Below are 112,430 nucleotides of genomic sequence, written 5' to 3'. Positions count from 1 at the left end.
CTCCAACATCGGATGCAAGCGCCATCAACCATAGTTCCTCAGGCCTAACGCCCAGCTCTTGCTCGCCCTCCTGTGCAATCGCAATGCGTTGGGAACGAATGTTCCCAACCTGGCGATGCGGCTCCATACGATTGACTTTAATTTGCAAATGTCACGCCTCCTTTTCTATATGGTCCTATCTGGCGCCAAGACTTGTCCTGCCGAGCCTTCCCGCCGAATACTCCTTTTCCCGTCCGGAAATCATTCCCTTTTATTCGACGTCCCTTTCATTTCCATAGGAGCTTCCGATAACACGGCAGTAAGTCTTGATTCGCTCCAAAATGGCTCTGCACCGCGAAAAAAAGCGCCTCTCCGTTAAGGTTACATTTTTGTAAAAATAATTCCCGCAGACTATTGTAATCATTTTGTAACCTATGTTAGGCTAGTTTTGTCGATTTTTTAGTAGCCCATTTACAGTTTTAACAATGAAGGAGGAGATGCCGTGAAGACCGCCATCCGATCTGCCCTTGCGGCTGGCGCCGTATTCGGATGCATGCTGTTGGCAGACAGCGCTTGGACTCATGCGACTGCCCAAGCCGCCGCAGCTGCGAAGCAGATTACATTCCAAGTTAACGGTGAAAATTTGCAATTTACGAATAATATTATTCCCATTATAGATGAAGCGCAGAACATGCATGTTCCTCTGCGCACCGTAGCCGAGCAATTGGGCTATCAACTGAACTGGCAGGCTGATGACAAAGGCGTGCAGACGATTGAAATGTCGAATGGCACGAACACAATCCGGATGAAGTCCAATAGCTCCAAGGCCGAGGTGAACGGCAATACGGTGAGCATGGGCAGCGCCCCGATGTCCTATAAGGACAGTACATACGTGCCTTTCCGCTTCCTGTTGGATCAGCTTGAATTGAGCTTTACATGGGATGCGGAACAGATGAAGAACATCCCCCGCATCACTCAGAGCCGGGGAGAGGTGCAGACCGCTTCGGCCCGAGCGTCCGAGAACAAGGCCGCCGCGATCCTGAACACGGCCCGCAGCTACCTGGGCGTTCCTTATGTATGGGGCGGAACGACTCCGAGCGGCTTCGACTGCTCCGGCTATGTGAGCTACGTTTTCCGCAAGCATGGGATCGAGCTTCCGCGCACGTCCCGCGCAATGTACAGCTCTGTGGGCTCGAAAGTGAGCAGTCTGCAGCCTGGCGATCTCGTCTTTTTCGCCGGCGACGGCAAGACGATTTCTCATGTCGGCATTTACATCGGTGACAACAAATATATCAACGCTTCTTCCGGCTCCGCCGGCCGCGTTACGATATCCAGCTTGTCCTCCGCCTGGTCCAGCCGCACCTACGTCGGCGCCAAGCGGGTACTCTAATTCAATAACCAGGGTTTACCCCTTATTCCTTCCCCTGAAACACCTGCCCTGCGATGATGCATCCAGGCGGGTGTTTCTTTGCTGTTTTCCCCTTCGTCGAATTTCGCGTGATTGCAACCCGATCCGCGAATGACTGGATCAACCGATAGCGCCCGCCTTGATATGATTTTCATCATTGACAACTCTTCCTCGATTTGAAGCAAACCTTCAGAATCGGGCGTTAGCGCGAGCAGGATGGGCAATCTGTTCTGAAAACGGTACCAATATGACGGTATAGCCGAATTGTTCCCTTTTTCATAATCTGCTACGCTCGGATTGGAAAATAAAGCGCTTATCACTTGTTCAAAAAAGGCCGCATTTCAGCGCCGGGAAGGTTGCTGGAACGCGAAGCGATCTCTTCCGATCTTACACCCTATTTGAAGGAGGAAAGCCATGAAACTATCCATTGGAGGCTTCTCATTCAACACGATGCGCGTAGAAGGCAAAATGGATATCTTCACTTATATCCGCACGGTGCATGAACGCTTTGGGCTTCATGCCGTTGACTTCTGGAATGCTTTCATTGCCGATACATCCCGTCCGGTCTGGAAGGTGGCGAATGACGATCATCTCCGCCGCATTCGCCAGGCGCTGCATGAACGGGAGATGACGCTGGTGAACATCGCCGTCGATACGGCGCATCTCTGGGATCCGGACCCGGAGATTCGCGAGGCGCTGCATCAGAATGCGCTCGCCCATCTGCGAGCGGCCGAGATTCTGGGCGCGAAGTCCGTCCGGATCGATGCCGTGCTGCATGGCGGCGATCAGATAAGCGACGAGGCCCTGGAATATATCGCCGGCCGCTACCGTTCCTACGCGGACCGGGCCGCAGACGGCGGCTATTGGGTCGGTCCGGAGAATCATACCGGATTCGCCCTGCGTCCGGAAGCGCTCGCGCGCATCTCCGAAGCCGTCGATCACCCCCATTACGGCATCCTGCTTCATCTGGGACGCTGGCAGGCGAGGAACAAGCCGATCATGAACGCCAAGCTGATGGCGGATGAGAATGAACCCTTCATCTGGGAGGGCGATATCGAGGTTGCCCGCTGGGTGCGCCATACACATGTCGACTGGCGGACGCTCCAGGCCCCGAATGCCGCGATGCGGCTGTCGAATCTGATGAAGGCCGGGTACGACGGCTACTGGGCCGTCGAGTACAATGCGCCGGCCGATCAGCTCGCGGCCATCGAAGAGGCGCTGACCCGGCTTCGCGCGCTCCTCCAGGAGAGCGGGCCGGACAGCCAGCCGGAAGCCTGACGCCGGGGAGGGCGGCAGAAGCTCCCCACCCAACGGCAGCACGCCGATTCTATTCGCATGAATTCAGGAAACACCAGGAGGCAGATTCGATGGAACAAAGACGTATCGCGATCATTGGAGCAGGCCAGATTGGGAAGCATCACCTGAACGAATATCATCGGGTGGGCGGCGCCGACATTGTCGCCATTTGCGATATTAATGAAGCGGAGGCGCGCCGGGTCGCGGAGGAGAACCAGATCCCCCATGTGTACGCCGATTTCCGCGAGCTGCTGAAGCGCGATGACATCGAAGCGGTCGATGTCTGCCTGCACAACAACTTCCATGCCCCGGTATCGATCGCGGCCATGGAAGCAGGCAAGCATGTCTATTGCGAGAAGCCGATTGCCGGTTCCTACCGGGATGGCGCCGCGATGCTGGAGGCGGCGCGGGCCACAGGCAAGATGCTCCATATCCAGTTGGCCACCCTGTATACCAAGGAGACGAAGGCCGCCAAAATCCTGATCGACGGAGGCAAGCTCGGCAAGCTGTATCATGCGCGCTCGACCGGCTTCCGCCGCCGCGGCCGCCCGTTCGTCGACGGTTACGGCACGACGGCGTTCACGCAGAAAGCGACCGCCTCGGGGGGCGCTCTCTACGATATGGGAGTATACCACATCTCCCAGATTCTCTATCTGCTCGGCCTGCCGAAGGTGACCCGGATTAGCGGCCAGACCTATCAGGAGATGGATATGCTTCCGGACCGGAGGGAGATGAGCAAGTTCGATGTGGAAGAGCTTGGGGTTGGCCTGATCAAGTTCGAAGGCGGCCTCACGCTTGATATCATCGAGGCCTGGGCGATCCATCTTGGCGGCTTCGAAGGCAGCAGCATTGTCGGCTCCGAGGGCGGCATCCGCATGCCGGCCCGAACAGGGGACCATATTCAACCGTTCACGTACCATAGCACGATTACGATGCTTGACCTGGATCTCGACACCGTGATCGACCTGAATGCAATGGACCGGCGCCGCCATCTGCTCAACCCGAACGAGTGGGCTTATGATTCGCCGCAGGGACACTGGATTGCCGCGCTGGGCGGAATCGTTCCCCTCCTGCCGACGGCGGAACTGGCTTTGAACACGATGATTATCAGCGAAGGCATCTATATGTCCAGCGCGCTCGGCCGGGAAGTGACGGCGGAGGAGGTCGCAGCCTCGTCCGTATCAAGCGCGATCCGGTTGTAGAGAGAGAAGCGGCGGTCTTGCCATGAATTCCATAGATGACGGCATGAACAGGCGAAGCGGCTTTATCGGCCCTGCGCCTGTTTCTTTTTGTTGTTCAGAGAACTGTCGATTTTCGGCAGCTTCTTCCCGGTCTACCTCCAGGAAAGCCCGTTCGCTTGTTCCCCGGTTATCGTATATGATGGAGGAGTAAGCTTCATCATGAATGGAACGGAAGAGGTGACTAGACAATGCCGACATCATTTAACGCCATGAACCATTCACCGCTGGAGACCGCCGCTATCCACCGGTCCAACTCATCCGGCCGGCTCTCCTTCCTGCTTGCCGATGAAGGGGGATGGGGGACGGGCCCCCTGACCCTGTACTCCAGCCCGAGCCCCCAATATGATCCGGATCAGTCTGCCTTCGCGGCCACAGTAATTCCGGGTCAGGAGGTCTCCTTCCCCGATCCGACACCGGGCCGCAGAAGTTATTATCATCTATGCCAAAATGGACAATATCTGCTGACGACAGCCGAGCGGGTGCTTCCGCTCGCGGGCGTCTCCAACTTCCGCGATCTGGGCGGATACCGGACGGCAGAAGGACGGTATGTCCAGTGGGGCAAGCTATACCGCTCTCCGGAATTATCGGGTCTGACTCCGGACGATCTCGACTATCTGGATTCGCTGCACCTGCGCCAGATCTGCGATCTGCGGGACAGCGACGAAGTGGCGGCGATGCCGTCTCCGCCGCTTGCGCCCGCCGTCCAAACCCATATCCCGCTCGTCGAGATGCTTGGGAAGGACGTCATTCGCCAGCCCGGGGACGTGTCGGGTCAGGGCAGACCGCCGGCAAGCCAACCGGGGCAGCTGCTCGTCGACATGAACCGCTCGCTCGTCCACTCGACGGCGGGAATACGCACCATCTTCGATCATTTGCTGGCTGAGAACGGCGCGCCGCTGCTGTTCCACTGTACGGCAGGCAAGGATCGCACCGGTCTGGTGGCGGCGCTGCTGCTCCTGACGCTGGGAGTTCCGCAAGACACGGTCATGACGGACTATTTGCTGACGAACCGCTATCTCAATACGGGACTGCTGCGTTCGAAGACGGCCGCCAAGCTCGGCACAGGCAAGGTCAGCAACGAAGTGCTCGACGCCGTCTGGGAGGCAAGGTCGGAATATTTGGAAGCCGCCTTCGCGGAGATCGAGCGTGAATACGGCGATGTCGGACGCTTCGTCTCCGAATCGCTCGGCTTGTCCGCGGACGAGATCGCCGCCCTGAAGGATAAGCTGCTGACCGCGCAGCCGTAATCTGACCAGCCGCCTAACGCATATCGGCGCTGCATCTCTTCCGCGAGGAGACGCAGCGCCGATTTTCCCGATAACTTTTTTATATTTTTGTAATGTAACCCCTTTCCATTTTATAAGATTGTAATGCCTTATTCCTTATAATTTAGTCGAGGTTAATAGACTGACTTTCTCTTCATGACTGCAAAACATCCCTTGGCAGACAGGAGGGGGACAATGAAAAAGGCTCGCTCCTTTAAAAAGGAACTCATTTATTCTTTTTTAATCATTACCTTTTTTTCAACGGTGCTTCTTGGAAGCTTTCAAATTCATCAATTAATTTCATTGATTAAAGAGAATAAAAAGAGCCAGGCCCAAACGGCGAAATATCTTTCAGACTATATTAGCAGCTACATTGTAGAGCATAAAAAGGCGATCGAAACGCAAGCAATAAATTTAAAGGAGCTTTTTGCCAAAAAGGATGTTCAACGTATTCAAGAGCATCTGAAACAGATCAAAACGATTTACCCTGGCTTCGTAAATTTCTATGCAGGCGATCTAAATGGCCAATCCATCGTTTTCTATCCCCAACTCAATACCGATGGGACCAACCGAGAAGATCTTAATTTTAGTGATCGCTCTTATTATAAGGAATTGCTTAGCAAGAAAAGCACCGTAATCTCCCCGGTATTTCAAGGCCGAGGCGGAACCGAAAATTTATTAGTCACCATTGCGTCTCCCATTATGAACGATGCCGGAGAGATGATAGGTTATGTGCTTGGAGCTTTGGATCTGGATGCGTTAAGAATGCATATTCAGAATTGGAGCATGAGCGAAGAAGATTATGCCGTAGTCATTGATCATGAAAAAAACGTCATCGTCCACCCTTATGTTAATACGAGGAGAGAACTGGTTAACCTGTCGCAATCTCAGATTGTTCACCATATTGAAGAGCAGCATACGGCCGAAGGAAGCGGCTTTTTCAGCCTCGAAGACCCGCCCGGGGAGGTCTATATCACGTATGAAAAAATTAAACCTCTGGATTGGATGGTATGGGTTGGAAAGTCGGCGAATGTGCTCTCTAATATGTATCGAAATTCAATTTTGACCATTATCATTATTCTGTTTCTTACCACCATCACCATGGTTGGCGCAAGTCTTTTCTTGACCAATCGGTTGGAGAAAACGATTCGGCAATTGCTTAACTATATTAAAGAATATACGGTGGGTTTGAAAGAAAATCATATCCGAACAAAGAAAATCCAAGGTCCAAAAGAACTGGAAGAGCTGTTTTTTATTTCAATCATATGATTGATGAAGTCGAGAAAAACAGAAAGGAATTAATCGAGTTAAATAAAGAGCTGGAAGGAAGAGTTCAAGAGAGAACCGCGATCTTAAAACATAAAAATTCGGAGCTGAAAGCGGTCAATAAATTAATCACTTCCGTGTCTTCCAATAAGGATTTAGCTCAATTTATTCAACACGGTTTGCAAGAAATGAAACCGTTTACCGAATATTCGATTCATGTTCTCTTCCATGATCTCGCCGTGACGAATGAGAAGATTCATACGAAGCAAAATTTACTTGAATACGTTAACCAAAATATAAAAGGCAAGCTTCCGTATATCAAAATGATTCCGCTCGAAGAGAAACATAACGGTTTTCTCGTCGTGGATCTTGGATCTGAGCCATCCATTTCGGCCAGCGAACAAGAGTTTCTCGATACGTTCTCCAATCCGATGGGAATCATGCTGCAAAATAAGTTTTTTTTGTGAAAATCCAAACGCACTCATGAACGATTATCGTCTTTAAAAAGCAGCAATTTTCTGAGAAATGACCATAAGATGCCCGGTCCACCTTCTTTGAAGGGGCCTTGTTTAAAATCGCTATGTTTCGTCAATGCTGTAAGGTTAGTTGATCTGCATGAGTGGTGCTTGTGGTCCACCTTCGATGTAAATTTGTTTGTTCTTCAGCATGTGGTAAGCAATGATAAGTATCTTACGTGAAATGGCAATGCAAGCTTTTTTCTTTCCTCGTCGTGAAGCAATCTTCCAGAACTTTGTTGCCAAGACCGTGTTTCGTGAGCGAGCGATTGCCCAAGACGCTTCGCATAGTGTCACTTTTGCATGAGGATTGCCTTTTACGCTTTTTGTACTTTTTTTTTGCCTGCACTCTCGTGGTTGCCGGGTGCTACGCCAGCCCAAGAGGCAAGGTGATCTGCGGATGGAAATTGCTCCATATCGGCCCCGATTTCTGCAAGGAGTGCTGCAGCTGTTCGTTCGCTAACACCTGGAATGGTCTGAAGCAGTTCGTACTCCGTCCGATAGGGCTCCAAGTGATCGTTAATTTCGGCTTCCAACCGAGCAATGGACTTCTCTAAGTATTCGATATGCTCCCAACAATCTTTAATCAATCGAATTTGATGCGGGGTCATCGTGCCAAAAAGAGAGTCAGTAACTTCACTTTTTTTGTTCTTGATCGAACCCTTGACGCTCGCTTCAACATCTTCCGCGTCAACGTAACCTTTTTCGATTAAGCGTTGCAACAAACTGCGCCCGGATACACCGAATACGTCTGAGATGACACTGCCTAGCTTGACGTTACCTGCTTCAAGATACTTCTGGATTCGGTTTTTCTCCGCTGTTAGGGAGCCGATTCGTTTTTTTCGAAGTCGGCAGAGGTCCCGTAGCTCCCTTAAGTCCTCGGATGGCACAAAGCTGGGCTCAATTAGACCGACTCGAAGCAGCTTCGCGATCCATTCGGCATCACAAACATCCGTCTTGCGGCCAGGAACATTCTTAATGCGCTGCGCATTCGCCAGTACGACGGTGAAGTAGCCTTCAAGGATGTTGTAGACAGGTTTCCAATAGATTCCCGTGCTCTCCATTGCGATGTGTGTAACGCCTTGGGACTCCAGGTACTTAAGCAGTTCGAAAAGATGTTTGGTCATCGTTCCAAAGGTTCGGATCTCGCTGTGGGCCTCCCCCGCAGCATCTGTGGTCATCACACAAACGACGATTGTCTCTTGGTGAACGTCCATTCCAGCACAGCGTTCAAGCAATACTTCCATCTTGGCTTCCCTCCATAACTGAAATACATGACGGCGGATGAATTCGAGCTTGAGCATTTTTCTGTTCGCGGTTCTCTGATTGGGCATACAGAGCCAGCACAGGTTTGTACACAGAACTCATCCTCAACAGTTTATTTGTCGGGGTTACACCACCATTAAAAAGAACGTGTTTCGCGTCATGTAGTAGCAGTATGGGAAATAGGTCCGACCACTAAACCCTCGCTATTTTCATGCTAGGTTTGCGAACGAGAGTTCATGAATGTTTATTTGCAGACTTGCCTTTAGAATCAGATTCCGCCTTCTTTTTTTGGGAGGCGTGTCTGATTGCCAAAAGGACAGCTGCCTCATGCTTACAAATGGGGCCTTTGTCATAGGGGCAATCACAGAATGTATGGACGACTTCCCCACGCGAACTAAGCTTAATTTCGACATTGTAAAACACGCCCCCCTCCACCTCGGCGTGGTAAACCCGGGGCTTCACTTCACGAAAAGCAACGATATGACCATTTTCCCAGTACGCTTCTCCTCGCTCTAAAACATTTGGATCTATCGTATTTTCAATTTCCGTCAGCTTCATTTTGTTCACCTGGTTTCTGGTTTATTGAACTAGCTATTAATGACCCTAAATACAAAGGTGATTGGAATCAGTCAATTTTCTTGAGAGGAATTATACACCAAGCAGAAATGAATATTCGATTAATCAATGACGTTAACAAGCTTCTCTGATGGTAAACAAAGATCACTAAAACCTACTATTGTTATCACCTTCCAGACAAGTTACGGTAAGTTAACACTACATAGCAAGTTATCCCAGGTAACATTCGTTCTTAAAGGTTCACGGGTGCGCCCGTTGACCCACAACTTCTCAGACGCGGTCACACTTGCCATTAGCTAACGGTAGGCGCTCGCCAACCCCGCTCGGGACTTTAACCCTAAAGATGACGCCCATGCTGGGCGTACACGCAAAAAAGCGACCTCACGAGGTCGCTTTTTTGATATTGGTGGAGGCGAACTTACACTGTTAAAAACCCTGCAAAGTAGATACAAAAAATAAGAATGCAATAACAGCCCAGCAATATGCTTAGGGCTGTTTTATTTCTCCTACTGTAAATCCATCCTCAAATCCCGATCGGTACACTTTTTCTACATAAGACAAATTTACATTCATTTTTTCTTCGAAATCTAGCAGTATTTCCGCTACCGTGGGGTTTATGTATCGAGCTTCATCGCAAAAGATTGAATAAAGGGTGTAGAATTCATCTTGTTCATTGCAACAGTTTTCTAACATTTCCCGAATTCTCTGCTGGACAAACGCCTCTACCCACTTTTGTGCCATATTGTATCAACTCCCCATCTCATGTTGTAACATTAATTTATCATGAGACAAATTGTGTGGGGAACAACCGTTTTTGTATACATAACTTGTTGTATATTTGTATATGTACATATGTTAGAATTGGTGATCTAGGCCTTTTCTGAGCAACGCCTTTAATTCCTTCTTCCCTTGCCGAGTTAAGTATACTTCCATTCCATTTGACATTATCGCCGTATTACCTCTAATCCCAACGACGTGCCTTGTATTTATCAAGTAGTTCTCACTTCGCACATAGTCAACTGATTTTAAAACTGAATACATATCACGTAATGAAGTGATATTCTTCTTACATCCACAATCAGTGTGAAAAAGTAATCTCCTGCCGTTCTGCTTGTACTCAATTAAAATAACCTCGTTTGCCAAATTGAGTTTTACTACACGATCCAAAGACACAGCAAATGTATACATAAATTTAGCCCCACTTTATAATGTTTTGTTTAGTAATTCCACTTAACAAAATGTTCTATTCGTACTCGGAGTTATCTAGGGTTTTCTCTATTTAGTCTAATCCAAAGTATAGAATATATGAGTGTATAGTCATATAATTGAGGTAAAGGAGGGGGAATTTTGAAAAAGCTAAGTGCAATATTCCTAATGTGTGTTTTAGTACTGGTAGGCTGCGGGGGCGGCAAAAACATCTCTGCCGATGAAATGGTCCAGAAGTTCAAGGATGCAGGGCTAGAGATTGAAGCGAGAGACTTAGAAGCTAAAGAATACGGAATGGCTCCTAAGTTGGACAAGGAGTCCAAGCGTATCCTTGTTCCGGCCCTTGGGGAAGATAATGGAGGGCGGCTTTTTATTTTTGATAAGACATCCGATCTTGAGAAGGTAAAAACCTATTACGATGAATTAGGCAAGGCGACAGCCGCGGCATTCTCGCACACGCATGCAGCTGGTAATGTCCTGCTGCAAATGAACGGCAATATGGAGAAAGCCGAATTTGAGAAGTATGCAAAAGCTATGGATGAAGCAGTTAAATAAATGAGTAAAAGCCTCGGGACTAATCCCGGGGCTCTTTAGTTTCTGTCTGGCTTTCCAACCCTTCCCGTTCGATTTTCTCTTCGATGGCCTCCATGATGAAGGCGTTCCTGCTCTTCCCGCTTTTCGCAGCAGCCACATCGATTCTTTCGCGGTCTCCCTTCCGGCCCCACAATTTAATTTGATCATAGTTTGCCGAATTATACTTATCCTTTGCTCTGGTCGCAGCTTTACCTTTCTTCTCCATAGCTTCACCCCTTTTCTGAATAATAACACAAAAAATATACTGTCACCAGTATAAAAACACTTGATTTATATAGTGGTACCAGTATATAATGAAAGTATAGAAAGGAGGTGAGCACATGGCTAAAAAGAAAAAACAGACTCGGCCACCGCAACCACCACCACAGCAAAAAGACGACCGAGTCAAGGTACGAGAATGGGTCCTGCTTCTCACGGCCCTGGCCCAACTCGCAACCGCCGTCATTTCCCTACTCCGTTAGGATGGGAAGCTACTCGCCCCTTCGGGGGCGGGTAGTGGCTCGGTCGTCCAATTCAAGTATACCATAGCAACAGAAAGGAGTGGATATGCGGATGAAAAAGGAAGACATCACAATCGTGTTGATTGTCATTTCAATCATCCTCAACACTGTAACATTGATATTAAAGTGAACCATACGGGGGCATCTGCCCCCTCTCTTATATAAATACTATGGAGGCAGAAGGCTATGAATCCATATGAAAAGGTGTTCCGTGCGTTCGTGACCAATCTCGATCGTTCAAGCCTCATTCGAGAAGCACACATATTCTATGTTGATCAGGTTCGAACTATATTGGATTGGACTGATCTGGGGGATGCGAAGCAGTTGGCGGAGATCCGGAAGCTTGAGTCCGCCTTCCGGGTGGTGGTGAATCCATGAAAGAACTTATCGATTGCGAGAACGTCCAGGATTTTATTGCGTTGTTCCATGCACGAAGATACGAGTGGGAGCAAGAAGGAAGAGCTTGGGATGCATTATCCATACATCTGCTGAGCACCACTTGGGCCGATATCATCTTACGCCATGCTCCAGTTAACGACTCTGTCAAAGTATGCCGCCTGAAAAACCTACTGGCGGCAACTGAAAAAGCCATGGCCTCCAGAAGGGCCGGGGGCGAGGTATTATAAGTATGAGAGCCCCTCGGATCAATCGGGGGCTCATCTTTTTCCAAAAGTATATAAAAAAAGGAGCCCCGCCAGCACAATGCCAGCAGAGCTCCTTTTCACCGGTTCCTCCGGATTTACGTTCAGTATATCATACCGACACGATGGAATAAACAGTCCGCCCATCGCCTTGCAATAAAGCCTCATTACATTTTAGTTGTGACGATCCGCTCCCATCCAAAAAGATGCCGTCGACGAGCGTGCCGCTGCCAATCTTCTCCTTGATTGCATATCGGAACTGCCCGGCGGTGCAGGCTGTATTCGTCACAACCAGCCACACATTCAGTCCCGAGCCGTACACCATCGCGGTACGGTACGCCTTCCCGGCCATATTCGGCATGTTTTGCTGATGGGCTATCTGCTGCCATCCCGCATCATCGTGTAGGCTCATACTGATGCCGCCCTGCGCCCAGTACCGGGAGCGATCCGAGACGCTGAGCTCATCGGCCGACTTGACGACTTGAACGGAATATTTACGTGCTGCCGCATCCCACACCAATGTACCGCGTGCGTATTTTGCGTTGTACCAGCCGCTGCCGAAATCGCCCCGATGCCCCTTGATTGGAGCATCGTTTTGCACCGCGATGGAAAGGATGTCGCCGGTACCGAAACTAAAAAAGCCGCCGTTAATGGCGGTCATAGGCTGCGAGCACACGGCTGTGCGGCAGGCCTGCAGCTTGATATCGTTAGGACTGCACTTTATGGCATGAAGCACGACGCCATTTGACGCCGCGCATTTTGAGTATTCCGCCTTGCTCACTCCGCAGCCTCCTTTCTTGCTCCGTTGAGCACCCGATCAATTACCACCGCCACCTCAGCCCGCGTGATCGGCTCGTCAGGGGCGAAACCATTCCCTCGACCGTTCATGATCCCCGCCTCCAACATTCTTCGGATCGACGCCTCCGCCCAGTGGCCGGTATAATCGGGCCGCTTTTGTTCAGGCGCTTGTACGCTGTGCAGCTTCGCGATCTCGTCCGCAAGCCGCGTGCCATAGTCCGGCGACGGCGCCCACTTTCCGCCGAGTGCTTCAAGCGTACTCGCCGAGCCTTTGAGGTACGGGAAATGACGCGGATCAGGAGTCCCAGCGCGTGGGTATCCGGCAGCGCCAGCATACAAGGCCAGATGGTCGAGGTGGGCTGTTATGCCTTCCCGCCAGTCCTTGAACCGCTTGTGTGCCGACGCCTGCGTATCTCCTCCACCAGCGGTAATCTTGAGCCCGCACGGGTTGTGATAACTCGCATCGATGCCGGCGGCGCTATGCCCATCCCGGTACAAATACCCGGTTTCATGTGCAAATTGGACATACGCTATCGCCGGGTCTACCCCGCCGCATTGCGGCGCTAACTGCCAGTAGAGAATGGCCAACTCCACAAACTCAGCCGGGGCGTTCTTGCTCCGGGCCCATTCTCGGGCCTGCTCCAGCGTCGCCGACGCCGCCCCCAAGATGCTCGTCCCACCGTCGGCGGGAGGCTGTTGCTGGTTGCCCATTTCCTTTTCTACCATTTGCATAAACTCCGACCATCGCGGCAGTATCCGGGATGGGCAAGCCTTCCCGCTCCAATGGCGATGCGGGACAACCTTATCAATGTTCAGGCCGTGCCGCTTGGTCAGCAGAGCGATCAGCTCCACCGCCCGCTGCCACGCCTTCCCCTCATCCATGCCCTGATACATGCAGACCTCGATGCCAATGGATGTCGTATTTCCGGGACCGTTGCCGTCTCCGGCGTGCCAACCCTGCTCGTTGTCTCTCAGATGCTGATACACTTCCCGATCATCAACGGTATAGTGCCAGCTTTTTTGAGCCCCGCCGCTGCCGTTGAGGATAAACCGGCTGTGCGCTTCCGCCGTGGCCCCTGGAGCGCTATTGTCCGTGTTGTGGATCGTGATATATTGCGGCTTCATAGGGCGCGTCGGCTTGTTCGGTCGTCCGTCTGGTAGTAGTCGCTGCTTAATTTCGATTGTCATGCTTGGACTCCTTTCGGCTCGTTGCCCGAGCCAGTTTATTTTCGAGTTCCGATTTTACCCATTCCATGAGCTTGGTAACGAGCCATTCCGGAAAAAATCCTCCCCACCCAGCCCGTATGGCATTAGCGGTCATGGATTGAATCGTGTGGTACAGTATCCCGAACGCAAACAGCCCAAACACGACATCTGGTAAGCCGAGAGCCGCATCCAGTAGATGGCCGCCTGCAGGGAACAATAGAATAAAGAGCGTTCTACGAAGCCCACCAAGGCCATAAGTGCTTGCGTAAGTCCCATCTTGCTTCGCGGCGCTGATTCCAGAAAGCCAATCCATTAGGATAAAAAAGAGGATCGCTGCCATCACGCTGACAACGATCTGACTGGTCCCATAAAGAAGTTGCAGGCCGGGAACAATTGCGGCCCCAACGCCTGAAAACCAATTTAATACCTTCGGAAACGAATGTGATTCATTTAACATTGCATATCCCCCTCTTGGACAAAAGAATAGCCCCACGCTGCCGTGAGGGCATAAAAATAGCACCGCGCTATGAGCAGGCGCTTATTGCTGCGGGAATTCTTTCCCCGTAATCTTCTCGTACTCTTCCGGTGTGATTTCTCCGAATGGATTGGTTTCCGTCTTCACGGCCAGACACAATCCATCTGCATCGATCCATCGGCATTCAAAAGCGAGCTTCCAGAAATTCATGAAGATTGTCCCCCTTTAAGCTGGATAATTTCCAATTTGGCCTTCGTCAACTCCGAACCCAAGCTATCGACCGTCTGCTTTTGCTTCATGTTGTCTAGGCGTGATTCGGTAAGCTCACGGCCAAGTCCATCAATGACGCTCTGCTGCTGGATATTCCGGATTTTCATTTGCGTCAGTTCTTGGCCCAGCATGTCTGTTTGGGACGGCTGCGGCGGCGGGTTCAGGGCTTCGATTTCTTCGTCAGTAAGGCCGTTTCGCCAGTAGCTGGCCCCGTCTATAGGCTGCGGCGACACCGGCTGCGGATCGTCACTCTCCGGGTCATGCTCGGCCAGGGAAGTCATGTATTCGACGTAGGCCGTTTCATATGCCTCCTGCGCCGCCCGGTAGCCCTCGACATCGAATATAGGCTGATACAATCCATCGGGCATCGGTACGGCGACCGTGTAGCCTACGTGTACCGTTTCCGGTTCGTCCGGCTGTTCATCGTCGCGCTGCTCCGGTTCCGGCTGTGAGAGAGCGCCCGGTTCGTCCGGTTCAACCCGTTCACGCCGATCTAAAACGCCCGTCACGGAGTCCGCAACGAGCGTCGGTTCAATGTAGCGACCTGAGAGGTCGGTTATGATTGCTTCTTTCATGTCGTTCCTCCCTCAACATAGAATGAGAATGATTCCAAATAAATAAATCTGCGTGTATTTTCCATCGTTATTCTAATACTCCCGCCGTTTCCGATATCAACCGCATAAGGCTGTATGTCTTGGGGGCTGCTGTAAGTTACAGTTGGTATCCCTATTACTCTGGATGGACGATACTGTATTGGCAGTTTAAAGATGTCCGTACCCACTGCCTTGGCTGCTTCGGAACTGTCTAAAGTACCTCTAAAGTGAACAAACCCAAAAGCATCCATCGCATACTGCACGGGGCGTCCTGCGACAGACTTCCACCCATTCAATAGAGTAGCTGTAATCCAGTCAAGAGGACTGTTCAAGTCGCTTGTGATACTATTCAACCTAACTTCTGAGACACTCAGCCGCCGCTGCACATCGCCCACATCCTGCACCAAGTCCGATACAGTCCCGCGCAGATTCGCCGCCACGGTGCCGCTGATTGGAGCCGCAAGCGTTGGATCAAGCATCGTATAGGTGACGTGGTAGACTGCGGTTGGGTCGAGATCTGATGATAAAAACCTGATGTGCTGTTTTCCATATGCGTTAGCATCGTTTTCGATCTTTGCAAAATTATCAATTTGGTTGTTACGGTAAACCCTCAGTATGTGAAACGCCTTATTCTTCAGCAGACTTCCACTTACTGCTGTATTGTTTATATAGTAATTTCCATTGGGCGAATAGTACGTAGGATTCGCCTTCTCTCGAATCACAATCCCGCTGCCAGCCTCGACCATGTTCGAGCCTGCGGAGAGTGTCGAGCCCATTTCGTAATTGCGGACGGGTTCGACGGTTGGCTTCGTCTTTAGGTATTGGAGGCGGTAAGGCGTCCACTGGCTGTGCGGTTGTGTGGGTAATGTGGTCGTGTACTGGCCCGGAGCAACAGACCCATCGGGATTAATAATGTTCCAGTATCTTTGTCCTTCTCCATCGTACAGACTACCGTCAGCTTTCAAAAGGCGGTATCCCATGAAAAATGCAGCTATCTCCGGTTTCGTCGGTTCGTAATCAGGCCCCCATCCGCTGTCTGTGTTGGCGATGGACATATAAATGTTGCCTAAATGTATATCTCCGTTTATGTGGTCTGGCCCATCCGTTACCCAATCAGCGGCAATTCCAAGCTTTTTCCCATCGTATTTTGTGACAATCCCCGAACCTGCAACCGACCCAACCGTTGCCCCATAAGCGAGTACAGTTTTAAACCCGGTGAACCTCTCTGCAAAACGCCATTCCAAACCGCCGTCAAGCGCAAGCTTCTTCCACTTCTCCAACACATACGGCAACCCATCGTCTCCCATAAATAGCGTATCGGGATTGCTGCCGTCTACCGGATGAGCGGCGAGCTCCGTTTCGAAGGCGAGCATGCTGCGTTGTTGCGGCGTGAAGGGCTTTGGTTCGGTTCCGATGGTTAGCATCGGGTTTTTACAAGATACGTCAATTTCGGTGGAGAAGCTTTTGAATACAAAGGCAATCTGCGTTCGGTCACCAACATTGAAGGAACGGTTAGTATCCGTACTGTATGGGACAACAACCGTGTTGTAGTCTAGTTCGGTGATGCACCACAACACCCCAGAATTTTCGAGCGAGAACGTGTATGTCTTATTTGGTAGTACTGATAAATGATAAGCCAGGAAGTCCCCGTCTCCACCAGCGCCAAAACGCAACTCATACGGCGCTTCCACGGTCGCTTTCGATGCGACAGTAATCCGATCGGCTTCATAAAACGGCGGCAGCAGATTCCCTCCCGTTATGATAGCGTATGGGTTCGTTACGTTGGTCATGCTGTCTACGTATGGATATTTCGCGGCCACTTGCTCTGGCGTCATCTTGGCGATGGCGTCGTATTCGGCCTCGGTGATCTCATACAGACCAATGCCATCTGCAGCAATCTTTTGGTCGGCTCCTGATGCCACGCCCCGGACGTAAACTTCCACCTTTTCCTTGCCCGCGAGCTCTTCCGGCGAGACAACGACATACGCATAGGTGAACTGATTGGACTTGACTGTCCCATTCGACTTAAACCATGATGTTACGTTATTTTCGACCTTTACTTCCGCGAACGAAAGATGTACATATTGCGCGGATACATTCCGCACATGCCCGATCGCTATATAGTGTTTGGTCAAATCTTTTATGGCGCCGTTGGTACGAATACCGAATCCCGCCTGTTCCTCCTTGGTGCTGCCTACCTCGATGGAAAAGGATCCGTATACCCGCTCGGTGCTTAACGTCTTGACACCGGGGCCGGGCGCAGACCAATCGGCTGTATTTTCGCAGTCGCCTACCTTTCCAAGCAGGTTGATCAACGTCCGTCCCTTCACTTCCCCCATCCGGAACGGTGCATCCTGTTCGGACTCTACCACCTGGAGGCCGGGCGTGAACGTCAGCTTCTTCGCCGGCGCATCGGATACCTCAGCGGCAGCTCCGTCCCATTCCTGACGATCCGTAGCGGATACGTGCACTTGGGCGTCGCCTGCATGATCCGCAATCTTTTGTTCGGCATCTTGCTTGGCAGCGTCAGCCTTGGATTGGGCTCCTGCTGGCGTTTCGGCCCCGATGCTTTCCGGGGTAATCGCCTGCGCTTTCTTGTCCGTGTATTCCTTAGCGTATTTCAGAGCCTTCGATACGTCATCCTTCTCTGCTGCCTTTTCATGCAGCTCCTGTAGGGCTTCGTAAGTCGTGTTCATTTGCCAATTCAGCCAATCGGCCGGGGGGCGGTCCTCCACTTCCCAACCCTTCAACCGCTTTGATTCAGGTGGTTGTATTCCTGCTGCTTTCCATTCGGGCAATTTTTTGTTGAATGGCATTTCTCCTTCTCCCTCCCTAAATCGGTAATTCGTAGTCATTGCCTGGCATATATACTGTTCCAAGCGTGCCGCCTGTTGTCATTGCGATATCCGCAAGTCCGAATTTGCTTTTCTCCACTTCCGCACGTTTTGATGCTAATAAGAACGTTCCAGATAAATCAATTTGCGCAACCCGGACGCCTGCAGCCACTGTCTTTTGGATGATCTGCGCGAACTGATACGGAGACATCCCAACTTCATTCAGACGTGCTATCGGCACACGAAGCAAAGAGAGCGCAGCCGGCTCCGGTTCGTTCGGGTCCGCGTACTTTTCTTCGATTCGAATTTCCGAAAAATCGCAATCTAGCGCTAGCGCTAATACCTCGATAATGGTATTTACGTCTGTTTTCGACAGATTCCGGGCTACCTTCGATTTCAACAATATTCGGTAAACTTCATCGGTAGCGGCTCCGCGCGGCTGGACCACGTTTTCCCCGATCCTGTCCAAGGTTGTTCCTTGAGCCCGGTCGATGTCGCGCCATTCCTGGATTTTGTTAAGCGTATCTTCCAGGCCTATAAGCTGCCCATGTAGGATCGAAACCAGCTTCCCGAGATTGCTATTAGGATTTTTGTTGTACGCGTCCGTAAAACGGCTCATCATATCTTTAAGACTGAACACGATATTCTGATCGCGTATCCTCGCCACCTGATGAGGGGCGATTTCAATGTTTTTCGTGTCGCCGTTCAAGAACAGGTCTACATCATCAACGCCTGGAACCTTGTACACCGCGCTAATCAATTTGTTGTATACGACGGCCGCCCCCATGGACAAGCCGTTGTAATACTTACCATCGTGCTCCCCGCCGATGTGCTGGACGATTTCGGATATCACTTTGTCGTCACCGTCAGCCGGGTATTGAACAGTTCGCTTTATCTTCGCTTGCACCGAAACGACAACTTCCTCGGCACGGCTGAATTTCACCTTGTGCTTATATCCTGCGACGTCCGTAACCTCACGAACAATATCGCCGTGTGCTTCGATGCCTCCGGCCTTTGTTGCAAAGATGGCGTTTGCGATCTCTTGCTCATCTCCTCCTAACACATAGCACTGAAACGATTTCCCGGGCCTGCCTGCCGCGTCTGTAGTCAATGAGGTGTTTTCTATCACAGCCGCCGCTCGGACGCCTTGAAGCCGTAACAACGTACCGCGTAAGGCGTCAACGGAGGCCGCTCCACCACCCGCTACCGATTGCTGAAATCGCGCTCGAAATTCCTCGTCTGTCTCCCGCTCCCTGCCGCCTGTTGTAGGCCGTGGATTCGTAACAGAGATGATATTAGCATCTGGATTCAGCAACACCGTAATTGTGCCGGATGCAACGTTCCATCCTGAGCCCGCTTTCTGGGCTGTGATGCCCACAGATCCCTTGCCGTCATTGTCGAGAGTAAGATCCTCATTTGTCGCAAAATATTTACCTATCGCGGTGCCGACGATTGTGCCTTCCGGTATCGTATATTCCGGGGTGCCTACGAATGCAATTTCCCCATAGGCAAGTTCTTCTTGAAATCTCTTGATCCCCACTTGCGGGGCGAGGCGATCCAAACTGACACCGGTTGCTGTATCTCGATACGCCGCGTAGTATACATGTTCCACCCCTTGCCAAACGTAGGCCAGGAAAAAAGCGAATATCCGTAGAATGATCCCGAGTGGAGATAACGCCGATGTATTCACGTTTTCGCCGTATTTTGCCCGCGCCTGTTCTTCCATCTGCTCCAGCAAATCACTGTACCGCATCCGCTTGAACCCAGATGCATCAAGCATCCAAACTCACCTCGCTTTCTACCTTCTCTCCATTTACCCCGGTAGCAGTAAAAAATATGTGTAGCATTCGCTGCGCCTGATCAAAACGAATGTCGATACTATCAACCTTCTGTATTTGCTCAACTTGGTCAAGGGCTGAATATACCGTTTCGCGAATCGCCTCTTCGTTCGGTTGCTTCTGCAGCAAAACATCATAGTTCGCGCCTGCATCGGGATCTAAAAACCACTCATCATGATTCGTACCCAACACCACTCGGGCAGCCTGGGCAATCTCTTCCGGACCGGAGACCATTTGCAATTCACCATTCGAAAAAACCAGATCCCCTGTGTTGTCTATTCGCAAATTCAAGTTATCACCCCTACTACAACCGCATCCGACAAGCTGTGCCTGCGCCGTGAGTCCGGGTATGCCATGGCCCCATTCAAACTCTGATCCATGGCACGCTCTACACATACCAGCAACACTACATCCCCCTGTCTGAGGAACGGCACATATTCCTTTTCCGTTCCGTCCACTTCATAACGTTGGGACAATACAGGTACGTCCGTAAGGACTGCATGCGGGCTCGGCGCGCTGCTCATCATCTTTTGCATAATGAGCGGCTGAACCGTGGCCCGGCGTCGATCCTTGTCGTATGCAGCCACTCTCCCGATGGTGGCCGTGTGCAGTTGCCTCAGCGCATTTTCAAGCCAACCGTTCAAACTCTTATCAAGTTGTGCCATTTTAAAACACCGCCTCTATCTCGGTGGTAAAATCACTGCCACTTGAAGAGTGTCGGCCGCGCCGCACGCGGAGTGATGCCTCGACAACGCGGCTTTCAATGGTTATCAGGCTGCCTGTTGTCAATCGGTGATTCAGTAGACACTGGGCCTGATAACCCGCGCTGCTGTCGTCCTGAAAAAAGGTAGGTGAACCGATCAGGCCAGTCTTCGGTGAAAGTACAAAGTTTATTTTGTCACCTTGGGTAAGTGGCCGAATATACAACTGCCCTTTGAGCATGTAACAGGAGGTCTGGCAATCGGCGGCAACGTTCTTGATAGCATCAACAACGGAGCCCTCAACGGTCATCCCCTCTGTGTAAACAACATCTTTGACCAAACTTAAGGCGACCGCGCTGAGGTTACCTCGCTTTAGCAAATCCCTTATGACGGTGGAGGCTTTCGTTTGTTTCGCATATGAAATGCTCGGAATGGTCCGGCTGTCCAGTGGCTCCGAGTCAAGGACTGTGAAGGTTGTAATTTTGTCAGGCCCTTCCCATCGAGTCTCATAAAAAGAGATGTAACCAGAAAGAATGGTTCCGACATCCCCTTTGTATCCTGCATTAAGCACAACCTTTGAATGATGGGCGATGTTGTTTATCGTATTGTCACTCAGGTTGTAGATTTCGATCCGAGCCTCGTTTGGATCTGGATCATCATCAAACGGCACGTCAAAACGAATCTCTAGGTCCGGCGTCTTCAACGTCTGCCCACCAACAATCAACTCCGTAACACGGCCGTATGATTCACTCATCCTCTTCTCCCTCCCCTTCTCCATAAGCTAAAAACACTGTCTCCCCAAAATTTTCCCATGTCACAGCCGTCTCCTTCCCCGCTTCGTCAATCGGAACAATTAGCGGAACAGGAAATCGGTGGTCCTCGATGCCTGCAAAGACAGGAACGCCGTATACGAGTTTCACGCCTTGAACCAATACTTGATCATCCTTCATTAAATCAAGCGTGAAAAAATCAAAGCGCTCGTTGTAGTTCACAGTAAATGTGAATATGTCTACGCCGAGCGCAATGTCAAATTGGTATGGAATGTTTTCTTTTTCAACCGGAATGTATTCCATGCAATCACCTATCCGACTATGACAACCATGCCTTCTTTCAGGCGGGTGCCTCTTGGTATTTGCGTATTCCAGGATCGCAAGGTTTTTAGGGCCACTTTGTACGAGAAGGCCAGCGCTTCCCACGTCTGGCCTTCTCGTACCGTGTGCTTCTTTCCCGTTGGTCCTTGGCTTTTTGCTTTTGTGCCTTTTGTCTTGCTTTGCTTTGTGGTCTTGACCTGCTGCCGGCCGGCCGTGGTCATCACCTTGACAAGGGTCTGAGTTTTAGGTGGTAGCTTATTCGAAAACAACGGCTTAACCTTGCGGATTTCACGAAGCTGCATTGTAAAATTCATGCCGTTTGCCACTTTATACTCGTGGTCGCTCTCAAATGATTCAATTACGCAGTTAATGAAGGAGTTTCGGCCAACATATTTAACTGTTGATCCGCTATTCATCTTTCCGAGTATTTCTTTTCTCTTCTTGGCTGCATCCTGGCCCACCAATTTACCGCTGAGGCTCAAGGTGACCAATTGAGGCTCAACGTGATCCGTGATAGCAGCCCCGCCCTCGATAGGGTAGGTAGATACCCGGACGGAGTATGAAGGTTTTTCGCTTGTGACATGAATTTCTATACCGTCAATTGTTGCCATCAACCTCACCCCTCGATAAACTGCGGATTTTTCACGCCGAATGATTTAAACAAGTTCTCAATTTCCTTTTTGACTTCCTGGGCGGTATCTTTCGCGGTGCTGGTTGATTCGCCGCCTTGGATCGTTATCTCAATATTAGGCGATATTATGATGTTGCTATTTGCCGACGTATTGCTGTACGTAGGCGCGAGCCCATCCACCTCTGTTTGTGATGCTTGAGGGGTTGCGGCTGCCGTTGCCATACCATTGACGGCGTGGGACACTTCCGGGATCTTGTCTTCTATGCCGATCTGGAATCCTTCGCCCGTGTACTTCCCGAGCTCCTTCATGACACGAGAAGGGGAATGGATATCCAGTGCATCCTTGATGCCGTCAGTGACATTGTTCGCAACATTGGTTACCGCGTCGCCTACAGCGTTGGCGGCACCTTTGATACCATCCACAAAGCCTGTAATAGCATCCTTACCCATCTGCCACATTCGGCCAGGAAGGTTCTTAACCCAATCAATGGCGCTTTTAATGCTCTCTACAATGGCGTCCCACACCATGCTAGTCATATCTTTGATGCCATTCCAGGTATCCGAAAAGAAAGTGGAAATACCATTCCAAGCAATTTCGGCGGCAATTGTTATGTTGTTCCATGCCCCGTCAAGATACCCCTTGACGGCTTCAAGAGCACCGGAAAATATCAATTTGATGCCTTCCCACGCTTGCCCCATAGCGCCCTTGATATTATCCCAAATCTGTATGGCGTGGCTCTTCATAGCGCTGAAGTTGCCGGTAAAGAGATCCTTCAACAAAAGGATAGCGCCCAAGAAAATATTCTTGATGACCGTCCATGCCGCGCTAAAGTACAGCTTTAGCCCTTCCCAAATCATTCTGACGCCGTTCACAATCCGGGCAAATGATGCTCGGATATTTTCAACGAATGGGGAAATGATCGCCATTACCATGTTCACAATAGAATTCCACAGGTTGACCGCCGTGGTCTTTACCGCATTCCACGTATCGACCAGGAAGCCGACAATGGCATTCCATGTTGAAGTAAATACCCAGACAGTTGCCGCCCACAATCTCTTGAAAAAGGCCGATATAGGTGCCCAATACTTGATGATGAGATATGCGGCCACGGCGATTGCAGCGATAACAGCAATGACTATCAGCATTGGCCCCGATATACCCATGATGATAGGACCGACCGCCGAGAGCATTTTAAATCCTGCCACCACATTAGGCAGGAAGGAGACAAGGACCGCCAAGGCTCCACCAAGCAACAGAACCGCCCCGGCTATCGCTGCGAAAATGGCTATGGCTTTCTGGGCCCCTTGCGGTAACCCATTGAATACATCCACCAGCTTGTTTATCCAGCGAGCAAGGTCTGTAAGAATCGGGATGAACGTTTTGCCGATCGCCAGCTTTGCTCCGTCCGTGGCCGAACTGAGCATTGTCATGGCACCGTTCAAGTTATCAAGCTGCGTATCCGCGATTCTCTTTGCTACACCGCCGCTGTTTTCTAACGATGTCCGGAATCCCTCTAATTTGGGTTGGCCGGCATCCATTAACGTCAGGAACGCACTGGCCGCCTCCGTGCCGACAACGGTCGATACGGCCGCGAGCCGCTGCGCTTCCGTGAGCCCTTTTGTTTTCTCTGCAAACTGCCCGACCACGTTCGACAACGGCAATATGCGTCCTGATTGATCCGCAATGCTGATGCCGAGTTGATCGAGCACGTCTGCCGCCTCTTTTGGGGGCTTCGCCATCCGGATCATGGATGCCCGAAGTGCTGTACCCGCTTCGGAGCCTTGGATGCCTGCATCACCGAGCGCTGCTGTTGCTGCTGCCATCTCTTCGAGCGACTGACCCGACGCTTTAGCTATGGGTGCGACGTATTTCATGGTGTCTCCTAGCATATTTAGGTCGGTGTTCGAGTTTGTGAACGTGGCGGTCAATACATCAGCTACTTTTGCCGTGTCCGCGGCCTCAATACCGAATCCGGTCAGGATGTTCGACGTGATATCCGCCGCCCGGCCCAGGTCTATCTGACCCGCTGCCGCCGTATCCAACAATCCCGGCATGGCCGCTATCATATCGTTCGTTTTAAACCCAGCCATTGCCAAGTAACTCATGCCCTCAGCAGCCTGAACAGACGTAAATGCCGTTTCGGCCCCTAGCCGTTCGGCTGTATCCGAAAGACGCTGTATGTCTTCGGCCGACGCCCCGGACAGCGCCCCAACCCGTGATACAGAAGCTTCAAAGTCAGCAGCCAATTTGATAGATGAGCCAATCCCGGCCGTAAGCGCGCCGCCCGCAGCTCCCATTGTGACACCGGCAGAACGGATGTTTCCGGATGCCTGGTCAATCTGATCCAACACTTTAAGCGAACCGGTGGAGAAATCTCCGTATTTTTTTCGAAGTTGGTCCATTTCTTTCGCTGCTCGTTGAGCCGCTTTGCTTTGGCGGTCAATCGCCTGCGTCGCGCCGTCGGAGGCTTGCTTAACCCTATTTCCAGCAGCGGCCGCTTGTTCATGGGCAATACGCCATTTTTCATCCGCTTTTTGGGCACGAACAGCGGCAGCAGTAGCCTTTTCGTTTGCGGCCTGCGCTCTTTGAATTGCTTTGGTAACCTTATCTTGCGAGCTGGTAGATACCGCTGCAATTTCAGCAGCTTTTGCGGTTGCGGCTCTTGCCCTCTCGGTCGCCTTGGCTGCTGCATCATTTGCCTTCTGCAACCGGTCAGCGGCCTTCGTCAATCGTTCATTTGCTGCCGTCGCCTTGTCTGCAGCTTTAGAGGCCTGGGCCGTGACTCCTTGTGACTTCGATACAGCGGAGGCCATTGCTCCCGATTTTTGGGAAACTCCTTGCATCGCCTTTCCGGCTTTCCCCATGCTCGACTCCATCCGCTCAAACACTTTGGAGTTTGTACCGGAAAGCTTGTTTAGGCGCTTGTCCAGCGTTTCAAGAGGGCTGGTGCTTATGTTGTATCCGACATCGACGGTAAGCTTACGGAGTGACATGCGACCGTCCCCTTATTTTTTCTTTGGTTTGTTTCTCTGGCTCTGCGCATGCAGGATATCGAGTGCGGCGTTTGCCTCATTGAGATCATCCCAATCCATCTCGCACGCATCGCTGTACGTGATGCCGCCATCAGATAAGACGACGCGCCAAAAGGACCAGTTTTCCTTGGCGCGTCGCTTGTATTCCGCATTACTTGTCGCTGGGTGGGTTCAAAAACTCAACTGCTGCCAACATTACGTCATCGAATGCTTCTGGATGCTCGTCGAAGTAATCCCAGTTGACTTTTGGCTGCACGATGACATGTGTCATCAATTCCTGATAGTACTTTTCCTCCACAAGCTGCCCGTTCTTATTCTTCGACCGGTCCCGAAGGCGTACAGATTCTCGAACACCCGGATGCTGGAATGTATACTCTGTACCCTGAATTTCAACCGTTGTCTGTTTCTTTGCCATTTGGATCACTTCTCCTTAGTTTGTATGGAACAAAAAAAGCCGCCCTTTATTTGGCGACAGAATCACTCAACCGTATAGTCAAATACCTGGATTTCAAATTCCCGATCCTCTGCTTCATTAGAAAAGCTGGACGTGGCCGGCTTCTTTACCCGCGCCCGGCTTCCCCCGAACTTTTCCTTCGGTGTGCCGTTATAAATTACCCACACCGGGACCATTTTCTTGGCATTAGCCAATTGGTTCAGGAATGACACGGAAGGAGAAGTTTGCTGCAGCGTGATCGTGATCGTCCCAAGTGGGTTATTTACCTCACTAACTACCACATCCCCCTGTGCACCAACGGATGCGGCGAAGTTGTCCTCGTCCTTTTCACCTTCAACCATGGAACCCTCTGAAAAACCAGTAATGAATGTCCCGTCCACTGTGACAGTGACATCCATTGCATCATAATTCGTTGATGTTGCCACGTCGCCTCACCTCACCCTTAAAATTTAATAGAGCCTTTAATTTTGACGCTGTGTACCGCGCCGGCCAGCTCAAACTCAAAAGCTCCTTCGTTGTACTCCCTCGTTGCCCGAATGTCTGCTGGGATCTCTTCGCGCTTTTTAAAATGCACCGAATACAATGGCAATCCGTTCTCGTCCGCCGCGATAATCCCGTTGTTGAATGCGTCCTTCAATACGCTTGTACATTGCCCCTCGATAAGAGCGATACCCGCGTCTGTGAATGGGATTTTTGGCGTGTTGTTGAGTAGCTGCTGCAACTGGTACTCCATATTAAATTTCACATAATCCTTGGCGTGGATGATATCAATGTATACCCCCGTGGATGTCTTGCCCTCACTCGCCCCGCCGCGCCCGGCCTTCCGAACATACGTCACGGCTCCGGCGTCGTGAATATCTTGGAGCTCTGTAGCGGAAATTTCAAGGGGTGTCAAGCCCTTGATTTCTTTGAACTTCCACGTCACCGAGCCGACCGGGGCCGCCGCAACCGCGCCGATCCAGCCAGCCTCCGGGTAGGCATTGACATCATTGTGATAGAATACAACGGTGCGCTCCTTGGCTGCCGCCTGGATTGCCTTGGCATCCTCGATGTTGTCGGTCCGAGTGAAGAACATTTTCGAGCCATCCATTTCGATGACATCGGCAATCTTCAAAACCTCTTCCCGAGCATTGCTGGTACAGAAGAGGAAGTACCAATCTTTATCGAGCAGCTTTGCGAGATGGTCTGCAAAATACTGTTCTTCTTCGTTTGCTGTATCCCGGCATGCAATCGCGATTTTATCCGGCCGCTTATCCCCCTGAGCAAAGATCGCCTTTGCGGCCAGATACTCCGGGGAATTGGGCTGAAAGTCCTTCAAGACCTCCTCTAGTTCATAGTAATATTTAAACTCGTGACCCTTAGCCTTGGCGCCGTAAATCAATGGCGTACCGAATCCTATCCGCCCAATCGGCTGGACAAGGTCAATAGTAACCGTTACGTCCTTCAGTGCGCTCATCCGCCTCACTCCTCGTATAGTATTTCCTAAAGGCAGTTTTGAGTCTTTTTCCAGTCCTTTATAGGAACATAGAATGCCTTCAAAATTTCCAGCTTGCACATTGAAAATTAATATGGGGACTGGACTTTCCGGAATGTCTCCGGACAATGGAACTTAGGGTTCCATTCGGGGAAATTCGTTTCACTCCTGTAGTCCAATCTACTTTTTAAGTCTGTTTCTCCGGTACTCGCTTGCACTTCTTACCCGCTGGCTGTTCCCTTCGGCAACTCATGCCCGACTGTAGCAGCGTCGGGGCAGCTCATGAACCGAAGCGTGTTCTCATATGCGAGGGTGATTGATCGGCGAGTCCGCCGGAGACAGTCCGGAGAGTCCGTTCCCTGAATCCCTTATAGAAAGGAGGAATTCTCTTGAAGCTTTTTGTCGGTATTGACGTCAGTTACGAAGAACTGGAAGCCTGTTTGATGAAATCGGATGGCGACACCCTGGAGACCTTCAAGACCACCAACAATCTGCACGGCGCCTCTTACTTGCGGGATCGCATCATTTCTGCTGCGGTCAAGACAGCCTGCTCTGAGGTTCATATCGGGCTTGAAGCCACATCCGTCTACAGCTGGCATCCAGCCATGTACTTGCATGAGGATGAGGCCCTTCAACAATTGAATGCCAAGGTGTTCACCATTAATCCGAAGCTGATTAACAAATTCAAAGACGCTTATGCCGACCTGGACAAAACCGATCGCATCGATGCCTGGATCATTGCAGACCGCCTGCGTTTTGGCAGACTCACGACGACTATCGTGATGCAGGAACAGTACATCGCCTTGCAGCGGCTCACTCGCATGCGATTCCATCTCGTACACAACCTCACCCGCGAGAAGCAATACTTTTTGCAAAATCTGTTCTATAAGTGCAATGCTTTTCGCGCGGAAGTGGACAGTTCCGTGTTCGGCCATGCCATCATGGAAATGCTCTCGGAAAAGTATAGCCTGGATGAGATGGGGAATATGGATGTCGCCCATTTGGCTGACTATCTAAAGGACAAGGGGAGAAATCGTTTCCCCGATCCCGAACACGTCGCCCGCTGTATTCAAAAGGCGGCTCGGGCCTCGTACCGCCTCTCGAAGGTTGTCGAGGATTCCATTGATTTGGTGCTGGGCACCTCAATTCAGTCGATCCGGAGCATCCAGCGTCAGCTTAAAGAGCTCGACAAGGCGATTGAGCGCATTTTAGACGGCATTTCCAGCAGCCAGTGCCTCCGTTCCATTCCGGGCATTGATCGGGTCTATGCCGCAGGCATCCTGGCCGAGATCGGCGACATCGACCGCTTCACGGATCAAGCCGCCTTGGCCAAGTATGCGGGTCTGACGTGGCGCAAGCACCAATCCGGCTCCTTCGAGGCGGAAGATACAAAGCGCATTCGTTCCGGCAACCGATTCCTTCGCTATTACCTAGTTGAAGCTGCCAACTCGGTAAAAAACCGCGACCCGGAATTCGGGGAGTATTACCGGAAGAAATTCAATGAAGTCCCTAAGCATCAACACAAACGTGCCCTCGTCTTAACGGCAAGAAAACTTGTGCGTCTGGTCGATGTGCTGCTACGCAACGACCAACTCTATACGCCCAGAAGGAAGGTGAAGCCGACAGAGCAATAATGCCTTGGCTCAAGAATTTTCTTCTCTAATTCCCAGTTAAATTATGGTATTTTACTTAATTTTCGACTGGGTCTAGTTTGGTGATGCCTTTTTTGGGATTGATCCTGCTGCACGCCAAGGAAATTTTCCAATTCTCATAAATCAGGGACTTGACATCATACCGCTGGACTTCATTTTGATTTTTTCGATCATGTCTTCGTCATATTCGATTACATCCACCATGCGCATATGCACATCGAAGCCTATCCTGCGCTCGTAATCATAGGTAAGCAGCGTGTCACGCGCCGTCGTTGCTTCCAACTTGACGACGACAATGCCTGCATCCTTTAGCAGGTTGCGCCCGATACCCTGAAACCAGTCCCGAGCCTGTCCTGATATCCGGTAACCGTCTTGACTCGACTTTGCATAGCAGGTGATGGAGATGGTTACCGCAGCCAGCTTTTCGATTCTATGCTCGTCCTGTATGAAGTGGTTACCATACGGCGACTTGTCAACGTATGGCGCAACGAAAGTAAATCCGATGAACGGGTATGAAGGTTGTGGTGCTGCTTGATCCGTCATGATAACAGGTAATCCAAGGTGCTTATGCAATTGGCCAACAAATGCCGCTTTGATTTTCTGATGATCAATCAAGTACACTCACCCGCTTCAAAATGTATCGGTTTACAGTCGTGTACCCGGCGTAATCATTGTCGGCCTGGACCTTGTATTTCTCCCCACCATGCAGCACTTCGGTTTGAGCCGGTATTGTGCGCTTCGTATACAAGTGCCTGTCCTTTACGGTGTACATGCCGCCTGATTGGAACACAGTCTGTGCCGGATGCGCGACAATCGCCCCGTAGTCCGTGACTGTTTCCGGTTCGCCACCAGGAATCCAATCCCCCGTGGATTTATCCAAGTGCCCCTCCGTTTTCAAAACCACCTGATAAGGCCTCGAAAAGCGACGTAAAAGTCCCTCAAATTGCCTTGGATTCATTTCATATGCACCTCGTATTCCAGGGTATCCATCAGTTTTTTCTCGTCGATAAGAGGATGATTCCCGCCCTTGAGCTTTTGCGTTAACTCCGAATTGGGCACGAAGGAGCCCTTTTCGATGTGGGATTGAATGTGCTTCTTGAGTTCCTTTGCAGCACGTTCTAGCGCTCGCTCAGGCGTGATTGTACCGGCTAAAGCTTGGCCGACAAGAGATTGCATAAGCTTTGCAAGCGACCCTTCGTATGCGTCATATCCCGCACGTAAAAATGGCCGCTCAGGAATAGAAATGAAATGGGTGTCATCCCGAAGATGAACACCCAAAGTAAGCAGTTTCTTTCTCATTTTGTCGGTAACGGGTATGTTCGCCCCATACTCGTTGAATATGGCTTTCAAAACCTGTTCTCGGTCGCCTATCCAACCAACCTCGGCGCGGGATCGCGAGAGTCTTTCCGCTTGCTGCTTATGCTTCCGAAATTGCTTCTGGTCCTCTTTGACTTTGAGCCTGATTTTTATCAGTACCACCGCCCGACATAAGGAGTGATTAGCGCAGTTACTACAGGAGGCATGTCCTTATCCGTCTGTTGTTGAGCATAGGTAACGGACATCTCCCCTAATTGCTCTTTCTGGATACCGACCGGGATGAATTGACGCTCACAGAGAGACTTAGCGTACATAAGACATGCAATCTCCAGCGGCTCCGGCAGTGTGCGCGGCTCGTCCGGCATGGCGTCGCTTGGCAGCACGTACCCGCCGATATAACTGACCTCAATGTTATGATCCCCTGTTGGCCAGCCAGCAGGGCAATAGAGCCGGCCGTCGTCCAAAATGTCATAATCAGAAACGGCCGAAATCTGTGTGATTTGATGGACCGGATAGTTACGCAAATTGATATACCGGGATGACGCGTACCCGCTGACCCGCTCCGTGTACAACTGCTTCTTAAAATTCCGCTTGCAATAATTTTCGATGGCAGCGGATACTGACGCAATATGCAACATCAGCATGTCGTCGCCCCACGTCTCCGCTTCCGGACCCAGCAGCCCTTTGAGCCGTTCGAGCGTGGTCAACATTACGATTTGCCTCCCTGGGCTTCGAAGGCAGATTCTAGTGCGGCCACGCGGGCAAGCAACTCGTACCATTGTTCCTTGGTTGGATATCCAGGTTCACCTTTAGGGCCTTTGGCTCCCGGTTCGCCTTTCTCCCCCGGCCGCCCCGCTTCGCCAGCTGGCCCCACAAGGGAAGCCAGCCACTCATCTATACTACCCTCAAAACCTTGCTCCACTGCGATCTCATAGGCTGATAATCCGGCAGGCGCTGCGGGGCTGGGAGAAGCATCGCCACCAAGAGAAACTACTTGGCCGTCCTTCGTGATCCGGCCTTCGCCTTCCAGGGCCAATTCTCCTCCAATGACCCATCGTTGCCCGCCCGGCTCCTTGTAATTGCGCGTCGTGTACATGCTCAGTCCTCCTATGCGATGGCAATTTGACCGTAGACAACGGCCTCCATGTCAAACTCTTGCACGTCCTCGCGCTGAATAGCGCGGACATCTGTTGAGTTACGAGCAAATGATTTACCGCCGACGTTGGTGGATGCAATAGAGTATTGTTGTCGGTCAAACAGTACAACCGCCTCTTTCAAGTCGCCGATGATGATTGGGGCCTTTTTGTCTATGGTTGGCAGCCATTGATTCGACACAACGACAATCGGCTTACCTTTAAGCATTTTTTGTGTCGGATTCGTTGGATTCGGTTGCAGTAAGTCCCGACCTTCGCTATCTTTTTGCATGTCAAGAAAGTGGAACCCATCTTGGTTAGTCAGGATAATGGCGTTGTTGCTAATGGCCGGATCCAGGTCCACGTTGAGCACGTGCTTAATGTCATCAACCCCGGTAATTGGCACCTTCGTTTTCTTGTCTAGCAGAGCAAGGATCAGCTTATTCCGCGTAACCACAGACTTTTTGGCGATCCACTTTGCGATGTACGCCATCAGGTTTTGATCCGTATCCTGCAGCAGGCTGTTACTAATTGGCAGGATTCCGCCCCGATCCTTGATGTTGTATTTGATGGACGCAAATTTCGGGTTGTCCATGTCAAGTCGGTCAACTCGGTAATTTCGGTAAACGCTGTGATATCTGCGTTTTTCTCAATGACACGTGACCCGCTTCGAGTCGAAACTGGCTCGACCGTAACATACGTTTCCAGTGATACGAATTGACGTTTAAACTCGTTGATCTGCGTGCTGATATCCTGAGGCACAATCAAACCACCATCTTCAGCAACATCGCCCTGCATTCCGGCACGAATCTCCTCAATCCCCTCATCAATCAGAACACGCTCTTCCGCGTTCAGCGGCTTGTTACGGAGCGCTTTAAGGAATGCGCTGCGGTATTGCGCTGCCTTATCTTTGTCGTCCTGTTCGCGGTGTTCTGGCTCAAGAACAGGCGAGGTTACCACTGGCGTGTCAGTGTCACGGAGTTCAGCCAGAAAGTCGATCTGTTTTCTCAGTTCCTGCGCCTCATTCTTCGCCGCTCTGGCCTCGTCCAATTTCCCCTCTGCCGCAAGGCTGCGGGCTTCATCCAATTTTGCCGCCAGTTGCTGGCGTAATTCGCGTTCTTTTTCGTCCATGATGTACCTCCATTAATTGAAATAATAAAGACTCATCAGCCGATAGCCAACAAGTCCAGTTCGAGCAACAGTTTTTCTTTTTCGATTTTTCGGCGTTCTCTCGGTACGATTCCAAACTCGTCCAGGCTGCGCTGGCTGGCTTCGCTGTCCGGATACGCCGGAAATGGCGTAGGGGATACCTCGAACAAGTTTACTTCCAGCAGCGTGCGCTCGAATACATCCTCTTCTTTGAGGTACTGCCATGCGTCCCGGCGGACATTGAAGCCGAAACTCATGCCGTCAACGTCGCCGCGCTGCACAGATTCGTAAGCATCTCTACCCCAGCTATTGTTGGGTAAGTCGATCTCGAATCTAAGGCCGATATTATCCTCATGCAGCCGCAGCGTTCCGTTTTTAGTCGAGCCGAGCACAAAGTCGCTGCGGTGATTCCATAGGGCTTTGATTGTGTTTTCGGAAAGACTGTGCAAAAACGCCCCCTGGGCTACACGTTCGTAAAATTCTCCCCATATCAGATGACTACGTTGGTTAAACTTTACAACATATCCGGCCAGGCCGAGCGTATCGCCTTCTCCTTCTCCGCTCCTTACCTCGATTGAGTCCGCATGCAGGTACCGGATTTCTTTTTTACCCAAATCACTCACCCCCTTTCCCGGATTTCAGTCCCGCTTTCAGTGCCTGATACTGGTCCATTTTGTCCAAACTCACGTAGTTAAGGCTGACAAAATGGCGGTCGCCCATCTCGCCGATGTTGTCCCGCTCCTCCAGCTCGCGGACCTCGTTGATACTGTATACGCCCATCGTGATCATCTTGTCGTAGTATGCCGCTCGGCTCGTGCTATCGCCGCGCAACTCTCCGGACACGTTGAATTTGACGTAATATCGTCGCCGCTCTGCTTCCGTAAACAGTTTGTAGTTAATTTCCTGCTCCCAGTTGGTCATGATTGGCTGTAACGTGCTTTTTACGTATTCCAAGGACTGATTTTCCATGTTTGAATACTTGACGTCAGTAAGTCCGAGCTTATAGCCCGGAACTTTGTATATTTTCGCTACCTCGGCGATGCCGAACTTGGAGGTTTCGATAAATTGGGCGTCATTGAGCGGCATTCCAAGGTTCTGATACTCCATACCGGCGTCAAGAATAGCGATCCGGTGTGCATTGTTTAGCCCGCTGTTTGCTTTTTGCCACTCGTCGCGGGCCTTGTCCTTCGCCGGCTTGTCCAAAGCAACGCCTGCCGGCAGCCGCAAAATCCCGCGCGTTGCAGTCCCGTTGGAGTAAAATGACCCTAAAAACTTGCGCTGTGCCTGCTGCACGCCGAGTTCCTCGCGGATAACCGATATAGGCGTGATACCCTTGAGCCCACTTTTGCTGATCGCCTTAAAGTGGAGCACGTCCGTATGGCGTAGTTTTCGCATTTCTCCGCTTGGCAGGGTGGTGACGTACCACACCTCGCCTGTGATGACATCTACCTGTACGTCTGTTTTCGAGGGATCCAGCGGCCAAAGTGCCTTGGGGCGTCCATTATGCGGCCCGCTTGTCTCCCACTCGATGTTCGCATAGGCATTGCCCCACACCGTTACATGTACCTGCATCAGTTCTTTGAACGTATACGCACTCATGTATGGGTTCGGGCGAATGCCCAATAGCCGGGAAACCGGGTGAGAAGTGTCCTTTTCGATGCCATTCCCCCGCTGCTTAAACACCTGCAGCGGCAATTTGCCAACATCCCCGCCCAAAATGGATGCACAAGTGTAAACGTTGCTGTTCAGCAACGCTTTGTCATTGGTGATCCGCTCCCCGCTGGCCGTATTGGATGACCCGAAAAAGTCCAGAAACCACTGTTTCGGATTCAGCAGCGAATCGTTCACTCCCAAATCAGACCGCCATTACCTCCATCGCCGGAACAATCTTCTCAATTCGTTCACCCCCTTCCTAGAACGAGAAGTCATCATCCATGATGTGGGCATTGAGGTCGATCCGGCCGTCGCCAATCATCGCACGCACCATTGCGTTGATGATCGCAGCAATGAGGTCAATGCGCTGGCTGTCGTCCTTATGCTTTTTGGACAGCTTGATATTTCCGTTATTGTCGATGACTTCTATAGCGTTTGATAAACACCATGTCAACAACGGGCTGCCATCGTGGACTATCAGCCCTTTAAGCACTAATTCGCGGAAAAATTTCGTCGGCTCCGAGAGCGTTTGGACGCCCTGCCGGATTTCCACCCGCTCGTATCCCTCCGCCTCAAGCTGCTGTGTGAAATGAGTGGCATTGTACGGGTCATAACAAACCTCTTTGACAAACCACTGATGCTCCCGCTCCATCCGCTCCATATGTGACCGAATAAAGCCATAATCCACGACCTCGCCGGGGGTCAGCGTACACCAATCCTCATTCGCCCATTGGCGGTAAGGCACTCGGTCACTGTGCTCATGCTGTTTTGCCCGCTCCGCTGGCATAAATCCGTGTGCTGTGACCGCAAAACGCCCATCAGGCAGCCTGAACACATACCCAACAGCGGTCAGATCCGTAGTTTTAGACAAATCCAGACCGCTCCATGTCTCCCAACCTTGTACCAGCTCAAAAAAGTCCTCTCGCGATACCGCAAGGGACTTCCACTTCGCCATATGTCGGCTTGACATATACTTATTTTCGCTATCTTTCTGCCACAGGTTTACGCGTTTGGTCAGCCACTCCCGAATTTTGTCGGGATCTCCGCTACCGAACGCCTCATCGTGCTCGGCTTTTATCTGGCGTCGCAGTTCTTCGGAGTAATCGTTATCCTCCTGCAGCACAGGATTGGGTTTCGGCCATAGCGCTTCGTCGTGCGGATCGTCGCCTTCATCCAATTCCCGGATCATGACAAAATAGGTTTCCTGCATCGGGACCTCGCCGCGCATCATTTTGCGCAGGAAGTCATATTCCTTCTTGCACGGGCTGTTCTCCGCGTCCTTGCCGGCAGTACTAATGATCTGCATTAGCGACTGCAGACGTTTCCCAAAACCGGAATATGACACATCAAGGATTTCGGATGTCGGATGTGCGTGATATTCGTCGATAACGACCAGACACGGCGCACCGGAGTCCTTATTCTTGGTGTCCTTGGAGAGCGGCTTGAGCAGTCCCCCGCGCGTCGCGTGTTCAATGTATCCCCTTCGGATGCGCAGCCGCTTAGAGATTTCCGGGCTGTTGATCCCCATCTCTCTAGCGTCGCCCCATACCCGCTTTGCCTGCCCCTTGTCCACCGCCGCGCAGTCCACTTCCGGACTGTGTTCGTATCTTCGTTTCTCCGGCTCCCCTGGCGGATAGATGCAATCCCCACACATACCGTACAAGGCGAGCCCGCTCATCTCGGTAGATTTTACATTACCGCGAGCGCGGAGGTGGAAAGCCTTGCGGAACCGCCGCTGGCCGGTCTCCATGTGCACCCAACCGTAGACGCATCCCATATCGAACTTTTGGAAGGGGAGAAGCTCAATCAACTGGCCGCTGAACACGCCACGAACGTGCCGGCAGCAGCGTTCGAACCAATCAAACACCCGATCAGCGCGGCTCTCATCAAAGACATACGGAAAGTCCGGCGTTGCTTGGTGCTGCAAGTCATCCAGATGCCGCTGGCATGCAAGACGCTCCATCTCGCAGCTCATCCGCAGCCCTAACACCACCTCGGCGGCATAGCGATGAGTCGGATGGAGATCATCCCAATTAATCGAAGAGTTCGGCATTTGGGTCTATGTCCCCGTCTGCTTGTCGTTTGGCTAGGCGCGCCCGCGACTCTGCATTAAGCCCAAGCTTGTTGGAATAGGAGAGTGCGATATTCGCATATCTCTGAGACATTTGAACATACGCGTTCGGCACCTGTACCCCCGACTTGTTGACTTCCGTATACCCATACTCGTCAATCAGCCGATTCGCTTCCTGTACCTTGGAAACGGCATCGCAGTAAATGCCCAGTACATCCTCATCCACTTTATCTAGTACGCCGAATTCTTCCATGTCCTTGACCGTCTTACGCCAAATCTTTCGAGCTGAATCGTCCAGCCAATCGGGTATGCGGAGTTTAAGCTTTTTCTTTCTGGTGAACTTCTTCGCCGCCTCTTCCCGGGCTTCCACTTCTTTTTTAGTCCAGTTCTTCCCTCCACCTTTTTTCCCCACTCGCATGTGGTTAAAATTAATTACAGGATTCCCCACATTCTAACCTCCGTTTCCCCTATTTCGTTACGGGGACTTTTTTTCGCATTTGAGGCCCACGCGGTCTACGCGGAGAGACCGCACTTTTTCGACCCCTGGGGGCATCTTCGCTCTTGATGGGTCCCTTGCACTTAGGACAGTTCCAACCATCGCGAATCTTATGACTTTGTTCTAAATAATCACAGTCTTTATTAAAGCAATAATGAGTCATAAGTTTTTGCTTCATATGTCCCTCCATCCCCTGAGACTCCGAATAATGAAGCTCCATTCAAAGTGTATATGATGCTATGAGTAAAGCTGTGATCGCCATTATTTTAGCTGCTCGCCCATACTTACGAGCATCTATTTGTTTTTCCAAATAGCGAGCATTGATTAATATTAGGAGCACTATCGCAATCTTAATAGTAATCGTTGTATAGTCCATGACCGAAACCTCCGTCCTCTTTGGCCGTCTTCCTATCATGACATCGCTTGTTCATTGCTTGGTGGTTCTCTGGGTCCCAGAACAAGTTGTAATCTCCCTTGTGCGGTTTAATATGGTCCACTACATTGGCTGGCAAAGGAAGCTCTTTCCTTTGGCATTCATCACATACACATAGCGGATGAAGCGCGAGGTAGTGTTCTCTGTATTTTCGCCAGCGGTGACCATATCCGCGTTTAGAAGATGACTCGCGAAAGCGGTCATATCTTCTTGCTAACGAGGCGTGTTGAGTACAAAACCCTTTTCTTGTAAGCTCACTGCACCCCGGTTTTTTACATGGTTTTTTAGGTAACAATCCCACCGAAATGCACCCCATTTTTGTTTACATAAAACCCTATTTGAGTTACACATAGTGTGGGTTTTGTTAAACTCAATAGATACGAGAAAAGTCAAGCGTGTCATAGGATTTTTGGGCTTCCTCGAAATGAGTTTAACGCATCCCAAATATGTGTAATTGGTTATCTTCTGTGCCTTTTTAGAGCCATGTCCATCGTGTCCTGCGTCATCCCTATATAGCGAAGTGTCTCCTGCGTCGAGGAATGATTGAAGTAATTCATCAGCAGTGCAATGTCCTTTTTTGTCGTGACGTTGTAGAAGATGTATCCGAAGGTTTTCCTAAGTGTATGACACCCAATCTCTGACAAGCCAAACTCATCGCCCACAGCACGAATGATTTTATACGCCATTTCACGTGTGATTGGTCTGTTAAGCCCTTCACGACTTTTTATTAGAAACTCGTTCGGCGGCTTCCCCTCAATATACGGGGCAAGCTTTTGTTTCAACTCCGTAGTAATTAATATCCTCTTCTGCTTGCCTGTCTTCTTTTCTCGGATTGTGATGTGCGATCCAGCGACGTCCCGAACCCGCAAGCGCAAGATATCGCTGATGCGTAGCCCGGTGTCGATTCCGATTAGAAACATAATGTAATTACGATAATTCGTGCTTTCCAAAAAGTCTAAGATGTCTTGCAATAGTTCGGGATCACGGATCGGTTGGACGACGTTCAATCGGATCACCCACCTTCGGATATGCCCCTTTTTCGCACTCTATTATCTTGAAGCAAAACTGAACAGGGGCTTCCCACCTGCCCCATACACACCCTTTGCATTGTGCTGGCTGCTTGACTCTTGGTTTTTTTAGTTTGTTTTCCACCCCCCCACTCCTTTCGTAAAAAAATACCGCCCCCGAAGGGACGGCTTGTATAGATTAAAGGTTATGAATAACTACGCCTCTACATATAGGTGGCAACCGTACGACAAAAACGGCCGTAATAAGGCCGCTCCTTTTTTCATTTTAATAATGACCTTGACAGGAATCGAACCTGTCCAAACCATTAAGGCCATAAAATAAAAATGGGGCATCTAACCCCGCCTCACACCGTACCCTTGACGACTGGCGTCTAAGGTATTATGATACCCACAGCACGGCCGAGAGCCTGCAGCGATAAGGGGCAGCAGACATCACCCGAGCAATTGCTTGCTCTATGTGTCTACTGTATCCCCGTACCACCGTCAGGCCGCCGCCATGATTCCGCCAAATTACCGTCACTTTTCAGATAATCCCCCATAATTTCAGGCTATCTGCAATTGACTGAATCCCCTCATCAATTCTGCGATCTATTGTTCTTTCTGACATTATGCTGCGAAAGTGGATTGATGTATTTTTATACCTTCGAAGCTTAAAGAAACGATGTTCGATTATTCTTTTCACTTCTTCATCCTGAATGAGATTGAAGGCTAGTGTGATATTATCGACAAGCCTCTTATCCCTTTGATATATTTGCTTTTGCTGAGGGGTAAGATTATGTCTTTTTGATAGTTCATCAACCATCATTTTCTTTTTTGTATACTCGGTTAGGAGAATCCGTGTACGTTGCTTATCCGCAGTTGTGACGGACGGATATAATTCGCCTTGTACCCATTTTTCAGCCACCAACATTCCCCTCATTCCCCTTTTATGTTATATTGGTTATGAGAGAGAATATATGTTCGAGAATCCACTGTTACGACGCCAATCACAGCAGTGGATTCTCATTTTTCAAACGGTGATCCCCAATTCCGATATGTCCATTTGTCCATCGGCCGGTACATAATCTTCGGCATCTATCACATAACCACGGTTAAGCCAGGCCAAATCTACCTCTTCCGGATTTCCGAATGTCGGTTCGCCGGCTACTCTTTTTTGCCCTCCTTTCGTATATCGATGGTCAAAGGTTTCCTCGGCCAGTTTCGTCCAGACCCAGTACGTTTTTGCTTTGACTTTCATTTCTCATACCTCCCGTATAAAGTTGCTGCCATCATGGGCCTAGGCCTCCGATCATGGTGCTGCAGCACGTATTTATGCAGTTTGGCACACGATGGGCAAAACTCATGCCCGGCGACTTGTATTGCGCACTCTTTGCACATTTCGTTGTCGCACGTATGACGACACGTGCCGATCATCTTTCCCGATTCATCTTTTGCGCTCGTCCAAAAATAGTCGATCACAAAGTCGCATAATTGCGTTGCTTCGTTCTTTTTGCAGAACTGGCAAGGGTATTTTGGCATTTGTATGATCGTGCCGTTATTCATCCCCTATACCTTCCTTCCCTAGGGCTGCCAATTCCACAGCCCTTGTTGCCCCTTGGCTGACAGTGGTTCCGGTAAACGTTTAATCTCTTTCAATTCCCAAGCAAAGCGGCCATGAGTATAATCACCGAAATGATATTCAAGAGGATAGACCCCACCCCATCCCAATGTTTGTCCTCCTGCATTGTCGAGCCAAACAGGGCCCTCGTTGTCGCCTTCCGTCCTTCTTATTCTCCAACATTCAGAAAGCGTGCATACTGCAACAACCGCCCCTGTTGGCAGGTCATCAATGAACATGATCCCATGCTTTTGTAGGGTGCTGTAAATTTGTTCGCTCATGTATGCATCCCGATCAATTTTCTTACCCGCATGGATGGCGATAGGGCCCCTATGTGTTGTCGCCCAGCTTCTTGTTTCAAACCGTTTTGCTCCAATAGCAATCAGCGTCGCCCAGGGCTGGATGATCGTTATGGCTTTCATGACTCTGTTTTGCTCGACAGCCGCGAACAGTGCGCCTATTCCCGGCAAGGTACCGCGAGCGTATGACGCCTTATTCATTTGCTTCACTCTCCCCATCTGCAAAGTCGAAAACTTCTACTTCGTCTCCGTTCGGCGTGATGACTAGTCGTCCTTTTCCAACCGTGCCCAAAAATCCGAAGGCTGCCCAAGAACATCCCGCCTCTTTGGTATGGCGCCCGATGCATTCCTGATATGCCATGTTCGCCCCGTTGCTGGCGTCCACGGAGCATTTATCTACAAAGTCATGACCACACTGGACGTTTCCGCACGACGGGCATTTGAATTTCCAAGCAGCCCCGTTATCTCCGAAGCGCCGCTTTGCTTCTTCTCGCCATGCCTGCAAGCTTTGCTTGATCATCGTTCTACACTCTCCTTATATTCGAGATAGGTTGCTTCGGCTTTTTCGAGGGCTTTCCATTCACTTTCCGTTTCGATTATTCCAGTCTGGGTGTGGTCATCAGAAAGGCAACACCACTGCCCATCTACATGTATTTGAGGTGCCCAAAAGGTTCTAATTGTTGGGGGCGTCCGGCTAATTAGTTGGGTGATCTGCTTCGCTCGAAATCGCTTCATGTATTCCTCTCCCCTTAGGGCGCTGTAGCGCCCACACATTTATAGATTCATTGCAAGCTGGCCGACTTGCTCCACTGCATGATATTTGCTTAGAGTAAACGCACGGCCACTACCGAGGCATAATTCTGGCAAGTTTGCCCTTATTAGTGCTTTTGCAAATTGGGGCGGTACAGAATTACCACAGCGGGCGACCTGTGCACTCTTAGGGTATCTTCTCCCGTATTTGTCAACAGCAATGATATAGCTTGAAGGAAACCCTTGCCCTAGAAATAACTCATGTGGTTCCAACATGCGGAAACCTATGTCCACGATTTGATAGGGCGTGCCTTTTATGAGTACAAGTCCAAATCGATCCTTTGTCGGTATTGTATGAAGCGGCTCATTTAGACTTTGGCCTATGCCGGCTCCATAGTATTTAATGAGCATGGCCCTTACTTCGCCGATATGAGTCCCTTGGGCCGATATTGTTGGTAAGGGATCATTTGTTGCTGTTCCGTAATTGTCGCCCCTGAATTTCACTAAATGGCTGGTGACAAGCGCAAATCGATTCGCTGTGCTTATCGTGTGAAGCGGTTCATTGAGCGATTGCCCCCTAGCATCATTAGGCGACACTTCACCGTAGTACTTCGAAAGGAACGCGACTACCAAATCAGATTTATCGTCTAAGTTACTAACCGCTGCATGCTCTGGCACGATGAACGGATCATCACATTCAATCACGAAGCGTTTTAATCCCTTTGCAATTCTCCGTAATGTCTTCTCAACCAACGGCTTCTTGCGGGTGAAGATAGACGGGCATTCTATCGACCAATCTATGCATTCCGCAGCAGTCCGCCAAGGTAACAACAATCCTTTTTTGACCTCTCGACTTTTTGGATCTCCATGCGTTGGCTTGGGCCAAACAATAGGCCGGCCATCACGCCTCATTATCATGAAGAATCTTTCTCTACTTGTCGGTGCTCCGTAATCACAGGCCTTCAGAATGTTTGTCTCAACCCGATACCCCTGCCTCTTTAACGCATTTACAAAGTTTTTATAAGTCAAGCCTTTCCGTTTAGGATCTGGTTGGCCGTTTTTCAGCAGCGGCCCCCATGACCTAAACTCTTTTACATTCTCAAGGATCTGAACCCTTGGGCTTACTGTTGCCCCCCATTTAACTGCAAGCCATGCCTGCCCTCGCAATTGCTTGTTTTTCGGTTTACCACCCGCAGCAATACTGTGATGTGTACAACACGATGGACTCAGCCAGTTAAGGGCAACGGTACGTCCTGCACAAGCCTCATAGGGATCTACTAGGAACACATCTTCCTGGTAGTGCTTAGTAAGAGGATGATTCGTTTCGTGCATCAGGATAGCGTCAGGATCGTGATTGACTGCAATGTCAGGGCTTACGCCTGTTGCGAGTTCATAACCCGTGCTTACCCCACCGCCACCACAAAATTGGTCGACGACTATTTCCCGCACTCTATTCCCTCCCTCATCAGCGATACTCTATATCCACAAGTTTCTGAAAATTTTTCATGTAAACCATTTCTACGATGCCCGCCCCGATATTCCGGCCCTTCCCGATGATAATTTCAATGATGTTCTTTTTCTCTGTTTCCTGGTTGTAGTAGTCGTCACGGTAGAGTAGCAGCACCACATCGGCATCACTTTCTATCTGGCCGGATTCCCGAAGGTCGGACAGCATTGGTCTCTTGTCCTGGCGCTGTTCGACGGCCCGGCTGAGGGAACTGATGACCACGACCGGGCAATCATACTCCTTCGCCACCCATTTCAGAGAACGGCTGACGAAACTCGTTTCCTCTTGCTTATTTGGGAACCTGCGGCCGCCGTCGATAAGCTGCAGAAAGTCGATGTAAATAATGACTTTCCGGCCTGGATGCATCCGGCGGAGTTCCCGGACCTTGAGCGAAATGTCATTGATGGTCATTGAGCCCTTATCGATTATGTAAATTTCCCGTCGGTTAAGCTCATCCCGCGCCATCGTGTAGCGTTGCCAATCCTCGTCATTAAACATGCCGTTCCGAAGCTTGAATCCGTCCAGGTGGGCCAGACGGCAAATCATTCGCTCGGTCAGGGACAGCTCGCCCATCTCCAGGCTGAATATCCCGACGACGTAGCCGCCCGCCTCTGCTTCCAGGGCATCGTTGAGCATATAGGCAGTCTTACCGACCGATGGCCGCGCCGCGATGATCGTCAATTCTTTGGGCTGGTGCCCACTTGTCATCGTGGTCAGATGCCTGCTTGCCATGCGTGCGCCGGTGACGCCCTTCATCTGCTGACGCTGCAATATAACGTCCTCATGTCCGTTTAGGATGTCACTGACTCTACGCCAGCCTTGCCCAAGCTGCAGCCCGTCCATGATTTCATTCGTGGCAGCCTGGAGTTCAGCGGCCAGCGCCTCCGGCCCATCAAGATTAAATCCATCCTTGACCCGTCGGGCTGCCCGCCGCCAAAGCGATGCACGCCGCACTAACTCAACGTATTCCCTGAAATTGACCGTCGTAGGTACCGCCCGGCTCAGCCTGGTCAAGTAAGATATCCCGCCAGCGTCAATAATCTCAGCCTGGTACTCACTCGCCATGACCACGATGTCGATAGGCTTCCCGGCTTGCCGAAGCTCCGACATCACCTCGAAGATGATCCGATGCTCTGGGGCTGACATGTCTTGCGCCTGCAGGCTACACTCGTCTATAAGCTCCGGTTCCAAGAGGATGGAGCCGAGTAGGGCCTGTTCCGCCTCAATCTGTTCCATCGGTCAACATCCCCCTTTGCGTCATTTCAAGCGCCCACTGATTCACCGCCGCCAGCCGTTCCTGCGTCTGCTGCCGATAATGGTCAACAGGCGACACGGGCCGCATTAGGTCCGCAGGAGTCGGCGGATACTGGCTATTGCGGATGTGCAGGTACAAGTTGCGTTCAGCGTTCTCGAACGGGTAATCCGCCAAAATACGGTGCCAAACTTCGATTTTGTACTCGTCATCTGCCGTAAAAGTCGGGTAGACGTTGTTCAGGATAAAAAACAGTTTCATGACGTCCGTCCTTGTCACGAGCAGCTTCCTCCTCTCGAATGCGCTCCAGCAGCCATTGATTTTGTTTGGTTTGCTTGCTCGCCTTTGGCGCTGTGACTGGTTCCTTCTTCTGCTTCTTTAAAGGCTTTTGGTTCAAATAGCCCTCGAACTTGTTGCCGAAAAGCGTCTCTGGTCGCAAATACTTCTCCATGTCCGTACCAACCCACTCATGAACCTTGTTGTCAATGACAGTGTAAAAGTCATCCAGTGTGAAACCTTGGTTGAACCGGGCTTTAATTAGGTCCCGCGTTTTTTGGGTGGTCGGCTTGTATCGTGTTCCAGCTCGCTCGTTCAGATAATCGATAATAGATATATAATTATTATTTTCTTTAACATTTCTTTCGGGAGGCTCTGAGGCCGTGCCCTGATTGGGATAAAGCGAAATTACGTTTCCCTTTTCGGGAAGTTTTCGCTTCCCATTTTGGGAAGTTGGCCCTTCCTCTTTTGGGTGCTCACTTCCCGATTCGGGAACTACATCCCTATTTTGGGAATGGTTTTCGGTTTCCTTTTTAGGGAACTGACTTCCCGTTTCAGGAATGTTTTTTGCTATATTCAGCGGACTACTTTCGATATTTAACTTGATTAAATCATTCATTAATTTGTGGTCGAAAGAGTCAACAACATCCACTGTCCACTGGTCATAATGCTTGTTAAATTGAAATAGATTCAGGTTCTTGTTCCAAATAATCACATTATGTTCGACAAGGGTCTCAAGCTCTTTCCGAACGTGATTGCCCTTAACTCCGCATAACGCAAAATGGTTTAATTTCGGAATGTTTGCCGATGGTTTCCCACACCCCCAGCTAAGAGTGAGTATGAAATTGATAATGTCATGTTGCCGCTGGGTGAATTTACGTCTGATTATCTCCCGATGTATCTCATGAGCAATCCGAATGTGCGGATCGTTCGGCTGAGGATGTACTTCGGTATCCATACGGCACCTCCTGAATCATGATGAATTGCTGGGAATGCTTTGCTGGAACACCAGCAAAGCGCCCTTACGTTTTGCGTTGATTAGTAAAATTCGTACCATTCGCTTGTTCTTCCGATACCGCCGCGCCAGTTCCAAATAAGTCATATCAGTCATAAGCGAAACCACGTTGGACTGGTATCCGGAACCGAATCGCAATGGCTTGCATAGCAATCTTCCGGTTGTTGTCGTCCAAACAATCCATATCCGATAAATTGACCTTGTTGCGTTCGTTGAACAAATGTAACCCGAGCTTTAGCATAAATTTTTCAGATGAAGACCATGGACGGGAAGCTGTCCGAAGGCCATTAATATTGATTGATTCATTTGTGAAGTCAATGTATTTTGCGGTATAACGATTAAGCTTGTAGTGATTAATGAAAATGTGCAGCATGCTTCCCCAATACGGGTCGCGTAGGAGTGAAGCTGGCACCTTGATTCCTGGTGCAGAAGAATCTATACTGGAGACAGAAGATTTTTTTTGATTAGCGGAATGGTAGCCTGCCGGGGCTGCCATTTTTGCGTTTGCAATACTCATTGATACCCCTCCTCTTAAATTCATCCACCGATTAACGACATAACATTTTGCATGATTGACATCCCATCCATGCCACAAAAAAATGCAACAAGAACTTCCTTAGCACCAGTCACCTCAACCCAACGCAGCATAGTGGGCATATCAGGAATTTTTTTATCGTTTTCAAGTTTACTAATGCAGCTCTGTGTTCGATTTAGTCGAGCTGCCATTTCCTCTTGGCTCAGGCCAGCCCGTTCGCGGCAGGCCTGCATTATTGCACCGAATTTCATCCTGTTCACCACCTTCCTGTTATTGTCTGGAAGAAAATCCCCTCTCTCGATAGAATTAAAGTTAGTCAGACTCTTATTTCATTAAGAAAGGAGGTTCTGAATTGGATAAGGTAAAACTCGTTACTGAAACTCTTTTAGAATTAAGAGTATCGGCGAAATTAATTAAGTCCGAAGAAGATCTAAAAGCAACAATGAGAAAATACGACATGCTTTTTGTTGGAGAAAAGTTCAACACCATTTATGCTCGTGAATTGCAACATTCCCTTGAAAAAGTATTTAAAAAACGGATTTCTATGCCCGATTTATTGGCGATGATCCCAGATGTCTGTAGCTTGATCGGGATGGAAGTCGATGCAATGACATTCGTGGACGACCCTGAAAGGAAAATTGCTGATTACCAGATCACTCTCTTTTAAGTAATTCATCAGCAGTTGGGTCATCGATGGGCTCAAGTCCAAAATCAGAGCGCGCTTGGTTTATCGTTTTTTTTCCATTTTCAATCGTTTCTAGCACTACCGCCGTGATGTCGGCGGCTTTTTTTTTGGTGCTCACAAATTCCACCTACCTTTTACAACCGATTTATTCCAACTTGGAATGGTGTATGAAATGGCATTAAAGTAGTATTGAATCAAGGAGATCCACCAACTGAACCCATTCCCTTATCGCTGGTGCTGATTCCGCACCGGCTATTTTTTTCAATGAATTTCTGAGCGTCTCTTTTAAGAGACATCAATTCTCTGTATGGGATGGCTTCCGGGTTTTTCGCATGCCCGTGTTGAAGCGTTTCGTGTACAGCTTGATCCAAATCAATACCTTTGCACTTAACACGGGCAACAACCAGACAAATGCATGCTTTACGCGAATCCTTCTTGCTCCATGAAAACTGCATAGATTCACCACCCTGCTTGGGCTATCAGGCTGATTTACCGCTTTGTTGCTCTTTCTTTTGTTTGATTTCGCGGCATACTTTTTCTAACAACTCGCGGTCAAAGACTCCGGTATCAACGATGATTTTTTTAGATTGAACATCAGTATCTTTCAATCAGCTTACCTCCTTACGCTGGAGTGTTTTATCATGGCTTCCATTTGCTAAATCAGCAAAATCATTCTCAAAAAAATTTTCGATTTTGCAATTCAACATACTTGCTAAAACAGGCAATTGATTTGCCTTGAACAAATAGGTTCCTTCTTCGTACTTCATGTACGTCGATGCATTTTTGAACCCAAATGCGATAGCCATTTCCTGCAAGGATAAATTCAAATCATTTCGGCGAGACTTAATAAACAACAAATTGAATTTCTTTGTATTTATCACCTTAGATTGACCCTTCATCCTGCACCTCCTGTCTTTGCTGAATTAGCAACCTTATGACACTAATATACTTTTCTATTTCAGCAAAGTCAATATATATTTTGCTATTTTAGAAAATATACTTTTTCTATTATAGAAAAATGATAAAATATTATTGCTGTAATGGAAATAAAGGTGGTGAACTCGTTGGGCGTTGGCGATCGAATAAAGAAACAGCGAGAAAAAATGGGCCTGACTCAGATGGAGTTGGCAGATAGATTAGGAATCAATAATAGCGTCTTATCACGCATCGAAGCTGGAAAGCGTGGAGTAGACGACAACGAACTCCTATTATTTGCAGACTTCTTCGATGTCGATTCCGATTATCTACTTGGTCGCACTAACAAGCTACGACATGAAATCAACATGTCTTTTTTCGGTGGACCTGACCAGTACACCCCTGATGAAATCGAAGAAATGGAAGCTGCGCTCATACGATATCGCAAAATGAAAGAACGGGCCCGCGAAGAGGCCGCAAGAGAAACAAAGAAGAAGACGGATTAAAAGACCCAAGCCAGAAATGGCTTTTCTTTTTAGCAAAAAAACAGAACATACATTCCCATTGGAGGGCATCTATGTTTAGACACTACTTCGAAACTCCCTTAGAACAATGGATTAGAAATAAATACATACGACACCGAATCCTGTTACCAACGGATTTAGATATCGAGCACATTGCTCAAACATTCGGAATAGACCTGATCTTCGAAGCTTGTCCTCCATTTTCCGACACCGAGGAGGCAGTAATATTCCTGGATAAGCGGTCTGATGAACTGACGAGAAGAACAGTTTTTTTTCACGAGCTCTGTCATGTGCTACGGCATTCAGGGGATCAGCGGAGGATGCCGCGAATGTTTAGGGAAGCGCAAGAAGCTGATGCAGACGCATTTTTGCTCTATGCGGCAATTCCTTATTACATGCTCAAATCATTGGAGCTACCAGGAACGCGAAGTGAAATCACGGAGTTTATCGCAATGACATTCCAAGTTACACCGACTCTTGCTGCACAAAGGCTTAATCAAATCATGAGAAGGGAGTATAACGGTATGTTTTTAAAAACAGCAGTGGGACAGTCGTTCTCAACTTATGCGGATTACGCCAAGGTGCTGGAGCCACAGGTAAAAAACAAGGTCTATTCTTTTTGCGATCCGACAATGGATACCCCTACACAGTTAATTGTTCACGTCGCAGGCGAGGACTGGCAAAAAGAAGAGATGCGAATCCCTTTATCCACAGACTATCCACAAACTGATAATGCTGATCATCTCAGCGCATCTCCCGTGAGTCCATTAGAATTCGTGTGCCGTGATGGACATATCATACTCAAGCTTAGGCGACTTGCTGCAAGGTATGGGGCTGCCCCCCGCAACCTAGTATTGCAGTTTAACGACATTAACGATTCGTTGGATTTCTGAAATTAACAATGTGGGGTGAGCTTATGAAAGCTGCAATTTATACACGCGTCAGCTCGGATCGTCAGGTTGAAGAGGGTTTTTCGCTCGAGGCGCAACATGATATTTTGATGGAGCTGCTGGAGAAGAAGGGGCTTGAATTATATCGTGTATATTCCGATCCTGGCATTAGTGCCAAGACAATAAAAAAGCGCCCAGGCATAAAGGCGCTAATTGCAGATATGAAGGCCGGGCGCTTCGATGCTATTCTGATCCACAAGCTCGATCGCCTGAGCCGAAATCTGGGGGACATCTATCAATTTATCGAATTGATAAATAAGCTAAACAAGCGCTTGATTATCGCATCGCTCGGCAGTGATGAAGTGGATACGAACTCCCCGATGGGCAAGGCGTTCCTGCTTTTTAACGGCATCTTTGCCGAAATATATCTAGATAATCTGAGAGAAGAAACACTAAAAGGGCTGGTCAAAAAAATTAGCAAAGGCGGCCGGCACATGTCCAGGCCTCCGCTTGGATATGACAGGGATGACGATGGGGACCTAACCCTAAACGATGCGGAGGCTGAGTTGGTGAAGGAAGTATACCGGCTCTATCTGTCTGGCAAGGGAGTCAACGCAATCGCGAAAACGATGAATGAGCACAGCAGGGGGAAAGAAGGCGGTGTATGGGATAGCAAGTATGTGCGCATGGTGTTAACAAACTATACCTATATAGGAAAAAACCACTTTAAACCAGAAGATTGGCCAGAAGAACAGCGAATCATAGTCAATGGCGACCATGACCCCATCGTATCTGAAACTGATTTTTACAAAGTCCGTAAGATGATGGAGCGTAAGGCTGACGGGTATATGAGCAAGACAAGCCATGAATATCCGTTTGGCGGAATCTTGCGGTGCGGCTGTTGTGGGGCCACTTACATCGGGTACTCGTCCACCCATAAAGTGAAAGACGGGACTCGTACTTATAAAAGCTACAGATGCCGAAATAACTATGCAAATAATACATGCGACTCTCCGGCAATATCTGAACGTTTATTGGTGGAGCTCATTTTCAAGAATTTAGTTATTACCAGTAATAAGATTCGTGAAAAGGACAGCAAGCAAGCGAGGAAAGACATCCGTCGTCTCCAACGTGAAATCGAAATAAGTAAAAAACGCCGTAAAAATTGGAGAATAGCTGTTGGTGACGGGACTTTTACCGCTGAAGAATATGCTGAACTGATTGAGGAAGAAGATCGGCGGATGAAGGCAATATATGCTGAATACCAAGAATATGACGATCCATACGTCAATGACCTGTCAATCGATGAAATCAAAAATGCCATGCTGAACTTAAAAGATAACTGGAACTACCTCGAAGCAGAAACACAAAAGCAGCTCATTCAATCGATGTTCCGGCAAATTATCATAAAAAAAGAGTCAAGCACGTGGAATATCATTCAGATACTCACGGCTTGACTCTCTTCCCCGGTCTCGTCCAAGACGCCTCCAACAATGTACTTAGCATTTTAAGTACACTCTTGGAGGCGAGGGGATTCGAACCCCTGTCCGAAGATAACGCCACACAGGCTTCTACGGGTGTAGTCACAGTTTTGATGTCACCTGCGGGAACGCCCTGTAACCGGCTTTCTCACAGGTCAGCCTGATTGTCTTCTTCCGTTAGCCCCAGGCGGAGACTACGCGGCGTATCCCACTGAAGTTGAGCCCCTATCCCGGCACATGGGCGATGCAGGGTAGAAGCACGCTAGCAGGTTATTAAGCTGCCAATGCGTAAGAAGTTTGTTGTTTGCCGTTTAAATTTGGCGTTAGCGTTGTTGAAGCGGACGCGTCCCCACTACCCGCTACCCATGCTCGAACTATCCCCGTCGAATCCAAGAACGCCCCCATAATCGAAGCGAAGCGGATGAGGCTTCACCCCAAGGGGTAGTCCGTCTCGGATTAAGATGTCGAGACATCGGTGCATTGCATGCCATCGCCCGGCCAGCTCCACCTGAAGCCTATACGGCCGATATATCTAGTATACCATAAATCAGGCCATAATGTGTATTCACTTCTTGCCAAGGAGGGAGAAGACTGGATAGTGTCCGTCCCGCCGACACCGCTCAATACTTCTGCTTCTCCCGCAGGGCCCGCTGAATCTCGCGCTGCGCATCGCGCTTGGCGGCCGCTTCGCGCTTATCGTAATTCTTCTTCCCGCGTCCCAGACCAATCAGCAGCTTCGCATACCCGTTGCGCACGTAGATCTTAAGCGGCACCAGCGTATAGCCTTCCTGCTTCGTCAAGCCGATCAGCTTGCTGATCTGCTCCTTATGAAGCAGCAGCTTGCGCGCCCGGGTCGGATCCGTCGGATTGAACCGGTTGCCCTGCTCGAACGGGCTGATGTGCATATTGTGCACGAATACTTCGCCGTTCCGAATCGTCGCGAACGCATCCGCGATGTTTGCCTTGCCCAGCCGGAGCGACTTGATCTCGGTTCCCGTGAGTACCATGCCGGCCTCATAGGTGTCCTCAATGAAATAATCATGGGACGCCTTTTTATTTTGAGCCAATACCTTGCCATCGGTCTTTTTCCCCATGATCGACGACCTCCAACGCACAACAGTAATGAGTGCCAATCCTGATTCCCGCACGGCCGCACCCATTCGGGAAGGCGTAGATACCGGCAAGACAGCAATCGGACTAGACTTATATTGTATCAAAAAAGCCCCATCCGACTCAAGCCGATACCGCGGCCATTTCCGAACTTCCCCACTCCCAAACAGATGAACAATGAATCACCCTGTACAAACCGAAACAAACACCTCAGGACACAAGCCGCACATCCCGAACGCCTTCCTTCGCGAGAAGCAGCTCGGAGCACGCGGCGATCGACTTCATGTCCTCGGCCAAGACCTTCAGCTCGATGCGCATATAGCGGCCCGAACCGGGCCCCCCATCCGCAGGCTCTTGATCCTCCTCATTTCGCCCTTCCGCATCATCAGGCTCTTCGGAAGCGCTCGCTTCTTCCCGCTCAGACTGTAGCCATCGGGTCCACCTCTTGCTCCGTGCACCGGACACGGCGTGGATGCGGAAGCTGCGCACCGACATGCCCTGGGCCTCGACTTCCTTCGTCATCGCGGTGAGCCAGCCTTCCCGTTCGTCCGCGATAATCTCCAACAGATGAAGACGGTGGGCGACCCGATTTTTGATATCATACTGATTCAATACCCACAGCGCGACCAGCGATAACCCGCAGCCAAGCAGCGCCGCCGTAATAAAGCCCGAACCGCAGGCGAGCCCGATCGCCGCCGACACCCACAGCGAAGCGGCCGTCGTCAGCCCTTTCACGCTCGTGCCATTGCGAATAATCGTGCCCGCACCGAGGAACCCGACACCGCTGACCACCTGGGCTGCAATCCGGGCCACATCGACCTGCGCCTTGTCCCGCCCGTCGAGAACGGGAAATCCGTACACCGAGATCAGCATGACAAGCGCCGACCCGAGACTAACCAGCATATGCGTGCGCAGGCCGGCGGCCTGGCTTCGCTTCTCCCGCTCCAACCCGATGAAGCCGCCCAGGACGACGGCCAGCACCATGCGAAGCACCACATCAACCAGAGAAATATCCGCAGGAGTCATCTGCCATCACCTTGCCCTTCCTCTCCCAACAATATGTATATTATACCATATGTATGCTGGTGAATTAGAACCGTTTTTATCGCGCGGAAGCGTGGGCCTGCCTCATTAGAATGCCCAATACCGAACCATCTCATGGCTTCTTGGCGAACAGACAATTCAAGCCACACAGGCGCATGGAGAGAACCAATAGCGGAGCAAGAGTCCTTCAACCCAACACAGCAAGGGCCAACCGCATAAGCGGAAGGCCCTCGCATACAACCTGCAACTGCATGGATTTCCGATTCATCAACAAAGGAACCATCCCCTGCTGTACAAGAAGCCCACCGTCAGTCAGCTCCTTGATAGGACAGAGGAGGATAGCGTCCGGCTATTCGTCCGACCTCTTGGCTTTCGAATCGCCGTTCGTATTGACAAGCAAAGGCAGCATTTTCATATCACGCGCCATGGCAGAGGAGCACATCGGACAAGTCGGCTCCAGTTCGAAAGCAAAATTGTCCCGCATCCAGCCGTTGCAGTCCTCATTCGTGCACGACCAGATGGGCGTGTTCTCCACCGGAATTTCCTCTACTGGCTTCTTGCGATAATTCATATTGATACCCCTCCTTTTGATAATCGGACCAAAAGAAAGAACTGCCCCTCACGTACGTTCAGAGCAGCCCGGCGTTTACTTACAGCTTGGTTACATTTTCAGCTTGTGGTCCGCGGTTGCCTTGTACCACATCGAATTGGACGCGTTGGCCTTCGTCCAGGGACTTGAAGCCTTCACCATTGATTGCGCTGAAGTGTACGAATACGTCGCTGCCGCCTTCGACTTCGATGAAACCGAAGCCTTTTTCTGCGTTAAACCATTTTACTGTACCTGTTTGCATGGATAAACAAACCTCCAAAAATTAAATGAATATGATCCATTTTTTACATCAGATATAAAAAAATTCACATATTGAAAAAAGTTCCATTGTGTAAAATGATACCCTTTTCAATATGTTAATAGCGGTTCAAATTTAACAACAATGTAAGTATAACATATTCAATTATAAATAGCAAATGAATTTAGAAAACTTTTTCAGTTGAAGGGGAATTTGGATGCTCGGCCGAAGGAGCGGCCCCGAAGGGCCGCCTGGCTGTCTATTCCTTACCGCTTCTTGCGCACGAACTTGGCGGTCTGGCTGCTTGCCTTCCGCTTCTTGCGTGCGGCCTGGCACGCTTGCTTCCGCGCCCGGGCGGCCGGCTCGCCGATGAAAATGCCGCTCTCGGACGTGCTCTTGCGGCCCTTCTTGCCGCCGCCGTTCGGCGCGGCGCTGCTGCGCCGGCCATATCCGCCGCGTCCGGAACCGAAGTCGAAGCGGCGCTGCGTCTCCTTCGCCTCCGCCTCGGCCCGTTCAATCAGGTCATCGACCCAGTTCTCGCCGTCGGACTTCGAACCGGCCTTCTCCGCCTTGCCGCCGCCTTGGCCCAGGTGAATGCCGCCCTTGCCGCGGGCCCGCTTGCCCGAGCTGCGCTCATACGGATTCGCCTGCGGCTCGTTCCCGCGCCGGCCGCGGCCTCGCCGGCCCTGCCGCTCGCGGAACTCGGCCTGATTGTACCATTCCCCGCCGTCGAACGACTCGGCCAATTCCGCCGCGCTCGCTTCCGTGTCCGCTCCCGGCGAATCCGCCGGTTGCGCCCCGGCGCTCGCCCCGCTGCCGCGCCATGGCTGCGGCGCAGCCTCCGCGCGCGCGCCCGGGCCGCCCTGACGCCCGCGGCGCCCATTGCCGCCGCCGCGCTCCTCGCCCCGGGCGGCGCGCTTCCCGCCGCGCTCGCGGCCCGCGCCGCGGCCGCCGCTGCGCTCGGCGCCTTTGCCCCCGCGGCTGCGCTTGCGCAGGTCCAACCCGAACTCGCGCGCATCCCGGTCGCTATACCGCGGCGCGCTGCTCACGAGTTCAAAATCAATCGTGTAGTCCTCCAGATTGACCCGGCCTACCCGGATGCGCACCTCGTCGCCAATGCGGAAAATGTTCGACGTGCGCTCCCCGACCAGCAGCATATGCTGCTCGTGGAAATGATAATAATCATCCGTCAGACCGCTAAGCCGGATTAGGCCTTCCACCGTATTGTCCAGCTCGACGAACATGCCGAAGCTCGTCACGCTGCTGATGATGCCGTCGAATTCCTCCCCGATTTTGTCGAGCATGAACTCGGCCTTCTTGAGCGCCTCCGTATCCCGCTCGGCGTCGACGGCCACCCGTTCGCGCGCCGATGACTGCTGCGCAATGTCGGGCATACGCGTCTCCAAATATTCATGGCGCTTCTCCGGCAGCGTTCCGCCGTTCTGGATCACCTCGCGGATGATGCGGTGAATGACAAGATCGGGATAGCGCCGGATCGGCGACGTGAAGTGCGTATAGAACTCGGCAGCCAGTCCGAAGTGGCCGGTGCTCTCCGCATCATACTTCGCCTGCTTCATCGACCGCAGCATCATCGTGCTGATCACCGTCTGCTCGCGCGTGCCTTCGATCTCCTCCAGCAGCGTCTGCAGCGAGCGCGGATGGACCGAATTGCCCTTGCCGCGCACGACATAACCGAAGTTGGCCGCGAACGTCATGAAGTGGAACAGCTTCTCCGCGTTCGGCTCCTCGTGAATCCGGTACAGGAACGGCACGCGCAGCCAATGGAAATGCTCCGCCACCGTCTCATTGGCCGCCAGCATGAATTCCTCGATAATCTGCTCCGCGATCGAGCGCTCCCGCTTCACGATATCGACAGGCTTGCCCTGCTCATCCACGATCACCTTCGACTCCTCGAAGTCGAAATCAATCGCCCCGCGCTGCATGCGCCGCTTCCGCAGCTTCAGCGCCAGCTCCTTCATGAGCAGGAAGAAGTTCTCCAGCTCCGCATAGCGCGCGGTGACCTCGGGATCCTCGCCTTCGACGATTTTGCGCACATTCGTATACGTCATCCGCTCCACCGTGCGGATCACGCTCGGGAAAATATCATGGCGAACCGGCTTCATCTTCTCGTCGAACTCCATCACGCAGGACAGCGTCAACCGATCGACATGCGGATGAAGCGAGCAGATGCCGTTCGACAGCCGATGCGGCAGCATCGGAATGACCCGGTCCACCAGATAAACGCTGCAGCCGCGCGCATACGCTTCCCGGTCCAGCTCCGAGCCTTCCGGCACATAATAGCCGACATCGGCAATGTGAACCCCGAGCTCATAATGGCCGTTCGGCAGCTTCACCACATGGACGGCATCGTCGAGATCCTTCGCGTCCTCCCCGTCGATCGTCACGATGGTCATGCCGCGCAGATCCCGGCGTCCCTGGCTGACGATCTCCTCTTCGCTAATCGCATCCGGCACCGCCTCCGCTTCCGCCATCACCTCGGCGGGGAAAGCCTCCGGAAGCTGATGCTTGCGAATAATCGACAAAATATCGACGCCCGGATCATCCTTATGCCCGAGCACCTCGATCACTTCGCCCTGCGCCGCCGCCCGGCCTTCCGGATAGACGATGATGCGAACGACGACCTTCTGTCCCGTAACCGCGCCGTGCATATGCTCGCGCGCGACGAAAATATCCCGGTTAATCCGCTTGTCATCCGGGATAACGAAGCCGTACGATTCATGATTTTCAAAAAGGCCGACAATCTGCTCCAGCGCACGCTTGACGACACGCACGACCTCGCCTTCCATCCGCGTTCCGTCCATTCCCTTGCTGGTGATGCGGACGAGCACGATATCGCCGTGCATCGCCGTCTTCATATCGTTGGCATGAATGTATACATCGGGATGTCCCGTTTCATCCGGTATCAGAAATCCAAACCCCTTCGCATGCGCCTGCAGCCGGCCGCGCAGCAGATTCATTCGCTCGGGGACGCCGTAACAATCCGAGCGGGTACGGAGAATCTGTCCTTCTTCCTCCAGCCGCGTAAGCAGTACGAGAAATGCTTTGAAGTCGGCAGCATCCTGAAGATCGAAATGCTGCTCCAGCTCGTGATAGGTCATCGGCTTATAAGCGGTTTCGCGCATAAAATCCAACAACTGTTGTTCCGTTATCATGTCCTCACCTCACACCTCGCCATGACCTTGCTTGTAACAGTATACCAATATATACCCACGTATACACGTAATAAAGTGCGAAAACATCAGCGGTCGCGGCGTCCCATCCATTCGGTTGCTATTAGCAGATTCAAGTGCGCCCCCACCGGTTACAGATGCAGGCTCAGTACCCAGTCTTCCCGGAGCGGCGGAAATCGTGCCATGCAGTTTTTGCCGTTCCGCCCCCCATCTATCCGCCCGGCCAGCGCATAACGCAGTCTCCGCTTAACCCGCTCCCCCTGCAGACCGGCATGCACACAGCAAAAAAAGCGGAGACCTTACGTCCCCGCTTGCTCATTCTCATTATTTCGTTCCCAAATAAGCGACAATCATCGATACAATCATAAAGCCTGCAGCCGTTACGATGGTTGCACGCTGCATGAAGAGCTCCAAACCACGCGCCTTTTGCTTTCCGAAGAGATGTTCCGCACCGCCGGAGATGGCGCCTGACAGGCCGGCACTTTTCCCTTTTTGCAGCAGGACTATGCCAATCAATCCGATTGAAAAAATGACGAGCAATATTTTCAAGAAAACTTCCACAACTTCCACCTCCAATGCGCTAACACCTTCGAAAACGTTCAACTGCATGAAAACAGCAATATTATTGTAGCACAGGACGATCCATTAGGCAAGGACCTCGCCCGGCTGCCAATAAAAAGTTAAATTCGCCTTCCCGAAAGCTTGCCCCGCTTCCGGGTGCCCGCGGTCAGGTTCCCTTACTCCTCTTCCCCGTGCTCAACCTGGCGCAGCGCATTATGCCGAACCGGACCGACATACTGGTTCAGGCGGAACGAGTGGCGAATCGCTTCCGTAATGAACCGTTTCGCCGCATGGACGCTGTCGCGAACGGAATGACCCTTCGCCAGCTCGGCGGCGATTGCGGCCGAATACGTACAGCCCGCGCCATGCGTGAAGGTAGTGTCGATGACTTCCGCCTCCAGCAGCTCGAAGTCCGTGCCGTCATAGAGCACATCGACCGAGGTCGGCAGGCCGATCTTGGAGCCGCCCTTCACAAGCACGTACTTGGCGCCCTTCTCATGGATCAGCGCGGCCGCCTGCTTCATCTCGTCCAGCGTACGGATCGGTGCCATGCCCGCCAATTGCGAGGCTTCGAACAGATTCGGCGTAACGACGGTCGCCTTCGGCACCAGAATGTCGCGCAGCGCGTCATTCGTCTCCGGATGAAGAGCTTCATCCGCTCCTTTGCAGACCATGACCGGATCTACGACAACGTTCGGAATGTGATGCTTCTCCATCGTCCGCGCGGCCAATTCAATGATATCAATCGAGCCCAGCATTCCCGTCTTCATGCCTTGAATGCCTACGCTCAGAATCGTCTTCAACTGCTCTTCTATCGTGGATAGCTCGATCGGGAAGACGCGGTGCGCCCAGGAATCGTCCGGGTCCATCGTAACAATCGTCGTTATCGCGGTCATGCCGTATACGCCGCGCTCCTGGAACGTCTTCAAATCGGCCTGAATGCCTGCGCCTCCGCTCGAATCAGAGCCTGCCAATGTGAGTACTTTCTGAATCGGTTTCATCGTATTGCCCCTTTTCATGCCGCAAAGCAAAATGAATTCATTATAGAGGTTGTTCAAAAAATCGTCTTTTAACCGCATCCGGCCGCCGACGCCTTGAACATTCGCTTATAACCGATTATAATCACATCTCTCCAGATCACAAGCTATTTTTCGACAATGGTAATCTCCCCAAGATCCGTTCGGGCCCGAATCACCATATCGCTTTTCATTTTCGAATCCGGCGCGTCGATATCCCCCAGATTCGTACGCAGATCATAAATGCCTTCGAACTTCGGCGATACCGAGATTTTGATGCTGCCGAGATTGCTGCTGGCCTTGATCGGGTGCGGTTCCTTCTGATCGATGACGACATTGCCCGCATCCGCCTTGGCCGTGACGGATTGGGTCGTATGCAGCAGCTTGACCTGGCCGAGAGAGGAGCTGGCCTCGATCACCGCATCCACGTCCTCCGCCAGCACCGTGCCGGCATCCGAGGACAGCTTCGCTCGGTTCCCCTGCAGCTGCTTCACAATCACTTCCCCGAGATTGCTGCTCGCCTCCAGTTCATCCACCCGGCCGCCGGTAATCTTAAATGTTCCCATGGCCAAATCGGCCTTCAGACGCTCCAGGGCCTGTGTCTCCGTCGCATGTATCGTGATTTCATGGTTTTGATTTTGGGTGTTGACGCCGATCAGCCGAATCCATTGCTCCGGCTCCTTGGTTCGATAGTCGAGCACCAGCGTTCCATTGCTCACCTTCGCCTCGCTCAGGTTGGATATCACCTTATCCGGAGCCTGCCCGTTGATCTCGATCTTGTTCCCCCCGTCGAACACCCAATTGACCTCAATATCGCCGCGGTCTCCTTGCAGCTCGACCCGCTTCAAATCGGTTCCGGCCTCGATCGTATATTCATAATGCGGGAGCTGAGAAGTGGTCAGCGTCTCGGTCCCGAATGTAAAGAGACCTAATATTCCGGCGGCAATGCAGCCGATTCCGACCATGTTCACAATGGTCTTATTCATCTATCTTCTCTCCCTTCCTGCAACCCATTGGAAATAAATGCGATTCAGGCGGCCATAGGCGCGGAACAAAAGACCGATGCCCTGAATCATGAAAATGCCGATACCGAACATGATGAACATGACTGACATTTCCGCTCCATAGAACGCTCCTCCGAAGGCCAGCTTCAACAGGTACAGCAGCGGTCCAATCAACAGGACGAATGCGACGCAAGCCAGGGCCACGCATAATCCCCACCCGGCGATAACCAGCGGCACGGCGAAAAAACAAGAGAAGATAGCGGCGATGATGCGGATCGCGCTTCTCGATGGAGGGCCGTACCCGTCCCTGTAAGGCATATCATACATCGGCGGCGGCATAGGCGGCGCTCCGTACGATGCTCCGTGCGGCGCTCCGTACGACGTTCCGTGCGGCACACCGTGTGGAGTACCGTGCGGGCCATAGCTTGGCCCCTGCATGTCCGGTCCCCGGTCCATATCTGGCCGGTAGAAATCCGAAGGCTGGTCTGCCCGCCCTTTGTCCCCGCCGAAAGCTCCCTCATCCCGGGCCCCGAGCAGCTCGACCGCCAGCTCCTCCGGATCGCCAAGCTCCCTCGCAATCTCCTCTTCCGTCCGCCCTTGCTGCTCGCCGAATGCGAAATGGGCGCTATATTCCGCTAAAATCTCGTCTCTATCTTCAGCCGGGAGCGACATTAATCCATACTTCAGCTTTAATAAAAAATACTCTTTATGCAATCTTTCTCACCCCTGCAATCGAATGTTCTCTCTTACTTAGACCGAATAAATCAGTCGTGCCCTTCCGCCTCCGCGCGAACGGCCTCACCATGGTCTTCATAATCCGCCTTCTGGTCTTCATCGGCCGTCGTCTCCAGCAGCCTCTGAACGCCGTCTACGAACTTCTCCCATTCGCTGACCAGCTCCATCATGTATGCCTTGCCGGCAGGGGTCAGCTTATAATATTTGCGCGGCGGTCCTTCCGTGGACTCCTGTAAATAAGTCGTGCAGTGCCCATCCGCGACCATGCGGCGAAGTACGGGGTAGAGCGCCCCTTCCGCCACCTCCACATGCTTCGATATTTGCTGCGCCAGCTCGAAGCCGTACCGATCGCGTTGATTGATCAGCACCATCACGCACAAGCCGAGCACGCCTTTTTTGAACTGAATGATTTCCTTCAATATCGTCACCTGCCTTCATATCGCAATGCTCTGCAATACTATATGTTATAATCAACACTCAGTATTGTTTATTGAATAGTAGCTGATATACATCATATCCACACCGCAACCCTCATCGCAAGAGGCAAATGGAAAAACTAGCCTCAGATCCAGCATATGCCTGAACTTTGGATTTAGGACAACTTTAGAACACCGCCTAACATTTCGATCGGACATCCTGCTCTTCATGCACAACAAAAAACCGGACCCCCTCAGGAGTCCGGCTTTGCTTAGACGTACCGCTTGCTTGATCGGCTTGTCTTATTTCTTCAGGTTGTAGAACGACTTCAGTCCATCGTAGCGTGCAGTTGTGCCCAGGTTGTCCTCGATGCGGAGCAATTGGTTGTACTTCGCTACGCGATCCGTACGGGAAGGTGCGCCCGTTTTGATTTGACCCGCATTCGTTGCCACGGCGATGTCAGCAATCGTGCTGTCTTCGGACTCGCCGGAACGGTGGGAGATAACCGCCGTGTAGCCTGCGCGCTTCGCCATTTCGATCGCGTCGAACGTTTCGGTCAGCGTACCGATTTGGTTCACTTTGATCAAGATGGAGTTGCCGATGCCTTTTTCGATACCGGTAGCCAGACGCTCGGTGTTCGTGACGAACAAGTCGTCGCCCACGAGCTGCACTTTGCCGCCCAGCTTGTCAGTGAGCAATTTCCAGCCATCCCAATCGTCTTCGGCGCAGCCGTCTTCGATCGTGATGATTGGATATTTCTCTACCCAAGATGCGAGCAAGTCTACGAACTCGGCGGAAGTGAAGGATTTTCCTTCGCCTTCCAGCGTATATTTGCCGTCTTTGTAAAACTCGGTGGAAGCGACGTCCATGCCGAGGAATACGTCTTGGCCTGGCTTGTAGCCTGCTTTTTCGATCGCTTCGATGATCGTCGTGATCGCTTCTTCGTTGGAGCTCAGGTTCGGAGCGAAGCCGCCTTCGTCGCCTACCGCCGTGTTCAGACCTTTGGATTTCAAGACCGATTTCAGGTTATGGAAAATTTCCGCACCCATGCGAAGCGCTTCTTTGAAGTTCGGAGCGCCTACAGGCAGAACCATGAACTCTTGCACGTCGACGTTGTTGTCCGCATGCGCGCCGCCGTTCACGATGTTCATCATCGGCACAGGCAGCTGCTTCGCATTGAATCCGCCCAGGTACGTGTAGAGAGGCATGTCAAGCGCATGCGCCGCTGCGCGGGCTACCGCCATCGATACCGCCAGGATGGCGTTCGCGCCCAGCTTGCCTTTGTTCGGCGTGCCGTCCAATTCGATCATGGTGCGGTCGATCAGGACTTGATCGAGCGCGTCCATGCCGATAATTTCAGGAGCGATAATTTCGTTCACGTTTTTCACGGCGTTTTCTACGCCTTTGCCGAGGTAACGGCCTTTGTCGCCGTCGCGAAGCTCAACCGCTTCATGCGCGCCTGTCGATGCGCCGGATGGCACGATCGCATGGCCGAAGCCGCCGGACTCAAGCTTTACTTCGACTTCTACTGTAGGGTTGCCGCGGGAATCAAGCACTTCGCGTGCGTATACGTCCATAATCATCGTCATGGGATACATCTCCTTTGTCATTCATTCATCTTCTTAGCTTTCACAATAGCGGTATTGATTATTTCTTGTCAATTAACGAAGTCCCGGTCATTTCTTCCGGCTTCGGAAGCTGCATCAGATCGAGAATCGTCGGCGCGATATCGGCCAGAATGCCGCCTTCGCGCAGATCGACGTTCTTGTCCGTAACGATGAACGGCACCGGATTGGTCGTATGCGCCGTGAACGGACGGCCTTCCTCGTCGAACACCATATCGGCATTGCCGTGATCCGCCGTAATGAGGCAGACGCCGCCCTTGGCCAATACCGCTTCGACGACGCGGCCCATGCATTCATCCGTCGCCTCGACCGCCTTGATTGTCGGCTCCAGCTTGCCGCTGTGCCCGACCATATCCGGGTTGGCGAAGTTCAGAATAATCGTGTCGTGCACATCCGATTCAATCTCGCGCACAGCCGCTTCCGCTACCTCATACGCGCTCATTTCCGGCTTCAGGTCGTAGGTCGCGACCTTAGGCGAAGCGATCAGAACGCGCTTCTCGCCTGGAAGCTCGACGTCGCGGCCGCCGCTGAAGAAGAACGTCACGTGCGGATACTTCTCCGTCTCGGCGATGCGAAGCTGCTTCTTGCCATGCTGAACAAGCACTTCGCCAAGCGTATTGTCAAGCTCCTTCGGCTTGTACGCCACGAATCCCCCGACGGTCTCCGCGAACAGCGTCAAGCAGACGAAGTACAGGTTTTTCGGGTGACGCTCTCCCCGGTCGAAGCCGCGGAAATCTTCGTTCGTGAACACCTGGGACAATTGAATCGCCCGGTCCGGACGGAAGTTCGAGAACACGACCGCGTCGTTGTCGCGCACGAGGCCGACCGGCTCGTTATTCTCGTCGACGATCACCGTCGGCATGACGAATTCGTCGAATACCGACTGCTCGTACGATTCCTTCACGGCTTGCACCGGATCGCGGTATTTCGGCCCGTCGCCGTATACCATCGCGCGGTACGACTTCTCTGTCCGCTCCCAGCGCTTATCGCGGTCCATCGCATAGTAACGGCCTTGCACCGTTGCGATGCGGCCGACGCCAAGCTCGTCGATTTTCGCCTGCAGGCGCTCGATATAACCGATTGCGCTGTCCGGCGCCACGTCGCGGCCATCGAGGAAGGCATGAACATAGACCTTCGTCAATCCGGACTTCGCGGCCAATTCCAGCATCGCGAGCGTATGGTCGATATGGCTGTGCACGCCACCGTCCGACAGCAGGCCGTACAGATGAAGCGCCGTGCCGTTTTCTTTCGCATGATTGACGGCCCCGAGCAGCGTTTCGTTCTCGAAGAATTCCCCTTCGCGAATCGATTTCGTAATCCGGGTCAGATCCTGATACACGATGCGCCCCGCGCCGATGTTCAGATGGCCGACCTCGGAGTTGCCCATCTGGCCTTCCGGCAGACCGACCGCTTCACCGCAAGCGGTGAGCGTCGTATGCGGGTACATGCTCATATATCGATCGTAATTCGGCTTCTTCGCCTGCGCGACAGCATTGCCTTCCGTCACGTCGCGCAATCCGAAGCCGTCCATAATAATCAGAGCTACAGGTCTAGGTGCAGACATCTTACTTCGCCCCTTCCACCAGTTGAATGTACGAACCCGGCTGCAAGCTGGCGCCGCCTACCAATGCGCCGTCAATATCGCTCGCTGCCATATATTCGCGAACATTCTCTGGCTTCACGCTTCCGCCGTACTGGATGCGGACCGCTTGCGCCACTTCCTCATTGTACAAGCCGGCCACGACGCTGCGGATGTAGCTGATCGAGTCATTCGCATCCTGAGCCGTCGAAGATTTGCCCGTGCCGATCGCCCAGATTGGCTCATAAGCGATGACGACGCTCTTCGCCTGCTCGGCGGACAAGCCTTGGAACGCCGCTTCCGTCTGCACTTTGCACACGTCATTCGTCTTGCCGGCTTCGCGCTCTTCCAGCGACTCGCCGACGCAGACGATAGGCGTCAGCCCATGCCGGAATGCGGCATGCATCTTTTTGTTCACGATCTCGTCCGTCTCCGCGAAGTACGCGCGGCGCTCGGAGTGACCGATAATGACATATTGTACGCCGAGGTCTTTCAGCATGGCGCCGCTGATTTCCCCGGTGAATGCGCCCGAATCTTCAAAATGAAGGTTCTGCGCGCCAATTTTGATGGACGTGCCTTTCGCCGCTTCCACCAAAGCCGGCAAGTTCGTGAACGGTGCGCAGATGACGCTTTCCACGCCTTCCACTTCCGCCTTCCCTTTCACTTCTTGAATGAAAGCGACGGCTTCCGGCACCGTTTTGAACATTTTCCAGTTCCCTGCAATAATCGGTTGTCTCACGCAAGCTCAACTCCTTCTGCACAGCAGAAGCGGCGGGAACGCCGCTGCCGCTTCACTTCCTTACTTATCGTTCAATGCCACTACGCCAGGCAATTGCTTGCCTTCCATGAATTCGAGGGACGCGCCGCCGCCGGTCGAGATATGATCCATCTTGTCTTTCAGATGGAATTTCTCTACCGCCGCCGCCGAATCGCCGCCGCCGATGACCGTATAACCTTCGGTCTCTGCGCAAGCTTGAGCGACCGCGCGCGTTCCGTGAGAGAACGGTTCGATCTCGAACACGCCCATTGGTCCGTTCCATACGATCAGCTTGGAGTTTTTGATGACATCCGCATAGATCTCGCACGTCTTCGGCCCGATGTCAATGCCTTCCCAATCCGCCGGGATCTCGTCGACCGAGACCACCTTCGTGTTGGCATCGGCGCTGAAGTCATCCGACACGACGATATCGACAGGCAGGTAGAAATTCTTCCCGAGCTGCTTCGCCTTCTCGATGAAGCCGAGCGCGACATCGAGCTTCTCGTTGTCGCACAGCGATTGGCCGATCTCATAGCCTTGCGCCTTGAAGAATGTGTAAGCCAGACCGCCGCCGATAATGACGTTGTCCGAGATTTCCAGCATTTTGTTGATGACGTCGATTTTGTCTTTGACTTTGGAGCCGCCGATAATCGAAGTGAACGGACGTTCCGGATTGGACAACGCTTTGCCCAATACCGACAGTTCCTTCTCCATCAGCAGGCCGGATACGGCTGGCAGATGATGCGCGATGCCCTCGGTCGAAGCATGCGCCCGGTGCGCGGCACCGAATGCGTCGTTCACATACACGTCCGCAAGCGCTGCGAACGCCTTTGCCAGTTCCGGCTCGTTCTTCTCTTCGCCTTTGTGGAAGCGAACGTTCTCCAGTACGACAATGTCGCCGTCGTTCATGCGGTTGATCTCCGCTTGCACCTGCTCGCCGATCGATTCGTCCAGCTTCTTGACCGGTTTGCCGAGCAGCTCGCTCAGACGATTCGCCGCAGGCGTCAGACGCATCGACTCGACCACCTCGCCTTTCGGACGTCCCAGGTGGCTCGCCAAAATAATCTTGGCGCCTTGCTCCACCAAATACTGAATCGTAGGCAATGTCTCGCGAATCCGGGTGTCATCGGTAATCTTGCCGTCTTCCAGCGGCACATTGAAGTCAACCCGCACAAATACGCGCTTGCCTTTTACATCGATGTCACGCACGCTTTTCTTGTTCATCTCGCGTTCCTCCTATCACTCGTATGAACGGGCCTCTCTGCGAGAAGCCTGCGTTCACCGGCTCCATACGGTTCTGTTCTCTGTCCGGTATGCGGTGCTGCCGCGGCAGCTTCGCTTCTGTATGTCTTTCGGTTCTGTCTCTTTCTAATCTAATCGTTCTCTATCTATATTAATATCTTGTACGGTTCAGTTCATATTCCTTTATGGAATCGTTTATGGGCGCTCTCCAGCCCTTCCTCCCTGTCCCGGCCCGCGGACGGGCCTGGCAGGAAGCGTCTCTATCTATCGTGCGGCGCCGGATCTGTACGTTCATATCCGGCTTCTCTATTCGTTCTTGTATCTGTTCGGTCAGGTTCTCGATATGCCGTACGCGCACGTATGCATGGATCAAAGAGGAGCCCTTGCGGTTACTCCTCTTTGATTGTCAATGCTATGCGATTACAGGCCTTTTTTGCGATAAAAGATGCCAGGTCGACAACGCGGTTGGAGTAGCCCCACTCATTGTCATACCAGGATACGACTTTTACCATATTGTCGCCTACAACCATCGTCGACAGCGCGTCGATTGTGGAAGAAGCTGGGTCGCCGTTGTAGTCGCTAGATACGAGCGGCTCTTCGGAATAGTTCATGATGCCTTTCAGCGGGCCGTTAGCCGCTTCTTTGAGGGCAGCATTCACTTCTTCAACCGTTACGTTTTTGGACAGTTCAACGACCAGGTCCGTTACGGATACGTTAGGCGTAGGAACGCGCATAGCCATACCGTTCAATTTGCCTTTCAGCTCAGGCAATACCAAGCTGACCGCTTTTGCAGCGCCTGTAGTGGAAGGAATGATGTTCTCGGCAGCTGCGCGAGCACGGCGCATATCTTTGTGCGGCAGGTCAAGCACGTTTTGGTCATTGGTGTAAGAGTGAACGGTCGTCATCATGCCTTTCACGATGCCGAACTTGTCGTTCAACACTTTCGCGAATGGAGCCAAGCAGTTCGTTGTGCAAGAAGCGTTCGAAATGATGGTGTGGTTAGCAGCATCGTATTTATCTTCGTTAACGCCCATGACGATCGTGATATCTTCGTTTGTAGCCGGTGCGGAGATGATAACTTTCTTCGCGCCGCCTTTCAAGTGCATTTCAGCTTTTTCTTTCGCTGTGAAGATACCTGTCGACTCAACGACGATTTCAACGCCGTTAGCGCCCCATGGCAGGTTCTCAGGGTTGCGCTCAGCGAAGACTTTCACTTCTTTGCCGTTAACGACAAGCGCGCCTTCTTTCGCTTCTACTGTAGCGTCCAGTTTGCCGTGAGTCGTGTCATATTTCAACAAATGAGCCAGTGTTTTGACGTCTGTCAGATCGTTGATTGCGACCACTTCGACTTCAGGATTGCCCAGAGCTGCACGGAACACGTTACGACCAATTCGGCCAAAGCCGTTAATACCCACTTTCACCATGATGATTCCTCCCATTTCCTAAGTAGATTTGATTTTTATTGCTCAAGACGGCCCGTAGGCACATCGAGACCACTATGCTTCAATACTTCAACCGCTGCCGCTTCATCGATGACCAGAATGTCTTCATGCCCGTGGCGCAGCACGGCGGCAATGGCTTCGCCCTTGCTCTTCCCGCCTGCAATGGCGATTACCACTTCGGTACGCGTAATGTCCTCCAGGCGCAGGCCCAGAGACAACATTGTATGTACGACGCGGCCATCCCGGTCGAAGTAATACCCCAGCGCTTCGGCGACAGCTCCCTGGCGCTTCAATTCTTCCCGCGTGGCTTCGTCCACCTTCCGGCGCGCAGCCATCACTTGGGCGTCTCCGATGCCATGCACGACGATACGCGCTTGCCGGATCACCCGCAGAATCTCCTGAATATTGGGCTCCTGCTTCAACGATTGGTACGCTTCTTCGCTCAATTGATCGGGTACATGAAGCAGCCGGTATTGAGCTCCTACGCGCTTGGCCATCGTCGAGGCAATCGTATTCGCCTGATATTCCAGGCTCTCGCCCAGCCCCCCTCGGGCCGGTACGAACCAGTTGCCCTTCCATGGTGTGGCGCTCGTCAATTGATCTGCCACCGCAGCCAATGTGGAGCCGCCGGTCACCGCGACCACATCTTCCTTGCCCATGACGCTGCTGAGAGCGCTGCAAGCTGCCGTGCCCAATTCATCCTTCACGGCGGGCGACACATCCGAATCGCCGGGCACGACGATGACCTGACTCAGTCCGAAGGCTTGACGGAGGCTCTCCTCCAGATGGCGCATGCCGAGCAGTTCGCCCATCAAGGGCTCCAACTGGCGGACAAGCTGCCTGCCTTCTTCGCTGATGCGCATGCCCATGCTGTCGATCTCGATCAGACCCTGCGCCTTCAGCAGGTCCGTCTCCGCGCGCAGCACGCGCTCGGTTATCTGCAATGACGTGGCGAGCGTCCTCCTGCCAATACAGTCGGACAACATGATCTGATGCAGGATGGTATAACGCTTCTTCAACAGTTCGATGAGTTCGGGCAGCAGTCGTTTCTGTAATTGTAACCAATCACGCATTTCTCTCCACTCCTGCTCCGTAACCAACCATTGGACCAAAAACGTCCCATCGCAACGATTTGTGTCCCACCATTATTCTATCGAATAATCGAGCAACTTGCAAGTATCCAGCCTCTATAATGGGCAAGGAAAGAACAACTTATTCATTATATTGCCAAGCCGATGGGCGTTTATATTCCTCGACTCTCTTTAGTCTTACCCATTTTCAGCCTCTTTTGGACAAGAGAAGGCCTGAATCCCGCAGAGGAACAGCTTAGATTCGGGGATGGCCTTTACGAAAAATCAATGTTGATGTAAAATGAATGACAGTCAGTCATTTGATGATGAAGGCACTTCCGAGTTATCCTCACTGACCAGGAGAGGCCATCTGCCTTCATTAAGCGTTCCATGCAGTAAACCATTCTCAGGCATGAATGGCCCGCTGCATTGGCATCATGTAAGATAACAGGAGGTTTTATTATGGCTTGGCTGCTTGTTCTTGTCGCCGCCTTAATGGAGATTGTGTGGGCTTCCGGCCTGAAGTACGCATCAACGACATGGGAATGGATCGGCGTTATCATACTCATTACGGTCAGCTACCTGTTGCTTATCCAGTCCTACCGGAGGCTGAACGTCGCCATCGCCTATACCGTATTCGTCGGCATCGGCACGATCGGCACGTATGCGGCCAGCATCTATCTGGGGGAAGCGTTCAACGGGCTGCAGATTACGTTCCTGCTCGTGCTGCTGACCGGGATCATCGGCATGAAGCTGTCGACTCCGAACCGCGAGGATAGCGGGAACAGCGAAGGGAGAGAATCCTAATGGCCTGGTTTTATTTAATCTTGTCCGGACTGGAGGAGATCATTTCGGTCATCGCGATGAAATATGCCGACGGCTTCAAGAAAAAGACGCCGCTTGTCATTATCACGCTCGGTCTCGTCGCCTCCATTTATTTGCTGACCCACGCGATGAGCGTCATTCCTTCCGGGGTCGCGTATGCGGTCTGGGCGGGCGTGGGCGCCGTCGGCATTACGCTCGTCAGCTTGTTCTGGTTCAAGGAGAAATATACCCGGAAGCAATTTTTCTTCCTGGCGCTGATCGTGGTCGGCATTATCGGGCTCCGCCTGACAACCTGAGCCGGTTTCTGGCGTTCGCTGCCTGTCTTTATCGGGTCTTATTCATTTCATATATTTTACTCTTGCATTCCGGTGGCCTATCCACTATAATAAAATTTGCGTCTTCTGATTGTGCGCCCGTGGTCCAATGGATATGACGTAGGCCTCCGGAGCCTGAGATCAAGGTTCGATTCCTTGCGGGCGCGCCATTAGCATCTTGATGATGCCTTTGATATGAAGCGGCATATTTATGAATAGCCTACAGACATTACAGAACATCTTGAACCGCTCCTTCCGCATAGGGAGCCGGGGACGGATGTTTTTTCGTTTTCGCTGAAAAAGAAAGACGGCCGAGAGGCCGTCTCAGATCGTAGGCCAACTCCCGCGTAATATTGCATGCTGCAGTCCCGGGAGTTCTTTACGTTTCTTTCCATATTTACAAATACGAAAGAGAGCTTAGGCGAGGTGCGACCGGTCTTCCAGAGCCAGGTCGCCATTTTTTTGAGGTTCATGGCGGCAAAAACAAGCATTGCTTGCGCAGACATTCTTTTTAACCCGCGTAAGGTCGGTCGTCCACCGAATACCATGCTTCTAAGCTGCGTTAATCCCGCCGCTCTAGTCATCCACCCACTAAAGCTGCATTATCTCCCGCCACGCTAGTCACCTGCTCCACTAAAGCTCCATTATCTCCCCTCCACGCTAGTCACCTGCTCCACTAAAGCTCCATTATCTCCCCTCCACGCTAGTCACCTGCTCCACTAAAGCTCCATTATCTCCCCTCCACGCTAGTCACCTGCTCCACCAATACTGCAAAAATGCAGCAATTTCATTGACACGAGGTGGCGAAAATAAGATTGCTACAATAATACAGCAATTACCCTACGGAAAGGCATAAATAGCGTTCAAAATGGAGAAATAATGTAATTTTGCAGGATTTTCTCGGAATTTAGCCTCTTGAGGTGAAAAATGCTGCTCCTGTGCAGCATTTTCATATGGGGACTAGCTTCCTTCATGCGCAGACCATCTAGCTTCACGCAGGGACCAGCTTGTGCCCTAACCTAACCTCTCCTGCCTTCCCCGGCCCCGCCCTTCCTAAGAAAAAAAGACCGTCGATAGGACTTTGTCGACAGTCTGAGACGGCCGTTCGGCCGTCTTTTTTGTTGTTAGCTGAAGGGCGCTCCTTCCAACGGATTTCGTTGGCTTGCGTGCACCCCGGCTTCTCCGGCCTACTGCTTCTTGAGCACGAACCGCCAGTTCTCCTCATGAATCAGACGCTTTGCCGTCAGGCGTACCCGATAGATCGTATCGCCCCATGCGGCACATAGCCGCTCGTCTTCCAGCGCGATCGGCTCCGCCCGGGTATTCCACAGCGTCTCGTCATACGACATAGATGCCTTCGCTGCCCCGGCTTCGTCCACCAAGACGATGCGGCCGGACACGAAGCGCGGCTCATAGGCGCACATCCAGTTCAGCGTCACATCGCTGCTTGGCTCCTCCAGCTTCACCGCCTCTTCCACGATGATGCGGGAGGCGGAGTCAGGCTCGCCTGGCCTGCTTCCCCCCGCCGGCTCCCGCAGCAGCGTAAAGGTCCGCGTCCACCGGCAAATGCCGGACGCGGCAGGATAGGCCGGCGCGATGTCGACTGTGAGGCGCGACAGTCCCTCTCCGGCTTCATGACGGACTTCACCCGAACGGAAAGCGCGGCCGGCCGCTTGCTCCGTCCCGTTCACGGTCGGAACGTTGTGATACCCGGATTGCATCGTCCAGATCGAATACCGTTCCGGGCTGAACGTCTTCGCCGTGTAGGTGCCGACGCCGGCATCGATCCACAACGGACATTGATCGGCATAGACGATGAAGCTGCCGATATCGTTATGGTTGTGGCTCTCGTCATTATGGCCGCCCTTCGCAGCCAGGAACCAGCCGCGGCCGTCGCCCCGCTCCCGCGCCGCCATCACTTCCACGCCCGGCATCCATCGTTCGAGCGGCAGCGCTGGCGGTTCCGCAGCACGCCCTTCCATTTCCGGCAGCGCGAACAGGTCGAAGAGCATCCGCTGCAGGCTCGGAATCTCCTCTCCCTCCCAATAGCGATGCCCTCCCTGCCGGCGGTAGACATGCCGCCCGAAAGCCTCCAGCCGGGCATCTCCGACCGCCTGGCCGAAGCGGGCGATCAGGCCGGCGGGCACGGTGAGTCTCGCTGCCGAATCGGCGAAGTTGACATACGCATCTCCACCGATATGCATATGGAGGATGTAAGCCGCCATATTGCGGATTTTCGGCTCGTCGAAGACGTCAATCGCGCCATCCGTGGCGCCATGCAGCAGTTCCAGGGCATCATACAAGGAAGCGGCGGCCCGCACCCAGTAAGCGGGTCCTTCATCACATCCGCCATCCTCTTCATAGGAGGCGATGAAGCGGTCGAGGCTGCGAAGCGCCTTGTGGACGAGAGCGGCGCGGCGCTCCGCCTTCTCCTCGATGAGCAGCAGCACGGCCAGGCAGTTGGCATTGCACCATGGATTCCAGTTGTTGATCAGGAGATCCGGCTGGAACGACATCCACCAGTAGCCGTCCTCCCGCTCATAGGGATCCAGGATGCGCGACTGGAGTTCCCGGCGAAGGCGCTTACCCAGCGGCGGGCAATGCTCATCCAGCGCTTCCCGCAGCACATAGTACGACCAAGCCAGGAGAGCGCCCGTCTCCCCGGCCCCGAGATCGAAGACCGGCCGATCGATATCGGGAAGCGCGTTGCTCTTCACGCGGCCGATCCCGTTCAGATGAGCCGGCCAGCACCAGGTGCTTTCCTCGGACATCGCCCAGATGCCGTTCACGATCTCATCCAGGAAGCGTCCCTCGTATTCCATGCATTCGGCCAACACAAGACGGGCCAAAGCCTTGCGGCGCGCGAAATAGGGCTCCTGATACCGCGAGCGGTTCCCCGTCCGGACATAATCCATATACAAGGCGGCCGGCAGCGCCGGCCACTCCATGCCAAGGCAGGCCTCTGCCTCGCGAATCCAGAACGACCGGACCTCATCGTCCAACGCCAGCCAAGCGTCCCGCCGCGGAGCGGCCGGTACCGGTTCGTAGGGTTGAATGGACGCGAGCGCCGCTGCGATCATGTCCGGATGATACTTTTCTGTCAGCATAAATTACAGCCTCCTTTTCCTTTGCCGCGCTGCTTGCGAACCTGAACGTTAGCGCTTTCAATTGTGCTATACTAGAACATATCTACCCCGACATTTTGAAAATGTTAGGAGGCAACGCCCCTTGCTTGCTGCCAAGACTCACAAGTTCTCCCATCTGCTGCGTCCGGTCCGCCATAAACAAAAGATGCTCATCTCCATGCTGCTGTTGGCGACCATCCCCGTGCTCGTGCTCGGTCTGACGATCTCGAATGTCTTGACCTCCACCATCCGGGAACAGGCTACTCTCTACAACACGACGCTGCTTCAGCACGCCCAGAGCAAAATGAACGATCAGATCAAGAAAATAGATGAACTGCTTCTTCAATATACCTATTCCGACAAGCGCGCCTATCCCGGCATTTTGGCCCAGTTCGCCATGAAAGAGCTGTCGCCGCGCCATCCCGAAGTTATCCGCCAGCTGCAGAACGTGCTTGTCAATATTCGCAGCGGCATGGAGCATGTCGTTGAGCTGGATTTCTATTCCTTCCAATCCGAACGCATCCTGACCTCGGACAATCATCTGCTGACCGAGGAAGAGTTCCGCGATCCGCTCGCGCTGGACCGGGCAAGACATATCTCGCTGCAAGGCGTCTGGATCGACACTCGCACCAGCATTCCGGCCAATCACCGCATTGACCGGAACGTCTTGACGCTGATCCGGCCCATCGCCGAAGACTCGACCGAGCGGAAATCCATCTCCGGCGCCATCATCGCTTACCTTGACGCCGATACGCTCGGCAATCAGATGTCGGCGAAGAACAGCTACTCCACCCTCTCCCTGTTCGTCGTGAACGGCCAGGGCCAGATTATGCTCGACACCGATCGAAACCATATCGGGGGCACGATTAGCGCGGACAACCTGGAGCTGATCAAAAGCGCCGAGCCGCTCGCCCAGATTCGGACCCGGTTGAATGGGGTCGATTCCGTGCTGAGCGTCCTGCCCTCGCGGAATCAGGACTGGTACTACATATCCGCCATCGCCGAAGACGAGCTGAACCGCAGCGCGGACCGGGTGCAAGGATTGACCCTCGGCATTTCCTTAACCTTCGTGGCCGTCGCCGCCCTGCTCTCGCTGCGCGCCGCCGCCAGCCTGTATCGTCCCGTGCGGAAGCTGACCCAGGCGATCCAGCCGCTCCGCTCGTCCGAGCAGTGGAGCGGTCAGGACAACTACAATGAAATCGAGCAGGTGCACCGTGCAATCAAGACGATGATTCACGAGAACCGGCAGCTCGAGAGCAGCCTCAGCCGCTATCGCGACAAAATGGAGCAGCACACGCTGCATCAATATTTGCTTGGCAGCATCCAGGAGCATGAGGCGCGGACTGACATCCAGTACGGCAGCAGCGCCTCCTACATTGCTATCATGCTGCTGACCTTCGATCCCTGGAAGCTGCATGCGAAGTACCCGCATGACGATCAGTACCTGCTCTATTTCGCCGTCGAGAACATGGCGCTGGAGCTGGCGGAACAGTATGGCCAAGCGTATTCGCTCATGATGAAGCCCGGGCAGCTGGCCGTCTTCATCTGCAATGCCGAGCCGCTCGAGCCGGATCAATTGAAGCAGGCGAGCGCCGATCTGCTGCATGCGATCGAGACCTATTTGCAGCTCACGGTGACGCTCTCCGTCTCCTACTCGCTGCAGGGACTCGGCGGGTTGCCCGATGCCTACCGGCAGGCCGAGCAAGCTTCGCGCTACCGGTTCGTGCTGAATGAAGATCAAGCCATCTTCATCCATGAGCTGGACCCGGCGCTCAGCTTCCAGTTGGAAGACATCACCGAATCGACGTACAAAATCTTGGACAGCCTGAAGGCCGCGAAGCTCGAGCCTGCCCGAGCCGAGTTCATCCACCTGATGGAGGGGCTGAAGGAAGGCGCCATCTTCTCCGTCGATTCGGTGCACGGCTTCTTCTCCCAACTGCTCGGCTCGGTGCTCCGCTGCATGGCACACCATCACGGCATGGAGTTCGTGCCGGAGCTGCAGCGCACGCTGCTCAGCACCCTGGCCGGCCAGCAGACGCTCGGCGATGTGGAAGCCTTCTTCCTGACCGAGGTGTTCGGACGGCTCAAAACGCTGCTGGACGAGCAGGCCCATCCGAAGCATACCGAACGGATTGAGCGCGTCATCGCCTATATTCATGACCATTATGATCAGGACATCTCGCTGCAGCACTGCGCCGACGCCATCGGCCTGAACACGTTCCAGGTCAGCCGCTTGTTCAAAAAGCATACCGGCTGCAACTTCGTGGACTACGTCATTACGTACCGCATCGAAAAGGCCAAGGACATGCTGCTTCATACCGATATGCGCATTCAGGATATCGCCGCCAAGCTGCGCTACACGTCGGTGCAGAACTTCATCCGCACATTCAAAAAGACAACGGGGACGACGCCGGGACAATACCGCAAGCAGATGTCCGAACAGGAGTAATTCGTTAGGCAGTTCCAGGCGGCAGCCGGAGGCAGACCTTTCTGTCTCATTGCGCTCTAATCTGGTGACCGTCTTATTGCTCCGATCCGATCTGATGCCGCCGCCACATTGCTGCCGTAACGCTCTCATATCGGTCTCATTCCTCCGATACCGGGCTAGTAGCTATCTCATTCCTGCGTTTCAGTCCTGCTTTCCAGTCAGAAGCGGCCTCTCACTAGAGCGAGACGGATCTGATCACTCCCTCGTTACTGCGTTCCGGCCTGATGACCATGCTCATTGCTCCGATACCAGTCTGACGCGACCTCGCGCTGCTGCTGGACCGGTCTGATCACTGCCTCATTACTGCGTTCCGGTCTGCTGCAAGACCAGTCCGACTCCGACACATTGCCGTGAGATCGTTATGACTCCGTACTATTGAGATGCATTTTCCGTCCAGCACCCCATCAATGCTGCAAAACTGCAGGATTTTCACAGTAGCCTCTTTTCGCCAAAGTGAATCCTGCAAAATTACATTAATTCCAGCCCTTTACGGCTCAAATTCGGACTAAGCAAGCAAATTCCTGTAAATTTGCAGGAATCCTGACGAACTTTCCCGGGAACGAGCGAAAATACTGCATTCTTCAGAGTGTTGAGAAAGTCTATGTTAATTACCCATTCACCGCGTTAATTTGGTATAATGTTCTTATCATAATCCATGGAAAGCGTGGTGTTTGTATGCTTTACACGAATGATCCCAACCCACAACTGGACTATGAACTGGTTTGTCTTGAGCATATGGTTGCCCCTGATCACTTGCTTCGTCATATCGATAAACATATTGATTTTACCTTTATTTTGGACCTTGTGCGTCCTTACTACAGCGAGTCGAACGGCCGACCATCTGTGGATCCCATTGTGTTCTTTAAAATGCTGCTGATCGGCTACTTGTATAACATTCGCTCAGAGCGAGAACTGGAGCGAGTCGTCAACGATTCCCTGGCTTTTCGGTGGTTCTTACGGCTCGGGCTTTCCGGCAAAGCGCCTGACCATTCGATCTTTAGCTGGAACCGGAAAAATCGGTTTAAGGATACTACCGTCTTCCAAGATATCTTCGATAATATCGTTCAGCAGGCGATTCAGCACAACATGGTGGGAGGGCGGCTGCTCTTTACCGACTCCACGCATATCAAGGCAAATGCCAATAACGGACGGTACGAGAAACGAGAAGTCACTTGTACGCCTTATGAATATCTCCAAGAGCTGGAGCAAGCCGTGAATGAGGATCGGGTCGCTTTTGGAAAAAAGCCACTGCCTCCCAAAGAGGAGGCCGAAACCAAGGAACAAAAAGTTAGCTTAACAGATCCGGATAGCGGAAACCTGAATCGGGATGGAAAACCGGAAGGGTTTCATTATTTAGATCACCGCACCGTAGATCATAAATACAACGTGATTACGGACTGCTACGTTACGCCTGGAAATGTGAATGATTCGGTTGTTTATGTGGATCGTCTACTACATCAAATAGAGAAGTTTGGCTGGGAAAAGTCGCTGGAGGCCGTTGCACTCGACTCTGGTTACATGACGGCCTATGTTTGTTACCGTACGAACAAATTAAACATCACGGCAGTTATTCCAGAGCGTTCGACCCGTGAACACGGTGTATTTCCCAAAGAGAAATTTCATTATGATGCAGAAAAGAATGTTTTTATCTGTCCAAACCAGCAAGAACTCACGTACCGCACCACAACACGAAAAGGATTCAGAGATTATAAATCCGATCCCAAACAATGCGCTGCCTGTCCATTATTGAGCAAGTGTAACGAGAACAAAAATAAACAACGCACCATACAACGGCATATCTGGGAAGAACACAAAGAGAAAGTAGTTCAAAACTTCCAGAGTGAGAGCGGAAAAGCCGTTTATGCCCTACGCGCCCAAACCATTGAGCGAAGATTCGCGGATGCCAAAGTGCTCCATGGACTTCGCTATTGCCGGTTTCGGGGAAGAGACAAGGTGCAGGAGCAAGTGCTGATGACAGCCACTGCACAGAACATAAAAAAGATAGCCACACATCTCGCCAGAAGGGTGGGGTAAAGCAAAGACCCCATCCCCCCTCCATTCTCTCTCACCAAACACCACTTTTTCCCAGCAAAATGATATTACATTGATATTACTTCGTAAAAAACAGGGGTTTTCCAACAGCCTGATTCTTGCAGGATTGGTTTTCTAGATGCGTCATTCAGACGCATGGTCAGTCCCGTGTCGCACCCACAGCCCATGTCCTGCTCCCGCCAAACACGCCCCACCGGGGTCTCGCCCCCGCATACTCACTCTCACCCACACCATACCTGGATCATGCACCCGCCCCCCGCATGCGCAACGCGGCAGGCGGCAGCCCCGCCCCGCCACGAGGCATCGCACCTGCGCCCACGCCAAAAAGCAGCAGGCCCGGAACGCCTGCTGCCATGGCTCTAGCCCTTCACCGCGCCGAGCGTCAGGCCCTGCACGAAATAGCGCTGCAGGAACGGGTAGAGCACGACGATCGGGAATGAGGCGAGCACGACCGTGGCCATCTGTATCGAGACCGATGGCGGGAGGGGCACGTTCGGATCGAGGTTGGAGAAAATATCCGCCTGTCCGATCAGCACGACTTGCCTCAGCAAGATTTGCAGCGGCCATTTATCGGGATCGTTCAAGTACAGAATCGCCGAGAAATATTGATTCCAGTTACCAACCGCATAGAATAAGGTGAACGTCGCCAGGATGGGCAGGGACAACGGGAATACGATATGGGCCAATATGCGCAAGTCCCCGCATCCGTCGATGCGCGCCGACTCAATGACGCTCTCCGGCAGCGATTCGAAGAAATCGCGCATCACGAGCATATTGAAGGCGGAGATGGCCCCGGGGAGAATGAGCGCCCACAGCGAGTTGATAAGCCCGGTCCCCTTCACGACCAGATAGGTCGGGATCATGCCGCCGCCAAATAGCATCGTGAACAGCACCAGGAACATGATGACCCGCCGGGCGCTGAATTGCGGCCGGGAGCATGCATAAGCGAGCAGCGCCGTCAGAATCACGTTGATGAACGTGCCGACGACCGTGAGCCACACGGTATTTTTCAGCGATATGAAAAACACGCCCGTATCGAAAATGTAGCGGTACGCCTCGGTTGTCCAGGTCGACGGCCAGAGAATGAACCGGCCGGATAGCGATTCCTCCGTGGTGGCGAACGACATCGCGAAGACGTGAATGATAGGCAGAATCGTAATGACCGCCAAAATGATCAGCAGCGTCATATTGATGGCATTGAACCATCGATCCCCGCTTCTTGCGCGCATTAACACAGATGTTCACTCCTTTCATGCCACCATGCGCTTGCTGTCACGCAACTGCGGCCGTGCGTTTGCAGCCGCCCGTTGTGCGGTTGCAGCCGTACCAGTGCGGTCATGACTTGAAGTCGCGCGTCATGCGCCTGCAGTCCTGCTTGCGGCCCGCACCTATGGCGATTAGCCTTCGAACACACACCTCGGACACGTGCCTCAGGACACGGCCTGCGGCCTTGGTGCCGAGAACGGCAGCAGCCGCAGACCAGCGGCGAACGGCCGCAGGGCGCGCCAGCTCGAACAGCCGCAGCGTACGCCAGCTGTGAACCACGGCAGCACACAACCAGCAGCGCACGCCAGCCAGCGAACAGCGCTGGAGCAAGCCAACTGCCCTCAGCGGCAGCGCATGGCGGTGGCGTACGCCAGCTGCGAACGGCCGCAGCGCACGGCGGCTTCGGAATTACAGCAGCTCCGGCTGACCCGTCAGCCGTTCTTCCGCTTCTGGTACGCCTCGTTGAACTCCTTGATGACCTGCTCGCCGCCCCGGTCCTTCCACTCTTGAATCATCTTGTCGTAATCGTCGACCGGGCGTTCGCCAAGAATGATTTTATTCACTTGGTCCGTCAAGTACTGGTCAAGTTCTTTCCCTTTTTCACTGTAGGTCGGCGAGAACAAGCCGACCGACTGATCGCTGTACGGCTCGCCTTCCATCGCCACCTTGAACGATTCGTCCTTCATTTTCTTCAGTTCCTCGGTATCGTCCGGGTTGTAGATCCATTCTCCTTCGGCCGCATGGTTCGTCAGCAAATATTTGCCCGTTCCTTCGGTCAAGCCTTTGTCCGTCAGCACTTTTTCGCCGTTTTCTATTTTGAAGTGCTCGTTCTCCATGCCCCATTTCATGAACTCGGCGCCTTCATCGCCGATCTGATCGTCCAGGATGGAGAGCAGCTTCTTCACCTTCTCTTCGTCCTTGCCCAGGCTGGCCGGCATCACGAAGAACCCGTAGAAGCCGTGATATTTGCCGTAGCCCTTGTAGCCGTCCGGGGCCGTCAATGGCGGTATCGGGGCGACGCGGAAATCTTTGTTGACGCTGTAGGCCTTGTCGAACCGGGCCTTGTTATACGCCGTATACGCCCAGTTGCCGATAATGCCCGCTTTGCCGGTCAGGAAGTCCTCGTCGGCCTGAGTACCTTTCTTAATTGTGTAGTCCGGGCTGAACAGCCCCTCCTTATAGCCGTGCGTAATCCCGCCTTGGCCATCCTCGAACCAGCCGAACCGCAACGCCCGGTACGAGCCGAACAATCCGTTGAACCCGCTGAACGTGCCGTCCATGGCGAACCCGTTCGTATCTTTTTTCCCGTTGCCGTCCGGATCGTTCTCCGTGAACGCCTTCATCACGTCATACAGCTCGTCATAGGTCGTTGGCATCTTCAAGCCCAGCTTGTCGAGCCAATCCTGACGGATCACCATCGTATGGAACGGAATGCCGCGCAGCCGCGGAACGCCGTAAATATGCCCTTCATATGTCAGCATTTCCCAGATTTCCTGCGGTATCTTGCTCAGATTCGGGTAATCCTTGATGTAATCCTCAATCGGGAGGAACATGCCGTTCCCCGCCCAACTGAAGTAATTGGCGTTCGGATCCTCCAGCAGCATCAGATCCGGCATATCCCCCGAAGCGACCGTCACGCCGATCTTGTTCGCATAATCGCCCGCGGCGACCGGAATGTATTTGAATTCGATGCCGTACCGCTCCTCGATCGCTTTGATTCCCGAGCTGTTCGTCGTCGGAGGCGCCGCGCCATACAAGATATTCATGGCCGAGACGCTGTATTTCTTGCCTTCATCCCCCGTGCTCTGTCCTCCGCCGGCGTTCGATTCCTTGGTTCCTCCACCGCTGCCGCAAGCCGCCAGCAACCCGACGGCCATTGAACAAGCCGCCAGAAGCGATACGATTTTTTTCCCTGTGAACTGCATGATTACATCCTCCCCCGTTTTGATTAAGAAATCATGATGGGCATTCTATGATGTAAGCACTTACAACATTGGAGGCAACCCGCGCTAAAATACGCCGCGCTCCCCCATCCGCTTCGCCAGCTTGTTGGCCCCGTAGATCAGGATAAGCCCAATCAAGCCCTTCATCAGCCCGACCGCGGTCGAGAAGCTGAAGTTGCCGTTGACGACCCCCGCTTGGTAGACATATGTCTCGATGACTTCCCCGACGTCCCGCACGGAAGGGTTCAGCATAAGGAAGATCTGCTCGAAGCCGACATCCAGTACGCTGCCGAGCCGCAGGATGAACAGGACGACGATCGTGCTGCGGATGCCGGGCAGCGTGATATTCCAGATCTGGCGCAGCCGTCCGGCCCCGTCCATCTTCGCCGCCTCATACAGCTCGACGTCAATGCTGGACAGCGCCGCCAAATAAATGATCGTCCCCCAGCCGGATTCCTTCCAGATGACCTGCATCACCAGCATGAACCGGAAATTGTCGGGATTGGACAAAATATCGATTTTCGACATTCCCATATCGGCCAGCATGTTGTTCACGGCGCCATCGCTCTGGAACATCAGATAGAAGATCCCCGCCACGACGACCCAGGACAGAAAGTGCGGCATGTAAAAGACCGTTTGCAGCACCCGCTTGAACGCCCTTTGCGTTACCTCATGGATCATAATCGCCAGAAATATCGGAATCGTGAAGGCAAACACAATCTGATACAGGCTGATAATCAAGGTGTTCAAAAAAATGCGCCCGATATCCGGATTCTCGAAGATGCGGTAGAAATGCTTCAAGCCGACCCACTTGCTGTCCCAGATGCCGAGCATCATGTTGTAATCCTTGAAAGCGATTACGACTCCGAGCATCGGCACATATTTGTAAATGACGAAGAACAGCAGGCCGGGCAGGGCCATCAGCCATAAATACTTTTCGTTCCACAGCGTTCTCCCGATGCGGCTCCATCTCCCGCTGGCGCGAGGATCGCGAATAGATGAGGGTGCTCCTGCTGACATTGGCGTCACCTCCTTTGTGCTCCCATTGTAGGTCACGCCTCAATGGCACGGAAACGTTCACTTATTGATGCTCATTTTTTGACACGTTCCGGTTGCTCTGCAAAAAATGATACACGCATCCGCCCGATTCGTTGCTCAAAAAAAGCTGAAAAAAACAGTTTGACCATCTTTGACTTTTGACTGACAATCCGCTATAGTAAAGATACGGTTCTTCTCATTCGCGGCGAATGCATATCGTGTTTAAGGGGCCGTGAATTGGATATATTTAATGTTATTGATGCTGAGGAGGGATTATCGTGAGTTACGTTCCAATAGTTGTCGAGCAGACGAATCGAGGCGAACGGTCGTACGACATTTATTCCAGATTGCTGAAGGACCGCATTATTTTTCTCGGCTCCCAAGTGAACGATATGGTAGCCAATTCGATCATCGCTCAAATGCTGTTCCTGCAAGCCGATGATCCGGACAAGGATATTCATCTGTACATCAACAGCCCCGGCGGCTCCATTACCGCAGGGATGGCCATTTACGATACGATGCAGCATATCAAGCCGGATGTATCGACGATCTGCGTCGGCATGGCGGCGTCGATGGGCGCCTTCCTGCTGAATGCCGGAGCGAAGGGCAAGCGGTTCGCGCTGCCGAACAGCGAGATTATGATTCACCAGCCGCTGGGCGGAGCCGAAGGGCAAGCGTCCGATATCGAGATTCGCGCCCGCCGCATTCTGAAGATGCGCGACAAGCTGAATCATATTTTGGCGGAGCGCACGGGCCAGCCGCTCGAACGGATCGAGAGAGACACCGACCGCGATTATTTCATGTCGGCTGAAGAGGCGCTGGAATACGGCCTCGTCGATAAAGTGCTTCACAAGTAATTCCGTCATCGTGATATCCATCGTGAGATCAACAAGCTGCCCGTATTGCGCCTGCGCATGCGGCAGCTTTTTCTATGCCGTCAAGTTGAATTGCCGCTCGCTTTCATCGTATTATAAAATGATGAGCCAGAACAGGAATGGCAGCTATGATGATTCCGGAGAAGAGGAGGCGGGGACGTGCCAACGGTAAGAGATATAGCACGTGCAGCGGGTGTATCGCCGGCGACCGTATCGCGGGTTCTTACGGGCAAAGGAAACACATCCTCCGAAGTGAATGAAAAAGTACAGAAAGCGATCCGGGAGCTCGGGTACGTGCCCAGCCCCAAGGCGAAGCCGAACGCATCGGCTGCCCAGTCCCGCACGATTTGTTATACGATCGCGCGCGAACCTAGCGAAATTTTCGGCAATCCGTACTATTCCAATGTGCTCCTTGGTTTATCCAACGCGACTCAAAAATACGGATATGACCTGCAGATTTCCGCCTTTCGCTCGGTCGATCAGCAAATCGAGAAATGCTTGACGCTGTACCGGAACAAAAAAGTGGACGGCTTTATATTATCCGGCGTCATGTCGGCGGACAAAAGCTCGCTCATTCAAAGCCTGCAGCAGCATTCCATTCCGTTCGTCATGATCGGGCGCAGCCTGCAGCACAATATTTTTTGCATTCATAGCGATAATTTTCGGGACGGATATGTCACGGCCCAGCATTTGCTGGACGAGGGGTACCGGCGGATCGTATTCCTGACGGAAAGTCTGGACGTCGATGTCGTGCGCGACCGGATCGGGGGGTACAGGCAGGCGCTGCACAGCAACGGCCTGGAGGCGGGAGACGACGGCGTCGTGTTGTGCGGCTCGGAAGAAGAGGATATGATCGCCGCTCTGGACGAATACAGCTCCGGAGGCAGATCCTTCGACGCGATAATCGCCGCGGACAGCGTCTTGGCGCTCGGCGTATTGAAATATTGCCGGGATCGCAATCTGCGCGTGCCGGAGGATGTCGGCATCATCGCCTTCAACGATGCGGCATTCCTTAACAAGATCTCGCCATCGATCACCTGCACGACGATTCGCGGGGAGCATCTCGGACTGGAAGCGTTGGAAATGCTCATCGAGCTGATGGACGACCCGGAGCGTATCAATAAAAATAAAACGGTCACGCTGCCTTCCGAGCTGATCGTGCGCCAATCAACCCAACGGAGAAGATATTCCACATCCGATTCATGATAGCCAAAGAGGGCGAAAACACCGCCCTCTTTCTCATTACCACTTCAAATCGATAACCCGGCCGATCTGGTCATCCCGAACCGCAATGACGACGCCATGACGACGCTCATCCGCATACCAGCTCTCGGCATCGCCTTCCGGCTTCGATGCCAGCCGCTCAAGCCCTTCGACCGTGACCGCATCGGGATCGAGGCCATGAAGATAGAAGCACAGCTTGCAGGGAACCGGCTCATAGCCTTTGCGCTCATACTCGTAGCCGAGCTTAAAGCCGCGGCCGGTGCATTCCGCCTCCACGCGAAGCAAATTATAGGCGCCCTTCTCATAAGAATACGTCAAGCCGTCATCCTCATAGAGCACAGAGGACGAGGCCGGCGCCCCGCCGTACAGATGGAACAGCAGCAACGCCTCCGTCTGATCGGGCGCATGCTGCTTCAGCGGCTCATGCGGAATGATCGCGCCGCCCCGAACGAACAGCGGCATCGTATTCAGCGGGGCATGTACCGTCAGATGCTGTCCGCGGTATACGGCGTGCCCGTCCAGTAATCGAACCACTCGCCCTCCGGCAAATAGACCGTCCGGTGCTCCGTATCCGGCCGGCAGATCGGCGCTACGAGCAGATCGCGGCCCAGCAGGAACTGATCGCACAGATTATATAAGTGCTGATCCTCCGGAATTCCAGCAGCAGCGGCCGCATCACCGGAATGCCCGTCTGCGCCGCCTCATGGAACAGCGTATAGAGATAAGGCATCAGCTGATACCGCAGTCCGATGAAGCCGCGGCAGGCATATCGTTCCAGATGCCGCCGATGCCCATATCGGTATAATAGCGGTGCAGATCTCCCCACCAGGCCGCCGTCTCTTGCTTGGTGAAGTCCGGGAAGGCGCTCCGGCCCGGCCATACATCGCCGAAGTACTCCTCGCCTTCGAGCTTTTTGCAGAAGCGGTCCTCCAGCACTCCTTCACGGCAGACCGGATATTTCGGATCCTGCTTGACCCCCGGATCGACGATCGGAACGATATGGAACCCCATTTTTTTCAATTCGGAAATCATGTTCCGCGGCTGCGGGAATCGGTCGCTATCGAACGTGAAGACGCGGTACTCGTCCATATAGTGAATATCGAGATGAATCACGTCGCATGGTATGCGCTTGTCGCGGAAGGCGCGCGCCAGAGCCATCACTTCTTCTTCGCTTTTGTAGCTGTATTTCGACTGGTGGTAGCCAAGCGCCCACTTCGGCGGCATCTGCATCCGCCCGGTCAATGCCGTATAGCAGGAGATGACCTGCTTCAATTCGGGGCCATAGATGAAGTAGTAATCGTAATCCCCCGTCTTGCTTTCAATCGAAAAGACATCGGTCCGGGATCGCATATCGAAGGCAGTCCGTCCCGGGTTATCGAGAAAAATGCCGCAGCTTGTCCCGTCATGGACATGCAGCAGCAGCGGGATCGACTGATATAAAGCCTCGATCTCCGGCACATGCGGCGCATACACGTCGGTATTCCACATCGTATAGCTCTCTCCGCGCTTGTCGAGATAGCTAGTCTTTTCCCCAGACCATAAAAATGAGAGCGCTCGTCCATCGCGAAGCAGCCCGTCACCCCGCCGCGCGCATCCCAGCTGAACGCTGTCTGCCGGCCGATCACTTTGCCTTCGGCATCGGTTACCGTGATGGAACCATCCTCGGCATCAATCCGCACCGACAGCTTCTTCGTGGTGAAAAGAAAGCCGCGCTCCGTATCTTCCCGGCTGGCCTGTATCGTCTTCTCCCATGGCAATACGCCGGGCGTTGTCGTCCAGTCCGGACAAGCATCGAACGTCAGCTTGACGCGGAACAGATGCTCATCGAGAAAGGACAGCGCCAAATTCCCCCTGTCCCCGATGCAGAGATATCCTCTGTCGAGCTCCTCCACGCGGCTTATCGCGCCGATCCCGCTTCGCTTCGCCGCGGCCGCCCCGCCGTGCAATTTCTTCGGATGTATCGTCTCACTTGTCGGCATTGTACCCTCTCACTTTCCCCACCTCATAGGGTTACTCTATTTTTACGGCTGTGACGCCCGGTATCGCCTTCAACCGTTCAACCAGATCGCTCATTGGCTTCTTTTTCGGCATCACAATCGTTATCGTCATCTGCAGCGGCGGCGCTGAACCCTCGATCGGACCCGGCGTCTCCGCATCGGCCACGTTCATGTTCCTGATTTCCACCCGCTCGGCCATCAACTGCTTCGATATCGTGCCGAGCGTCTCCGGACCTCCGTAAGAAGTCACTTCCACCGACAGCGCCTTGTCCGCTACCAGATAATTAAGCTCGATTTTGTTCAACACCTGCAGGGAGACAAACACGAGCCCGCATGTCAAAATCGCCGGAATCATGTGAACCAGCCCCCGGCGGTTAAAATGAAAAAAAACCGCTCCAGCAGGCAACAAGCCGGCTGCGCGGGCATCCTATACGAGCGCCATTCATCAGGATCGAGCCTATTTATACAGCTCGAGAAGATTCCGCAGGGCCGACTTGCGCTCAAAATAAAAAAAGAGCCGCATCGCAAGCGACGCGGCCTATATTATGTTCTAGGGGTAAACTGTAAACCATGAGAAAGATGAAACGGATGTCCTTGTTCAACGGATGAAATCCGGCTGTCCAAGGTTCAATCGATGCAGGGCAACCCTCCTTTGCAAGAACTCATCTGTCATTCGGTCCATAATCAGAATATAATGGCTACATTAAAGAAAACTGAACCGAACCTTAAAATTAGATAAAAATGAGCATCGTGCCAAAAATAAACGGAACCCCGGAGGCATTCACCCCCGGGGCTCTTTACACATAACGGTTTAGTTCCCTGTATTCCATCGGTCGTACGCCGCTTGATAGATTTCCACGATGCGGTCGCCGCCCATCTTTTTGCAAGTCTCGAAATATTTATCCCAGTTCGTCAACGGCTCCTGGCCGGTTACGAATTTCGCTTCCATCTGCTTCACGTACGTATCCAGGTCGGAACGGATGCTGGATACTTCCGCTTGCTCGTCTTGCGACAAGTATACGCTCGGGATCGGAACCTTCGCGATAGGAAGGATCTTTTCCTCGGTTTCTTTCTTCAGCCATGCGTCGAATTCGCCGGAGAAGCCGCGCTTCGTGTCTTCATTCGTAATCTTCGGAACGACGACGCCGTTGTCCGGAGTCAGCGTCGCGCGATACTCTTCGCGGTCGCCGCCGCCAGGCACGTCCAGCCATTTCTTCGTATGGTCATCCTTATTCACATACTCCCACAGAATGCCTTCCGGACCGTTGCTGAGCAGCTCGGCGCCTTCCGTCGAGTACAGATAGTCTACCCAACGCATCGTCGCTTCCGGATGCTGGTTTTTGTTCGTAATCGCAAAGGCGCCTTTCGCCAGACCCGGATGCTTCGCGGCTACGGCCTTCACGTCGCTGTCGACCGGACGGTACATCGGATCATCCATGCTTGGCTCGCCGCCGAGCGTGAAGTAAGCATGATAGTCAGAGAAGAGGCCAAGCTGGTTGTTCTTCCCTTTCGCTTTTTTCTGCTCGTCGGTTTGCGAGAACGTTTCTTTGTCAAGCAAGCCTTCGGTCCACAGCTTGTTCAGGAACGTCAAGTATTCCTTGTAGCCTGGCTCCATTGGCGTATAGTGAACTTTGTCCTGGGTATCGGAATAGATAACTTCGTTGTAAATGCCCCATGAGCCGAGCAGCCACATGCGGAGATCGTCCAGCTTGACGGAAGCAAGCGGAATCTCGTCTTGCTTGCCGTTGCCATTCGGATCTTCCTCTTTGACGCGCTTCAGATAGGTGTACAGCTCATCGATCGTTTTAGGAACTTCCATGCCAAGCGCTTTCAAAAACTTGCCGTTGTACCACAACGGTCCTCTATACCAGCCGGCATCGAGGTCGATGTTCGGCAGGGAATAAATATGTCCGTCCGGCGTTGTAATCGATTTGCGGATATCCGGATTTTCGTCAAGAATTTTCTTCAGGTTCGGGGCGTACTCGTCAATTAAACCTTCCAGCGGAATGAGCACGCCTTGGCCGCCATAGTTGACTTCATCGGAAGCTTGAAGCTGTCCGGAGAAGAATACATCGGGATAGTCTCCGCTCGCGAACACGAGGTTTCTCTTTGTATCGAAGCTATCAGCCGGCGCATTGCGGAATTCGAACTTAATGTTCGTCTTCTTCTCCATCTCCTTGAAGAAGGCCATGTCCTGCCAGTTCTGAATCCCGACATCTTGCCCCATCATCGTCAACGTAATCGGTTCGTTGACGATCGGGAAGCCTTCCTTGCTGACCTCGCTTGCGGATTCGCTGTTGCCGCTGTTGCCTTCTGCCGCAGGCTTGTCCGAAGAGCCGCAGGCCGCCAGCAGGGTGAAGAGCATCGTCATGGACAGCAGAATGGCCCACGTCTTTTTAAGCTTTTGCATGCGTAGATCCTCCCTTTTGTGTTCATTATACGTTACCGGGTGAAGCACATATAATAAGCAAAGACTGGAAGTCTTCGTTATTATCCGATGAAGAGTGAAGCGGTCGGCTGATGCGGCGAACATCAGCCTTTGACGGAACCAATCATGACGCCCTGCACGAAATAGCGCTGCAGGAACGGGTAGACGACAATGACCGGCAAGGTCGAGACGATAATGACGGCATACTTGATGAGAGAAGCGACCTCCGCCTTATTGTTCAGCGCAGCGGCGACCGAGCTGTTGACCGCCGCGCCGGTGGTCTCGGCCGACATCTCCTGCAGAACGAGAATCTGGCGCAGAATCATCTGCAGCGGATACTTCGCTTCATCATTCAAATAAATCAAGGCTCCAAAGTAACTGTTCCAGTGGCCTACCCCGTAGAACAGGGCCATGACCGCAATAATCGGCGCCGACAGCGGAAGCACAATTTTGATGAACAGCCTCATATTGGTGCAGCCGTCAATCTGCGCGGCCTCCTGAAGCTCGTTCGGTATCGTGGACTGGAAGAACGTCCGCGCCACGATAATATTCCAGACCGAGGCCGCGCCCGGCAGAATCAGGGCCCACATGCTGTTGATCAGACCCAGCTTTTTGACGAGCAAGTAACCCGGAACAAGCCCGCCGCCGAAGAACATCGTCACCATGAACATGCCCATGAAGAAGTTGCGTCCGACGAAGTCTTTGCGGCTCAAGGCGTACGCCGCGGGCAGAGTCACGATAAGGTTGACCAAGGTGCCGACAACCGTATAAATAATCGTGTTTTTATACCCGGACCAGATTTTGGCGTTAGCGAATACCCGCGCATACCCTTCGAACGTAATCCCTTTCGGAAGCAACCACATTTCCCCCGAATTGACCAGCTTCGGATCGCTGATAGATGCGCTGATGATATAGATAATCGGATAGGCGACGATAACGAACGCCAATATCAGATAGATATAGTTACAGAAGACGAATACTTTATCCGCTCTCGTTTCTTTCACGGCAGAAGCCATCTGCTGCTCCCTCCTTCCTACCACAAGCTCGTTTCGCTTGTGCGGCGCGCGATTTGGTTGACTGTAATGAGCAAGATAGCGTTAACCACCGAGTTGAACAAGCCGACAGCGGTGGAGAAGCTGTACTGGGCATCGACCAGACCCGAACGATAGACGAAGGTGGAGATGACGTCCGATGCTTCCATGTTGAGCGGGTTCTGGAGGAGCAAGATTTTCTCGAAGCCCACCCCGAGAATGCTGCCCATATTCAGAATCAGCAAAATCGTAATCGTCGGCACGATGGTCGGAATATTGATATTCCAGATGCGCTGCCAGCGGCTTGCGCCATCCATGATCGCAGCCTCGTGAAGCTGCGGATCGACGCCGGAGAGCGCGGCCAGATAGATGATGGTTCCCCACCCGGTGCTCTGCCATACGCCCGACAGGACATAGACCGTTTTGAACCATCTCGGGTCCGTCAGGAAGGCGGCAGGCTCGAAGCCAAGAAACTCGATAATATGAACGATAATCCCGGTCGATGGCGACAAGAAGGTAATGATAATACCCGCCATGACGACAACGGAGATAAAATGCGGAGCGTACGTAACCGTTTGCACGGTTCGTTTGAAGAAGCCGTCTTTGACTTCATTGAATGCCAATGCAAGAATGATAGGAAGCGGAAACCCGATGGCCAGCTCGTACAGGCTGATGCTGAGCGTATTCCACAGCAGATCCCAGAAATAGTAGGAGTTAAAAAACCGCTCAAAATGATCAAACCCTACCCAAGGGCTTCCCGTAATCCCCTTGGCCGGAATAAAGTTTTTAAATGCGATTTGAATCCCGTACATGGGACCGTAGTGGAAGATAAGAAAATAAAGAAATGCAGGGGCGATAAAAAGATACAATTCCCATGTTTGCGCCATGCGCTTCCATACCGATTTCTTTTTGGAGGCCGGCATGTTCATCGCAAGAGCGCTGTCTGCGTTTCCTTGCATCGTCTCCACTCCCTCCTCTCAAATGATAGGCAATAGTCTTGATGTCTATAGAGTGCGCGGTCAGTTTGGCTGTCTCGCGCCTTGCTAACGCTTACACAAATTGTAGCCATCGGCCCATCTGTCCGTAAATATGTCGATTCCGCACGGTCAACTTCTACATCTTCGCCTCTCAACAAGAAGCCTTTTCCTTATAAAGCGCTGTCATTTCGCTCTCGTCTACATGAGAAAATAGGTCATTTTTGATGTGAACGCTTGCATCACAAAATCGACACATCCCCTAACTTGACAATAAAAAACGGCAGACACCTTCTCCCTGCGGAGAAAATGCCTGCCTATGCCTATTTCCTCGCTACCCCTCAATCTCGGTGGAATGACCTCTGGTTCCATACAGCTTCCGGTATTGTCCCGGCGTATGTCCGGTTTCTTTCTTGAATTTGCGGATAAAATTCATAGCGGTTATGCAACGATGTGCACGTTTTGCAAAAATGCTGTAGTAGAGCGGCTTCTCGGGATTTTTAGGTATGCATGGTTAGGCATCGAATAGCACGGTTTAGCATCATTTTTGTGGGGAAGTTGTGGGTAAAGGAAAAGCCCTGGCATAGTGCCAGGGCTTTTAATCACTATAATGTTCAACTCTCATAATATCCATAAACGGAACTTTCGTAATTTCTCCGTACCTTGATATATGTATTAATCGCGTCCGAGCGTCCATTTCAACCACCCTACCAATAACCCTCTCCTCACGTCCCCAAACAGCAAGGGAGACTGTGGATTTTTCGTCGTACGCTTCCGTAAGTTGATTTCCCAATTCCTCCAATTCAAATTCGTCTCTGCTCGGTCTTTTGGGTTTTGTCTTTTTAGCCATGATAATCCTCCTTAGTTTGTATATGATTTCATAATACACGAACCTTTGTTCTTATTCAATAATTAAAGCCTCGGGACTACTCCCGGGGCTCTTTGAGATAAAAGGCCCAGCCAGCATAAAACCAGCAGAGCTAATTTACATTTTTCGATGTAAAGTAAACATACGATATTGTGCAAATATGTAAAGTGAATTTTTAATTTTTATAACACTGTACAAATGAAGAGAGGCCCCGCAGAAATAACCGGCGAGGCCAGGTGGGAATCTTCAATTTTATATACTAGTTATAACATAATACTAGAGAAGTAACCAATCAGCAGCACGAATAGCCCAAGCTATGACCTTTGCAATATTTTGAGCTACCTTTGTGTTTTTAATGTCCGTATTATCTAGCAGCCATTGGGGTAATTGCTCTCTAGTTTTACTAGCAATATCCTCGGCAGTTCCATCTAATTTAGTTAAAAAGTTTACAATTCGCTTCGAATTATTTACCAATGTTTTTCCTGTTTGTTCATCAATTAAATTGTATTTAATGGCCAAATCAACTAGTTTTTTTCCTCTATCATTGAGTGCTTGAATTACCTTTATCAGACCCTTGGTTTTAGGCCCCATAGTTGAAACATTTTCACCAAAATCACGCGGCGGTTTTATGGAAATCAACCGATTCTGTTGGGTGTCTTTATCTGTGGGATGACTTAAATCATGTGTAGAAGCAAAAACAGAGAATGGAGAAACTATAGATAATAACAGAGCAACTGAAAGTACTGAAACCGTGGCTTTTCTAAGTAAAGATAAAATCATACTTATGAGCCTCCTTATTTTGGTTAATAGTTTTTTCTTTTCAAAGATAGATTTCTTCCGTTTAGATTTGCACCAAAGTATTTTTTATGTTTTTCCCATTAAATACCACCTCCTTCTAAATATATATATATATTCGATATATTCTTATGATCTCCTTCCATTTAAAGGAATTTTTATTATAGGGTATGAAAGTAATTGCGTAGGTAAAGGAGTCCCCACCAGCACAATGCCAGCAGAGATCCTTTTCACCAGTGCTTATTTCCCCATCTGCTTCAAGAGCCGATCGGCTACAACGGCCATTTCAGCCCGCGTAATCGGTTCATTCGGCGCGAATCCATTCCCCCGACCATTCATAATGCCGGCGTCCATGACTCTACGGATCGACGCCTCTGCCCAATGGCCGGCATAGTCCGGCTGCTTCGGTTTTTCCAATGCTTGTACCTCCTCCAAATAATCCAATAATTTTCGTTCATATGAAGCAGAAGGCGCCCATTTACCGCCTAACTCCTGCACCGTCTTAGCTGTGCCATGCAAGTACACGAAATGTCTTGGATCTGGCGTATCCTTTTTCGGATATCCAGAAGCTCCTGCGTACAAGGCCAGATGGTCAAGGTGGGCCGTTATGCCTTCCCGCCAATCTCGGAATCGTTTGTGCGCGCTGGCCTCATAGTCTCCTCCGCCGGCCGTGACTTTGAGGCCACATGGGTTGTGATAGCTCGCATCTATGCCCGCTGCGCTAACCCCGTCACGATACAAAAACCCAGTTTCATGACCGAACTGTACATAAGCGATTGCCGGGTCCACTCCCCCGCGCTGCGGCGCTAGTTGCCAGTATAGATCGGCCAGATCGACAAACTCGGCTGGGGCATTCTTCGACTTCGCCCAAGCCTTGGCTTGCTCAACCGTGGCCGATGCTGGGCCAATGATGTTGGTCGCTCCGCTCGCTGGCGGCTGCTGTGCTTTCTTCGGCTGCAGCTTCAAATACTTCGCAACCGCGGTCACATGGCCGGCAACAATCGCCTCAATCACTTCTGACCGTTTGAGCCGCGCCGCGTCGGCGGGCACATCCACGAAGAGATTTTCGGTTAGGACGGCTGGCATACGGGATTCCCGGCACATGTGCAGATCCTTCTTCTTCTGTGTGCGATCATTGACCCCGAACGGTTGCAGCCGCTGCATGATCTCCGTGTGCAGCACGTCTTGCAGCGCCACCGTGGCAGCGTCTTTCGTACCGTTGTACATGTATGATTCAAATCCACCAGCGCCGCCGCCGGCGTTGCAGTGGATGCTAATCAGGATGTCGGCGCCGGCAGCATTCGCCCGGTCAGTCCGCTCCCGCAGCGTCAAATAGACGTCCGTGGAGCGTGAGAGCAGACATTGGACGCCCTCGTATTCCCGTTCCAGTCGGCGCGCCGTCTCGGTGGCCACACGTAATGCGATCTCCTTTTCGACAACTCCGTTTCCGCTGGCCCCCGAGTCCTTTCCACCGTGGCCTGCGTCGATCCATACCTTTTTCATTCTTCTCCGCCTCTCTTCTTGGCTTGTTTAATGGCTTGGTGCCCAAACACCGAAAACGCCCCCGCTAAAATGCCCTGTATTAGCGCCTCAACGCTCCAGCCAATCGTTCCAATCGTAAACACCACGGCCAGCACAACAACGATGTACACGATGCTCCAATCAGGCACCAGCGGCGTTTGCTTGAACATGTACCCAATCACCCAACAGGCCCCAACAACTACGAATACAGCCGGGTCGATCAGTTTGAAAATTAGTTCCCAATCCATTCGACATCATCCCTTCTATTTTTCTTCCAAGCGATCAATACGCTTGTGTGCCTGCTTCGTGGATTCCTCAACCCTTGTGACACGTTCATACAATCCGTCCACACGCTGCCCTTGCATCCTCACGTCCGCCCTGATGTCGTCTACACCTCTTTTGATGTATTCAACATCAGCACGTTGCACAGCATCAGTACTAGCTTCCTGTGCAATATCCTGTTTAATTGTTCTCGCTCGCCCCAACCATCCCAAAGCAATACCGCTGATGGCCGCAGCGACTGCTATGATCGCTGAAAACTCCATGCCCAACCCCCTCAAATGAAATAGCCCCCGGGTATCCCGAGGGCATAAATATAGCGCCATACCATAGGGCAGGCGCTTATTTCTCCGTTTCGATTATCTCGGCACACTCTTCTTCGGAGATGTACCGGGGTACGTAGGATTGCAGCTTCGTTTCGTCTGCAAATCCCTTTTTCCAGCAGTCAACAAGAAAAGCATAGAACGGGCTTCTCATTGTGTACCACCTCCTGCTTCCACCATACCCATGAGGGCTAGTTGCATTGCGTCGATCTGTTTGCGTAATTCTTCGTTTTCAGTTTGCAATCTCTCAATGGGTCCGGGTTCACTCTGCTTAACCCGTTCAGCTTCATAAACTGCCTCATATTCTTCAGTTGTGATGAGCAAAATATCCTCGTGTTCCGGGATATCCTCCTGCTCCGTGATGACGTAAAAATCCCTTGTTCCTGAGGGGTACACTTGGGACCCGGGTACAAACTTCTCCGGGTCAAGTCCTTTGTAATTGCAGTTACCGCCTCTCGGACCTATAACATTTGTAATCTTTACTCCAATCATGTTAGCCCTCCTAATCTCTGTATGCGTGTGCTCCAAGAAAGTTAACAATTCCCGTAATTCCTGTCCCCCTCGCTGCCATTTCGTAGCTGAAGGATAAACCATCCCGTGTGATAAGTGTGTGTTTGCGTGAAGTCGGTGAGTCTTGTCGCGCCACATATAATTTTGTCTTGCTAAGGAAAACAAATTCGTAGGCATTACCACTGCCGTCTGGCATTGAAAAATAGGCTGTGCCCGATTGGTTTACAACCCTAACAGGGTTTCCACTTTGAGCAATGAATATGGAACCATCCCGAGTAATTGCATGTGTTCTAAGAACATCCAAGTAAGATACCTGGCTTTTTGATATAAGTGTACCTGCATGGTCATATACCTCATAGAACCCATTGCCTGCAAGGTCTTCCGTCGTAACAAGCACAACATCATCACCTACCGCAAAACTCCTCGGCGGGAGCGCTTGTGGAGCGCCCAGATGTACTGCCCTCACAACAGTTCCGTTTGGCGACACCTCATGTAGTTCTGACTGAAACCTTGGTGGATCACCTGATGATGTTTGTCGGATTAGTACGATATTATTATCCTTATTGATAAACATCACGCTAATGCCGGTATAACTGTTGAGCATATCAAAAAACGCGCTTGTTAGCGCGAGGTTGCCCCTTGCCTCCTGCATACCCGTGATTGCAGCAGCCAGTTGGTCAAAAGTGCTATTCGCGGAGACTGGCCCGCCGCCTTTGTCGTTGATGGCCCCCGCGACCTTCCCCTTACCGTCAACGACAGATGACTTTACATTATCGATCTCCTCAAGGACGTTGCGCGATTGGACTGTCAGCGCACCGTTTACGACTAACCCACCCGTGATTGTGCCGCCTGAGCGCGGCAGGCTGGCATTTTTGGCGTTTGCCTCGGCTTGGTTTGCTTTTTCCTGGGCTCCATCAGTAGTTTCCTTTGCATTCCATGACGTCCGCTCCGCCGCCGTAATATGCTTCACCGCGTCAGTCGCGTGTGCGTCCAGGTCTGCCTGCTTGGCGGCTCCGATAGATTCGGGCGTGATATTAGATAGGTCAATATCATCCACTTTCTGATCGGTGTATGCTTTCGCCTCATTCAAGGCTTTCGCTACCTTTTCCTCCATCTCCTTATTGGTTGCGTATACTAAGGAGCCATCAATTACCGCACTGACATTCTGGGCGTTCTGTATGATCGTAACCGCATCAATGTATTTTTCTATGACGTCCGGTCCACCTTCGGGCGGGATGTACTCCGCATTATCTCCAGAATTGGCGTAGCAAAACATAATTTCCCCAACGTCGGGATCCTGCGCGAACACGCCAATTTCCCTAAAGTAAAACCCTGATTGCAACCCCGCGTTGGAAAGCATAGTCCCGACAACCGCCTTACCGTCCGGGCGCACTTCGAGCTTTTTGATATCAAGGGACTTTTTCGCGCTGATTAGATTGTTCAGGGTCGGTATCGACTGCCCTCCTAATTTGCCATCCCCGACTTTGATGCGAGTATATTTCAACTCGATTCCCGTTTGCGCTTTTGCTTGCAGGGCACGTCCTTTATTCGTGATAATCATTCCACCAAATGCCCCCATGTTACACCACCTGTTCTATTGTCAGATATTCACCCATGTGCAGGGCGTTTCCAAAATACAAATTCAGATCCTCGGCCGTGATGATCTCGATTCGTTCCAGCCATGAGCGTGTGTTTTTGACGGAGTTTACAGCGGCCAGAAACTCCTTGGCGCGCTCATGGGTTGCGGATGGATCAGTTACGATAACCCGGAAGTATCCGGGCTCACCGCCGTATTCCCACCACTCCACCACATCGCCACTGTGAAAGATAGTCCTCACCAGTTCCTCTACCGCCGACGGTGTGCCCTTCCGCCGGTGCCAGGCAAGCGAGTTTTTGACTAGCTCGCGCTTTTGCTCGATAGGCAGCGACGGGTCATAGAAATCCACGTGAAACTGCCATGCAAGCTCGTCTACCCACTGCTCATCCAGCGTGTCGATGTGATGGAGTATCGCAACGGAGGGCATGAGCTCTGTCACTGCTCGCAGCTCGGTGTCGATCGCCTCGGCCGCAGCCCTCACATTCTCATCCTCCCGGAGATTCGGGGGGATGAGGTCAACCAACCGGATCTGTCCGATATCAATCATCTTCCAGCCCTCCATACGTCACCTTCGGCGCGGAGGCAATGGCAACCTGCGTCTTTCCGGCGACGGAATGGACCGGGGAACGCACGTCTACACGGCGAGCGCCGGCATTCATGACCCTGCGAATCAAATCTGACGGAATGATATCGCGACCAATACGGGCTTTTTGCCAGTGGATATACGATTCAACGGCCTGCTGTATGCGGGCCTGAATGTTCGCGGCGTCCGTCGCGTTGCGGCTGTCGATCCAGTACGTAAGATCGATGTCGTAGCTGACGACATCCGGGGCTAAGACGCTGACTTTGTCGGTCAAGGGCCTAACTCGTTTGTCGTTGCAGATGTCGTAAACGGCATCGAGCACGTCCTGGGTTGGTAGCTCCCCGCCCTGCATCAACACCCGGATCTCCACCTCGACAGGAGCAGGGGACCATACCAGGACATCCATGATATCCTTGTTCGCGGATTTCGCCCAATACTCGTATGCGCCGGTTGGCCCCGCGACGGAAAAGCGTTCCGGCGACGTATAGATCCGCTCTCGGTATCGGTCATCGTCTTCCCGGTCTGTTCCGCCGCTGCTCTCCGTCAGGTTTTCCACCCGGTCAACCCACGGCAGCGGATCCACCAGCGTATTGATCTGGCCGGGGATAAAGCCGTTGCCCGTCAGTCCCGGCGCCAGACATTCGCACGGCACATCGACATGCAACGCGCCCGGCTTGACCTCACCGACTGTGACGGTCGCAAAGAACAGCTCTCCGCCTGGACTCACCCGGATGCCCGCCGGGATGAGCACCGCTTCCGGCCGCGGTGCAGACAGGTGGAATCGTACCGTTGTCTTCGCGGGCTCCGCCTGCAGCCGCTCCGTCTCGACCATCGCGCCGAGGTGGTCCAGATAGTCACCAGTTGCATAGCGGAGCAGGTTTTGCTTGGCCGTATGATTTATCACCACGCGCTGCTGTACGATGAGCTGAGCAATGGACAATAAAAAGAGGCGAACCGGGTCCGCTGGATACAGCTTGCGACCAGATAACGCCTCATAACTCGTAATCATATTTTGGACGGTCTTGTTTACGTCAATGTCTACAAACTGTATGTCAGGAAGATCAATCAGCGCCAACGTCCTCCGCCTCCTCCTCAATCAAGTTGTAAGCCACACGAGGGTATACTTTCCCACCCTCCCCAGGCTCTACCGTGACGCCGGTAACCTCCACGCGCGGTTCATACTCCTGGACCGCCTCAATTACCCGCATCGTAAGTTGAGACTCAAGAAATGGAGCCGGCACGTCCTGCGGGACGTCGAGACCGAAAGCCCGGTCAAGCGGCACGGTGCCGGCCACGGTGTCCACAATGCAGCGGACATTCTGATCGATCTCTTCGGCCCGTGTGGCCGGATGAAAGTTCACCTTCATTTCAAATACTCCTTTAATTGGATATCTATGTCTGCTGTAAGTAGCCGGCCCTGCGCATCGATGCGCTCCCAAGCCTGCTCCAAGTGAGTAATGACCCAACGGTAACGACCGATAGGTGAACCGCCTATCGTCAGAGCATGCGGCTTGCCGGCACGATGTAGCTTCGTGAGCTGGCTGACTTCGTTCCGGACGTTGATGCCGAAAAGGTAGTCAAGCCGTATTGTTAGACGCGCCTCATCGAGTCCTGGGCCAATCGGCTGCAGGACCGGGCTTTTCCCCAATACCTCAATTTCTGCAAAGCGGTATTCGCCCGAGCGGCTGAAGTTATCAAAGGTACGGATTTTGTGAGCTGTTACTAAGAAATTGATAGGTCCTAGGCTACCGATCATGTGACAGCCCTCCCTAGCATCACGGCCGCAAGCGTACTATCCGGCGGAGCCTCGATGTCGATGCCGCTGCTGGAGTAGACAGCTTTGTAGCCGGTCAGCTCCTGCGGCTGCCCCTTGACCACGCCGCGCAACCCGAGGATAAATGTATCTTCCGCCTTCCAGCCGTCCGGATATGGGGCGCTGGCAGCCGTACCGCTCACCTTGGCAACATGGACGGCGGCCGGGGCTGCAGACGGCAGTTGCTCCCCCTGGATGTAATAGCAGCCCCCAAGACAAAAACCGTCGTTCGTGGCTGCCGATAGAAACACACAGACGACGGTATCCTTTAATTTCGGCAACTGCGTGACACCTGGCGGCATGATGACGGGAAGCAAGGCGGACACAGCGGAATCCTCATCGAAAAAGGACACGCGTACCGCGCCTACTTCCGGCGATACCGCCGTAACTGTTCCGATTTTGACTGTTCGTTGGTTCATACTCATCACCACCCCAATGTTCGCCGGATTTCCAGGCGGGTTGTGTATCCTCCGGAATCGATCTGATGCGTCGCCGAATCTATGATGTATGTCCCCGAGAACTGGCCGATGCTCAGGAGCTTGATCGTGGTGGCCGTCATCAGGCGGGGATCACCGACTACGGTCAGTTGCGCCCGGCCCGCCTCCTTGTTCTTGTCCCGGAGGGCATTGCGCGCCACACGTAGCCCCTCCGCCTCGGAATCAACCTGCTGATTCAGTTTCAGCACCGGTCCGCTCTTCGGCGCTCCTGGGACTCGGTACGTGGCGGAAATAGTCTTCTTCTTTTTGGGCGTCGTGTAGGACACCTGGCACGCGACATACCGGGTGTTGCTCGACGCCCAGCGGAACGAATAATCGACGGCGTGGCCGGCGGCGATGTCAATCGTCACCTGCGGAGCCTTTTTCTCGTAGGTTGCTTCATCGAACAGGACGAGCGTCCCGTTTGCAACCTTGATCCCAACGCCCTCTTTCGCGGCCTGCTGGTACAAGAAGGCGGTATCCGTCTGCTCGGTCTGGTCAATGCGGTCATAGGACGGGTTGAACTTGACGTCGTATACAAGCTTCAAACCGCCGCGCTTTGCTATGTCCTCAGCAATGCGCTTCAAGGTGACTTTTTCCCAGACCTTCGTTCGCTTGGTCTGTTTGATTTCATTGGCTGCCGGGTGGGACGTCGCCCGGATCGTAACGAGTGAAGGCGGTCCCGTCACTTCCAGTTCGTCAACGAAAAACGTGCCCAGGTTGAATTTTTTTACGACGCCAGGCTTAACCTGGTCGGCCGTCTCAATAGCAAGATGGACCTTGTCGCCCTCGCGTGGAGCCCAGGAGCTGATCCACTGGCCGGCGCGGTCCTCAACAACCAAAGAAAGATCGTCCAGCTCTCCGCTTGAGCCGTCGGAGTATATAGCTGAAACGATCTTTCCGGTGAAAGTTTTTGTTACCTTTTTGCCGTTGTATGTGACGTGTACGGTCGTCTTTCTCAATCTTCGTCATCCTCCCTCCACGGCGGCAGGTCGGCGTCCGCCTCCTGTTGCGGCTCTGGAATCTGCAGCTCGACGCCGGAACCAAAAATGACCGTATCGATGTAGTCGGGATTGACGTCCATCAGTACGGCCATTTGCGTCTCGCTACCCATCTGCTGCAGGGCGATAATGTCCCAGGTGTCGCCCTGGGTGGTAATGTATCTACGCAAGGCTGACACGTCCTTTCTGGCGGGTTGCTTCTTGGATGGCTCCCAAAAGGTTACGCTTATACTGATCCAACTCGCGGCGTAGCTCTGCAATGGCCTTATCGTCGGCATTGCCTTGGATCGTGATATGCAAATCGCCGATCGTTACATTTCCGGCGCTCGCTGCTGGAACTGCCGCTAAATTTGGGCTTTCCAATTTCGACCTAAGCCCGCCGGTGCTGTAATCCCGGACGCCCAAGGCCTTTCCAACCTTGTCATACAGAGACAATGCGCGGCTTCGCTTGTTAGTTGCCAATGGGATATAGGCTTCCGGACCTTTCTCAGCGAAGATCCCCATATGTGGCTTGGTTCCGATTCCACCGTCTTCATAGGCTTCCACTTTCTCTTTGGGTTTCCCAAAAGATTCCATGCGGGAAACTAGTTGCTCAAGAGAAGGGGGCCCTAAGCCGATTTGGGTGAATAAGGTTTTTATCTCTATTTTCTTCTCATCTGGCAACCCGGCAAGATTTCGAGCAAACTCGTGAATTTTTTTGATTACTGCCTCGGTGTTTGCCTTCTGATCTGTCGTTAGCTCGTTATACTTTTTCGCAGCTTCTTCTATTGGAATCTCAAGACCAGCTTCGATTTCAGCGAGTTTTTTAAAATTGTTGAAGGCCGTCACTGCTGCGTCCGAAAGTTCCTTGACGTTTTGTTCAGCTTCTTCCTTTTTTTGATTGGCTTCATTATATTTTTCGATAACTTCATCCAGACTTTTTTGTAGGGCTTCCGTCGTTGTTGAAATGCCGCCAGATGATATTCCGGTTTCTTCGATTACTTCCTTTGCGAGTTGCCGCAAAAGCTCGTCTTCTTTCTTAGAATCTATTATTCTATGCTCTCTATCTGATTGTATTTTCTGGGCCCGCTCCCTAAACTTAATTAACTTTTGTGCTCTTTCTATTCCTGTGCGATACTCGTTTTCCCACTTTTTTTGTTCCTCTACGGCTTCCTGATACAGCTTCTTTTGTTCAGGCATTTCCGATTCAGCTTCGATTACCGCAGCTTGTAAATCTAATTTTGCAGCCTGCTGTTTCATCTTCAATTTATCACGTTCTATTCCAGCCTGCTCGCGAGATATTTCGGTTTTGGCACCCTCAGACTTCAGTATATTCGGGTTCATGTCGATCAACTGCTGCTCAACTTTTTGTAACTTTGCCCGGGCATTCGCTAATTCCTCCGCCGGTGCCTTTGCCTCGTCGATTTTCCGTTTCAGGCGGTCATATTCAGTTAAAAGCTCGTCCATTTTCTTCAACTGGCCGTCAGCCGCCTTGTAGTTCCCTAACGCGGTTTCCATTTTCTTTCCAAGCTGAATCAGGTCTTCTTTGGCTCGCCGGCTCCGGGTCGATATCATATAGATCCCTCCAGCCACGGCCCCGGCTGCCGTAATCGCCCAGCCTACCGGTCCACTCAGCAGCCGCAGAGCCACACCCGCGCCGCCGATAGCCCGGGTAAGTCCTATCACGCCGCGTGTAACCTTTGTGATCGGGTAGGCTGCTGCAGCCATTCCGCCGAGGACCATGACGGCCTTCCCGTGTTTGGACGCGATTTCAGTCCCCAGGTCGGCTACCTTCTTGAGGGATGGGCTTAGCGTTTTCATGGCCGTGATTTGGAGCGTTTCCACTGCAGACCTGAACAGTTCAACCGACCCCTTTGCATTGTCCAGGCGCGTGGTCGCAACCTCCAAGGCCGTGACCCGGCTGGCCTCCGCATAAAAGTTCCGAACGCCCTCGGCCCCTTCTTTGTACAAGATGTTCGCGGCCCGAACGGCGTCCGTCCCGAACATCGTTTTGAGCGCAACCTGGCGTTGCTGAGATGTTAGGTCTTTGAGTGCTTTGTTAAGCTCTCCTGAAATGACTTCAAGGTTCTGCATATTGCCCTTGGCGTCGTAGAATACGCTGCTCATAGCGCCGGCGTTGAACGCCATCTCACGGAATGCCTTATTAGCCTTATCGCTTCCGACCTTCGCGCCTGCTATTTTGGCGCTGTAGGTCATCATCGCATCGACGACATCGCGCGTTGCTGTAGATGCCGGCTTGACGCCTTGAGATTGCAAGAACTGCAAGGCTTTGGTTGCGTCGAATGTCATCAAGCCAAGCCGTTCGAACTCGCCGATTGCGTCGGCAGTAACCGGCGTAAGGTTCAGCAGCATCGTTTTTAACGATGTACCAGCATCGCTACCTTTCAGGCCATTGTTTGCAAATAGCCCCAGCGCGGCATTCGTATCGTCAAATGACAAGCCTACCCCCGAAGCGACAGCGGAAGCCTGGGAAAGTGCCATCTTCAATTCCATCACGTTCGTCGCTGAAGCGTTGGCGGTTCCAGCCAGCATGTCAGCAGCATGCGACGCTTCCATTGCATCGCCCCGGAATGCGTTCATGGCCGTGGACATAATCTCGGCCGCGTCTGCAAGCTCAAGGCCCCCGGCTGCTGCCAAGTTCAATGCCGCCTCGATGCCGCCGCCTTTGATTTTTTCGGTGGAAAGGCCGGCCTTGACCAACTCTTCGATACCCTGGGCAGCTTCAAGGGCGGAATATTTCGTTTTCGCCCCCATGTCCAAAGCCAACTGCTCAATTTCACCCATCGCGTCCTTGGCAATCCCGCTGACAGCCTGGATGCTGGAAATTTGCTGCTCGAAGTCTATCGCCTTTTTAAAACTGGACATCGCAAAGGCCCCAACGCCGAGTCCGGCCACTGTCTTAGCCATCTTGGATTTGAGATTATCAAAGGCGGCGCTATTATTACGTAGTCGTTTGTCGAGCTTCGTTGACTGGTTGTAAACCTTCTCCAGCTCGGCACCGGCACCGCTCATAGAACGTAAAAAGGAGGCCTGTAGTTGGCCTCCTAATCGGTACGCTATTTCATATGTTTTCATCGGTTTTCACCGCCTATTTCCTCGCCTATGTCTATCCACTCCAGCAGCTCGTCGAGCGGCAGTTCGAGCCAGTAGGGTATTGGGGTACGGAAGCGGATCGAAAGTATGGCCGCCCGTTCCCGGAGCAGCCGCGTTAAGTTCACTTGATCCCCTACTCGTCCCCCAAGATAAAAACCTGTACCAACCGCGTGATTTCTGCAACGTCTTTGAGCCCCAAGGAAAGGATCAGCTCAGGCGGGCATTTTGCGGCGAAAGCCGCAATGTAGACCTGCATTTCTTTCATGATCTCTTTTAGGTTTGCGAGTTCGTTTCCCTGTGCCGAACGAACATATTGCCGCTCTGCGTTGATCAGGTCTCGACCTGTTAAAGAGTCAAAATCGAGATTCAATTCGGTATATTCTTTTCCCTCAAACGTGACGGGCTTTTTCAGCTTGTATACTTGTGCCATCGTTCATTACCTCCCTTACAGCCCCAGCATCCGGCGGCGGTTCTCGCTCCAGTCCTTGCCGTTGACGACGTATATATTATTCAACTTGTCAACCTCAAACAGCACTTTTCCGTCCTCTTCAGACTTGATATAGAGGACTTCAAGCTCTGTGCTTGCATCCATCGTTGCCAGATTGTCTGCCTGACCCATGTCAAAGTTCTTTGTGAACGCTTTGACCGTAATTTTTTTGCCAACATCAAAGTAATTAATTGCCGCTTTATCGAATCTCTGAATCACGCCCCGGAAAGTGATCAGGTGCGCTACGGGCTCCATGAGGATGACCGATGCCGGTTCCGGCGCGGTGCGCCATTTGAGACTCATTGTCATGGAGCTGAAATAGCCAGGCGTGATGCTCTCAAATTCCCCGCCGATACCCGCGCCTTTGATCTGCGTCGTGATCCCCTGCATATTCGGCAGCTGTACCGTAGCACTCCCCAAATACAGATCAGAATCTTTAAATACGCTATACTCAATCAGCTTTTCGTCAATTTGATTGCGCATGTTGTTTCCCTCCTTTTTAGGACGCCAATGCCTTGAGGTAATTGGTATCGAATTGCAGCGTGAACTCGATAGCTTCCGCGATCGGTGTCAAACCGACAAAGAGCTTGAATCTGACAATGCCGTTCATTAAGTCCTCTTCAGGGTTTTCCCCCGGGTCGTACTCAATTCGACCACCCAGGATGGCGCCAGCGGAAACAAGCCCATTAAATTTCAGGCTGATTTTATCAATGATCATCTGGATAAAATTCCGGTTGACCTGGCGATCGATGTCCTGGAAGGTGTCAGTGATCACGAAGTTGTTTATCCAAAACATGGTTCGCTTCGATGCAAGCATGTTGTCCTTCATGTCTTTGTTGTCCGGGTAAGCTGATGTCCGATTACCCCACAACACGAAGCCGTTAACAAAAACGCATCGCCGTCGCGATGCCCTGGGCATTGAGCTTGTTGGCCTGCTCGAACCCCAAAAGCATTGGCGTGCCATCTGCCAATACGCAGCCGTCCGCCACCATCTGGCGATTCGACGGCGACGCCGTAGGAATACCGCCATTGTCCGAGTCCATTTGACCAATGATGCCCGCGACGTGCGTGCTCATGTGGTACTGCAGGCCATTGCGGACCACCTTCGGCCAGCACATATATACGCCCGGGTCGTTCGCCTTTTTTCCCGTCGATCGCTGCCGCGATCGTCTTCGCCGCCGTGGTGTCGATGTCAACAAGCGTAACAGCCTTGAAAATGCCATTGATGCCTTGAGCTTTGGCGGCCATCGCGTCGGCCACCGTCGGATCGGCGCTAAACTTCGGTGCCAGGACAAGCTTAGGTATGTCACCCAGCAGCGGCATCATAGCATCGAGGAGCTCTAAGCCCGTCCGGGTGTCGCCCTGGATACCGCCGATGATGTCCGCCGGCTTGACCTTGCTCACGTCAGGCATGTCGCAGGTGAGCGTCAGGCCGGTTGCCGGTAGCTTCACCGCCGAGCCTTCCGGAATCGTAATCACGAGGTAGCCTTCGTTGTCCAGCTCGACTTCGTAATCCTTTCCTTTCTCAAGCTCAGCCGCGCCTTTCAATGTGACTGACTCCAGGATAGGGTAGAGGATCGATGTCTCCGTGACTGACTTAGACAAGTCAATCGTCGCCGTGTTGCTCTTTTTGGCCTCGGAAACATCCATCACGTTAACCAGGATGGCCTCACGCTGCTTGTACAGCGTAAAATGACTCTCCATCGCCTCATGTAATGTATAGCTCTCAAAGTCGGTCGAATAGCCGAATATAGCAGCAGCTTCCGCCTTTGACGACACACGAACCGGTTCATTTACAGAGCCGATCGGTGCCGTACCAAAAAAAAACAGGCAACGACGTATTTGCCGTCGTGCCTGTTACTGGTGTCGCTTTCTCGCGTACCCGCGAGCCGTGGAAAAATTCAGCCATATGCTTGTATCGCTCCTTTTTCGTTAATGATGTTTGGGAGATCCCACGCCGTAATTGCCGTGCTGAGGAAATACGGATAGGGTTGTTCCTCCGGAATGGTCCATTCGTAATCCGGACGGATCCGGTACCGGCCACCGATGATCGGCTGCCGGAACAACTCAATCTCGACGTACTCCATCAGGTTCATGAGAGCATACGCACCTGCACCCACATTCTTTGATCCGTCTGGCTCCTCTTCGGCCCGGGAAAAACACGCCGAAAGTGAGCTCAACAAGCGCATGACGATCAATACCGGTACGCTTGCCGTGGTATGGCCGGATCTCAATAAACGGATAGTCCGACTGCCTCCGCTTTTGATCCGGCAGGGGAACGTACCATTCATACACATTCACCGGCTTATACTCGCCGTCTATATCGCCCGCCTTCGCTCCCTGGGCCGTGTGGTACGTCGCCAGGAGGCTGAGCAGGTGCTCAGCCAGGGCGTGAACCAAAAGCGAAACTGTCATTTAAACCCCGCCCCCTTCATAGCTCTATTCATCTCGTGTTCAAGACGCTGTTCGAGCTTCTTCGTCATTTCATCCTGCAACTTGTCCCGGATCTTGGCCGAGTTGAGCATGATCGGCACACCGGGACCGTAAAGCTGCTCGATTGGTAACCGCTGTTTGCCTCTCCGGCGGAAAACGGCTAGGCTTCCGTTTCGCATATGCTGTACAAATGCGCCGGAAATCTGCTTCTTGCCGCCATCGCGCTTGACCGCAGCCTTTAACACTTTCGGCCGGCGCTGGACAACCCGCGACGGAGTTGTCTTGAATTGGATGAGCCGGATATTCCGGCCGCGTGACCTGAACTCAATGTCGTCATTTCGCTGGGTCAGTTTCAGGTTTCCGTATTTTTTTACATCACCAGCGCGAATGATGTATTCTTTCCGGACTTCCTGCACGGCTACCGTCTGCACCCTCTGCCCGGTTCGTGCGAAAGCGCGGTTGATTGCCTTTGGCGCATTTTGAGCCAGCTTTTTTACGGCAATCGCAGCCTCTTTAAAATTCTTTGAATCAGATGTAATCATTTCCGTTTCGCTCCAATCGGACCGTGACAAGGCCCTTTTCCTCGCCCGCCCCAATGACGGTATATTCCCGCCCATTGATGACCATCAGATCGCCCCGCACCGGGACATAGCCCAGGTCAGACAGGCGGACGTACATCGTCAACGTGACGTGATACAGGCCTTGCGGTTGACCGTCATAGCCGCCTCTGGAGATTAGGCGCTTGCGCTCATCAATGGAGTTGTGCGTGATAGTCACGCGCAACTCCATTCCGTCGACAACGGCCATTTCTCCCATCTCGTCCGGATTGATGAAGATGCTCAAGTCATCGGCCAAATAGTCGTTGAAGCTCTTCATTTGCCACGCTTCCGGCCCGTTGGCGGTGCTTCCGGCTTTCTCTCCGGAGTTTCTGCTGTAGGAGCTTCCTCCGGCTGCTTGTCTGCTGGCGGGGCCTCTTCTTCCGGCTGCTCCTGTGCCTCTGCTGGAGCAGGGGCTGCCGTCTCCACCTCCACTTCCATCGCATGGCCCTTTTCCAAAAGCAAGGCGATGAATGTCTGATCATGGATGTGCTCGCGGATCGAGTCGCCAGGGGAAAGGAGATGACCGGCATAGCCGATCGGTGTCTTTGCAATTAGTTTTTTAGTCATAATAGCATTCCTCCTTATTGGCCGTCGGTTGCCTTACCTGGGTTTTTGTACAAGCCACGGGAATCCAGGACGGTCACACCATAATCAAAGTAAATGCGGAACTCCATGCCGAGGCGATCAAAGGCAACGTGTGTCTCAAGTGTCGGCTCTTCACGGCCCCGCAAGTAAGTGACCTCGATTGTGTCTACTGTGCTCGGATCAGCCGACAGATACCAAGCCGATGGGCTGTACGCATCCAGCTCTGCATCAACTATCAACGTAGTTGCATTGCGGAACACGTTGATTACTGCGCTGTTGCCTTGCGTCATGTCAGTTGGCGAATAGATGAACTTCATCGCCTCCGTTTCCAACGCGGCAGGTACCAGCATGTACTTCGGCGTCAAGTTCAGCGTAGCCAGGCCTCGAATGGCCTTTTGGAGGCGCATCGCGGTGCGCGCCTCGCTCATCGTCTTTTCGTTCGGCACGTCCAGGATGGTTCCCAGGTTTTTATGCGCTGCGTCAAACAGCGGCTTCCCGTCAAAAATGACCGGATTGGTTGCCAGCATCTTGTACACAAGACGATTCAGCCCGCGTTTGGCCGCTGTGACATAGGCGCGTGGTACGCGGTTGAGCATGGACAGATCGTCATTTATGAAGGCCTCACGTGTAAACCCCCAGCGCTTTGAGTAGGTGATCACCGACTTCGTAACTTTCTCATCCTTCATCGGATCGTCATATGGGATTTCCGCATTTTGCGGCGTCTTCTCCAGCTCACCAGCCTCGGAAATGCGGTAGTGCTCAGCGGCTTTAAAGTCGCTGTTGCTGCCCTTGCTTGTCCATGTTTGGAACGTGGTCGGCACCTCTTGATAGGCGTTAGACAACGTTTTGTCAACGGCGTTGGACAAAATGCCTTGGAATGTGCTGTCCGGGAACATGTTGTTGCCATCGCGCTGCAGCACGGTTTTGAGCAGTTCCCTGTCGTCCATACGGTGCGCATTTACCACGCCAGCTCGAGTAGCGCAGTCGATCGCAAGGTCGCGGAGACTCATGCCTCGGAATTCGTTCGCGCCGGGTGCCGGTTTCGCTACAACCACACCTGCGCGCAGAAGTAAGCCATCAGAAGCAGCAGCACGGATCTTGTCCGTTTCCTCCACCGTCACATGAACCGCGCCTAAGGCCGGCGTTTGCGGCTGTCGCGCGGTGCGCAACTTTTCAAGAATTGCATCTTTTACGGCGGATACCTCGGCGCCGCTCCGGATATACTCGTCCGGCTCGACGGAAAAGGTGCGGCACAAGTCCATAATCTCCGTCGTGCGCGCCCGTTCCGCCTCCGCCGCGTCTGGCTCCACTGAACGGGCAGCGGGTTCACTAGCTGGGGCAGCCCCCGACGTGCGCCTGGTGCTCACTCCTGTGTCTGGTGCATGTACAAGTTCTTGTGCCGCAAGGGCAACATGTTTTAATCCTGGGCATATTCAAGTCATCTCCTTCATTGGTTTGTGGTGGCGCTAGCATTGGAATCAGCGCTTCTTCCGACGCCGACGGTTGGATCCGCTGGCGTAGGCTCAATACTAATTTCAAATGGCTGCCACTTCAGGGCCACATATGCAGGCCCCTGGTGGCGGCCGTTCGCGGACACGCTGCCCGCTTTGACTTCCTCCCAGTTGGACACCGAATATCCAACAGAAACGCCCTTGATGAAGCCTTTGACGACTTTCCGAAAGACTTTTTCTGAGTCCTCATCATCGTCAAAGCGCACAAGGGCGCGGGCCTTTCGAGTATTCGCATCTATCCAAGCCTTTTCGACGTCCCCGATAGGCATTCGTCCATATCGGGTATCCCGGCCGTGGGAAAAGAGGAGAACTCCGACCTCCTGGAGCCTGGATAAGTCCACTGCGCCGACATCATGGCTCAGAATTTCATTTCCAAACCATCGCTGGTACGGCTCTTCAGAGCTGAAAGACAGTTCGACGGTGCGTTCCTCTTCGTTGATCGTCGATCCGTCGATGCTCCATGCGCGTGTCAGTTCTCCTGTTTTCAGCCCGTTTCTATGCAGCACCGCCGGAATTCGATTTTTGACACCTTCAGTTCCTCCTTTCATCATTTCCTGTTCAAGCAGCCGCTCGGCAGCGCGCTGCTCGATGACTTCCCGCCAGTCCTCCCCGTTTTCTGCGCAGATGCGCGCCAAGGTGGTTTGACTGTCTCAAGCGCGATTTTGTTCGCCGCGACTTCCCGCGTCGGATCTATCCATGCGGAGCCCGACGGAATCCATACATGCTTGGCGATCGACTCAATATCCGCTTTCGGCGGTGCCGGCAATGCACCGACAAGGATCTGCGACGCAATAAATTCGTGAAAAATCGGTGTCAGAACCCTGTTTACCAAAGATCGGATATTATCGCTTGTACGTCTTGCGATCCTCTACGACACCTTGACGTGCACTGGAGTATGTCACATTGCCCAGGTCGCGGCTGACTTGCCTCATAGCTCAGCCCAACACTGGCCCCAATGAGGCGCAACATGGTCGTGACGTGCTGCGCGGTATTTGAGGACTGTCCGGACGGTATGACCGTCTGGACCTCATCCCCCGGGTTGAGCTCACCAATCATGCCGGGCTCAAGCTACATGCCGTCATATCTCCCCTCGACTGGCTTTGATCATGTTGGTTCAGACGGCCAAGCCGGTCCCCGCCCGGAAGGGCCTTCTTGATGAAGACACCGAGAACAAGCAAGTACAACGCTCCATTTAATATTCACGGCCTCCAAAAATTCGTTCACGTCCTTAACCCGGTTCAGGGCCGTCGCCAGCTCGGAAATCTCCCGGACCGACGCGGATCTGACTTGTGGTGCAGAAAATTACGTCTTCCGCCTTTATCCGGACGACTCCCCTTGAACCTGTAACGTCCCCTTGTACTTTTTGAAGTGGTAGGCGACATGTTTGCATATGAGTCGATCTCAACACCGTCAATGATCTCGTTTTTATTCGTCGATTCGATGCCGAACGGCCGCTCGTGGTGTCAAGCTCATCCACGGTGCGTAGCTGCAGCTTAAACGGAAATCTTTTATCCTCGGTGTACACCTTGACAAAAAAATCCCGCCATCCACAATCCGGCGGGTAGAATAGTCTCCAACTGCTCCGTAAAGTCCTGGAGGCTGTGACATCACAATTTTCAGCTTTGCGTCAACTCCTTTCCCACAGGCGCGTTAATCGTTTCGGGCCCGCGCCCGGACCTCCGCCTTTGATTGCCAGCGACCAGTCCTTCGCCGATGACTCCGCGCTGGAAAAGCCGCAAGGAGTATGGCCTTGCCAGATGTCGCTGTTCCGCTCCATGTCTTGCGGCGCGGGCCGCGGATCCGCCCGCGCTCCCATGCCTCTACGGGCGGCTGCTCATCCATGTCCGGGTGGCCGGGTTAGGTTGAAGCTGAGAGCGCGATCCGACAAGCTCGTCGAATTCTACTATACATTGAACGGGCCATTGCCCCGCCGCCAGGCAGCGCGCTTGTATGCCCAGCGCGGGACACGGCGGCAATGGCCCTATCTAGTCGATTCATGTTCATTATCACCTCCTCCAAAAGACCGCGGCCGTAAAGATGCCGTCATTTTCGACAATCGCCAGCTCGCGCTCGATGCGATCGCGCTCAACGAGAAGTGTTCCCAAGTCCGACCGGCGCAGCCGGCGATTATCGATCGTGTATTCCTGGCCGCCGACATGATAGCGTCGATCGCCTCGTTGATCCGTTTCAGTCGCTCCCGGAGAAGCTGCTTTTTCTCGTCATTCATTGGTCGTCACCTCCTCGTATCCAACTGCTTTTATGGACCGCGGCCGGGCAGTCTGCACTGCCAATTCAGGCGGGGAAGGCGGGGAAGGCATCCGCTTTAGGTACCGAACTCCCAGGTAATCGGCCGCGAACGCCGCGTAAACCTCACAGTCCAGATAGTGGTTATCAGCGCTTGTCGTCTTTTTCTCCCAAACTTCGATCGTCTTGTTCCGGCCTTCTTCTTGACCTTGTGTTCCGCCGTCACTTGGCGGTGTAAGCCTCGTCGCACCCCTCATATACAAGCCGCGCCCCGGCTGTTCCGTGGCCGGTTGATGCGGTTGGAAATAAAGTCCTTGTAGTAGCCCGTGTCCAACAAAAAAGCCGGATCCCGAACAGATTACGTTCGATCCGGTCAAGTGTGGTCAAGCTGAATTTTCCTTTAACAGCGCCAGACGCCCCTTTGACCGCCACGGCCCACTCGCTGTTGAGCGCGCAGAAGCTATAAGTGTCATCCGCGTTGTAACCTGAGTCGATACCGCACAGGGCGAAAAACTCTACTCCGTCGGTGTGTAGTACGGGAGATTCATCACCTCCTCGATCTCGTCCCAGGTCTCGCAGAAACCGTGCGGACATTCCAAGACGTCATGCGCTCGCCCCAGGCGCGGATAGTGTAGTAAAACGGTCTTTCTGCACATCCACGCCGCAGTCAGCAGCAGCGCGCCCGGCGGTACAATGCCATCGTCATAACCGCTGGAGCGCTTGGTCAGCTCGGAGCTGTTCATCCGTACTGTCGTTTGTTCCCAAGGCTCCGCAAGCCAACTGTTAATAAAGTTCTGCAGCAGTTCCGGCTCGCTCTTACTGGTCAGGAACTCATAGGCAATATCCCCGAAGCGCAGCCACGGGCTGTAAATGGCGTTGAGCCGGAACGATGTCTTGCGGCCGCGTAAAACTTGCCGTTTTCGTCCCGCCCATTCGCCCGCCCGTAGCATAGCGGCTTGTGTCGATCCTGGATAATGCCCTGGCACTCCTCACACTCGTAATAGGCGGTCAGCCGGACCTCATCTGGTGTCTTGAATTGTCGTAGACAATCCCGCCGCCAGTTTTCCCGCCGTTTGAAAACGAACGTCGGTAATGGCCGCATGAGGGCAAGGGACGTAATATTCCAGCTTGACCGCGCATCCTTCATGAGCGCTCCAAATGGGCCGGATCGGACCGTCGGCGTCGATGTCTGGATGATTTTCCGGTTGAAGTTAAACGTCCGCGTCGTTCCGCGCCAAGCGCGCGGATCCGCTTCTTTGCCGGCGTTTTTTCGGGAATTTGTCCACTTCATCCATGAGCAAATACCGAATCGGTCGGGAGGCGAGCGAAGCGGGCTGTTCGCGCCGGCTAAGACTGCATACATGCCGTCCAACTGTAGCTCAAGGATCTTACTGTCGTCCGCCCGGTACTTTTCGGCGGTCGCCGGGCTAAGCTGGATCATTGGGACCAGCCGGTTTTTTGACGTGTATTCGGCCAACTCAGAGTAGGATAGACGATCAGTACCGGATCGGATCCTGCGCAACGATGTAGCCGAGCATATTGTTTAACGTCTCCGTTCCGCCTACCTGCGTGGCTTGACAAAACGATCTCTCGACGCGGTAATCGTTCAGCGCGTCCATGATACCGCGCAAGTACGGCGTGCGGTCTGTACTCCACTGGCCGGGCTCGGCGGATGTCTTGCTATCCAATACACGATGCCGATCTGCCCACTCGGACACGGTAAGCTTTTCGGGCGGTCGAAGGACAGCGGCGGCTTCGATTATCCACCGCGCAACGTCTTCTACTACTTCTTTACTTGCTTTTTTCGCATCGTATACCCCCCTGACGGACATCTGAGCAATACCCCATGTACGACATCCGCTATATTTGTTCGTCTGCGGGCTTGCTCCGGTGTTACGTATGGCGCAACCTCCGTCGCTATTTTCCGGCGACTCCGTCAAACTTCGACGCAACGTAACAAAAAAGCGTTGCATATCACCTACGGCATCAGTCCGCCGGATGTACTCGCCTCGTTCAACCTCATTTTTCAATGTAGGCCGCCTCGGACTGTTCCTTTTTGAGCAGTGCCTCGTACCTGAGCTTCATTTGTGCAAGCGACTCTTCACCGTCACCTGCTGAAGCTCCTTTTTTTTCGGCCATGAACTGATCACCGATAGGAGTTGATACCATCCAATTGTTCTCGCTCCAATCCTTGCTTTACGTAGTTTTGAAGCGTATTCCGGTGAATCCCAAAACCGTTTTAATGCCAGCGACGAAATACATACTTTTCCATCTATAACTTTAAATAGCTTGGAAACATCCAACGCAATACACCTCCTAACATGCACATGCACAAGGATTTAAAAATTTCATACTCGGCCGGATTTCGGGGTCGCGAGTACCCGCATACCCCCCACCCCCTCCGGAAGGACCCGTTTACCAATTTCTACCAAATTTACCCTCCCAAGAAGGTTACCCGAATCCTGCGTTCCATGTCTCGCTGACGCTTCAGCTCCGCGTTGTCAGCTTCTGCTTCCCGCATCGATCACACGTAATGGCCGCCATCGTCTCACTGATAACGTTAACTTGGAATGTACCCAACCCGATACGCACCGCTGAACCTCTTCTTTAAGATCCGCAACCATCTTATCCACTTGGCGCTTGAGCTTCTTCATACGGTTTACATCACCACGGGCTGTAGCC

130 protein-coding genes, 1 tRNA gene, 1 other RNA gene and 5 pseudogenes (1 of these 137 running past the window's edge) are annotated in these 112,430 nt (G+C 52.4%); 23 read left to right on the top strand and 114 right to left on the bottom strand.

What is annotated here, in order from left to right:
* Positions 1–148, bottom strand: the 5' end (the start) of a protein-coding gene (locus OCY70_RS29335) for an OsmC family protein (RefSeq protein WP_213430996.1). 242 nt of this gene lie to the left of the window's left edge; 148 of the gene's 390 nt are visible here — the first part of the coding sequence; the start codon lies at positions 146–148; its stop codon lies beyond the left edge, outside the window.
* Positions 149–481: 333 nt separating this feature from the next.
* Between OCY70_RS29335 and OCY70_RS29330 the strand changes: the two genes are divergently transcribed.
* Positions 482–1,369, top strand: coding sequence for a C40 family peptidase (locus tag OCY70_RS29330; RefSeq protein ID WP_213430997.1), 888 nt, complete (start codon positions 482–484; stop codon positions 1,367–1,369).
* Here OCY70_RS29330 and OCY70_RS29325 read toward each other — a convergent pair.
* Entirely contained in the window at positions 1,366–1,545 is a 180-nt protein-coding gene (locus OCY70_RS29325; RefSeq protein ID WP_213430998.1) for a hypothetical protein, read from the bottom strand. The two genes, OCY70_RS29330 and OCY70_RS29325, sit on opposite strands and share 4 nt — an antisense overlap.
* A 256-nt stretch (positions 1,546–1,801) precedes the next feature.
* On the opposite strand from OCY70_RS29325, the gene OCY70_RS29320 reads away from it, so the two are divergent.
* The 5 genes from OCY70_RS29320 to OCY70_RS29300 all read left to right on the top strand — a co-directional run bounded on the left by OCY70_RS29320 (position 1,802) and on the right by OCY70_RS29300 (position 6,922).
* The gene (locus OCY70_RS29320) at positions 1,802–2,665 is read left to right on the top strand and encodes a sugar phosphate isomerase/epimerase family protein (protein ID WP_261945021.1); all 864 of its coding nucleotides are present in this window, start codon (positions 1,802–1,804) and stop codon (positions 2,663–2,665) included.
* Between the two features lie 89 nt (positions 2,666–2,754).
* Entirely contained in the window at positions 2,755–3,885 is a 1,131-nt protein-coding gene (locus tag OCY70_RS29315; RefSeq protein WP_213431000.1) for a Gfo/Idh/MocA family protein, read from the top strand.
* A 227-nt stretch (positions 3,886–4,112) separates the two neighbouring features.
* On the top strand, positions 4,113–5,171 hold the full coding sequence (locus tag OCY70_RS29310) for a tyrosine-protein phosphatase (RefSeq protein WP_213431001.1): 1,059 nt from the start codon (positions 4,113–4,115) through the stop codon (positions 5,169–5,171).
* Positions 5,172–5,384: 213 nt separating this feature from the next.
* Entirely contained in the window at positions 5,385–6,458 is a 1,074-nt protein-coding gene (locus tag OCY70_RS29305) for a cache domain-containing protein (protein ID WP_213431002.1), read from the top strand.
* Entirely contained in the window at positions 6,455–6,922 is a 468-nt protein-coding gene (locus tag OCY70_RS29300) for a hypothetical protein (RefSeq protein ID WP_213431003.1), read from the top strand. Before OCY70_RS29305 ends, OCY70_RS29300 begins: the two co-directional genes overlap by 4 nt.
* 135 nt (positions 6,923–7,057) lie before the next feature.
* On the opposite strand, the pseudogene OCY70_RS29295 reads toward OCY70_RS29300, so the two are convergent.
* The 4 genes and pseudogenes from OCY70_RS29295 to OCY70_RS36405 form a co-directional block, all read right to left on the bottom strand.
* Positions 7,058–8,217: pseudogene (locus tag OCY70_RS29295) on the bottom strand (IS110 family transposase).
* 253 nt (positions 8,218–8,470) lie between these two features.
* Positions 8,471–8,794 carry an SWIM zinc finger family protein gene (locus OCY70_RS29290; RefSeq protein ID WP_213430221.1) on the bottom strand — a complete coding sequence of 108 codons (324 nt, stop codon included), beginning with the start codon at positions 8,792–8,794 and terminating at the stop codon, positions 8,471–8,473.
* A 504-nt stretch (positions 8,795–9,298) separates the two neighbouring features.
* Positions 9,299–9,553 (bottom strand): hypothetical protein, encoded by a 255-nt coding sequence (locus OCY70_RS29285; protein WP_213430222.1) that lies wholly within the window; start codon positions 9,551–9,553, stop codon positions 9,299–9,301.
* Between the two features lie 114 nt (positions 9,554–9,667).
* A complete protein-coding gene (locus tag OCY70_RS36405; protein WP_373871506.1) occupies positions 9,668–10,000 on the bottom strand; it encodes a LytTR family transcriptional regulator DNA-binding domain-containing protein in 333 nt (110 codons plus the stop codon).
* A gap of 156 nt (positions 10,001–10,156) precedes the next feature.
* On the opposite strand from OCY70_RS36405, the gene OCY70_RS29280 reads away from it, so the two are divergent.
* Entirely contained in the window at positions 10,157–10,573 is a 417-nt protein-coding gene (locus OCY70_RS29280; RefSeq protein ID WP_213430237.1) for a stress protein, read from the top strand.
* Positions 10,574–10,592: 19 nt separating this feature from the next.
* Here OCY70_RS29280 and OCY70_RS29275 read toward each other — a convergent pair whose 3' ends face one another.
* Complete coding sequence (locus tag OCY70_RS29275; protein ID WP_213430223.1) at positions 10,593–10,817, bottom strand: ribbon-helix-helix protein, CopG family; 225 nt, start codon at positions 10,815–10,817, stop codon at positions 10,593–10,595.
* A gap of 481 nt (positions 10,818–11,298) precedes the next feature.
* On the opposite strand from OCY70_RS29275, the gene OCY70_RS29270 reads away from it, so the two are divergent.
* Positions 11,299–11,490, top strand: coding sequence for a hypothetical protein (locus tag OCY70_RS29270; protein ID WP_143799602.1), 192 nt, complete (start codon positions 11,299–11,301; stop codon positions 11,488–11,490).
* On the top strand, positions 11,487–11,738 hold the full coding sequence (locus OCY70_RS29265) for a hypothetical protein (RefSeq protein ID WP_213430224.1): 252 nt from the start codon (positions 11,487–11,489) through the stop codon (positions 11,736–11,738). Before OCY70_RS29270 ends, OCY70_RS29265 begins: the two co-directional genes overlap by 4 nt.
* A gap of 127 nt (positions 11,739–11,865) precedes the next feature.
* On the opposite strand, the gene OCY70_RS29260 is transcribed toward OCY70_RS29265, so the two are convergent.
* The 18 genes and pseudogenes from OCY70_RS29260 to OCY70_RS29180 form a co-directional block, all read right to left on the bottom strand.
* Positions 11,866–12,534, bottom strand: coding sequence for a hypothetical protein (locus OCY70_RS29260; RefSeq protein ID WP_213430225.1), 669 nt, complete (start codon positions 12,532–12,534; stop codon positions 11,866–11,868).
* Complete coding sequence (locus OCY70_RS36400) at positions 12,531–12,734, bottom strand: S-layer homology domain-containing protein (RefSeq protein WP_390905330.1); 204 nt, start codon at positions 12,732–12,734, stop codon at positions 12,531–12,533. Before OCY70_RS36400 ends, OCY70_RS29260 begins: the two co-directional genes overlap by 4 nt.
* A gap of 60 nt (positions 12,735–12,794) precedes the next feature.
* A pseudogene (locus tag OCY70_RS36395) lies at positions 12,795–13,049 on the bottom strand (N-acetylmuramoyl-L-alanine amidase); the annotation flags it as partial.
* Positions 13,050–13,241: 192 nt separating this feature from the next.
* Positions 13,242–13,739: pseudogene (locus OCY70_RS29250) on the bottom strand (peptidoglycan recognition protein family protein); the annotation flags it as partial.
* Positions 13,723–14,214 (bottom strand): phage holin family protein, encoded by a 492-nt coding sequence (locus OCY70_RS29245; RefSeq protein ID WP_249725483.1) that lies wholly within the window; start codon positions 14,212–14,214, stop codon positions 13,723–13,725. The gene OCY70_RS29245 and the pseudogene OCY70_RS29250, both read right to left, overlap by 17 nt.
* Positions 14,215–14,295: 81 nt before the next feature.
* Positions 14,296–14,442: an XkdX family protein gene (locus OCY70_RS29240; RefSeq protein WP_213430226.1), complete on the bottom strand. Its 147-nt coding sequence runs from the start codon at positions 14,440–14,442 to the stop codon at positions 14,296–14,298.
* Positions 14,439–15,077 (bottom strand): hypothetical protein, encoded by a 639-nt coding sequence (locus tag OCY70_RS29235; RefSeq protein ID WP_213430227.1) that lies wholly within the window; start codon positions 15,075–15,077, stop codon positions 14,439–14,441. The genes OCY70_RS29240 and OCY70_RS29235 overlap by 4 nt, the downstream gene beginning before the upstream one ends.
* Positions 15,074–17,911, bottom strand: a complete 2,838-nt coding sequence (locus tag OCY70_RS29230; RefSeq protein ID WP_261945022.1) for a hypothetical protein — start codon at positions 17,909–17,911, stop codon at positions 15,074–15,076. The genes OCY70_RS29235 and OCY70_RS29230 overlap by 4 nt, the downstream gene beginning before the upstream one ends.
* A gap of 16 nt (positions 17,912–17,927) precedes the next feature.
* Positions 17,928–19,709 carry a baseplate J/gp47 family protein gene (locus tag OCY70_RS29225; RefSeq protein WP_249725484.1) on the bottom strand — a complete coding sequence of 594 codons (1,782 nt, stop codon included), beginning with the start codon at positions 19,707–19,709 and terminating at the stop codon, positions 17,928–17,930.
* Positions 19,702–20,058, bottom strand: a complete 357-nt coding sequence (locus OCY70_RS29220; RefSeq protein ID WP_213430229.1) for a DUF2634 domain-containing protein — start codon at positions 20,056–20,058, stop codon at positions 19,702–19,704. Before OCY70_RS29220 ends, OCY70_RS29225 begins: the two co-directional genes overlap by 8 nt.
* Entirely contained in the window at positions 20,055–20,432 is a 378-nt protein-coding gene (locus OCY70_RS29215; RefSeq protein ID WP_213430230.1) for a Gp138 family membrane-puncturing spike protein, read from the bottom strand. The genes OCY70_RS29220 and OCY70_RS29215 overlap by 4 nt, the downstream gene beginning before the upstream one ends.
* 1 nt (position 20,433) lies before the next feature.
* Positions 20,434–21,222 carry a phage protein gene (locus OCY70_RS29210; RefSeq protein ID WP_213430231.1) on the bottom strand — a complete coding sequence of 263 codons (789 nt, stop codon included), beginning with the start codon at positions 21,220–21,222 and terminating at the stop codon, positions 20,434–20,436.
* Positions 21,215–21,541 carry a phage baseplate plug family protein gene (locus OCY70_RS29205; protein ID WP_213430232.1) on the bottom strand — a complete coding sequence of 109 codons (327 nt, stop codon included), beginning with the start codon at positions 21,539–21,541 and terminating at the stop codon, positions 21,215–21,217. The genes OCY70_RS29210 and OCY70_RS29205 overlap by 8 nt, the downstream gene beginning before the upstream one ends.
* Positions 21,542–21,549: 8 nt before the next feature.
* Complete coding sequence (locus OCY70_RS29200) at positions 21,550–22,170, bottom strand: LysM peptidoglycan-binding domain-containing protein (RefSeq protein ID WP_213430233.1); 621 nt, start codon at positions 22,168–22,170, stop codon at positions 21,550–21,552.
* Between the two features lie 5 nt (positions 22,171–22,175).
* The gene (locus tag OCY70_RS29195) at positions 22,176–25,184 is read right to left on the bottom strand and encodes a phage tail tape measure protein (protein ID WP_213430234.1); all 3,009 of its coding nucleotides are present in this window, start codon (positions 25,182–25,184) and stop codon (positions 22,176–22,178) included.
* A 190-nt stretch (positions 25,185–25,374) separates the two neighbouring features.
* Positions 25,375–25,638, bottom strand: coding sequence for a hypothetical protein (locus OCY70_RS29190; protein WP_213430235.1), 264 nt, complete (start codon positions 25,636–25,638; stop codon positions 25,375–25,377).
* Between the two features lie 62 nt (positions 25,639–25,700).
* Positions 25,701–26,102 carry a phage structural protein gene (locus OCY70_RS29185; RefSeq protein ID WP_213430236.1) on the bottom strand — a complete coding sequence of 134 codons (402 nt, stop codon included), beginning with the start codon at positions 26,100–26,102 and terminating at the stop codon, positions 25,701–25,703.
* A gap of 17 nt (positions 26,103–26,119) precedes the next feature.
* Complete coding sequence (locus tag OCY70_RS29180; protein WP_261948842.1) at positions 26,120–27,280, bottom strand: DUF3383 domain-containing protein; 1,161 nt, start codon at positions 27,278–27,280, stop codon at positions 26,120–26,122.
* Between the two features lie 260 nt (positions 27,281–27,540).
* Between OCY70_RS29180 and OCY70_RS29175 the strand changes: the two genes are divergently transcribed.
* On the top strand, positions 27,541–28,785 hold the full coding sequence (locus OCY70_RS29175) for an IS110 family transposase (protein ID WP_261945023.1): 1,245 nt from the start codon (positions 27,541–27,543) through the stop codon (positions 28,783–28,785).
* Between the two features lie 141 nt (positions 28,786–28,926).
* Here OCY70_RS29175 and OCY70_RS29170 read toward each other — a convergent pair whose 3' ends face one another.
* The 23 genes and pseudogenes from OCY70_RS29170 to OCY70_RS29060 all read right to left on the bottom strand — a co-directional run bounded on the left by OCY70_RS29170 (position 28,927) and on the right by OCY70_RS29060 (position 45,565).
* Entirely contained in the window at positions 28,927–29,418 is a 492-nt protein-coding gene (locus tag OCY70_RS29170; protein WP_261945024.1) for a phage neck terminator protein, read from the bottom strand.
* Entirely contained in the window at positions 29,411–29,683 is a 273-nt protein-coding gene (locus tag OCY70_RS29165; RefSeq protein ID WP_261945025.1) for a hypothetical protein, read from the bottom strand. The genes OCY70_RS29170 and OCY70_RS29165 overlap by 8 nt, the downstream gene beginning before the upstream one ends.
* 74 nt (positions 29,684–29,757) lie before the next feature.
* A complete protein-coding gene (locus OCY70_RS29160) occupies positions 29,758–30,153 on the bottom strand; it encodes a hypothetical protein (protein WP_249725134.1) in 396 nt (131 codons plus the stop codon).
* A 119-nt stretch (positions 30,154–30,272) separates the two neighbouring features.
* Entirely contained in the window at positions 30,273–30,830 is a 558-nt protein-coding gene (locus OCY70_RS29155; RefSeq protein ID WP_213428450.1) for a phage gp6-like head-tail connector protein, read from the bottom strand.
* On the bottom strand, positions 30,830–31,216 hold the full coding sequence (locus OCY70_RS29150) for a hypothetical protein (protein ID WP_213428451.1): 387 nt from the start codon (positions 31,214–31,216) through the stop codon (positions 30,830–30,832). Before OCY70_RS29150 ends, OCY70_RS29155 begins: the two co-directional genes overlap by 1 nt.
* An 11-nt stretch (positions 31,217–31,227) precedes the next feature.
* A pseudogene (locus OCY70_RS36390) lies at positions 31,228–32,384 on the bottom strand (phage major capsid protein).
* A 35-nt stretch (positions 32,385–32,419) separates the two neighbouring features.
* The gene (locus OCY70_RS29140) at positions 32,420–33,016 is read right to left on the bottom strand and encodes an HK97 family phage prohead protease (RefSeq protein WP_213428452.1); all 597 of its coding nucleotides are present in this window, start codon (positions 33,014–33,016) and stop codon (positions 32,420–32,422) included.
* 1 nt (position 33,017) lies between these two features.
* The gene (locus OCY70_RS29135) at positions 33,018–34,250 is read right to left on the bottom strand and encodes a phage portal protein (protein WP_261945061.1); all 1,233 of its coding nucleotides are present in this window, start codon (positions 34,248–34,250) and stop codon (positions 33,018–33,020) included.
* Positions 34,251–34,314: 64 nt separating this feature from the next.
* Positions 34,315–36,108 carry a terminase large subunit gene (locus OCY70_RS29130; protein WP_213428453.1) on the bottom strand — a complete coding sequence of 598 codons (1,794 nt, stop codon included), beginning with the start codon at positions 36,106–36,108 and terminating at the stop codon, positions 34,315–34,317.
* The gene (locus OCY70_RS29125) at positions 36,089–36,574 is read right to left on the bottom strand and encodes a phage terminase small subunit P27 family (RefSeq protein ID WP_213428454.1); all 486 of its coding nucleotides are present in this window, start codon (positions 36,572–36,574) and stop codon (positions 36,089–36,091) included. The genes OCY70_RS29130 and OCY70_RS29125 overlap by 20 nt, the downstream gene beginning before the upstream one ends.
* A gap of 268 nt (positions 36,575–36,842) precedes the next feature.
* On the bottom strand, positions 36,843–36,998 hold the full coding sequence (locus tag OCY70_RS29120; protein ID WP_213428490.1) for a hypothetical protein: 156 nt from the start codon (positions 36,996–36,998) through the stop codon (positions 36,843–36,845).
* Positions 36,973–37,371: an HNH endonuclease signature motif containing protein gene (locus OCY70_RS29115; RefSeq protein ID WP_213428455.1), complete on the bottom strand. Its 399-nt coding sequence runs from the start codon at positions 37,369–37,371 to the stop codon at positions 36,973–36,975. The genes OCY70_RS29120 and OCY70_RS29115 overlap by 26 nt, the downstream gene beginning before the upstream one ends.
* A gap of 142 nt (positions 37,372–37,513) precedes the next feature.
* Positions 37,514–38,062 carry a site-specific integrase gene (locus OCY70_RS29110; protein ID WP_213428456.1) on the bottom strand — a complete coding sequence of 183 codons (549 nt, stop codon included), beginning with the start codon at positions 38,060–38,062 and terminating at the stop codon, positions 37,514–37,516.
* A gap of 544 nt (positions 38,063–38,606) precedes the next feature.
* A complete protein-coding gene (locus tag OCY70_RS29105) occupies positions 38,607–38,993 on the bottom strand; it encodes a hypothetical protein (RefSeq protein ID WP_213428457.1) in 387 nt (128 codons plus the stop codon).
* A gap of 99 nt (positions 38,994–39,092) precedes the next feature.
* Positions 39,093–39,320, bottom strand: coding sequence for a hypothetical protein (locus OCY70_RS29100; protein ID WP_213428458.1), 228 nt, complete (start codon positions 39,318–39,320; stop codon positions 39,093–39,095).
* A gap of 323 nt (positions 39,321–39,643) precedes the next feature.
* Positions 39,644–40,180, bottom strand: a complete 537-nt coding sequence (locus OCY70_RS29095; RefSeq protein WP_306433935.1) for an ASCH domain-containing protein — start codon at positions 40,178–40,180, stop codon at positions 39,644–39,646.
* A complete protein-coding gene (locus OCY70_RS29090) occupies positions 40,173–40,499 on the bottom strand; it encodes a VVA0879 family protein (protein WP_213428459.1) in 327 nt (108 codons plus the stop codon). The genes OCY70_RS29095 and OCY70_RS29090 overlap by 8 nt, the downstream gene beginning before the upstream one ends.
* Positions 40,500–40,753: 254 nt before the next feature.
* Positions 40,754–42,178 carry a DNA cytosine methyltransferase gene (locus OCY70_RS29085; protein ID WP_213428460.1) on the bottom strand — a complete coding sequence of 475 codons (1,425 nt, stop codon included), beginning with the start codon at positions 42,176–42,178 and terminating at the stop codon, positions 40,754–40,756.
* A 16-nt stretch (positions 42,179–42,194) separates the two neighbouring features.
* Entirely contained in the window at positions 42,195–43,472 is a 1,278-nt protein-coding gene (locus tag OCY70_RS29080; RefSeq protein WP_213428461.1) for a replicative DNA helicase, read from the bottom strand.
* Positions 43,459–43,749, bottom strand: a complete 291-nt coding sequence (locus OCY70_RS29075) for a replicative helicase loader/inhibitor (RefSeq protein ID WP_213428462.1) — start codon at positions 43,747–43,749, stop codon at positions 43,459–43,461. The genes OCY70_RS29080 and OCY70_RS29075 overlap by 14 nt, the downstream gene beginning before the upstream one ends.
* Complete coding sequence (locus tag OCY70_RS29070; protein ID WP_249725137.1) at positions 43,697–44,722, bottom strand: conserved phage C-terminal domain-containing protein; 1,026 nt, start codon at positions 44,720–44,722, stop codon at positions 43,697–43,699. Before OCY70_RS29070 ends, OCY70_RS29075 begins: the two co-directional genes overlap by 53 nt.
* 145 nt (positions 44,723–44,867) lie before the next feature.
* Positions 44,868–45,296: a hypothetical protein gene (locus OCY70_RS29065; RefSeq protein ID WP_249725138.1), complete on the bottom strand. Its 429-nt coding sequence runs from the start codon at positions 45,294–45,296 to the stop codon at positions 44,868–44,870.
* Between the two features lie 20 nt (positions 45,297–45,316).
* Positions 45,317–45,565: a helix-turn-helix domain-containing protein gene (locus tag OCY70_RS29060; RefSeq protein WP_213428463.1), complete on the bottom strand. Its 249-nt coding sequence runs from the start codon at positions 45,563–45,565 to the stop codon at positions 45,317–45,319.
* 101 nt (positions 45,566–45,666) lie between these two features.
* On the opposite strand from OCY70_RS29060, the gene OCY70_RS29055 reads away from it, so the two are divergent.
* Complete coding sequence (locus tag OCY70_RS29055; protein ID WP_213428464.1) at positions 45,667–45,981, top strand: hypothetical protein; 315 nt, start codon at positions 45,667–45,669, stop codon at positions 45,979–45,981.
* On the opposite strand, the gene OCY70_RS29050 is transcribed toward OCY70_RS29055, so the two are convergent.
* The 4 genes from OCY70_RS29050 to OCY70_RS29035 form a co-directional block, all read right to left on the bottom strand.
* Positions 45,968–46,117 carry a hypothetical protein gene (locus OCY70_RS29050; RefSeq protein ID WP_213428465.1) on the bottom strand — a complete coding sequence of 50 codons (150 nt, stop codon included), beginning with the start codon at positions 46,115–46,117 and terminating at the stop codon, positions 45,968–45,970. The two genes, OCY70_RS29055 and OCY70_RS29050, sit on opposite strands and share 14 nt — an antisense overlap.
* Positions 46,118–46,193: 76 nt before the next feature.
* Complete coding sequence (locus tag OCY70_RS29045) at positions 46,194–46,454, bottom strand: hypothetical protein (RefSeq protein ID WP_213428466.1); 261 nt, start codon at positions 46,452–46,454, stop codon at positions 46,194–46,196.
* Positions 46,455–46,478: 24 nt separating this feature from the next.
* Positions 46,479–46,607, bottom strand: coding sequence for a hypothetical protein (locus tag OCY70_RS29040; protein ID WP_261945026.1), 129 nt, complete (start codon positions 46,605–46,607; stop codon positions 46,479–46,481).
* Entirely contained in the window at positions 46,608–46,898 is a 291-nt protein-coding gene (locus OCY70_RS29035; protein WP_213428467.1) for a helix-turn-helix domain-containing protein, read from the bottom strand.
* Between the two features lie 165 nt (positions 46,899–47,063).
* Here OCY70_RS29035 and OCY70_RS29030 point away from each other — a divergent pair, with 165 nt between their 5' ends.
* The 3 genes from OCY70_RS29030 to OCY70_RS29020 all read left to right on the top strand — a co-directional run bounded on the left by OCY70_RS29030 (position 47,064) and on the right by OCY70_RS29020 (position 49,785).
* On the top strand, positions 47,064–47,420 hold the full coding sequence (locus OCY70_RS29030; RefSeq protein WP_213428468.1) for a helix-turn-helix domain-containing protein: 357 nt from the start codon (positions 47,064–47,066) through the stop codon (positions 47,418–47,420).
* A gap of 71 nt (positions 47,421–47,491) precedes the next feature.
* Positions 47,492–48,331 (top strand): ImmA/IrrE family metallo-endopeptidase, encoded by an 840-nt coding sequence (locus OCY70_RS29025; protein WP_213428469.1) that lies wholly within the window; start codon positions 47,492–47,494, stop codon positions 48,329–48,331.
* 23 nt (positions 48,332–48,354) lie between these two features.
* A complete protein-coding gene (locus OCY70_RS29020; RefSeq protein WP_213428470.1) occupies positions 48,355–49,785 on the top strand; it encodes a recombinase family protein in 1,431 nt (476 codons plus the stop codon).
* Between the two features lie 62 nt (positions 49,786–49,847).
* On the opposite strand, the gene ssrA is transcribed toward OCY70_RS29020, so the two are convergent.
* From ssrA to OCY70_RS28935, 17 genes are all read right to left on the bottom strand, one after another.
* Positions 49,848–50,212, bottom strand: a transfer-messenger RNA (tmRNA) gene (gene ssrA, locus OCY70_RS29015).
* A 217-nt stretch (positions 50,213–50,429) separates the two neighbouring features.
* Entirely contained in the window at positions 50,430–50,903 is a 474-nt protein-coding gene (smpB, locus tag OCY70_RS29010; RefSeq protein ID WP_168180844.1) for an SsrA-binding protein SmpB, read from the bottom strand.
* Positions 50,904–51,129: 226 nt separating this feature from the next.
* A complete protein-coding gene (locus OCY70_RS29005) occupies positions 51,130–51,945 on the bottom strand; it encodes an MgtC/SapB family protein (RefSeq protein WP_213428471.1) in 816 nt (271 codons plus the stop codon).
* Positions 51,946–52,312: 367 nt separating this feature from the next.
* Positions 52,313–52,534, bottom strand: a complete 222-nt coding sequence (locus OCY70_RS29000; protein WP_213428472.1) for a cold-shock protein — start codon at positions 52,532–52,534, stop codon at positions 52,313–52,315.
* A 79-nt stretch (positions 52,535–52,613) separates the two neighbouring features.
* Positions 52,614–52,814: a cold-shock protein gene (locus OCY70_RS28995; RefSeq protein WP_168180847.1), complete on the bottom strand. Its 201-nt coding sequence runs from the start codon at positions 52,812–52,814 to the stop codon at positions 52,614–52,616.
* A gap of 263 nt (positions 52,815–53,077) precedes the next feature.
* Entirely contained in the window at positions 53,078–55,984 is a 2,907-nt protein-coding gene (gene rnr / locus OCY70_RS28990) for a ribonuclease R (protein ID WP_213428473.1), read from the bottom strand.
* Positions 55,985–56,326: 342 nt separating this feature from the next.
* Entirely contained in the window at positions 56,327–56,563 is a 237-nt protein-coding gene (gene secG, locus OCY70_RS28985) for a preprotein translocase subunit SecG (RefSeq protein ID WP_213428489.1), read from the bottom strand.
* Positions 56,564–56,739: 176 nt separating this feature from the next.
* Positions 56,740–57,564, bottom strand: coding sequence for a pyridoxine/pyridoxal/pyridoxamine kinase (pdxK, locus tag OCY70_RS28980; RefSeq protein WP_213428474.1), 825 nt, complete (start codon positions 57,562–57,564; stop codon positions 56,740–56,742).
* Positions 57,565–57,707: 143 nt separating this feature from the next.
* A complete protein-coding gene (locus OCY70_RS28975; RefSeq protein WP_213428475.1) occupies positions 57,708–58,565 on the bottom strand; it encodes a DUF4097 family beta strand repeat-containing protein in 858 nt (285 codons plus the stop codon).
* A complete protein-coding gene (locus OCY70_RS28970; RefSeq protein WP_213428476.1) occupies positions 58,566–59,297 on the bottom strand; it encodes a DUF1700 domain-containing protein in 732 nt (243 codons plus the stop codon).
* Positions 59,298–59,347: 50 nt separating this feature from the next.
* On the bottom strand, positions 59,348–59,689 hold the full coding sequence (locus OCY70_RS28965; protein WP_373871458.1) for a PadR family transcriptional regulator: 342 nt from the start codon (positions 59,687–59,689) through the stop codon (positions 59,348–59,350).
* Between the two features lie 348 nt (positions 59,690–60,037).
* Positions 60,038–61,324, bottom strand: a complete 1,287-nt coding sequence (eno, locus tag OCY70_RS28960) for a phosphopyruvate hydratase (RefSeq protein WP_213428478.1) — start codon at positions 61,322–61,324, stop codon at positions 60,038–60,040.
* A 58-nt stretch (positions 61,325–61,382) separates the two neighbouring features.
* Positions 61,383–62,924: a 2,3-bisphosphoglycerate-independent phosphoglycerate mutase gene (gene gpmI, locus OCY70_RS28955; RefSeq protein ID WP_213428479.1), complete on the bottom strand. Its 1,542-nt coding sequence runs from the start codon at positions 62,922–62,924 to the stop codon at positions 61,383–61,385.
* A gap of 1 nt (position 62,925) precedes the next feature.
* Positions 62,926–63,678 (bottom strand): triose-phosphate isomerase, encoded by a 753-nt coding sequence (gene tpiA / locus OCY70_RS28950; RefSeq protein WP_197259077.1) that lies wholly within the window; start codon positions 63,676–63,678, stop codon positions 62,926–62,928.
* Between the two features lie 60 nt (positions 63,679–63,738).
* The gene (locus tag OCY70_RS28945) at positions 63,739–64,920 is read right to left on the bottom strand and encodes a phosphoglycerate kinase (RefSeq protein WP_213428480.1); all 1,182 of its coding nucleotides are present in this window, start codon (positions 64,918–64,920) and stop codon (positions 63,739–63,741) included.
* Between the two features lie 407 nt (positions 64,921–65,327).
* Positions 65,328–66,365, bottom strand: coding sequence for a type I glyceraldehyde-3-phosphate dehydrogenase (gene gap, locus OCY70_RS28940; RefSeq protein WP_261945062.1), 1,038 nt, complete (start codon positions 66,363–66,365; stop codon positions 65,328–65,330).
* Positions 66,366–66,397: 32 nt separating this feature from the next.
* Complete coding sequence (locus OCY70_RS28935) at positions 66,398–67,453, bottom strand: sugar-binding transcriptional regulator (RefSeq protein ID WP_213428481.1); 1,056 nt, start codon at positions 67,451–67,453, stop codon at positions 66,398–66,400.
* Positions 67,454–67,912: 459 nt separating this feature from the next.
* Here OCY70_RS28935 and OCY70_RS28930 point away from each other — a divergent pair, with 459 nt between their 5' ends.
* From OCY70_RS28930 to OCY70_RS28920, 3 genes are all read left to right on the top strand, one after another.
* Complete coding sequence (locus OCY70_RS28930; protein WP_213428482.1) at positions 67,913–68,257, top strand: DMT family transporter; 345 nt, start codon at positions 67,913–67,915, stop codon at positions 68,255–68,257.
* Entirely contained in the window at positions 68,257–68,571 is a 315-nt protein-coding gene (locus tag OCY70_RS28925) for a DMT family transporter (RefSeq protein ID WP_168182524.1), read from the top strand. The genes OCY70_RS28930 and OCY70_RS28925 overlap by 1 nt, the downstream gene beginning before the upstream one ends.
* A 113-nt stretch (positions 68,572–68,684) precedes the next feature.
* Positions 68,685–68,759 (top strand) — tRNA-Arg (locus tag OCY70_RS28920).
* A 1,017-nt stretch (positions 68,760–69,776) separates the two neighbouring features.
* Here the strand turns inward: OCY70_RS28920 and OCY70_RS28910 are convergent.
* The gene (locus tag OCY70_RS28910; RefSeq protein WP_213428483.1) at positions 69,777–71,696 is read right to left on the bottom strand and encodes a heparinase II/III domain-containing protein; all 1,920 of its coding nucleotides are present in this window, start codon (positions 71,694–71,696) and stop codon (positions 69,777–69,779) included.
* A 121-nt stretch (positions 71,697–71,817) separates the two neighbouring features.
* Here OCY70_RS28910 and OCY70_RS28905 point away from each other — a divergent pair, with 121 nt between their 5' ends.
* Together OCY70_RS28905 and OCY70_RS28900 are read left to right on the top strand one after the other, a co-directional pair.
* Positions 71,818–74,163, top strand: a complete 2,346-nt coding sequence (locus OCY70_RS28905; protein WP_213428484.1) for an AraC family transcriptional regulator — start codon at positions 71,818–71,820, stop codon at positions 74,161–74,163.
* Positions 74,164–74,877: 714 nt separating this feature from the next.
* A complete protein-coding gene (locus OCY70_RS28900) occupies positions 74,878–76,236 on the top strand; it encodes an IS1182 family transposase (protein ID WP_261945027.1) in 1,359 nt (452 codons plus the stop codon).
* A 377-nt stretch (positions 76,237–76,613) separates the two neighbouring features.
* On the opposite strand, the gene OCY70_RS28895 is transcribed toward OCY70_RS28900, so the two are convergent.
* The 3 genes from OCY70_RS28895 to OCY70_RS28885 all read right to left on the bottom strand — a co-directional run bounded on the left by OCY70_RS28895 (position 76,614) and on the right by OCY70_RS28885 (position 80,483).
* Positions 76,614–77,483: a carbohydrate ABC transporter permease gene (locus OCY70_RS28895; protein ID WP_213430707.1), complete on the bottom strand. Its 870-nt coding sequence runs from the start codon at positions 77,481–77,483 to the stop codon at positions 76,614–76,616.
* A gap of 468 nt (positions 77,484–77,951) precedes the next feature.
* Positions 77,952–79,445: an extracellular solute-binding protein gene (locus OCY70_RS28890; protein WP_213430700.1), complete on the bottom strand. Its 1,494-nt coding sequence runs from the start codon at positions 79,443–79,445 to the stop codon at positions 77,952–77,954.
* An 84-nt stretch (positions 79,446–79,529) separates the two neighbouring features.
* Positions 79,530–80,483, bottom strand: coding sequence for an ABC transporter permease (locus OCY70_RS28885; RefSeq protein ID WP_213430701.1), 954 nt, complete (start codon positions 80,481–80,483; stop codon positions 79,530–79,532).
* 296 nt (positions 80,484–80,779) lie between these two features.
* Here OCY70_RS28885 and clpP point away from each other — a divergent pair, with 296 nt between their 5' ends.
* Together clpP and OCY70_RS28875 are read left to right on the top strand one after the other, a co-directional pair.
* A complete protein-coding gene (clpP, locus tag OCY70_RS28880) occupies positions 80,780–81,358 on the top strand; it encodes an ATP-dependent Clp endopeptidase proteolytic subunit ClpP (RefSeq protein WP_168182529.1) in 579 nt (192 codons plus the stop codon).
* Positions 81,359–81,535: 177 nt separating this feature from the next.
* Positions 81,536–82,582, top strand: coding sequence for a LacI family DNA-binding transcriptional regulator (locus OCY70_RS28875; protein WP_213430702.1), 1,047 nt, complete (start codon positions 81,536–81,538; stop codon positions 82,580–82,582).
* Positions 82,583–82,618: 36 nt separating this feature from the next.
* Here the strand turns inward: OCY70_RS28875 and OCY70_RS28870 are convergent, their stop codons facing one another.
* The 23 genes from OCY70_RS28870 to OCY70_RS28760 form a co-directional block, all read right to left on the bottom strand.
* Complete coding sequence (locus OCY70_RS28870) at positions 82,619–83,134, bottom strand: DUF5110 domain-containing protein (RefSeq protein ID WP_249725556.1); 516 nt, start codon at positions 83,132–83,134, stop codon at positions 82,619–82,621.
* The gene (locus OCY70_RS36385) at positions 83,086–83,199 is read right to left on the bottom strand and encodes a glycoside hydrolase family 31 protein (RefSeq protein WP_249725559.1); all 114 of its coding nucleotides are present in this window, start codon (positions 83,197–83,199) and stop codon (positions 83,086–83,088) included. Before OCY70_RS36385 ends, OCY70_RS28870 begins: the two co-directional genes overlap by 49 nt.
* Positions 83,190–83,330 (bottom strand): glycoside hydrolase family 31 protein, encoded by a 141-nt coding sequence (locus OCY70_RS36380; protein ID WP_249725557.1) that lies wholly within the window; start codon positions 83,328–83,330, stop codon positions 83,190–83,192. The genes OCY70_RS36385 and OCY70_RS36380 overlap by 10 nt, the downstream gene beginning before the upstream one ends.
* The gene (locus tag OCY70_RS28860; RefSeq protein WP_249725558.1) at positions 83,330–84,088 is read right to left on the bottom strand and encodes a TIM-barrel domain-containing protein; all 759 of its coding nucleotides are present in this window, start codon (positions 84,086–84,088) and stop codon (positions 83,330–83,332) included. Before OCY70_RS28860 ends, OCY70_RS36380 begins: the two co-directional genes overlap by 1 nt.
* A gap of 522 nt (positions 84,089–84,610) precedes the next feature.
* Entirely contained in the window at positions 84,611–84,952 is a 342-nt protein-coding gene (locus OCY70_RS28850) for a hypothetical protein (protein ID WP_213430703.1), read from the bottom strand.
* A 456-nt stretch (positions 84,953–85,408) separates the two neighbouring features.
* Positions 85,409–87,007, bottom strand: a complete 1,599-nt coding sequence (locus tag OCY70_RS28845; RefSeq protein ID WP_213430704.1) for an extracellular solute-binding protein — start codon at positions 87,005–87,007, stop codon at positions 85,409–85,411.
* Between the two features lie 122 nt (positions 87,008–87,129).
* Complete coding sequence (locus tag OCY70_RS28840; RefSeq protein WP_213430705.1) at positions 87,130–88,041, bottom strand: carbohydrate ABC transporter permease; 912 nt, start codon at positions 88,039–88,041, stop codon at positions 87,130–87,132.
* A gap of 17 nt (positions 88,042–88,058) precedes the next feature.
* Entirely contained in the window at positions 88,059–89,015 is a 957-nt protein-coding gene (locus OCY70_RS28835) for an ABC transporter permease (protein ID WP_213430706.1), read from the bottom strand.
* A 613-nt stretch (positions 89,016–89,628) separates the two neighbouring features.
* Positions 89,629–89,880, bottom strand: a complete 252-nt coding sequence (locus OCY70_RS28830; protein ID WP_213431580.1) for a YolD-like family protein — start codon at positions 89,878–89,880, stop codon at positions 89,629–89,631.
* Between the two features lie 294 nt (positions 89,881–90,174).
* Positions 90,175–90,678, bottom strand: coding sequence for a hypothetical protein (locus tag OCY70_RS28825; protein WP_213431414.1), 504 nt, complete (start codon positions 90,676–90,678; stop codon positions 90,175–90,177).
* A 255-nt stretch (positions 90,679–90,933) separates the two neighbouring features.
* Complete coding sequence (locus OCY70_RS28820; RefSeq protein WP_213431413.1) at positions 90,934–92,196, bottom strand: N-acetylmuramoyl-L-alanine amidase; 1,263 nt, start codon at positions 92,194–92,196, stop codon at positions 90,934–90,936.
* Complete coding sequence (locus OCY70_RS28815; RefSeq protein WP_213431412.1) at positions 92,193–92,462, bottom strand: phage holin family protein; 270 nt, start codon at positions 92,460–92,462, stop codon at positions 92,193–92,195. Before OCY70_RS28815 ends, OCY70_RS28820 begins: the two co-directional genes overlap by 4 nt.
* 15 nt (positions 92,463–92,477) lie before the next feature.
* Positions 92,478–92,759: a hypothetical protein gene (locus tag OCY70_RS28810; RefSeq protein ID WP_213431411.1), complete on the bottom strand. Its 282-nt coding sequence runs from the start codon at positions 92,757–92,759 to the stop codon at positions 92,478–92,480.
* A gap of 207 nt (positions 92,760–92,966) precedes the next feature.
* Positions 92,967–93,308, bottom strand: a complete 342-nt coding sequence (locus OCY70_RS28805; protein ID WP_261945028.1) for a hypothetical protein — start codon at positions 93,306–93,308, stop codon at positions 92,967–92,969.
* A gap of 10 nt (positions 93,309–93,318) precedes the next feature.
* Positions 93,319–94,905: a phage tail-collar fiber domain-containing protein gene (locus OCY70_RS28800; protein ID WP_261945029.1), complete on the bottom strand. Its 1,587-nt coding sequence runs from the start codon at positions 94,903–94,905 to the stop codon at positions 93,319–93,321.
* Position 94,906: 1 nt separating this feature from the next.
* Positions 94,907–95,470 carry a phage tail protein I gene (locus OCY70_RS28795; protein ID WP_213431570.1) on the bottom strand — a complete coding sequence of 188 codons (564 nt, stop codon included), beginning with the start codon at positions 95,468–95,470 and terminating at the stop codon, positions 94,907–94,909.
* Positions 95,463–96,581 carry a baseplate assembly protein gene (locus tag OCY70_RS28790; RefSeq protein ID WP_261944618.1) on the bottom strand — a complete coding sequence of 373 codons (1,119 nt, stop codon included), beginning with the start codon at positions 96,579–96,581 and terminating at the stop codon, positions 95,463–95,465. Before OCY70_RS28790 ends, OCY70_RS28795 begins: the two co-directional genes overlap by 8 nt.
* Positions 96,568–96,873, bottom strand: a complete 306-nt coding sequence (locus OCY70_RS28785; protein ID WP_261945030.1) for a GPW/gp25 family protein — start codon at positions 96,871–96,873, stop codon at positions 96,568–96,570. Before OCY70_RS28785 ends, OCY70_RS28790 begins: the two co-directional genes overlap by 14 nt.
* Positions 96,870–97,262 carry a phage tail protein gene (locus tag OCY70_RS28780; protein ID WP_261945031.1) on the bottom strand — a complete coding sequence of 131 codons (393 nt, stop codon included), beginning with the start codon at positions 97,260–97,262 and terminating at the stop codon, positions 96,870–96,872. The genes OCY70_RS28785 and OCY70_RS28780 overlap by 4 nt, the downstream gene beginning before the upstream one ends.
* Positions 97,259–97,738 (bottom strand): hypothetical protein, encoded by a 480-nt coding sequence (locus OCY70_RS28775; protein ID WP_213431544.1) that lies wholly within the window; start codon positions 97,736–97,738, stop codon positions 97,259–97,261. Before OCY70_RS28775 ends, OCY70_RS28780 begins: the two co-directional genes overlap by 4 nt.
* 5 nt (positions 97,739–97,743) lie before the next feature.
* A complete protein-coding gene (locus OCY70_RS28770) occupies positions 97,744–98,757 on the bottom strand; it encodes a phage late control D family protein (RefSeq protein ID WP_261944615.1) in 1,014 nt (337 codons plus the stop codon).
* The gene (locus OCY70_RS28765; RefSeq protein WP_213431496.1) at positions 98,754–98,966 is read right to left on the bottom strand and encodes a tail protein X; all 213 of its coding nucleotides are present in this window, start codon (positions 98,964–98,966) and stop codon (positions 98,754–98,756) included. The genes OCY70_RS28770 and OCY70_RS28765 overlap by 4 nt, the downstream gene beginning before the upstream one ends.
* Positions 98,959–101,871: a phage tail tape measure protein gene (locus tag OCY70_RS28760; RefSeq protein WP_261945032.1), complete on the bottom strand. Its 2,913-nt coding sequence runs from the start codon at positions 101,869–101,871 to the stop codon at positions 98,959–98,961. Before OCY70_RS28760 ends, OCY70_RS28765 begins: the two co-directional genes overlap by 8 nt.
* On the opposite strand from OCY70_RS28760, the gene OCY70_RS28755 reads away from it, so the two are divergent.
* A complete protein-coding gene (locus OCY70_RS28755) occupies positions 101,862–102,008 on the top strand; it encodes a hypothetical protein (protein WP_213431422.1) in 147 nt (48 codons plus the stop codon). The two genes, OCY70_RS28760 and OCY70_RS28755, sit on opposite strands and share 10 nt — an antisense overlap.
* A 14-nt stretch (positions 102,009–102,022) precedes the next feature.
* Here the strand turns inward: OCY70_RS28755 and OCY70_RS28750 are convergent, their stop codons facing one another.
* The 12 genes from OCY70_RS28750 to OCY70_RS28695 form a co-directional block, all read right to left on the bottom strand.
* A complete protein-coding gene (locus tag OCY70_RS28750) occupies positions 102,023–102,319 on the bottom strand; it encodes a phage tail assembly protein (protein WP_213431421.1) in 297 nt (98 codons plus the stop codon).
* A gap of 15 nt (positions 102,320–102,334) precedes the next feature.
* On the bottom strand, positions 102,335–102,859 hold the full coding sequence (locus OCY70_RS28745; protein ID WP_213431420.1) for a phage major tail tube protein: 525 nt from the start codon (positions 102,857–102,859) through the stop codon (positions 102,335–102,337).
* 16 nt (positions 102,860–102,875) lie between these two features.
* Positions 102,876–103,205, bottom strand: a complete 330-nt coding sequence (locus OCY70_RS28740) for a hypothetical protein (protein ID WP_261948841.1) — start codon at positions 103,203–103,205, stop codon at positions 102,876–102,878.
* On the bottom strand, positions 103,202–104,155 hold the full coding sequence (locus OCY70_RS28735; RefSeq protein ID WP_261948840.1) for a hypothetical protein: 954 nt from the start codon (positions 104,153–104,155) through the stop codon (positions 103,202–103,204). The genes OCY70_RS28740 and OCY70_RS28735 overlap by 4 nt, the downstream gene beginning before the upstream one ends.
* 122 nt (positions 104,156–104,277) lie before the next feature.
* A complete protein-coding gene (locus tag OCY70_RS28730; protein ID WP_261948839.1) occupies positions 104,278–104,472 on the bottom strand; it encodes a hypothetical protein in 195 nt (64 codons plus the stop codon).
* Entirely contained in the window at positions 104,444–104,791 is a 348-nt protein-coding gene (locus OCY70_RS28725; RefSeq protein ID WP_261948838.1) for a hypothetical protein, read from the bottom strand. Before OCY70_RS28725 ends, OCY70_RS28730 begins: the two co-directional genes overlap by 29 nt.
* Positions 104,788–105,351: a phage tail protein gene (locus OCY70_RS28720; RefSeq protein WP_261945035.1), complete on the bottom strand. Its 564-nt coding sequence runs from the start codon at positions 105,349–105,351 to the stop codon at positions 104,788–104,790. The genes OCY70_RS28725 and OCY70_RS28720 overlap by 4 nt, the downstream gene beginning before the upstream one ends.
* Positions 105,338–105,685 carry a hypothetical protein gene (locus tag OCY70_RS28715; RefSeq protein ID WP_213431576.1) on the bottom strand — a complete coding sequence of 116 codons (348 nt, stop codon included), beginning with the start codon at positions 105,683–105,685 and terminating at the stop codon, positions 105,338–105,340. Before OCY70_RS28715 ends, OCY70_RS28720 begins: the two co-directional genes overlap by 14 nt.
* Positions 105,682–105,975 (bottom strand): hypothetical protein, encoded by a 294-nt coding sequence (locus OCY70_RS28710; protein WP_213431590.1) that lies wholly within the window; start codon positions 105,973–105,975, stop codon positions 105,682–105,684. Before OCY70_RS28710 ends, OCY70_RS28715 begins: the two co-directional genes overlap by 4 nt.
* Before the next feature lie 14 nt (positions 105,976–105,989).
* Entirely contained in the window at positions 105,990–107,249 is a 1,260-nt protein-coding gene (locus tag OCY70_RS28705) for a phage major capsid protein (protein ID WP_261948837.1), read from the bottom strand.
* Between the two features lie 191 nt (positions 107,250–107,440).
* Positions 107,441–108,139 carry a hypothetical protein gene (locus OCY70_RS28700; protein ID WP_261948836.1) on the bottom strand — a complete coding sequence of 233 codons (699 nt, stop codon included), beginning with the start codon at positions 108,137–108,139 and terminating at the stop codon, positions 107,441–107,443.
* A 190-nt stretch (positions 108,140–108,329) separates the two neighbouring features.
* Positions 108,330–108,560 (bottom strand): phage portal protein, encoded by a 231-nt coding sequence (locus OCY70_RS28695; RefSeq protein ID WP_261948835.1) that lies wholly within the window; start codon positions 108,558–108,560, stop codon positions 108,330–108,332.
* An 806-nt stretch (positions 108,561–109,366) separates the two neighbouring features.
* On the opposite strand from OCY70_RS28695, the gene OCY70_RS28690 reads away from it, so the two are divergent.
* Positions 109,367–109,831 carry a hypothetical protein gene (locus tag OCY70_RS28690; RefSeq protein WP_261948834.1) on the top strand — a complete coding sequence of 155 codons (465 nt, stop codon included), beginning with the start codon at positions 109,367–109,369 and terminating at the stop codon, positions 109,829–109,831.
* On the opposite strand, the gene OCY70_RS35890 is transcribed toward OCY70_RS28690, so the two are convergent.
* The 6 genes and pseudogenes from OCY70_RS35890 to OCY70_RS28670 all read right to left on the bottom strand — a co-directional run.
* A complete protein-coding gene (locus OCY70_RS35890; RefSeq protein WP_315973943.1) occupies positions 109,724–110,005 on the bottom strand; it encodes a terminase gpA endonuclease subunit in 282 nt (93 codons plus the stop codon). The two genes, OCY70_RS28690 and OCY70_RS35890, sit on opposite strands and share 108 nt — an antisense overlap.
* Positions 110,006–110,263: 258 nt before the next feature.
* Complete coding sequence (locus OCY70_RS28685; protein ID WP_261948833.1) at positions 110,264–110,734, bottom strand: phage terminase large subunit family protein; 471 nt, start codon at positions 110,732–110,734, stop codon at positions 110,264–110,266.
* A 23-nt stretch (positions 110,735–110,757) separates the two neighbouring features.
* Positions 110,758–111,189, bottom strand: a pseudogene (locus OCY70_RS36375) (phage terminase large subunit family protein); the annotation flags it as partial.
* A 55-nt stretch (positions 111,190–111,244) separates the two neighbouring features.
* Positions 111,245–111,580, bottom strand: coding sequence for a phage terminase large subunit family protein (locus tag OCY70_RS28680; RefSeq protein ID WP_261948832.1), 336 nt, complete (start codon positions 111,578–111,580; stop codon positions 111,245–111,247).
* Positions 111,581–111,829: 249 nt separating this feature from the next.
* Positions 111,830–112,051: a hypothetical protein gene (locus tag OCY70_RS28675; protein ID WP_261948831.1), complete on the bottom strand. Its 222-nt coding sequence runs from the start codon at positions 112,049–112,051 to the stop codon at positions 111,830–111,832.
* A 198-nt stretch (positions 112,052–112,249) separates the two neighbouring features.
* The coding region (locus OCY70_RS28670; protein ID WP_261948830.1) for a hypothetical protein at positions 112,250–112,430 on the bottom strand (181 nt) is incomplete at its 5' end.

Origin of the sequence: Paenibacillus melissococcoides (assembly GCA_944800085.1) — a bacterium.
In the GTDB taxonomy this organism is placed as follows: domain Bacteria; phylum Bacillota; class Bacilli; order Paenibacillales; family Paenibacillaceae; genus Paenibacillus_B; species Paenibacillus_B melissococcoides.
Note: the sequence above shows the minus strand (reverse complement) of the source record. Positions and strands in the feature narration are given on the sequence as shown.

Excerpts from the sequence above, each read along its gene's own strand:
- OCY70_RS28860 (WP_249725558.1), bottom strand. The coding sequence starts at position 84,088 with ATGTGGAATACCGACGTGTATGCGCCGCATGTGCCGGAGATCGAGGCT.
- OCY70_RS29065 (WP_249725138.1), bottom strand. The coding sequence starts at position 45,296 with ATGAGTATTGCAAACGCAAAAATGGCAGCCCCGGCAGGCTACCATTCC.
- gpmI (WP_213428479.1), bottom strand. The coding sequence starts at position 62,924 with ATGTCTGCACCTAGACCTGTAGCTCTGATTATTATGGACGGCTTCGGA.
- OCY70_RS28830 (WP_213431580.1), bottom strand. The coding sequence starts at position 89,880 with ATGGCTAAAAAGACAAAACCCAAAAGACCGAGCAGAGACGAATTTGAA.
- pdxK (WP_213428474.1), bottom strand. The coding sequence starts at position 57,564 with ATGAAACCGATTCAGAAAGTACTCACATTGGCAGGCTCTGATTCGAGC.
- OCY70_RS29120 (WP_213428490.1), bottom strand. The coding sequence starts at position 36,998 with ATGGACTATACAACGATTACTATTAAGATTGCGATAGTGCTCCTAATA.
- OCY70_RS29325 (WP_213430998.1), bottom strand. The coding sequence starts at position 1,545 with ATGATGAAAATCATATCAAGGCGGGCGCTATCGGTTGATCCAGTCATT.
- OCY70_RS28805 (WP_261945028.1), bottom strand. The coding sequence starts at position 93,308 with ATGATTGGAGTAAAGATTACAAATGTTATAGGTCCGAGAGGCGGTAAC.
- OCY70_RS29290 (WP_213430221.1), bottom strand. The coding sequence starts at position 8,794 with ATGAAGCTGACGGAAATTGAAAATACGATAGATCCAAATGTTTTAGAG.
- OCY70_RS28715 (WP_213431576.1), bottom strand. The coding sequence starts at position 105,685 with ATGAAGAGCTTCAACGACTATTTGGCCGATGACTTGAGCATCTTCATC.
- OCY70_RS29305 (WP_213431002.1), top strand. The coding sequence starts at position 5,385 with ATGAAAAAGGCTCGCTCCTTTAAAAAGGAACTCATTTATTCTTTTTTA.
- OCY70_RS36380 (WP_249725557.1), bottom strand. The coding sequence starts at position 83,330 with ATGCCTTATCTCTATACGCTGTTCCATGAGGCGGCGCAGACGGGCATT.
- OCY70_RS28740 (WP_261948841.1), bottom strand. The coding sequence starts at position 103,205 with ATGAAGGACAACATGCTTGCATCGAAGCGAACCATGTTTTGGATAAAC.
- OCY70_RS28840 (WP_213430705.1), bottom strand. The coding sequence starts at position 88,041 with ATGGCTTCTGCCGTGAAAGAAACGAGAGCGGATAAAGTATTCGTCTTC.
- OCY70_RS29000 (WP_213428472.1), bottom strand. The coding sequence starts at position 52,534 with ATGAATTATCGCAAGAAGCCAGTAGAGGAAATTCCGGTGGAGAACACG.
- OCY70_RS28810 (WP_213431411.1), bottom strand. The coding sequence starts at position 92,759 with ATGGAGTTTTCAGCGATCATAGCAGTCGCTGCGGCCATCAGCGGTATT.
- OCY70_RS29215 (WP_213430230.1), bottom strand. The coding sequence starts at position 20,432 with ATGGCACAACTTGATAAGAGTTTGAACGGTTGGCTTGAAAATGCGCTG.
- OCY70_RS28965 (WP_373871458.1), bottom strand. The coding sequence starts at position 59,689 with ATGGTGCTGATCAATCAACGCGATCGGTACGGCTTCGAGCTGGCGCAG.
- OCY70_RS28975 (WP_213428475.1), bottom strand. The coding sequence starts at position 58,565 with ATGAATAAGACCATTGTGAACATGGTCGGAATCGGCTGCATTGCCGCC.
- OCY70_RS29195 (WP_213430234.1), bottom strand. The coding sequence starts at position 25,184 with ATGTCACTCCGTAAGCTTACCGTCGATGTCGGATACAACATAAGCACC.
- OCY70_RS29210 (WP_213430231.1), bottom strand. The coding sequence starts at position 21,222 with ATGAGTGAATCATACGGCCGTGTTACGGAGTTGATTGTTGGTGGGCAG.
- OCY70_RS28745 (WP_213431420.1), bottom strand. The coding sequence starts at position 102,859 with ATGCGCAATCAAATTGACGAAAAGCTGATTGAGTATAGCGTATTTAAA.
- OCY70_RS29265 (WP_213430224.1), top strand. The coding sequence starts at position 11,487 with ATGAAAGAACTTATCGATTGCGAGAACGTCCAGGATTTTATTGCGTTG.
- OCY70_RS29090 (WP_213428459.1), bottom strand. The coding sequence starts at position 40,499 with ATGATCAAGCAAAGCTTGCAGGCATGGCGAGAAGAAGCAAAGCGGCGC.
- OCY70_RS28720 (WP_261945035.1), bottom strand. The coding sequence starts at position 105,351 with ATGATTACATCTGATTCAAAGAATTTTAAAGAGGCTGCGATTGCCGTA.
- OCY70_RS29285 (WP_213430222.1), bottom strand. The coding sequence starts at position 9,553 with ATGGCACAAAAGTGGGTAGAGGCGTTTGTCCAGCAGAGAATTCGGGAA.
- OCY70_RS28935 (WP_213428481.1), bottom strand. The coding sequence starts at position 67,453 with ATGCGTGATTGGTTACAATTACAGAAACGACTGCTGCCCGAACTCATC.
- OCY70_RS28910 (WP_213428483.1), bottom strand. The coding sequence starts at position 71,696 with ATGCTGACAGAAAAGTATCATCCGGACATGATCGCAGCGGCGCTCGCG.
- OCY70_RS29070 (WP_249725137.1), bottom strand. The coding sequence starts at position 44,722 with ATGGATACCGAAGTACATCCTCAGCCGAACGATCCGCACATTCGGATT.
- eno (WP_213428478.1), bottom strand. The coding sequence starts at position 61,324 with ATGACGATGATTATGGACGTATACGCACGCGAAGTGCTTGATTCCCGC.
- OCY70_RS28785 (WP_261945030.1), bottom strand. The coding sequence starts at position 96,873 with ATGAAGGTGAACTTTCATCCGGCCACACGGGCCGAAGAGATCGATCAG.
- OCY70_RS28815 (WP_213431412.1), bottom strand. The coding sequence starts at position 92,462 with ATGGATTGGGAACTAATTTTCAAACTGATCGACCCGGCTGTATTCGTA.
- OCY70_RS28750 (WP_213431421.1), bottom strand. The coding sequence starts at position 102,319 with ATGGCACAAGTATACAAGCTGAAAAAGCCCGTCACGTTTGAGGGAAAA.
- OCY70_RS29075 (WP_213428462.1), bottom strand. The coding sequence starts at position 43,749 with ATGAAACTGTTTTTTATCCTGAACAACGTCTACCCGACTTTTACGGCA.
- OCY70_RS29105 (WP_213428457.1), bottom strand. The coding sequence starts at position 38,993 with ATGTTGGTGGCTGAAAAATGGGTACAAGGCGAATTATATCCGTCCGTC.
- OCY70_RS29230 (WP_261945022.1), bottom strand. The coding sequence starts at position 17,911 with ATGCCATTCAACAAAAAATTGCCCGAATGGAAAGCAGCAGGAATACAA.
- OCY70_RS36405 (WP_373871506.1), bottom strand. The coding sequence starts at position 10,000 with ATGTATACATTTGCTGTGTCTTTGGATCGTGTAGTAAAACTCAATTTG.
- OCY70_RS35890 (WP_315973943.1), bottom strand. The coding sequence starts at position 110,005 with ATGAGGGGTGCGACGAGGCTTACACCGCCAAGTGACGGCGGAACACAA.
- OCY70_RS28760 (WP_261945032.1), bottom strand. The coding sequence starts at position 101,871 with ATGAAAACATATGAAATAGCGTACCGATTAGGAGGCCAACTACAGGCC.
- OCY70_RS28825 (WP_213431414.1), bottom strand. The coding sequence starts at position 90,678 with ATGATTTTATCTTTACTTAGAAAAGCCACGGTTTCAGTACTTTCAGTT.
- OCY70_RS28900 (WP_261945027.1), top strand. The coding sequence starts at position 74,878 with ATGCTTTACACGAATGATCCCAACCCACAACTGGACTATGAACTGGTT.
- OCY70_RS29200 (WP_213430233.1), bottom strand. The coding sequence starts at position 22,170 with ATGGCAACAATTGACGGTATAGAAATTCATGTCACAAGCGAAAAACCT.
- OCY70_RS29270 (WP_143799602.1), top strand. The coding sequence starts at position 11,299 with ATGAATCCATATGAAAAGGTGTTCCGTGCGTTCGTGACCAATCTCGAT.
- OCY70_RS29080 (WP_213428461.1), bottom strand. The coding sequence starts at position 43,472 with ATGGAACAGATTGAGGCGGAACAGGCCCTACTCGGCTCCATCCTCTTG.
- OCY70_RS29035 (WP_213428467.1), bottom strand. The coding sequence starts at position 46,898 with ATGAAGGGTCAATCTAAGGTGATAAATACAAAGAAATTCAATTTGTTG.
- smpB (WP_168180844.1), bottom strand. The coding sequence starts at position 50,903 with ATGGGGAAAAAGACCGATGGCAAGGTATTGGCTCAAAATAAAAAGGCG.
- OCY70_RS29025 (WP_213428469.1), top strand. The coding sequence starts at position 47,492 with ATGTTTAGACACTACTTCGAAACTCCCTTAGAACAATGGATTAGAAAT.
- OCY70_RS28835 (WP_213430706.1), bottom strand. The coding sequence starts at position 89,015 with ATGCAAGGAAACGCAGACAGCGCTCTTGCGATGAACATGCCGGCCTCC.
- OCY70_RS29225 (WP_249725484.1), bottom strand. The coding sequence starts at position 19,709 with ATGCTTGATGCATCTGGGTTCAAGCGGATGCGGTACAGTGATTTGCTG.
- OCY70_RS28995 (WP_168180847.1), bottom strand. The coding sequence starts at position 52,814 with ATGCAAACAGGTACAGTAAAATGGTTTAACGCAGAAAAAGGCTTCGGT.
- OCY70_RS28930 (WP_213428482.1), top strand. The coding sequence starts at position 67,913 with ATGGCTTGGCTGCTTGTTCTTGTCGCCGCCTTAATGGAGATTGTGTGG.
- OCY70_RS28695 (WP_261948835.1), bottom strand. The coding sequence starts at position 108,560 with ATGATTGGTGAGCTCAACCCGGGGGATGAGGTCCAGACGGTCATACCG.
- OCY70_RS29240 (WP_213430226.1), bottom strand. The coding sequence starts at position 14,442 with ATGAATTTCTGGAAGCTCGCTTTTGAATGCCGATGGATCGATGCAGAT.
- OCY70_RS29005 (WP_213428471.1), bottom strand. The coding sequence starts at position 51,945 with ATGACTCCTGCGGATATTTCTCTGGTTGATGTGGTGCTTCGCATGGTG.
- OCY70_RS28925 (WP_168182524.1), top strand. The coding sequence starts at position 68,257 with ATGGCCTGGTTTTATTTAATCTTGTCCGGACTGGAGGAGATCATTTCG.
- OCY70_RS28725 (WP_261948838.1), bottom strand. The coding sequence starts at position 104,791 with ATGACAGTTTCGCTTTTGGTTCACGCCCTGGCTGAGCACCTGCTCAGC.
- rnr (WP_213428473.1), bottom strand. The coding sequence starts at position 55,984 with ATGATAACGGAACAACAGTTGTTGGATTTTATGCGCGAAACCGCTTAT.
- OCY70_RS28845 (WP_213430704.1), bottom strand. The coding sequence starts at position 87,007 with ATGCAAAAGCTTAAAAAGACGTGGGCCATTCTGCTGTCCATGACGATG.
- OCY70_RS28800 (WP_261945029.1), bottom strand. The coding sequence starts at position 94,905 with ATGGGGGCATTTGGTGGAATGATTATCACGAATAAAGGACGTGCCCTG.
- OCY70_RS29245 (WP_249725483.1), bottom strand. The coding sequence starts at position 14,214 with ATGTTAAATGAATCACATTCGTTTCCGAAGGTATTAAATTGGTTTTCA.
- OCY70_RS29045 (WP_213428466.1), bottom strand. The coding sequence starts at position 46,454 with ATGCAGTTTTCATGGAGCAAGAAGGATTCGCGTAAAGCATGCATTTGT.
- OCY70_RS29235 (WP_213430227.1), bottom strand. The coding sequence starts at position 15,077 with ATGAAAGAAGCAATCATAACCGACCTCTCAGGTCGCTACATTGAACCG.
- OCY70_RS28895 (WP_213430707.1), bottom strand. The coding sequence starts at position 77,483 with ATGCGCGCAAGAAGCGGGGATCGATGGTTCAATGCCATCAATATGACG.
- OCY70_RS28680 (WP_261948832.1), bottom strand. The coding sequence starts at position 111,580 with ATGTCCGTCAGGGGGGTATACGATGCGAAAAAAGCAAGTAAAGAAGTA.
- OCY70_RS29060 (WP_213428463.1), bottom strand. The coding sequence starts at position 45,565 with ATGAAATTCGGTGCAATAATGCAGGCCTGCCGCGAACGGGCTGGCCTG.
- OCY70_RS29205 (WP_213430232.1), bottom strand. The coding sequence starts at position 21,541 with ATGGAATACATTCCGGTTGAAAAAGAAAACATTCCATACCAATTTGAC.
- OCY70_RS28755 (WP_213431422.1), top strand. The coding sequence starts at position 101,862 with ATGTTTTCATCGGTTTTCACCGCCTATTTCCTCGCCTATGTCTATCCA.
- OCY70_RS28780 (WP_261945031.1), bottom strand. The coding sequence starts at position 97,262 with ATGATCGGTAGCCTAGGACCTATCAATTTCTTAGTAACAGCTCACAAA.
- OCY70_RS29150 (WP_213428451.1), bottom strand. The coding sequence starts at position 31,216 with ATGTACACGACGCGCAATTACAAGGAGCCGGGCGGGCAACGATGGGTC.
- OCY70_RS29155 (WP_213428450.1), bottom strand. The coding sequence starts at position 30,830 with ATGTTGACCACGCTCGAACGGCTCAAAGGGCTGCTGGGTCCGGAAGCG.
- OCY70_RS29300 (WP_213431003.1), top strand. The coding sequence starts at position 6,455 with ATGATTGATGAAGTCGAGAAAAACAGAAAGGAATTAATCGAGTTAAAT.
- OCY70_RS29315 (WP_213431000.1), top strand. The coding sequence starts at position 2,755 with ATGGAACAAAGACGTATCGCGATCATTGGAGCAGGCCAGATTGGGAAG.
- OCY70_RS28795 (WP_213431570.1), bottom strand. The coding sequence starts at position 95,470 with ATGATTGATATCGGACAGATCCGGTTGGTTGACCTCATCCCCCCGAAT.
- OCY70_RS28945 (WP_213428480.1), bottom strand. The coding sequence starts at position 64,920 with ATGAACAAGAAAAGCGTGCGTGACATCGATGTAAAAGGCAAGCGCGTA.
- OCY70_RS28775 (WP_213431544.1), bottom strand. The coding sequence starts at position 97,738 with ATGAACCAACGAACAGTCAAAATCGGAACAGTTACGGCGGTATCGCCG.
- OCY70_RS28850 (WP_213430703.1), bottom strand. The coding sequence starts at position 84,952 with ATGATTCCGGCGATTTTGACATGCGGGCTCGTGTTTGTCTCCCTGCAG.
- OCY70_RS29275 (WP_213430223.1), bottom strand. The coding sequence starts at position 10,817 with ATGGAGAAGAAAGGTAAAGCTGCGACCAGAGCAAAGGATAAGTATAAT.
- OCY70_RS28730 (WP_261948839.1), bottom strand. The coding sequence starts at position 104,472 with ATGAACCTGATGGAGTACGTCGAGATTGAGTTGTTCCGGCAGCCGATC.
- OCY70_RS28710 (WP_213431590.1), bottom strand. The coding sequence starts at position 105,975 with ATGACTAAAAAACTAATTGCAAAGACACCGATCGGCTATGCCGGTCAT.
- OCY70_RS28890 (WP_213430700.1), bottom strand. The coding sequence starts at position 79,445 with ATGCAGTTCACAGGGAAAAAAATCGTATCGCTTCTGGCGGCTTGTTCA.
- OCY70_RS29100 (WP_213428458.1), bottom strand. The coding sequence starts at position 39,320 with ATGAAAGTCAAAGCAAAAACGTACTGGGTCTGGACGAAACTGGCCGAG.
- OCY70_RS29020 (WP_213428470.1), top strand. The coding sequence starts at position 48,355 with ATGAAAGCTGCAATTTATACACGCGTCAGCTCGGATCGTCAGGTTGAA.
- OCY70_RS29320 (WP_261945021.1), top strand. The coding sequence starts at position 1,802 with ATGAAACTATCCATTGGAGGCTTCTCATTCAACACGATGCGCGTAGAA.
- OCY70_RS29190 (WP_213430235.1), bottom strand. The coding sequence starts at position 25,638 with ATGGCAAAGAAACAGACAACGGTTGAAATTCAGGGTACAGAGTATACA.
- OCY70_RS29115 (WP_213428455.1), bottom strand. The coding sequence starts at position 37,371 with ATGGGGTGCATTTCGGTGGGATTGTTACCTAAAAAACCATGTAAAAAA.
- OCY70_RS29130 (WP_213428453.1), bottom strand. The coding sequence starts at position 36,108 with ATGCCGAACTCTTCGATTAATTGGGATGATCTCCATCCGACTCATCGC.
- OCY70_RS29310 (WP_213431001.1), top strand. The coding sequence starts at position 4,113 with ATGCCGACATCATTTAACGCCATGAACCATTCACCGCTGGAGACCGCC.
- OCY70_RS29095 (WP_306433935.1), bottom strand. The coding sequence starts at position 40,180 with ATGAATAAGGCGTCATACGCTCGCGGTACCTTGCCGGGAATAGGCGCA.
- OCY70_RS28820 (WP_213431413.1), bottom strand. The coding sequence starts at position 92,196 with ATGAAAAAGGTATGGATCGACGCAGGCCACGGTGGAAAGGACTCGGGG.
- OCY70_RS28885 (WP_213430701.1), bottom strand. The coding sequence starts at position 80,483 with ATGTCAGCAGGAGCACCCTCATCTATTCGCGATCCTCGCGCCAGCGGG.